Source organism: Roseobacter sp., assembly GCF_039970775.1.
Lineage (GTDB): Bacteria > Pseudomonadota > Alphaproteobacteria > Rhodobacterales > Rhodobacteraceae > Roseobacter.
In genome coordinates this window covers 1-115,343 of record NZ_JBDVLG010000034.1, presented here as the reverse complement: position 1 = coordinate 115,343, position 115,343 = coordinate 1, and the positions used below count along the sequence as shown (strand labels likewise).

Annotated in this window: 112 protein-coding genes and 1 tRNA gene (1 of these 113 running past the window's edge); 52 read left to right on the top strand and 61 right to left on the bottom strand. The window is 59.4% G+C overall.

Annotation, left to right across the window (positions count from 1 at the left end):
- The 6 genes from ABJH13_RS08490 to ABJH13_RS08465 all read right to left on the bottom strand — a co-directional run.
- A protein-coding gene (locus ABJH13_RS08490; protein WP_348405792.1) for an iron ABC transporter permease crosses the window boundary here: on the bottom strand, positions 1–451 show its 5' end (the start). The gene continues 1,226 nt to the left of window position 1, outside the view; only the first 451 of its 1,677 coding nucleotides appear in the window; it begins with the start codon at positions 449–451; its stop codon lies off the left edge, out of view.
- A gap of 178 nt (positions 452–629) precedes the next feature.
- A complete protein-coding gene (locus ABJH13_RS08485) occupies positions 630–1,826 on the bottom strand; it encodes a phenylacetate--CoA ligase family protein (protein ID WP_348405791.1) in 1,197 nt (398 codons plus the stop codon).
- Positions 1,823–2,659: an ABC transporter ATP-binding protein gene (locus ABJH13_RS08480; RefSeq protein WP_348405790.1), complete on the bottom strand. Its 837-nt coding sequence runs from the start codon at positions 2,657–2,659 to the stop codon at positions 1,823–1,825. Before ABJH13_RS08480 ends, ABJH13_RS08485 begins: the two co-directional genes overlap by 4 nt.
- Before the next feature lie 69 nt (positions 2,660–2,728).
- A complete protein-coding gene (locus ABJH13_RS08475; protein WP_348405789.1) occupies positions 2,729–4,012 on the bottom strand; it encodes an ABC transporter substrate-binding protein in 1,284 nt (427 codons plus the stop codon).
- 94 nt (positions 4,013–4,106) lie between these two features.
- On the bottom strand, positions 4,107–5,183 hold the full coding sequence (locus ABJH13_RS08470; RefSeq protein ID WP_348405788.1) for a branched-chain amino acid ABC transporter permease: 1,077 nt from the start codon (positions 5,181–5,183) through the stop codon (positions 4,107–4,109).
- 78 nt (positions 5,184–5,261) lie between these two features.
- Positions 5,262–5,471, bottom strand: a complete 210-nt coding sequence (locus ABJH13_RS08465; protein ID WP_348405787.1) for a hypothetical protein — start codon at positions 5,469–5,471, stop codon at positions 5,262–5,264.
- Between the two features lie 197 nt (positions 5,472–5,668).
- On the opposite strand from ABJH13_RS08465, the gene ABJH13_RS08460 reads away from it, so the two are divergent.
- The gene (locus ABJH13_RS08460; RefSeq protein ID WP_348405786.1) at positions 5,669–6,022 is read left to right on the top strand and encodes an SHOCT domain-containing protein; all 354 of its coding nucleotides are present in this window, start codon (positions 5,669–5,671) and stop codon (positions 6,020–6,022) included.
- A gap of 6 nt (positions 6,023–6,028) precedes the next feature.
- On the opposite strand, the gene ABJH13_RS08455 is transcribed toward ABJH13_RS08460, so the two are convergent.
- The 3 genes from ABJH13_RS08455 to ABJH13_RS08445 all read right to left on the bottom strand — a co-directional run bounded on the left by ABJH13_RS08455 (position 6,029) and on the right by ABJH13_RS08445 (position 8,918).
- A complete protein-coding gene (locus tag ABJH13_RS08455) occupies positions 6,029–7,018 on the bottom strand; it encodes a branched-chain amino acid ABC transporter permease (RefSeq protein ID WP_348405785.1) in 990 nt (329 codons plus the stop codon).
- Positions 7,018–7,620: a hypothetical protein gene (locus tag ABJH13_RS08450; RefSeq protein ID WP_348405784.1), complete on the bottom strand. Its 603-nt coding sequence runs from the start codon at positions 7,618–7,620 to the stop codon at positions 7,018–7,020. Before ABJH13_RS08450 ends, ABJH13_RS08455 begins: the two co-directional genes overlap by 1 nt.
- Before the next feature lie 479 nt (positions 7,621–8,099).
- Positions 8,100–8,918, bottom strand: coding sequence for an ABC transporter ATP-binding protein (locus ABJH13_RS08445; RefSeq protein WP_348405783.1), 819 nt, complete (start codon positions 8,916–8,918; stop codon positions 8,100–8,102).
- Between the two features lie 88 nt (positions 8,919–9,006).
- Between ABJH13_RS08445 and ABJH13_RS08440 the strand changes: the two genes are divergently transcribed.
- Complete coding sequence (locus tag ABJH13_RS08440; protein ID WP_348405782.1) at positions 9,007–9,186, top strand: hypothetical protein; 180 nt, start codon at positions 9,007–9,009, stop codon at positions 9,184–9,186.
- 59 nt (positions 9,187–9,245) lie between these two features.
- Here ABJH13_RS08440 and ABJH13_RS08435 read toward each other — a convergent pair whose 3' ends face one another.
- Complete coding sequence (locus tag ABJH13_RS08435; protein WP_348405807.1) at positions 9,246–11,213, bottom strand: AMP-binding protein; 1,968 nt, start codon at positions 11,211–11,213, stop codon at positions 9,246–9,248.
- Positions 11,214–11,408: 195 nt separating this feature from the next.
- Here ABJH13_RS08435 and ABJH13_RS08430 point away from each other — a divergent pair, with 195 nt between their 5' ends.
- Together ABJH13_RS08430 and ABJH13_RS08425 are read left to right on the top strand one after the other, a co-directional pair.
- On the top strand, positions 11,409–13,313 hold the full coding sequence (locus ABJH13_RS08430) for a PAS-domain containing protein (protein ID WP_348405781.1): 1,905 nt from the start codon (positions 11,409–11,411) through the stop codon (positions 13,311–13,313).
- Entirely contained in the window at positions 13,310–14,011 is a 702-nt protein-coding gene (locus ABJH13_RS08425) for a response regulator transcription factor (RefSeq protein ID WP_348405780.1), read from the top strand. Before ABJH13_RS08430 ends, ABJH13_RS08425 begins: the two co-directional genes overlap by 4 nt.
- Before the next feature lie 18 nt (positions 14,012–14,029).
- On the opposite strand, the gene ABJH13_RS08420 is transcribed toward ABJH13_RS08425, so the two are convergent.
- Positions 14,030–15,229: a Zn-dependent hydrolase gene (locus ABJH13_RS08420; protein ID WP_348405779.1), complete on the bottom strand. Its 1,200-nt coding sequence runs from the start codon at positions 15,227–15,229 to the stop codon at positions 14,030–14,032.
- 66 nt (positions 15,230–15,295) lie between these two features.
- On the bottom strand, positions 15,296–18,061 hold the full coding sequence (fdhF, locus tag ABJH13_RS08415) for a formate dehydrogenase subunit alpha (protein WP_348405778.1): 2,766 nt from the start codon (positions 18,059–18,061) through the stop codon (positions 15,296–15,298).
- Positions 18,062–18,277: 216 nt separating this feature from the next.
- Between fdhF and ABJH13_RS08410 the strand changes: the two genes are divergently transcribed.
- Positions 18,278–18,931 carry a histidine phosphatase family protein gene (locus tag ABJH13_RS08410; RefSeq protein WP_348405777.1) on the top strand — a complete coding sequence of 218 codons (654 nt, stop codon included), beginning with the start codon at positions 18,278–18,280 and terminating at the stop codon, positions 18,929–18,931.
- Positions 18,932–18,943: 12 nt separating this feature from the next.
- Entirely contained in the window at positions 18,944–19,561 is a 618-nt protein-coding gene (locus tag ABJH13_RS08405; RefSeq protein ID WP_348405776.1) for a glutathione S-transferase family protein, read from the top strand.
- A 37-nt stretch (positions 19,562–19,598) separates the two neighbouring features.
- On the opposite strand, the gene ABJH13_RS08400 is transcribed toward ABJH13_RS08405, so the two are convergent.
- Genes ABJH13_RS08400 through ABJH13_RS08380 form a run of 5 tightly spaced genes read right to left on the bottom strand, consistent with a single transcriptional unit; the run spans position 19,599 to position 24,191 of the window.
- A complete protein-coding gene (locus ABJH13_RS08400) occupies positions 19,599–20,330 on the bottom strand; it encodes an SDR family NAD(P)-dependent oxidoreductase (protein WP_348405775.1) in 732 nt (243 codons plus the stop codon).
- Positions 20,327–20,890, bottom strand: a complete 564-nt coding sequence (locus ABJH13_RS08395; RefSeq protein ID WP_348405774.1) for a DUF3833 domain-containing protein — start codon at positions 20,888–20,890, stop codon at positions 20,327–20,329. The genes ABJH13_RS08400 and ABJH13_RS08395 overlap by 4 nt, the downstream gene beginning before the upstream one ends.
- Before the next feature lie 3 nt (positions 20,891–20,893).
- The gene (locus ABJH13_RS08390) at positions 20,894–22,123 is read right to left on the bottom strand and encodes an MFS transporter (protein ID WP_348405773.1); all 1,230 of its coding nucleotides are present in this window, start codon (positions 22,121–22,123) and stop codon (positions 20,894–20,896) included.
- Positions 22,120–22,878, bottom strand: a complete 759-nt coding sequence (locus ABJH13_RS08385; RefSeq protein ID WP_348405772.1) for a DUF1365 domain-containing protein — start codon at positions 22,876–22,878, stop codon at positions 22,120–22,122. Before ABJH13_RS08385 ends, ABJH13_RS08390 begins: the two co-directional genes overlap by 4 nt.
- Positions 22,875–24,191, bottom strand: coding sequence for an FAD-dependent oxidoreductase (locus ABJH13_RS08380; protein WP_348405771.1), 1,317 nt, complete (start codon positions 24,189–24,191; stop codon positions 22,875–22,877). Before ABJH13_RS08380 ends, ABJH13_RS08385 begins: the two co-directional genes overlap by 4 nt.
- Before the next feature lie 254 nt (positions 24,192–24,445).
- Between ABJH13_RS08380 and ABJH13_RS08375 the strand changes: the two genes are divergently transcribed.
- Both ABJH13_RS08375 and ABJH13_RS08370 read left to right on the top strand, forming a co-directional pair.
- On the top strand, positions 24,446–24,970 hold the full coding sequence (locus ABJH13_RS08375) for a sigma-70 family RNA polymerase sigma factor (RefSeq protein WP_348405770.1): 525 nt from the start codon (positions 24,446–24,448) through the stop codon (positions 24,968–24,970).
- Between the two features lie 5 nt (positions 24,971–24,975).
- Positions 24,976–25,635 (top strand): ChrR family anti-sigma-E factor, encoded by a 660-nt coding sequence (locus ABJH13_RS08370; protein WP_348405769.1) that lies wholly within the window; start codon positions 24,976–24,978, stop codon positions 25,633–25,635.
- Between the two features lie 4 nt (positions 25,636–25,639).
- Here ABJH13_RS08370 and ABJH13_RS08365 read toward each other — a convergent pair whose 3' ends face one another.
- The 5 genes from ABJH13_RS08365 to ABJH13_RS08345 form a co-directional block, all read right to left on the bottom strand.
- Positions 25,640–26,734, bottom strand: a complete 1,095-nt coding sequence (locus ABJH13_RS08365; RefSeq protein WP_348405768.1) for a mandelate racemase/muconate lactonizing enzyme family protein — start codon at positions 26,732–26,734, stop codon at positions 25,640–25,642.
- Positions 26,735–26,738: 4 nt separating this feature from the next.
- Positions 26,739–27,689: a 2-hydroxyacid dehydrogenase gene (locus ABJH13_RS08360; RefSeq protein WP_348405767.1), complete on the bottom strand. Its 951-nt coding sequence runs from the start codon at positions 27,687–27,689 to the stop codon at positions 26,739–26,741.
- Positions 27,690–28,538: a fumarylacetoacetate hydrolase family protein gene (locus ABJH13_RS08355; RefSeq protein ID WP_348405766.1), complete on the bottom strand. Its 849-nt coding sequence runs from the start codon at positions 28,536–28,538 to the stop codon at positions 27,690–27,692.
- A 74-nt stretch (positions 28,539–28,612) separates the two neighbouring features.
- Positions 28,613–30,412 (bottom strand): IlvD/Edd family dehydratase, encoded by a 1,800-nt coding sequence (locus ABJH13_RS08350; RefSeq protein ID WP_348405765.1) that lies wholly within the window; start codon positions 30,410–30,412, stop codon positions 28,613–28,615.
- Complete coding sequence (locus ABJH13_RS08345) at positions 30,409–31,170, bottom strand: SDR family oxidoreductase (RefSeq protein WP_348405764.1); 762 nt, start codon at positions 31,168–31,170, stop codon at positions 30,409–30,411. Before ABJH13_RS08345 ends, ABJH13_RS08350 begins: the two co-directional genes overlap by 4 nt.
- A 197-nt stretch (positions 31,171–31,367) precedes the next feature.
- Between ABJH13_RS08345 and ABJH13_RS08340 the strand changes: the two genes are divergently transcribed.
- Both ABJH13_RS08340 and denD read left to right on the top strand, forming a co-directional pair.
- Positions 31,368–32,255 carry an NAD(P)-dependent oxidoreductase gene (locus ABJH13_RS08340; RefSeq protein ID WP_348405763.1) on the top strand — a complete coding sequence of 296 codons (888 nt, stop codon included), beginning with the start codon at positions 31,368–31,370 and terminating at the stop codon, positions 32,253–32,255.
- Entirely contained in the window at positions 32,252–33,235 is a 984-nt protein-coding gene (denD, locus tag ABJH13_RS08335) for a D-erythronate dehydrogenase (protein WP_348405762.1), read from the top strand. The genes ABJH13_RS08340 and denD overlap by 4 nt, the downstream gene beginning before the upstream one ends.
- Here the strand turns inward: denD and ABJH13_RS08330 are convergent.
- A complete protein-coding gene (locus ABJH13_RS08330; RefSeq protein ID WP_348405761.1) occupies positions 33,199–33,888 on the bottom strand; it encodes a GntR family transcriptional regulator in 690 nt (229 codons plus the stop codon). The genes denD and ABJH13_RS08330 overlap by 37 nt on opposite strands.
- Before the next feature lie 187 nt (positions 33,889–34,075).
- Between ABJH13_RS08330 and ABJH13_RS08325 the strand changes: the two genes are divergently transcribed.
- From ABJH13_RS08325 to ABJH13_RS08290, 8 genes are all read left to right on the top strand, one after another.
- Positions 34,076–35,098 (top strand): TRAP transporter substrate-binding protein, encoded by a 1,023-nt coding sequence (locus ABJH13_RS08325; protein ID WP_348405760.1) that lies wholly within the window; start codon positions 34,076–34,078, stop codon positions 35,096–35,098.
- A 94-nt stretch (positions 35,099–35,192) separates the two neighbouring features.
- Entirely contained in the window at positions 35,193–36,083 is an 891-nt protein-coding gene (locus ABJH13_RS08320) for a TRAP transporter small permease subunit (RefSeq protein ID WP_348405759.1), read from the top strand.
- Positions 36,083–37,708 carry a TRAP transporter large permease subunit gene (locus ABJH13_RS08315; RefSeq protein ID WP_348405758.1) on the top strand — a complete coding sequence of 542 codons (1,626 nt, stop codon included), beginning with the start codon at positions 36,083–36,085 and terminating at the stop codon, positions 37,706–37,708. Before ABJH13_RS08320 ends, ABJH13_RS08315 begins: the two co-directional genes overlap by 1 nt.
- Before the next feature lie 10 nt (positions 37,709–37,718).
- Entirely contained in the window at positions 37,719–39,227 is a 1,509-nt protein-coding gene (locus ABJH13_RS08310; protein ID WP_348405757.1) for an altronate dehydratase family protein, read from the top strand.
- Positions 39,224–39,514, top strand: a complete 291-nt coding sequence (locus ABJH13_RS08305; protein ID WP_348405756.1) for a hypothetical protein — start codon at positions 39,224–39,226, stop codon at positions 39,512–39,514. The genes ABJH13_RS08310 and ABJH13_RS08305 overlap by 4 nt, the downstream gene beginning before the upstream one ends.
- A gap of 19 nt (positions 39,515–39,533) precedes the next feature.
- Positions 39,534–40,421 carry an NAD(P)-dependent oxidoreductase gene (locus ABJH13_RS08300; RefSeq protein WP_348405755.1) on the top strand — a complete coding sequence of 296 codons (888 nt, stop codon included), beginning with the start codon at positions 39,534–39,536 and terminating at the stop codon, positions 40,419–40,421.
- Position 40,422: 1 nt separating this feature from the next.
- Complete coding sequence (locus tag ABJH13_RS08295; RefSeq protein WP_348405754.1) at positions 40,423–41,304, top strand: DMT family transporter; 882 nt, start codon at positions 40,423–40,425, stop codon at positions 41,302–41,304.
- Complete coding sequence (locus ABJH13_RS08290) at positions 41,301–42,173, top strand: sugar kinase (RefSeq protein WP_348405753.1); 873 nt, start codon at positions 41,301–41,303, stop codon at positions 42,171–42,173. Before ABJH13_RS08295 ends, ABJH13_RS08290 begins: the two co-directional genes overlap by 4 nt.
- Here the strand turns inward: ABJH13_RS08290 and ABJH13_RS08285 are convergent.
- Both ABJH13_RS08285 and uxaC read right to left on the bottom strand, forming a co-directional pair.
- The gene (locus tag ABJH13_RS08285) at positions 42,160–43,380 is read right to left on the bottom strand and encodes a mannitol dehydrogenase family protein (RefSeq protein ID WP_348405752.1); all 1,221 of its coding nucleotides are present in this window, start codon (positions 43,378–43,380) and stop codon (positions 42,160–42,162) included. The genes ABJH13_RS08290 and ABJH13_RS08285 overlap by 14 nt on opposite strands.
- Positions 43,377–44,738: a glucuronate isomerase gene (uxaC, locus tag ABJH13_RS08280; protein ID WP_348405751.1), complete on the bottom strand. Its 1,362-nt coding sequence runs from the start codon at positions 44,736–44,738 to the stop codon at positions 43,377–43,379. Before uxaC ends, ABJH13_RS08285 begins: the two co-directional genes overlap by 4 nt.
- A gap of 116 nt (positions 44,739–44,854) precedes the next feature.
- Between uxaC and ABJH13_RS08275 the strand changes: the two genes are divergently transcribed.
- Genes ABJH13_RS08275 through uxuA form a run of 4 tightly spaced genes read left to right on the top strand, consistent with a single transcriptional unit; the run spans position 44,855 to position 49,111 of the window.
- Positions 44,855–45,883 (top strand): Gfo/Idh/MocA family oxidoreductase, encoded by a 1,029-nt coding sequence (locus tag ABJH13_RS08275; protein ID WP_348405750.1) that lies wholly within the window; start codon positions 44,855–44,857, stop codon positions 45,881–45,883.
- Positions 45,880–46,884, top strand: coding sequence for a Gfo/Idh/MocA family oxidoreductase (locus ABJH13_RS08270; protein ID WP_348405749.1), 1,005 nt, complete (start codon positions 45,880–45,882; stop codon positions 46,882–46,884). Before ABJH13_RS08275 ends, ABJH13_RS08270 begins: the two co-directional genes overlap by 4 nt.
- Entirely contained in the window at positions 46,881–47,933 is a 1,053-nt protein-coding gene (locus ABJH13_RS08265) for a Gfo/Idh/MocA family oxidoreductase (RefSeq protein ID WP_348405748.1), read from the top strand. The genes ABJH13_RS08270 and ABJH13_RS08265 overlap by 4 nt, the downstream gene beginning before the upstream one ends.
- Positions 47,930–49,111, top strand: coding sequence for a mannonate dehydratase (gene uxuA, locus ABJH13_RS08260; protein WP_348405747.1), 1,182 nt, complete (start codon positions 47,930–47,932; stop codon positions 49,109–49,111). Before ABJH13_RS08265 ends, uxuA begins: the two co-directional genes overlap by 4 nt.
- Here the strand turns inward: uxuA and rmuC are convergent.
- From rmuC to puuE, 7 genes are all read right to left on the bottom strand, one after another.
- Positions 49,108–50,346, bottom strand: a complete 1,239-nt coding sequence (rmuC, locus tag ABJH13_RS08255) for a DNA recombination protein RmuC (RefSeq protein WP_348405746.1) — start codon at positions 50,344–50,346, stop codon at positions 49,108–49,110. The two genes, uxuA and rmuC, sit on opposite strands and share 4 nt — an antisense overlap.
- Positions 50,343–52,163 (bottom strand): DNA mismatch repair endonuclease MutL, encoded by a 1,821-nt coding sequence (gene mutL / locus ABJH13_RS08250; protein ID WP_348405745.1) that lies wholly within the window; start codon positions 52,161–52,163, stop codon positions 50,343–50,345. The genes rmuC and mutL overlap by 4 nt, the downstream gene beginning before the upstream one ends.
- A gap of 77 nt (positions 52,164–52,240) precedes the next feature.
- The gene (locus ABJH13_RS08245; RefSeq protein WP_348405744.1) at positions 52,241–53,464 is read right to left on the bottom strand and encodes a urate hydroxylase PuuD; all 1,224 of its coding nucleotides are present in this window, start codon (positions 53,462–53,464) and stop codon (positions 52,241–52,243) included.
- Positions 53,465–53,511: 47 nt separating this feature from the next.
- Positions 53,512–54,831, bottom strand: a complete 1,320-nt coding sequence (locus ABJH13_RS08240; RefSeq protein WP_348405743.1) for a nucleobase:cation symporter-2 family protein — start codon at positions 54,829–54,831, stop codon at positions 53,512–53,514.
- Between the two features lie 50 nt (positions 54,832–54,881).
- Entirely contained in the window at positions 54,882–55,370 is a 489-nt protein-coding gene (locus tag ABJH13_RS08235) for an ureidoglycolate lyase (protein ID WP_348405742.1), read from the bottom strand.
- Positions 55,367–56,176, bottom strand: a complete 810-nt coding sequence (locus tag ABJH13_RS08230) for a bifunctional allantoicase/(S)-ureidoglycine aminohydrolase (RefSeq protein WP_348405741.1) — start codon at positions 56,174–56,176, stop codon at positions 55,367–55,369. Before ABJH13_RS08230 ends, ABJH13_RS08235 begins: the two co-directional genes overlap by 4 nt.
- Positions 56,173–57,585, bottom strand: coding sequence for an allantoinase PuuE (gene puuE / locus ABJH13_RS08225; RefSeq protein ID WP_348405740.1), 1,413 nt, complete (start codon positions 57,583–57,585; stop codon positions 56,173–56,175). The genes ABJH13_RS08230 and puuE overlap by 4 nt, the downstream gene beginning before the upstream one ends.
- Before the next feature lie 107 nt (positions 57,586–57,692).
- On the opposite strand from puuE, the gene uraH reads away from it, so the two are divergent.
- From uraH to ABJH13_RS08210, 3 genes are all read left to right on the top strand, one after another.
- The gene (gene uraH, locus ABJH13_RS08220) at positions 57,693–58,052 is read left to right on the top strand and encodes a hydroxyisourate hydrolase (RefSeq protein WP_348405739.1); all 360 of its coding nucleotides are present in this window, start codon (positions 57,693–57,695) and stop codon (positions 58,050–58,052) included.
- Between the two features lie 91 nt (positions 58,053–58,143).
- Complete coding sequence (gene deoC, locus ABJH13_RS08215) at positions 58,144–59,133, top strand: deoxyribose-phosphate aldolase (RefSeq protein ID WP_348405738.1); 990 nt, start codon at positions 58,144–58,146, stop codon at positions 59,131–59,133.
- 43 nt (positions 59,134–59,176) lie between these two features.
- The gene (locus tag ABJH13_RS08210) at positions 59,177–61,519 is read left to right on the top strand and encodes an aldehyde dehydrogenase family protein (RefSeq protein WP_348405737.1); all 2,343 of its coding nucleotides are present in this window, start codon (positions 59,177–59,179) and stop codon (positions 61,517–61,519) included.
- 86 nt (positions 61,520–61,605) lie between these two features.
- On the opposite strand, the gene ABJH13_RS08205 is transcribed toward ABJH13_RS08210, so the two are convergent.
- The 7 genes from ABJH13_RS08205 to ABJH13_RS08175 all read right to left on the bottom strand — a co-directional run bounded on the left by ABJH13_RS08205 (position 61,606) and on the right by ABJH13_RS08175 (position 70,133).
- Entirely contained in the window at positions 61,606–62,925 is a 1,320-nt protein-coding gene (locus tag ABJH13_RS08205; RefSeq protein ID WP_348405736.1) for a pitrilysin family protein, read from the bottom strand.
- Positions 62,922–64,256 carry a pitrilysin family protein gene (locus ABJH13_RS08200; RefSeq protein ID WP_348405735.1) on the bottom strand — a complete coding sequence of 445 codons (1,335 nt, stop codon included), beginning with the start codon at positions 64,254–64,256 and terminating at the stop codon, positions 62,922–62,924. Before ABJH13_RS08200 ends, ABJH13_RS08205 begins: the two co-directional genes overlap by 4 nt.
- 108 nt (positions 64,257–64,364) lie before the next feature.
- Positions 64,365–64,862, bottom strand: coding sequence for a DUF3035 domain-containing protein (locus ABJH13_RS08195; protein ID WP_348405734.1), 498 nt, complete (start codon positions 64,860–64,862; stop codon positions 64,365–64,367).
- Between the two features lie 50 nt (positions 64,863–64,912).
- Positions 64,913–65,398, bottom strand: a complete 486-nt coding sequence (lspA, locus tag ABJH13_RS08190; protein ID WP_348405733.1) for a signal peptidase II — start codon at positions 65,396–65,398, stop codon at positions 64,913–64,915.
- Positions 65,399–65,411: 13 nt separating this feature from the next.
- A complete protein-coding gene (gene purH / locus ABJH13_RS08185; RefSeq protein ID WP_348405732.1) occupies positions 65,412–66,998 on the bottom strand; it encodes a bifunctional phosphoribosylaminoimidazolecarboxamide formyltransferase/IMP cyclohydrolase in 1,587 nt (528 codons plus the stop codon).
- Between the two features lie 12 nt (positions 66,999–67,010).
- Positions 67,011–68,762 (bottom strand): heparinase II/III family protein, encoded by a 1,752-nt coding sequence (locus tag ABJH13_RS08180; protein ID WP_348405731.1) that lies wholly within the window; start codon positions 68,760–68,762, stop codon positions 67,011–67,013.
- A gap of 102 nt (positions 68,763–68,864) precedes the next feature.
- Entirely contained in the window at positions 68,865–70,133 is a 1,269-nt protein-coding gene (locus ABJH13_RS08175; protein ID WP_348405730.1) for a transcription antitermination factor NusB, read from the bottom strand.
- Positions 70,134–70,218: 85 nt separating this feature from the next.
- On the opposite strand from ABJH13_RS08175, the gene ABJH13_RS08170 reads away from it, so the two are divergent.
- On the top strand, positions 70,219–70,410 hold the full coding sequence (locus ABJH13_RS08170; protein WP_348405729.1) for a DUF1674 domain-containing protein: 192 nt from the start codon (positions 70,219–70,221) through the stop codon (positions 70,408–70,410).
- Between the two features lie 87 nt (positions 70,411–70,497).
- Here ABJH13_RS08170 and ABJH13_RS08165 read toward each other — a convergent pair whose 3' ends face one another.
- Both ABJH13_RS08165 and dapB read right to left on the bottom strand, forming a co-directional pair.
- Positions 70,498–70,854 (bottom strand): dihydrodipicolinate reductase, encoded by a 357-nt coding sequence (locus ABJH13_RS08165; protein WP_348405728.1) that lies wholly within the window; start codon positions 70,852–70,854, stop codon positions 70,498–70,500.
- An 83-nt stretch (positions 70,855–70,937) separates the two neighbouring features.
- Complete coding sequence (gene dapB / locus ABJH13_RS08160) at positions 70,938–71,756, bottom strand: 4-hydroxy-tetrahydrodipicolinate reductase (RefSeq protein WP_348405727.1); 819 nt, start codon at positions 71,754–71,756, stop codon at positions 70,938–70,940.
- Between the two features lie 99 nt (positions 71,757–71,855).
- Here dapB and rbfA point away from each other — a divergent pair, with 99 nt between their 5' ends.
- From rbfA to ABJH13_RS08105, 11 genes are all read left to right on the top strand, one after another.
- Positions 71,856–72,278, top strand: a complete 423-nt coding sequence (gene rbfA, locus ABJH13_RS08155; RefSeq protein WP_348405726.1) for a 30S ribosome-binding factor RbfA — start codon at positions 71,856–71,858, stop codon at positions 72,276–72,278.
- Entirely contained in the window at positions 72,275–73,015 is a 741-nt protein-coding gene (locus ABJH13_RS08150; protein ID WP_348405725.1) for a phosphodiester glycosidase family protein, read from the top strand. The genes rbfA and ABJH13_RS08150 overlap by 4 nt, the downstream gene beginning before the upstream one ends.
- A 95-nt stretch (positions 73,016–73,110) precedes the next feature.
- Positions 73,111–74,022 carry a tRNA pseudouridine(55) synthase TruB gene (gene truB, locus ABJH13_RS08145; protein WP_348405724.1) on the top strand — a complete coding sequence of 304 codons (912 nt, stop codon included), beginning with the start codon at positions 73,111–73,113 and terminating at the stop codon, positions 74,020–74,022.
- 187 nt (positions 74,023–74,209) lie between these two features.
- Positions 74,210–74,698: a hypothetical protein gene (locus ABJH13_RS08140; RefSeq protein WP_348405723.1), complete on the top strand. Its 489-nt coding sequence runs from the start codon at positions 74,210–74,212 to the stop codon at positions 74,696–74,698.
- Between the two features lie 86 nt (positions 74,699–74,784).
- On the top strand, positions 74,785–75,297 hold the full coding sequence (locus ABJH13_RS08135; RefSeq protein WP_348405722.1) for a DUF1643 domain-containing protein: 513 nt from the start codon (positions 74,785–74,787) through the stop codon (positions 75,295–75,297).
- 94 nt (positions 75,298–75,391) lie between these two features.
- The gene (locus ABJH13_RS08130; RefSeq protein ID WP_348405721.1) at positions 75,392–75,931 is read left to right on the top strand and encodes a hypothetical protein; all 540 of its coding nucleotides are present in this window, start codon (positions 75,392–75,394) and stop codon (positions 75,929–75,931) included.
- Positions 75,932–76,079: 148 nt separating this feature from the next.
- A complete protein-coding gene (rpsO, locus tag ABJH13_RS08125) occupies positions 76,080–76,349 on the top strand; it encodes a 30S ribosomal protein S15 (protein ID WP_348405720.1) in 270 nt (89 codons plus the stop codon).
- Between the two features lie 140 nt (positions 76,350–76,489).
- On the top strand, positions 76,490–77,080 hold the full coding sequence (locus ABJH13_RS08120) for a LysE family transporter (protein WP_348405719.1): 591 nt from the start codon (positions 76,490–76,492) through the stop codon (positions 77,078–77,080).
- A 69-nt stretch (positions 77,081–77,149) separates the two neighbouring features.
- Positions 77,150–77,578 carry an ion channel gene (locus ABJH13_RS08115; protein ID WP_348405718.1) on the top strand — a complete coding sequence of 143 codons (429 nt, stop codon included), beginning with the start codon at positions 77,150–77,152 and terminating at the stop codon, positions 77,576–77,578.
- Positions 77,579–77,772: 194 nt separating this feature from the next.
- On the top strand, positions 77,773–79,908 hold the full coding sequence (gene pnp, locus ABJH13_RS08110; protein ID WP_348405717.1) for a polyribonucleotide nucleotidyltransferase: 2,136 nt from the start codon (positions 77,773–77,775) through the stop codon (positions 79,906–79,908).
- 110 nt (positions 79,909–80,018) lie between these two features.
- Positions 80,019–80,873: a lipopolysaccharide kinase InaA family protein gene (locus tag ABJH13_RS08105; RefSeq protein ID WP_348405716.1), complete on the top strand. Its 855-nt coding sequence runs from the start codon at positions 80,019–80,021 to the stop codon at positions 80,871–80,873.
- 64 nt (positions 80,874–80,937) lie between these two features.
- On the opposite strand, the gene ABJH13_RS08100 is transcribed toward ABJH13_RS08105, so the two are convergent.
- Positions 80,938–81,591, bottom strand: coding sequence for a peroxiredoxin (locus ABJH13_RS08100; protein ID WP_348405715.1), 654 nt, complete (start codon positions 81,589–81,591; stop codon positions 80,938–80,940).
- A 137-nt stretch (positions 81,592–81,728) separates the two neighbouring features.
- On the opposite strand from ABJH13_RS08100, the gene ABJH13_RS08095 reads away from it, so the two are divergent.
- Both ABJH13_RS08095 and ABJH13_RS08090 read left to right on the top strand, forming a co-directional pair.
- Entirely contained in the window at positions 81,729–83,156 is a 1,428-nt protein-coding gene (locus ABJH13_RS08095; RefSeq protein ID WP_348405714.1) for an aldehyde dehydrogenase family protein, read from the top strand.
- Between the two features lie 79 nt (positions 83,157–83,235).
- Positions 83,236–83,883 (top strand): RluA family pseudouridine synthase, encoded by a 648-nt coding sequence (locus ABJH13_RS08090; protein ID WP_348405713.1) that lies wholly within the window; start codon positions 83,236–83,238, stop codon positions 83,881–83,883.
- Positions 83,884–83,897: 14 nt separating this feature from the next.
- Here the strand turns inward: ABJH13_RS08090 and ABJH13_RS08085 are convergent, their stop codons facing one another.
- The 7 genes from ABJH13_RS08085 to ABJH13_RS08055 all read right to left on the bottom strand — a co-directional run bounded on the left by ABJH13_RS08085 (position 83,898) and on the right by ABJH13_RS08055 (position 92,643).
- Entirely contained in the window at positions 83,898–86,342 is a 2,445-nt protein-coding gene (locus ABJH13_RS08085; RefSeq protein WP_348405712.1) for an FAD-dependent oxidoreductase, read from the bottom strand.
- Positions 86,343–86,354: 12 nt separating this feature from the next.
- Complete coding sequence (locus ABJH13_RS08080) at positions 86,355–87,245, bottom strand: homocysteine S-methyltransferase family protein (protein ID WP_348405711.1); 891 nt, start codon at positions 87,243–87,245, stop codon at positions 86,355–86,357.
- Entirely contained in the window at positions 87,242–89,692 is a 2,451-nt protein-coding gene (locus ABJH13_RS08075; RefSeq protein ID WP_348405710.1) for an FAD-dependent oxidoreductase, read from the bottom strand. The genes ABJH13_RS08080 and ABJH13_RS08075 overlap by 4 nt, the downstream gene beginning before the upstream one ends.
- A 12-nt stretch (positions 89,693–89,704) precedes the next feature.
- Complete coding sequence (locus tag ABJH13_RS08070) at positions 89,705–90,088, bottom strand: GFA family protein (RefSeq protein WP_348405709.1); 384 nt, start codon at positions 90,086–90,088, stop codon at positions 89,705–89,707.
- Entirely contained in the window at positions 90,088–90,708 is a 621-nt protein-coding gene (locus ABJH13_RS08065; RefSeq protein WP_348405708.1) for a LysE family translocator, read from the bottom strand. The genes ABJH13_RS08070 and ABJH13_RS08065 overlap by 1 nt, the downstream gene beginning before the upstream one ends.
- A complete protein-coding gene (locus ABJH13_RS08060) occupies positions 90,709–91,281 on the bottom strand; it encodes an XRE family transcriptional regulator (protein ID WP_348405806.1) in 573 nt (190 codons plus the stop codon).
- 141 nt (positions 91,282–91,422) lie between these two features.
- Positions 91,423–92,643, bottom strand: a complete 1,221-nt coding sequence (locus ABJH13_RS08055; protein WP_348405707.1) for a BCCT family transporter — start codon at positions 92,641–92,643, stop codon at positions 91,423–91,425.
- A 216-nt stretch (positions 92,644–92,859) separates the two neighbouring features.
- Here ABJH13_RS08055 and ABJH13_RS08050 point away from each other — a divergent pair, with 216 nt between their 5' ends.
- The 9 genes from ABJH13_RS08050 (at position 92,860) to ABJH13_RS08010 (ending at position 101,145) form a co-directional block, all read left to right on the top strand.
- Positions 92,860–93,090: an acylphosphatase gene (locus ABJH13_RS08050; RefSeq protein WP_348405706.1), complete on the top strand. Its 231-nt coding sequence runs from the start codon at positions 92,860–92,862 to the stop codon at positions 93,088–93,090.
- Positions 93,091–93,239: 149 nt separating this feature from the next.
- Positions 93,240–93,800, top strand: coding sequence for a Rieske (2Fe-2S) protein (locus ABJH13_RS08045; protein ID WP_348405705.1), 561 nt, complete (start codon positions 93,240–93,242; stop codon positions 93,798–93,800).
- Positions 93,797–94,624, top strand: coding sequence for an aromatic ring-hydroxylating dioxygenase subunit alpha (locus ABJH13_RS08040; RefSeq protein ID WP_348405704.1), 828 nt, complete (start codon positions 93,797–93,799; stop codon positions 94,622–94,624). The genes ABJH13_RS08045 and ABJH13_RS08040 overlap by 4 nt, the downstream gene beginning before the upstream one ends.
- Positions 94,621–95,229: a glutathione S-transferase gene (locus tag ABJH13_RS08035; RefSeq protein WP_348405703.1), complete on the top strand. Its 609-nt coding sequence runs from the start codon at positions 94,621–94,623 to the stop codon at positions 95,227–95,229. Before ABJH13_RS08040 ends, ABJH13_RS08035 begins: the two co-directional genes overlap by 4 nt.
- Positions 95,226–96,605 carry an amidohydrolase gene (locus tag ABJH13_RS08030; protein WP_348405702.1) on the top strand — a complete coding sequence of 460 codons (1,380 nt, stop codon included), beginning with the start codon at positions 95,226–95,228 and terminating at the stop codon, positions 96,603–96,605. The genes ABJH13_RS08035 and ABJH13_RS08030 overlap by 4 nt, the downstream gene beginning before the upstream one ends.
- A 4-nt stretch (positions 96,606–96,609) precedes the next feature.
- Positions 96,610–97,704, top strand: coding sequence for a BMP family ABC transporter substrate-binding protein (locus tag ABJH13_RS08025; protein ID WP_348405701.1), 1,095 nt, complete (start codon positions 96,610–96,612; stop codon positions 97,702–97,704).
- Positions 97,701–99,197, top strand: a complete 1,497-nt coding sequence (locus tag ABJH13_RS08020; protein ID WP_348405700.1) for an ABC transporter ATP-binding protein — start codon at positions 97,701–97,703, stop codon at positions 99,195–99,197. Before ABJH13_RS08025 ends, ABJH13_RS08020 begins: the two co-directional genes overlap by 4 nt.
- Positions 99,194–100,264, top strand: a complete 1,071-nt coding sequence (locus tag ABJH13_RS08015; RefSeq protein WP_348405699.1) for an ABC transporter permease — start codon at positions 99,194–99,196, stop codon at positions 100,262–100,264. The genes ABJH13_RS08020 and ABJH13_RS08015 overlap by 4 nt, the downstream gene beginning before the upstream one ends.
- The gene (locus ABJH13_RS08010) at positions 100,261–101,145 is read left to right on the top strand and encodes an ABC transporter permease (protein WP_348405698.1); all 885 of its coding nucleotides are present in this window, start codon (positions 100,261–100,263) and stop codon (positions 101,143–101,145) included. The genes ABJH13_RS08015 and ABJH13_RS08010 overlap by 4 nt, the downstream gene beginning before the upstream one ends.
- A 26-nt stretch (positions 101,146–101,171) precedes the next feature.
- Here the strand turns inward: ABJH13_RS08010 and lepA are convergent, their stop codons facing one another.
- Positions 101,172–102,971 carry a translation elongation factor 4 gene (gene lepA / locus ABJH13_RS08005; protein ID WP_348405697.1) on the bottom strand — a complete coding sequence of 600 codons (1,800 nt, stop codon included), beginning with the start codon at positions 102,969–102,971 and terminating at the stop codon, positions 101,172–101,174.
- Positions 102,972–103,007: 36 nt separating this feature from the next.
- Between lepA and ABJH13_RS08000 the strand changes: the two genes are divergently transcribed.
- From ABJH13_RS08000 to ABJH13_RS07990, 3 genes are all read left to right on the top strand, one after another.
- On the top strand, positions 103,008–104,495 hold the full coding sequence (locus ABJH13_RS08000) for a hypothetical protein (protein ID WP_348405696.1): 1,488 nt from the start codon (positions 103,008–103,010) through the stop codon (positions 104,493–104,495).
- A 274-nt stretch (positions 104,496–104,769) separates the two neighbouring features.
- On the top strand, positions 104,770–105,864 hold the full coding sequence (locus ABJH13_RS07995; RefSeq protein ID WP_348405695.1) for a porin: 1,095 nt from the start codon (positions 104,770–104,772) through the stop codon (positions 105,862–105,864).
- 68 nt (positions 105,865–105,932) lie between these two features.
- Positions 105,933–106,319: a hypothetical protein gene (locus ABJH13_RS07990; protein WP_348405694.1), complete on the top strand. Its 387-nt coding sequence runs from the start codon at positions 105,933–105,935 to the stop codon at positions 106,317–106,319.
- A 63-nt stretch (positions 106,320–106,382) separates the two neighbouring features.
- On the opposite strand, the gene ABJH13_RS07985 is transcribed toward ABJH13_RS07990, so the two are convergent.
- The 6 genes from ABJH13_RS07985 to ABJH13_RS07960 form a co-directional block, all read right to left on the bottom strand.
- Positions 106,383–106,835, bottom strand: a complete 453-nt coding sequence (locus ABJH13_RS07985) for a low molecular weight phosphatase family protein (protein WP_348405693.1) — start codon at positions 106,833–106,835, stop codon at positions 106,383–106,385.
- Positions 106,836–107,315, bottom strand: coding sequence for a UPF0262 family protein (locus ABJH13_RS07980; RefSeq protein ID WP_348405692.1), 480 nt, complete (start codon positions 107,313–107,315; stop codon positions 106,836–106,838).
- Between the two features lie 83 nt (positions 107,316–107,398).
- On the bottom strand, positions 107,399–108,700 hold the full coding sequence (gene hisD, locus ABJH13_RS07975; protein WP_348405691.1) for a histidinol dehydrogenase: 1,302 nt from the start codon (positions 108,698–108,700) through the stop codon (positions 107,399–107,401).
- 61 nt (positions 108,701–108,761) lie between these two features.
- On the bottom strand, positions 108,762–109,229 hold the full coding sequence (locus ABJH13_RS07970; protein ID WP_348405690.1) for a DUF2948 family protein: 468 nt from the start codon (positions 109,227–109,229) through the stop codon (positions 108,762–108,764).
- Positions 109,226–110,494: a UDP-N-acetylglucosamine 1-carboxyvinyltransferase gene (murA, locus tag ABJH13_RS07965; protein ID WP_348405689.1), complete on the bottom strand. Its 1,269-nt coding sequence runs from the start codon at positions 110,492–110,494 to the stop codon at positions 109,226–109,228. The genes ABJH13_RS07970 and murA overlap by 4 nt, the downstream gene beginning before the upstream one ends.
- Before the next feature lie 4 nt (positions 110,495–110,498).
- Entirely contained in the window at positions 110,499–110,675 is a 177-nt protein-coding gene (locus tag ABJH13_RS07960; RefSeq protein ID WP_348405688.1) for a hypothetical protein, read from the bottom strand.
- Positions 110,676–110,761: 86 nt separating this feature from the next.
- Here ABJH13_RS07960 and ABJH13_RS07955 point away from each other — a divergent pair.
- Positions 110,762–110,836 (top strand) — tRNA-Thr (locus tag ABJH13_RS07955).
- 14 nt (positions 110,837–110,850) lie between these two features.
- Here the strand turns inward: ABJH13_RS07955 and ABJH13_RS07950 are convergent.
- The 5 genes from ABJH13_RS07950 to ABJH13_RS07930 form a co-directional block, all read right to left on the bottom strand.
- Positions 110,851–112,353: a recombinase family protein gene (locus tag ABJH13_RS07950; RefSeq protein ID WP_348405687.1), complete on the bottom strand. Its 1,503-nt coding sequence runs from the start codon at positions 112,351–112,353 to the stop codon at positions 110,851–110,853.
- Positions 112,350–112,637, bottom strand: a complete 288-nt coding sequence (locus ABJH13_RS07945) for a hypothetical protein (protein WP_348405686.1) — start codon at positions 112,635–112,637, stop codon at positions 112,350–112,352. Before ABJH13_RS07945 ends, ABJH13_RS07950 begins: the two co-directional genes overlap by 4 nt.
- Positions 112,638–112,787: 150 nt before the next feature.
- Positions 112,788–113,438, bottom strand: a complete 651-nt coding sequence (locus ABJH13_RS07940; protein ID WP_348405685.1) for a hypothetical protein — start codon at positions 113,436–113,438, stop codon at positions 112,788–112,790.
- A 119-nt stretch (positions 113,439–113,557) separates the two neighbouring features.
- Positions 113,558–114,949, bottom strand: a complete 1,392-nt coding sequence (locus tag ABJH13_RS07935; protein ID WP_348405684.1) for a type IV secretory system conjugative DNA transfer family protein — start codon at positions 114,947–114,949, stop codon at positions 113,558–113,560.
- A gap of 92 nt (positions 114,950–115,041) precedes the next feature.
- Positions 115,042–115,343, bottom strand: a 302-nt coding sequence (locus ABJH13_RS07930; RefSeq protein WP_348405683.1) for a hypothetical protein, incomplete at its 5' end; no start/stop codon positions are given.

Genomic DNA, 115,343 nt, shown 5'->3' with positions numbered 1-115,343 from the left:
GCACATCCGGGAACCAATAGTCTCGCGGGCCCCACCCGGTGGCCGCACGCAGACTGGTCTGCACGATGCCGGGGTGGTCCAAAACATGGGTATAGGCGTAGGCCAACACATACGCTGGAAAGGCCAACGGCAAGACCAAGGCAACCTCGAACACCCGCACGCCGGGAAAGCGGGTCATGGTGACCAACCACGCGGCCCCCACGCCCAAGGCGAAGGTACCCACCGACACCAACACCACCAGCAACAACGTCGTGCCAGCGTATCGGGGCAACACCGTCTGGCTTAGGTGTGCGATTGTGTCGGTGCCCCCACTTAGGGCGGTGATCAGCACCGCCAACATAGGCAAGGCACAGATCATCGCGACGGCCAGCGCAATGCCCTTTAGCACGCGCCCCCTTTCGGTGGGACGGCGGCGGCGGGCAACGGGCACAGGGTGGAGGAGATCAGACATAGACCCTTATTCGACAAAATCGGTCGAAAAGACCAGAAGATTTGGCCGGTTGGGCCGCCTGCGCCTTAAAGATCACGTGAGATATGGCCAAAACCCTCTGTCAACGCCGGATGCCCCCGCGCGATGTCATGTGGCTGTGGGGGTTTGCATTGCGTCGGCAAGGTGGCGTGCAAGCCTTTTAATCGTAGCTGCGTTGATCTTCGATCACGACACCGTCGCGCGGCAAGCTGCCGGGGGTTAAAATTTCAACCGTTCCTTTGAGTTTCAACGTATCCGCAACGCTTTGCCCGAATGTCTCGAGGCACCCCCCTGTCGCTTCGATCTGCACGGTCATCGCATCCTGCGCGCCGTCACGGCTGGCGATGACACGTGCTTTGGTGATCTCATCGTGGCGTGCCACCAAGGCCGCGACCTGTTCGGGTCGCACAAACATACCCTTGATCTTGGTGGTCTGATCCGCACGCCCCATCCAGCCCTTGATGCGCATATTGGTGCGCCCACAGGGGCTCTGCCCCGGCATCACCGCGCTCAGATCGCCGGTCGCGAACCGCACCAACGGATAGTCGAGGTTCAGCGGGGTCACGACGACCTCACCCACCTCGCCGGGCGCGACAGGATCACCGGTGCCGGGCGTCACGATTTCCACAATAACGCCTTCATCCAGGATCATGCCGTCCATCGCGGGGCTTTCGTAGGCGATATGGCCCAGATCTGCCGTCGCATAACATTGCAGACAGCTAATCCCACGATCCGCATATTCTGCCCGCATCGCAGGAAACAACGCACCACCCCCGACCGCCGCCTTGGTGATCTGCAACGCCACGCCCATCTCATTTGCTTTGTCCAGAATGACCTTCAAATAGTCGGGAGTGCCCGCATAAGCAGTTGTCCCCACGGCCGCAGCCGCCTGCACCTGTAGATCCGTCTGACCCGTCCCGGCAGGCAGCACTCGCGCGCCCACAGCACGCGCGCCGCTCTCAAAAATCATACCCGCCGGGGTCAGATGATACCCAAAGCAGTTTTGCACCACATCGCTGGCACCAATCCCCGCTGCATGCAAAAACCGGCCCATACGCCACCAGTCGTGGGTTATCCCACCGGGTTCATAGATCGGGCCAGGCGATTGAAACACATGGGCTATATTGGACACCGGCACTCCACCAAAGGGCGGGTTTTTCGCCTGCAGCGCCGCCAAATCCGATTTTCGCAACACCGGCAAACGCGCCAAATCGCCAAGCGCCGATATCTGCACATCAGACCCTTTTGCCTTGGCCACCTGTGCAATCAACGCCGCAGTTTGCGCCGCCTCGCGGGCATCAGCACTGCGGGTTTCCAGATCGTCAAAATGCGCGGTCATTGCCGTTTCCTTCGTCATGAAAGCCACCGTTTGCGGCGCCGATAACTGCGCACATCCCGGAACGATTTACGCCCGTCATCGGACATGCCCAGATAAAATTCCTTAACGTCCGGGTTCTCGCGCAGCTCGGCGGCGGGACCGTCCATCACCACCCGACCCGATTCCAAAATATAGCCATAATGCGCAAACCGCAGCGCGACATTGGTGTTTTGTTCCGCCAGCAAAAACGTAACACCTTCGTTTTCATTGACCGATTTGACGATCTCAAAGATCTGTTCCACCAGTTGCGGCGCCAATCCCATTGACGGCTCGTCCAACAGGATCGTTTCAGGGCGCGACATCAACGCGCGGCCAATCGCCGTCATCTGCTGTTCGCCGCCCGACGTATAGCCTGCCTGCGACTTGCGGCGCTCTTTAAGGCGCGGAAAATACGTGTAAACCATCTCTAGGTCGGCCTGAATGGCCGCGTTGCCATCGCGCCGGGTATAGGCCCCGGTCAGCAGGTTTTCTTCGACGGTCAGGTGTTCAAAACAATGCCGCCCTTCCATCACCTGCACCACCCCGCGTTTGACGGTTTCCGCAGGATCTGCATGTTGGATAGGGTCGCCCCGGTATTTGATCGACCCTTTCGTGACCTCGCCCCGCTCGGAGGCCAACAGCCCCGAGATCGCCTTGAGCGTGGTGGTCTTGCCCGCGCCGTTTCCACCCAAAAGCGCGGTGATCCCGCCCTTGGGCACGCTCAACGACACGCCCTTGAGCACCAAGATCACGTGGTTGTAGATCACTTCGATGTTGTTCACCTCCAACACTGTTTCCACAGCGGCAGGCGTTTTATGGTCTGCGTCCAACATGGCGGGCCCCTTTCAGTATTACACAGGGTCCCCGACGGCAGTGGACACCGCCGCCGGAGAGACGCGGCATCAGTTGCAGGTGCCGTCGATTTTGTTTTCGCTTTTGTAGGCCGCAGAATCCGCGTCAATCAGCGGCTGGATCACGTCCATATCGGTCGGTGCGAAATCGGCAATGGTGACAAACTTACCGGCGCTGGCATCCCACTGCGTGACCGCAACCAGACCCTCACCCCCGTGATTGCCACATGACACAGAGAACGTTGGCCCAAAGCCGGGCAAACCCGCCGCTGTCATCAGGGCTTCGTCGATCACCAGGTTTTCCATGCCGTCGCGCATCTGACCGCTGGTGATGTCATCGACCCCATGCATCTTTTGCGCCACCTTGACGGCCTCTGCCGCCAGCATCGCCGCATAGATCCCACGGTTGTAAGGCACTGTGCCCAGTTGGTCGCCAGCACCCGCCGCTTTGCCGCCATCGACAACATATTGGCGCAAATCGTCATAAAGCGGGAAATCATCACCCACAGCGGTCAATGCCAAGGCCTTGAAACCGTCCGCCTTGTCCCCGGCAGGCTGCACGTCAATTTCGGCGCCCGACCACCAGATACCAATGAAATTTTCCATCGGGAACCGGATGTTAGAGGCTTCTTGCACCGCCACTTGGTTCATCACGCCCCAGCCGTACATGATCACATTGTCGGGGCGTTCCCGGCGGATCTGCAACCATTGGCTCTTTTGTTCTTGGCCCGGATGATCGACCGCCAGTAGCATCAATTCAAAACCATGCTTTTCGCTTAGCTTTTCCAACGTGCGGATAGGTTCTTTGCCGTAGGCAGAGTTGTGATAGACCAGCGCGATTTTCTTGCCCGCGATATCCCCATCATTGATGTTCAGAATATGGTTCACCGCCGCTGACGCGCCGTTCCAATAGTTGGCCGGGTAGTTGAACACATGGCTGAACACATCGCCATTGGCCACCGATGTTCGGCCATACCCCATCGTATGTATTGGGATATTATCTGCCGTCGCCTTGGGGATCAGCTGGTAGGTGATCCCAGTGCTAAGCGGTTGATAAACAAGCGCGCCTTCACCCTTGGTGCTTTCATAGCATTCCACACCTTTTTCGGTGTTATACCCGGTTTCGCATTCCAACACACGGGTCATGACCCCACCGATGCCGCCATCGCGTTCGTTCAACAGCGTGAAATAATCCTGATAGCCATCCGAAAACGGAATGCCACCCGCCGCATAAGGACCCGTGCGATAGCTCAGATCTGGAAAGACCAGATCCGCCATCACAGGGCTTGCCGCCATCAGGCCTGCTATGGCCAGTGTTCCCAGTTTAAATGTCATCGGTGTTACCTCCCTTGGTTTTTATCCGATACGCCGGCATCCCGGCTGTCTTCCCCCCAGGGTGGCCTCCACGTCCACCCTATCCGTTTTGTGCCTAATGCGGAAAAGGCCACAGTCTTAGTTTTTCCTTGGCCACGCGCCACAGTTGCGCCAACCCGTGCGGCTCTGCGATCAAAAAGACCACAATCAACCCGCCGACGATCACAAGGTTCAAATGTGCCACGATATCCGTGGGCCAACCTAGCCAATCCACGCCGATAATCTTGAGCAGCACAGGCAGCAGCACCAAAAATGCGGCCCCCGCGAATGACCCAAAGATCGACCCCAGACCGCCGATGATAATCATGAACAACACCAGAAATGACTTGGTGATGCCGAACGCCTCACCCACTTCGACAGCCCCCAGATAGACCGCAAAGAACAACGCCCCCGAGATGCCCACAAAGAACGAACTGACGGCAAAGGCGGTCAATTTGGCCTTAAGCGGATTCACCCCGATGATTTCCGCCGCAATATCCATATCGCGGATCGCCATCCACTGCCGCCCGACCGACCCACGGGTCAGATTGCGCGCCACGAGGGCCGAAAAGATCGTAAAGATCAGGCAAAACATATAGGTAGCCCAGGCTTCGGTATTGGGCCCGGTGATCAGGATGCCAAAGGTGTCGCGTTCGGGCGCGTTGATCTGCCCCGACGCCGAATAGTTGTAAAACCAGCTGACTTTATTAAACAGCCAAACCAGAAAGAACTGCGCGGCCAGCGTCGCCACCGCAAGGTAAAACCCCTTGATCCGCAGGCTGGGCAGGCCAAAGAGCACCCCCACCATTGCGGTGATCCCCCCCGCTAGCAGCACATGGATAAACATGCTGACCTCCGGAAAGGCGGTCATCAATTTGTAGCACGCATAGGCGCCAACAGCCATAAACCCGCCCGTACCAAGGCTGACCTGACCACAATACCCCACCAGAATATTCAGCCCGATCGCTGCGATTGTGTAGATCAGGAAGGGCATAAAGATCGAATTGACCCAGTAATCATTGACCATAAATGGGATAACCACGACCGCGATAAACAGCACTGCATAGTATCGCCACCGGTCAAATTTGATCGGAAAGGTCTGGCTGTCGTGCGGATAGGTGGTGCTGAAATCACCAGCTTCACGATAGAACATAGGACATCTCCCTTGTGTGGTGTTTTACCGTCGCCGATGCGGCCGTGGTTTTATGCGCATGTCGCGGGGGGAAAGGGGTCATTTGTCGCGCGTGTAATGCGCGCAGGCCCATAGAATAAGGACGAACATCCCCACGCCTGCGCCCAACATCACCCACAGGGTATCGACGCGTGTCAGGGGTTCTGCCCCCGGCCCCGCGTCGTGTTGATACCGCGACATCACGCCAGATAAAATCGCCGCCGCGATTGCACCAAGTGTTGCAAGCGTTCGTATGAACCGCCCATTCATATTGAGCCCCACCCACTAAACCACTGTTAAGGTGTATAAAATTACGATTTTTTCTTGTCTGCCCCGCATCGCAATTCCCCTGTACACAAGGGCCCGCCTGGCCACGCACATTAACCATTCCACAATCTGTCACGGTTTCTCCCAATTTCGCCCCATTTCCCCTGTCATCTTCCGATGTGGGGGCAGGAGCGGGGCTTATGACAACCATCCTGAAAAATCTGCGCGAGCTAGACACACGTCTCGCCCGCGGCGAGATTACAGATGTGGAATACACAGCGCGGAAATCCGCGCTGCTTGACAGTGTGGACGTGGTGGAAACCGACTTTGTCGATGTGACACCCCAGCCACCCGCACAACCGGTTGAGGTTGCGGAAAGAGAACTTTCAGGGTCCATGACCTGGGGCTTTGGCATCGTCGTTTGCCTGGGTGTGCTGGGCGTGTGCCTATGTTTTGCCATGCTCGTGTTTGGCGACATCAACCTTGCACTGACGCTTGGGGTGACCATTTTGGCCGCCCTGACTGTGGCGCTGTTTCGATCGCTGGAGGAATGACGTGATTTAGACCCTTTCAATGATCTTCTCCCCGAACAGACCTTGCGGGCGGAACACCAAAAACAGCAGGGCCAGCATGTAGGCAAACCAGTTTTCGGTCGCGCCGCCCAGAAACGGCGCACCGATGAGGAACTCAAAGAGTTTTTCACCGACGCCGATGATCAACCCGCCGACAATCGCACCGGGGATCGAGGTGAACCCACCCAGCATCAACACCGGCAACGCCTTGAGCGCGATCAGCGACAGTGAAAACTGCACACCTGATTTTGCGCCCCACATGATGCCCGCGACCAGCGCCACGAACCCGGCCAGCGACCACACCAAGATCCAGATAAAATTCAACGACACACCAACCGACAACGCCGCCTGATGGTCATCGGCCACCGCGCGCATGGCCCGCCCTTGTTTGGTGTATTGCGAAAACAATACCAAGGCCGCCACCAAAACAACCGCCACAATACTGGCCACGATATCCAGATTATCAATGAAAAACCCGTAGCCGAACCAGTCATATGTGGTCAGGTCAATGGTGTCGTTGATCCCCTGCGGCAAGCCGACGTTCAGCGTTTTGATGTCGGACCCCCACATCAAATCACCCACCCCTTCGAGGAAATATGCAAGCCCGATGGTAGCCATGAACAGGATGATAGGTTCTTGGCCCACGAGGTATCGGAATATGAACCGCTGGACCATCCACGCCAGCACGACCATGACCCCAATGGTAAGTAAAATCGCGGCAAAGGCAGGGACGGTCCAGCCAAAATGGTGCAGTTCTGTGCCAAACACCGCGTTGATCAAATGGGCAAACGGCACCAGCCCGTTCATGATGCCATAGAGGGTCATCGCGGCAAACAGCGCCATCACCCCCTGCGCAAAGTTGAAAATGCCGCTCGCCTTGTAGATCAACACGAACCCCAGGGCGACCAGCGCATAAAGCACGCCAGCCATTAACCCATTTAGGAACACTTCGATGGTAAAGGCGAGTTGCTCTGGCATCAGTCGGTCCTTCTGTCAAACATGGCGCGGGTGTGGGCGCGCTCGGGCTGGTATGACACTTTGAGCCGGGTCAGACCCGCAGCGCTCAGGTTCCAGTTCAGGGTGATTTCGGTCACGCGGCCATCCTCGCGCGGGGCGGCCAGAAACACCGCGGCATAGGCCCGCGACATGTCATGCTGTGACGTTGGTTCAAACGGAGCGGTGGCCACAAAATCGGCCCCTTCGGTTGCGCGCCAGCTTTTGTAGGATACGGCGAGATCCGAAAACACCATATCCGTCAGCAGCAGTTCGCAAGACGGGAATTGGTCACCATAGACCACCGCGATATTTGGGTCGGGCGTCGTGACAAACCCCAATGTAACTTGGGTCAATTCACTGGCGGCAAACCGCGAGCTGACCGACGCCGGGATCGCGTTCAACGTGCTGATGTCAAGCGTGTTAGGGTCTTGAAGATACCCCGCGCAGTAATCCTGAAACACCGCGCATGTCTGCGCCAAGTCTGATGTCGGGCTGCCGCAAAAATCCGCATTTGCGGCCTCAGTACGCGCGCCAAACACACCAAAACACACGGCGCAGGCGCCAATATACAACCAGTTACTCATCTGTACCCTCCAAACGGTATACATTCCGTCTGCGCTCTGTCGATCCGGCCTGACAGGCCGGTATGATCATGGGCACAACGCCGCCGGCAGACGATGATGCGGGCGTGTGCTCCCACCGTCTTGGGTACCATGGAACCAACCTGCTGATGGTTAACCAGATGTTCAAAATTTGTATCAAAAGTTGAGTGTTCGTGAGCGTATGGGCCTACGCCAGGGCTAATCTTTGGTGCGATGGCGGGTGGCGAAAATCGACGCGGCACAGCACTGCCTTGCCCCCCCGCGATCGATGCCGCCTGTGACCTGCCACACGTGCCCCTCATCAGCCGCATGCCCTTGGCCGTAAGTCGCAAAACACGTTTTCATCGACAAACGGCGCCGCCAAGAGAACCGTCTGGCCCTCTGCCTTGGTTCCGGTGAAACGCACCGACGGGGAAACAACCGCCCCGGTTTGACCGCGCATCGCTGATGACAGCTTTACATCAATCATGCGACACCCCCAGATACGCATCAATCACCGCCTGATTGTTGCGCACCTCCGAAGGCGTTCCATCCCCGATTTTCTTGCCATAATCCATCACAACCACCCGGTCGCTCAGGTCCATAACAACGCCCATGTCATGTTCGATCAAGGCAATCGTCGTGCCAAATTCGTCATTCACGTCCAGAATAAAGCGGCTCATGTCCTCTTTTTCCTCAACGTTCATGCCCGCCATCGGTTCGTCCAACAGCAACAAAGACGGCTCTGCCGCCAGCGCGCGCGCCAGCTCAACACGTTTCTTCAACCCATACGGAAGACGCGACACAGGCGTCTTGCGAATAGCCTGTATTTCCAGAAAATCGATGATCTTTTCGGCAACCTCCCGGTTGGCGGTCTCTTCCTTTTCGGATTTCCCCACCCACAGGGCCTGCGAAAACAACCCCGCCTTCATCTGGGTCAACCGTCCCGTCATGACGTTGTCCAACACCGACATCCCCTCAAACAGGGCGATGTTCTGAAATGTCCGCGCAATGCCTTGCCGCGCCACCTGATAGGGTTTCATCGGTGGACGCGGCGCGCCTTTGTACAACACCTGCCCCTCTTGCGGGACATAAAACCCCGAGATGACATTTAGCATCGATGACTTGCCCGCCCCGTTGGGCCCGATGATGGCGCGGATCTCTCCCTCGCGAATGTCAAAAGAGATATCTTTGATCGCCTCAACCCCTCCAAATCGCAGGGTAATATTGCGCATCTCCATCACTACGGCACCGATCTTACGGCCGTCTTCGGTGGTGAAACCTTCAGGCTGATCGAACATAAAAACCTCCTAACGTGCGCCGGATCCGCGAAAAATTAACCTTTTTGCGCTTATGCTCAACGCAGCAGCAATATGAGAGGGCGTCACAATGAGTAGTGATTGGGAGCGCACCTGCCTTATGTCGATGGCAGTCAAGCGCAAAGGCAAAGGCCTCAGCCGCGCCGAGGCAATTAACGACATCAATATAACGTTGCGCGGGTTTTCGACCCGTTTCCACATCAGCCAAGCCGTCAGCGCCGCCTACAACGGCCCTGCCATCGACCACTGACCAACGCGACGCATCGCGGGAAGGTGGGCGGGGCGATGGCGCAGCCGAGCGTCGTCCCATCATTCCGCCGCCATCCTATCCCCAACGACCTGCACCGCCGCAGATCGCACGTCCAACGCCGCCGAAATTGACCCTTTGCGCCCATCTTCATAGGTCACTTCCGTCACGGTGCTCACAGATGTCGACCCATCATAAAGCGCCGCAATAATATCGGCGTATTTCTCTTCAATGATCCGGCGGCGCACCTTTCGCGTCCGCGTCATCTCACCGTCATCTGCATCCAACTCTTTGTGGAGCACCACAAACCGGTGAACCTGACAGCCCGACAACATCTCATCCGCCGCGACAGAAACGTTGACCTCTTCAACATGCGCTTGGATCGTATCCATCACCTGCGGATGCCGGGCCAGCTCCTGATAGGATGCATACCCAATATTGTTCCGTTCCGCCCAATTCCCTACGGCTGTGAGGTCGATGTTGATGAACACCGTGCACTCATCCCGCCCGTTTCCGAACACCACCGCCTCCAGAATATTAGGGAAGAATTTCAGCTTATTTTCCACATATTTCGGCGCAAACAACGCCCCGTTTGCCATCTGACCCACGTCTTTGGCCCGGTCGATGATCCGCAAATGCCCCGTGCCGTCTTCGACAAACCCCGCATCCCCCGTGGCGACCCAACCTTCGGGGTCTTTGGTATCTGCTGTGCTTTCCGCGTTCTTGTAATACTCTACAAACACACCCGGTGACCGGTAGAACACCTCGCCAGTCTCGGCGATCTTCAACTCTACCCCCGGACAGCAAACACCAACCGTGTCGCTGCGCACCTCACCATCAGGGTGGGCCGTGATGAACACCGTCGCTTCTGTCTGACCATAAAGCTGTTTCAGGTTGATCCCCAAAGACCGGTAAAACTCAAAGATCTCAGGGCCGATCGCCTCGCCCGCCGTATAGCCCACCCGCACCCGGCTGAACCCAAGCGTGTTTTTCAGGGGCCCATAGATGAACAGCTCCCCCAGGTTATACTTGAACCGGTCCCATTGGCTGACAGGCTGCCCGTCCAAAATAGCCGGCCCCACCTTGCGCGCCTGCCGCATGCAGACATCAAACAGCCATTTCTTGAACCGCCCCGCGTCCTCCATCCGGATCATCACGTTGGTCAACTGCGTCTCAAACACACGCGGCGGGGCGAAATAATAGGTTGGCCCGATTTCGCGCAAATCAACATGCATCGTGTCGGCACTTTCGGGGCAGTTCGTGCAAAAACCCGTCCACATCGCCTGCCCGACAGAGAAAATAAAATCCCCCACCCACGCCATCGGCAGATAGGCCAGAATATCATCGCTTTGCTGCAGATCATCAAATTCAGACGATGATTTCGACGTCTCGATCACATTGCGATTGCTAAGCACCACACCTTTGGGCTTGCCCGTGGTACCCGACGTATACAGCATCACGCAGGTGCTGTCGTAATCCAGCGCTTCCTGCCGCGCCTTCAAAACACCGGACAATGCATCGCGTTTCGCCCGGCCTGTGCCCTGAACATGGGCGTATTCATGCAACGCCGAATGGTCGTATTTGCGTAAACCCCGCGGGTCAAGATAGACCATCTGTTCAAAATTCGGCAGTTGGTCCTGCACTTCGATGACCTTATCTACCTGCTCTTGGTCCCCCACGATCACGAACCGCGCGCCGGAATGTCCCAAGACATAGGCCATCTCTTCGGCCACCGCGTCCTGATAGAGCGGCACCGGCACCGCGCCGCACATTTGCACCGCCACCATAGACCAATACAGTTTGGGCCGGTTGCGCCCGATCACCGCGACAAAATCGCCCTCTGCAACCCCCAGATCAAGCAACCCCAACGCCAAGGCGTCAATTTCTTCGCGGGCCTCTGACCAGGTCCAGCTTTGCCAGATGCCATATTCCTTCTCGCGATACGCCGGAGCGTTCGCAAATGCGGTGGCATTACGATGCAATAACGCCGGAACGGACCGTAGTCCGGTGGCGGCTTCGATACGACCAATCAACTGTTGTCCTCCCAGACCTTGCCTTTTTCAGACAAGCGCGGCATTTCGCCGCCACATTGTTAACAATGTTCCTTTTACACTCGACGTCAACTTTTTCGTTATGATTTCACAATCCTTACGAATTGTTACAGCTGTCCCTCTGGGTGTCATCCGGTGCATAAACGACCTACGCATACCAATGCAGGAGCAGATGTGGCCCTATCCGAATCCAGAACCCAGGAGCTGACAGCCGCCGGGCTTAATTTGATTGGGCAGGGCCTCACAATCTATGATCATGATTTGCGTTTGGCGGTGTGCAACGCCCCGTTTCAGCGGATGTTTGATCTGCCTGATGCCTTGGTGACCCCCGGCGCCACCTTTGAAGACACCATTCGCCATCTGGCGCAACTTGGCGAATACGGGCCCGTTGCCGACACCGATGATTTCGTCGCAGAGCGGATCAAACAAGCCCGCGCGTTCGAGCCCCACTACATGGAACGCACCCGATCCAACGGGCGCACCATCAGCGTCGAAGGTGCGCCGCTGCCGCAAGGCGGGTGGGTCACCGTGTACACCGACATCACCCGCACCAAACGACAAGAAACCCTGCTGCAAGGCCGGTCCGAAGAACTGTCAGATCAGCTCACGACGTATGCCAAAGAACTTTCCAGCACAAACAGGGCCCTAGCCGCGATGAACGCCGCCCTGCAAGAGACCAAACGCGCCCTGACCGAAAGCGAGGCACGCACCCGGCTGACCACCGAAATGATGCCCGCGCATATTGCCCACGTGACCGGCGCGGGGCGGTATACCTATTCCAACAGGCAGCTTAGCACGGTCATTCCGGGGCGGCCTTCGGACATTCACGGGATGCACATCAGCGATGCCCTTGGGTCATCCGTCTATGACCGCATCGCGCCCTATTTGACCAACGCCTACGCAGGCCAATCGTCGGTGTTTGAGTTCACCGATGATGCCAGCGCCCGTCGGATCCGGGTGGCGTTCACGCCCGACACGCGCGGCGGTATCTATATTTTGTCGATGGACGTCACATCAGAAATGCAGGCGCGGGTCGCCTTGCAACAAACCCGCAGGCGGGCGTTGGCCGCGCAGATGACCTCGGGGCTGACCCATGATTTTTCCAACCTGCTGACGATCATTTTGGGGTTGCAGGCCAAACTGCTGCGCCACCCCGACCTGCCACAAGATGTGATAGAAATGGCCGATGGCACCTTGGCGGCGGCCAGACGCGGTGGCGCGTTGCTTGACAGTATCGCGGGGATCACCGCACAGCGCAGCCTGCGCCCCAAGGCCACGGATTTGCACCAGTTGATGGAAAACATCCGCACCCTTTCGGGCCACACCCTGCCCGATGATGTGCATCTGGACGTCCATGTAGACGCGCCGCGAACCGCCGTGATGCTAGACACCGGCATGGCCACCGACAGCCTGTTGAACCTGATCCTGAACGCCCGCGATGCTTGCGGTGTGGCCGGGCGCATCCATGTTGCGCTGCGCATTGTGCATGACACGTGGATCGAATGGCAGGTGTCAGACAGCGGGCCGGGGTTTTCGGACCAATCCTTGCAGCAGGGGTTTGATCCGTTTTTTACCACCAAAGGGGCCCAAGGGTCGGGGCTGGGCCTGCCGATGGTCTACGATATGACCAAACTGGCCGGGGGCGATGTGCGGCTGACCAACACCGGGCATGGCGCGCGCGTGATCCTGCGGTTGCCCTACCGGCCCGCCATGGACACGGCCCAGTCGCTGGTGCTGCTGGTCGAAGACCGCGACGACCTGCGCGCGCTTTATCGCGATATGTTGACTGGCCTGAACCACGCCGTGATCGAAGCCGCCAGCGCCGACGAAGCCAGCGCCCTGATGGCCGACCTGCCCGAGATCACATTGGTGTTGTCAGATATTCAATTGGCCGGCGATGCCACCGGCATTGACCTTGCAAACCGGTTGGCGGGCGATGTACCGATTGTCCTGATGACATCCCTACCCCCAGATGACCCACGCGTACGCGCCGCCCACACGGTGGCCCCTCTGCTGCAAAAACCGTTTTCTGCGGACGCATTAGGCGCCTTGCTGGGGCATTCAGGCCACGCGTCATGACGGCGCCCTTGGTCACTATCCTCGATGACGAGCCCGCCATCCGCACCATGCTCACCGAAGCTCTAGAGGACGCCGGATTTCGCACCCTCAGCTTTGGCCGTGCGCAGGCGTTCACCGCGGCGCTGGCGCATCATCAACCGGATGTTTGCCTTGTGGATCTGTCGTTGCCCGATACCGACGGGTTGACCTTGGTGCATAAACTCGCGCTCGAACAGGGGGCGATTGTGATCATCATTTCGGGGCGCGCGCTGGTACAGGACAAAGTCACTGGGCTGGAATTGGGGGCCGATGATTATATCATCAAACCCTTTGATCCTGCCGAAGTTGTCGCGCGGGTTCGTGCCCGCCTGCGCACCCCAAAACCCGCAACGACGCTTGGACAGGTGGCGCATTTCTCTGGCTGGCAGGTGTCTTTCGATCAATATGTTATCGAAGATGACAAGGGCCAAACCTATCCGTTTTCCCATGCCGAAGGCGAAATATTACGCCTGTTTTTGGAAAACCCCAAACGCCTGATCAGCCGCGCCCAGATGCAAGACCACTTGGGTGGTGCCGCAAGCGACAGCTTTGACCGGGCGATGGATGTGCGCATTTCGAGGCTGCGCACCAAGCTGCAAGAAGACCCTAAAAACCCGCAGTTGATCAAAACGATCTATGGCGCGGGCTACATATTCTTGGGCGACGTCACCTGGCGCTAACCGATACCTGACGCCCGTTTACCGCCGCGCCAGATCGTTCACAGCAGCGGCCAAAACCTGCACACCCGCGACCAAATCTGCCTCAGTGGTGTCTTCTTCGAACGCGTGACTGATGCCGCCAATCGACGGCACAAACAGCATCGCCACCGGCATCAACCGCGACACATTGGTGGCGTCATGCAACGCTCCAGACGGCATCTTGCGCCAGCTGCCCGGCGCCACATCACCCGCAGCACGGCATAGCGCGCCCTGCAATTCCGCGTCCATGCGCACCGGTTCCAGCCCCAACATCGGACCATAATCCAGTGTCATACCCCGGTCTGCGGCGACCTCTTGGGCGGTCTCGCGAATAATATCTTCCATCCGTTTCAAACGGTCCGTTTCGGCATCGCGCCACTGCATGGAAAACACCGCCCGCCCCGGCACGATCGACGACGCATTCGGGTGCAAACTAAGGTGCCCGATCGTCCAGACCGTTTGCGGTGTGACCACGTTGCGCAACCGGTCCCCGAGCTGCATATTAAAGGCCGACACCGCCTGAAATGCATCCTTGCGCAGATGCATCGGGGTCGTGCCCGCGTGGTTTTGCTGGCCACCAAAGGTGATTTTCATATCGCGAATACCGACAATATCGGTGACCACGCCAATCTGTTCTGCGGCCGTGTCCAGCGTGGGGCCTTGTTCAATGTGCATCTCGATGAACCCGGTAAATTGCGCCGGATCGACCTGCCCCGTCACCATCCCTGCGATGCCTGAACGTGCGTGCCCCAACGTCACACCGGCGTGGTCTACGAACGCATCGGCCTGATCCTGTGGCACTTGCCCCGACCACACCGCAGACCCGGTGGTCACGCCAAACCGCCCCTCTTCGTCCTGAAACGACACAACCGAGACACGCGGCCCGCCGTCACGCTGCGCCGCGCGTGCAATTTCGAGCGCGGCAATCACGCCCAACGCACCATCCAGCCACCCTCCTTCGGGTTGGCTGTCACTGTGCGAGCCCAACAACAACGACGGCCCTTCGGCCAAACCAAACAGGTTTCCCATCGGGTCCATTTCGACCCGCAGGCCCGCGTCGGTCATTTGCGTGGCCAGCCAGTCGCGCGCGGCGATATCGGCCTGGGAAAACGCGGGGCGGATGACACCCTTGCCCACACCCGCCGCACCAAAGCTGCGCAGCTTGTGCAAATCGGCCAGAAAACGGATGGGATCAATCATGTAGGGCATCTCCTTGAACGGTGCAGCCTAACGTACCGCCGCCATTGCCAAAAGAGAAGGCCACCCCTATTGCGCTGCCACCACATCCTGTGCTTTTTCGACACGCACCGCCGAAAATTTGAACTCCGGGATTTTACCATAGGGGTCAATCGCCGGGTTGGTCAGGATATTGGCGGCGGCTTCGACGAAGGCAAAGGGTAAAAACACCATATCAGGGGCCACCGCACGATCTTGACGCGCCATAATAGAAATGCGGCCACGCTTGGTCGTCAGCACCACATGTTCGCCCGGTGCCACGCCCAATTTGCGCAACGTGGAGGGATGCAACGAACAATTCGCCTCGGGCTCCAGCCCATCCAACACCGCCGACCGACGCGTCATTGACCCGGTGTGCCAATGTTCCAACTGACGCCCGGTGGTCAGGATCATCGGGTAGTCTGCATCAGGCACATCATCGGGCGCGATCACACTGGCGGGGGTGAACCGCGCGCGGCCTTCGGGGCGCGGAAAGCCATCGCCAAACACAATCGCCTGACCGGGGTCTTGCGGGCTAAGAGACGGATAGGTCACTGCATTTTCGTCAGCCAGACGTGCCCATGTGATGTTTTCGAGGCTGCGCATGTTCTGCTTCATTTCGGCAAACACATCTGCGGGGCCGGTGTAGTCCCAAGGCAGGCCCAACCGTTTGGCCAATTCCACCTCAATCCACCAATCTTCGCGCGCGTCTCCGGGCGGCGACACCGCAGGGCGGCCCATCTGAACCTGCCGGTTGGTGTTCGTCACCGTGCCAGATTTCTCGGCGAAGGCGCTGGCGGGCAAGATCACATCGGCGTAATTCGCGGTTTCGGTCAGGAAGATATCCTGCACCACCAGATGATCCAGCTTGGCCAAGGCATTGCGCGCATGTTCGACATCCGGGTCCGACATCGCGGGGTTTTCACCCAACACATACATGCCCTTGATCTTGCCCTCATGCACCGCATCCATGATCTCGGTCACGGTCAGGCCACGTTCGTTGGAGAAATCAGCGGTACCCCAGACCTTGGTGAACGCAGACCGCACGCCATCGTCGGTCACGGGCTGGTAGTCGGGCAAAAACATCGGGATCAGCCCCGCATCCGACGCACCCTGCACGTTGTTTTGCCCGCGCAATGGGTGCAGCCCCGCGCCCGGACGCCCCACCTGCCCCGTCATCAACGCCAGCGAAATCAGGCAGCGCGAATTGTCGGTGCCGTGGATATGTTGGCTGACGCCCATGCCCCAGAAAATCATCGCTGATTTAGCACCCGCAAAGGTGCGTGCCACATCGCGCAACACGTCCGCTTCGATGCCACATATCCCGGCCATGGCGTCGGGCGAGAAATCGGCCAGATGCGCTTTTTCGGCCTCCCAGTTTTCGGTGTAGGCGTCGATATATTGCTGGTCATAAAGACCTTCCTCGACGATCACATGCATGATCGCGTTCAACATCGACACATCGGCCCCCGGCCGGAACTGCACCATGTGGCTGGCAAAGCGTTTGAGCGCCTGCCCGCGCGGGTCCATCACGATCAGCTTGCCGCCGCGTTTGGTGAACTGTTTGAAAAACGTCGCGGCCACGGGGTGGTTTTCGATCGGGTTGCAGCCAATCACAATCGCCACATCAGCGTTTTCGATCTCGTTAAAGGTCGCGGTCACCGCGCCCGAGCCCACGTTTTCCATCAGGGCGGCAACCGATGACGCATGGCACAGTCGCGTGCAGTGGTCGACGTTGTTGTGGCCAAACCCTTGGCGGATCATCTTTTGGAACAGATAGGCTTCCTCATTCGTGCATTTGGCCGACCCAAAGCCCGCGATCTCGCGGCCCCGGCCCTTCATGCCCGCGGCGGCAAAATTCAACGCTTCGTCCCATGTGGCCTCGCGGAAATGCTCTGACCAATTGCCCGGATCCACATTCAACCCCTTGGCGGGGGCGTCGTCGCGGCGGATCAACGGTTTGGTCAACCGGTGTGGATGGTGGATATAGTCAAACCCAAACCGGCCTTTGACACACAGCCGGCCTTCGTTTGCCGGGCCATTGATGCCTTCGACATATTTGACCTTATTGTCTTTCACCTTCAACGACACCTGACAACCCACGCCGCAAAACGGGCAAATACTATCTATTTCTTGGTCAAAATCGGCGCTATCGCCGACCTGATCGGCATCCACCACGGTCGATGGCATCAAGGCGCCCGTCGGGCAGGCCTGCACACATTCGCCGCAGGCCACGCAGGTGCTATCGCCCATCGGGTCGGCCATATCGAAGGTCGGATAAGCGTCATGCCCGCGCCCCGACATCCCGATCACATCATTGACCTGCACCTCGCGGCAGGCCCGCACGCACAGACCACATTGAATGCAGGCGTCCAAGTTCACCGACATCGCCACATGGCTGTCATCCAGCAACGGGATGCGCCCGTCTTCCAGCTTGGGAAAGCGGCTGTGTGTAACACCGTTCACCGCGGCCATATCCCACAGGTGGCTGGATTTATCGTGGGCAACGTCCTGTTCGGGCTGGTCCGTCACCAACATCTCGACGACCATCTTGCGGGCGTTTTCAGCGCGGGCCGAATTGGTGGTCACGACCATCCCATCCACGGGTTCGCGAATGCACGAGGCCGCAAGGGTGCGTTCGCCTTCGATCTCGACCATACAGGCGCGGCAATTGCCATCCGGCCGGTACCCCGGCGCCGGTTTGTGACACAAATGCGGGATCACCAAGCCCCGCCCATGGGCGATTTCCCATAGGGTCATGCCCGGTTCGGCCGTGATGGTTTTACCATCCAGCGTAAAGGTGATCTTGTCGCTCATGGCACAACGCTCCCGCAGGTCTGGGGATGACTATATGGGCAACGCGCGCGCCGCCGTAGCCCCATTCCCGACATCTGGCGCCGGAATCGCGGCACACCGGTTTCCGATAGGCGGCACTCGTTCCTTTCTGGGCTGCAAAACGCGCGCGCGTACCGAGCTGCCCTTTTCACCCTGCCCCGCGTCGCCTACTAAGGTACGAACCCAACGAAAGCGCCTATGTCCCACATCACGCTCATACGTCACGGCCAGGCCAATTCCGGCGCGCAAGACGAAGCCAGCTATGACAAGCTTAGCCCGCTGGGGCATCAACAATCCGCCTGGCTGGGCGCGCATCTGCACGCGCAGGGCCAACATCACACGCGGCTGTATACAGGTACGTTGACCCGGCACATCGAAACGGCAGCCGCCATGGACACCGGGCTGGAGCCCACCCGCGATGCCCGCCTGAACGAGCTGGAATACCTGACGCTGTCGCATGCCCTAAAGGCCGAACATGGGGTGCCTTTTCCACAGGACGAACACGCCTTTACCAGCCACCTGCCGCAGATGTTCGACTATTGGCAGCGCGACCAGATCACAGATGCGCCCGAACGCTTCGGCGATTTCGAGGCCCGCACCCAAGCGGTCATTGCCGATATCGCCCAAGGTGACGGGCCCGCGCTGGTGGTCACATCGGGTGGCGTGATTGCGATGATCATGCGGCAGGTGTTGCGGCTGGATATCGCGGGCATGGCGCAGATCGCATTGGCCATCTACAACACATCGCAACACCGGTTGTTTCCGATTGGAGGCACCCTGTCGCCGACGTTGTTCAATGCGATCCCGCATCTCGAAGCCCCCGACAGGCATTACGCCCAAACCCACGTTTGAAAGGATACACCGATGCGTCTTCATTATGCCCCCCGCACGATCTCGATTGCAGTTGCCATCACCCTCGAAGAGGCCGGGATGGACTATGACACCGTCGCCGTTGATTTCGCATCCGGCGAGCAGACCAAACCCGCGTATCTCGCGCTCAACCCCAAGGGTCGCGTGCCCGTGTTAGAGACCGACAGCGGCTCTGTTTTGACCGAAACGGGTGCGTTGCTGGACTATATCGCGGCCCTTGCGCCCACCGCCAATCTGGTGCCCACCGACCCAGAGCGCGCCGCACAGATGCGCAGCGTGATGTATTTTCTGGCCGCCACGATGCATATCAACCACGCCCATAAAATGCGCGGCCATCGTTGGGCCACGCAGCAATCCAGCTTTGACGACATGGCGGCAAAGGTCCCCCAGACCATGGCGGACAGCGCGGCGTATTTCGTCAGTGACTGCCTTGAGGGCGATTACGTGCTGGGCGATCAGTTCTCGATCGCGGACCCTTACGGCTATTTGGTGTGCAGCTGGTTGGCAAATGACGGCGTGACGATGTCGGATTTTCCGCAAATCACCGACTTTCTGGCCCGAATGGAGGCGCGCGCGTCAGTGCAGGCTGTCAAAGCCAAGGGCATGCTGTGACGGCGCGATTTTTGGCACCGACACACCCGGTGTGGCCTCAGGAAAACAGCCGAAAATAGAGCCAATCCGGCAACAGTTGGCTGCCCCGAAACACCCATGAAAACAGCCGCGGGAAACTAACCTTGAACCGCATGCCATTCATGTGGCGAAACATCTGTTCTGCGGCCTCTTGCGGGGTCATCAGGAAGGGCATGTTAAAGTCATTCTTGTCGGTCAGCTGGGTTTTGATGAACCCCGGATTGGCCACCTGCACCTGCACGCCAGTGCGCCGCAGATCAGCATACATGCATTCGGCCAACGACATCGTGCCCGCCTTGGACGCGGTGTACCCGATGGATCCGGGCAACCCCCGAAACCCGCTGAGACTGCCGGTGATAACAATGTGCCCGGTATCGCGTTGCACCATGCCGGGCACTACCGCCCCCATCACCCGCATCAGCCCTGTGAAATTGATATCAGCCATGGCCGTGGCCCGTTGGGCATTCCAGTCCTGCGCCCCAAAAGGCCAATAAACACCGGCCAGAAACACCACACCATCGACGGCACCCACCGCATCAGTGGCCCGCCGGACACTGGCGTCATCCGCGACATCCATCACCTGATACGTGGCCTCGCCCGGCATTCCGGCCACCACCGCCTGCAGCTTGTCCTCGGATCGGGCTGACACAATAACATGCGCGCCTGCCGTGCTTAGCCGGTGCGCGAGCGCTGCCCCCAGCCCATCACCCGCGCCGATCAACCAGTACCGTTTGCCAGCCCAGGTTTTCATGCCGGGTCCTTTGGGCGGATCGTCGCGATCAATTCCGCCACTTTGATCCCAAACTTGCGAAACTGCGATCTGTTCATGATCGTGCCATTCGGCGTGAGATACATCCAATCCAGTGTCTTTAGCACGTGCCCGCCAGCGTTGTCTGGCAAGCGGATCTTGTAGGTCAACATAACCGCCGGCCCGGTTTGGCGGCCAGCGCCTTGGCCCACCACATCATCGGCCGTCGCCGCAAGCGCGCCCGTATCGGTGACCTGTAGGTGCCATTTGCGGTCTTGGGTGCTGCCGTCATCATACACGAAATGTTCGTCTATGACGCCGGTGTTGCCATCCCACGTGCAGTCAAAATCAGCGACAAACCGGCTGCTGACGCGCCCCAGCGGGCCATAAATCACACCTTCGCACAGCATCGGGCCGTTCAGATGCGCGCGCACGTCGAAATCGGGCGTGCCGTCTTCGTAGTCTTCGGGGGTTTGCGCCACAAAGCCTGTCATTCGCCCCAGCACCCAACACAGCACCAGCGCACCAAGGGCCCCCACACTCAGACACATCCAGACAGACATACGTCAGACCTCGCTCAAATCGGTTATGGTCAGCAGCGCAATCGCGACAATTTTCAACCCACATGGCACGGCCGCATAGAGCAACGCCAGTAAGACCAAAGCATCCTGCGGGTTGTCGGCCGCGCCACTTTGGAAACCCGCGCTGTCCAACAAAGGCAGCAAGATCACCGCAGCAAAGGCCAGCGTCAGTTTAGACACAAACGACCACACCCCAAACCCTTCGGCCGCAGAGGGCGCGATCTGTGCCATACGGTTCGCAAAAAGCGCCGGAAGCAGCGTCAGATCTGCGCCCAACGTCGCCCCGGATGCGATACAGATCACCGCAAAGAGCGCCCAGTCGCCTGGCCCCAACGTCAGGGTCATGCCAAACGCCCCGATGGCCAGAACCATCGCCAGGATCAGCACGTCTTTGGCGCCAAACCGTTCGGCCAGCGCACCCCAAATAGGCGCGGTCAGTGCTGCGGATAGAAAGAAGATCAGCAACAGCGGCCCTTCGTACCCCGGCGCGTCCAGTTTGCTTTCGACATAGAACAAAAACAACGTCGAGCTTACAGCCACCGGTGCCGCATTCACCAGCGCGATCAACAGCAACCGTCGCGCCAGTTTATCCCGTAGGACAACGCCAAACCCGGCAGAGGCCGCCAAACCGGCTGTGTTCCATTCCATGCGCATGGCCAGTGCGGCCAGCCCCGCCAGCCCCGCAAAACCCACCGCAAACCACGTAAAAGGTGCATCGAACCCCGACAACCCCACAGGCGCAACCGCCGCGAGGCACACCCCCAACAACGCCCCCGTTTCGCGCCACCGTGCAAGCCGGAAGTGCCCCTGCCCCTGCATGGCGATCCCTTTGACAACGCCCTGTGCGTAGAAATTGATGGTCAGGAAACTAAAGGCCGAAAACACAAGTGTCAGCGCCAGCCCAAACCACACCAGCGGTGGCAGCAAAGGCGGCACTGCAAACAGCGCCAGCATGCCCAACGCGATGACACCGCACCCCAAAGCCACCGCCGCCCCACGCCTGTCGCGCAACCGTTCAGCCAATTTGCCCAGCAGCGGGTCTTGAACCACGTCCAACAGGCGCAACCCAAACAACACCGCCCCCAGTGCGGCCAAAGACACGCCAAATTCGTCTACGTAGAACTTGGGCGCGTGTATATAAATCGGCAACCCTGCGGCGGCCAGCAGGGCGGCAAACAACGAATAGGCTGGCAGACGCTCGGCGCTTTGCGTCACCGCGACACCTCTTTTTCGGGCGGGGCAGGGCGGGGGCGATACCGCGCGCCTTTCCACCAGAGTTTCAGCGCCTGCCAATGGATCAACGCCAGCACCCGGCGGGCCCCAAGTGGGCGCAAGAGCGCGAATCGTAGAATACCGGCAGTGCTGAGCGGTTTGCGCGCGCCCGTCAGCGTTGCGATCAGGCCACCGTCGCTGCGGGCATAGTCGATCCAGATGCCGACCTTGGCCTCGCAAATATCAAAGCGAAACTTATACCCCCCCTCTGCGGGCTGGAAGGGCGACACGTGAAATATCTTGGCGGCTGTCAATGTATCACTGGGCGCGATTGGGCGCAGATCCGGGTGGTGGCACAAATAACTGTGCCGGTCGCCAAAGGTGTTGCTGACCTCGGCAATCACAGCCACCAACGCATCCTGCGGGCCCCGGCACAACCAAAAGCTAACCGGGTTGAACACATGCCCCAACACCCGCGGCTGGGCCAGCAATTCAATGCGCGCGATGTCGTTGATCTGGTGCGCGCGCAACACGTCGCGGACCCAATGCGCGCCCCGCCCGGCCTTGGGCGCACCCCCATGGTCAACGTCATGCAGGGACGTCAGCGATGCACCGTTGCGCGCAAACAGCCACGGCGTTTTCACCTGCGCTTCGGCATCGAGCAACACGTAATCCACCGAATACCGAAAGGAATTTTCCACCGACCCTTTGCGGCCATGAAACGTCTGACCTGCGATATGATCGACGCCTGTGGTCATTCTGCGGCGACCCGGTTGTGTTCTGCGGTGTTGAGCGCGCGTGCCACGTCAACCGCGCTAGATAGCCCGTCTTCGTGGAACCCGTTTTTCATCCAAGCCCCGCAAAACCACGTGTTGGCCGTGCCATTAAACGATGCCACCTGCTGCTGCGCATCCAGCGCGGCCAAATCATACACCGGATGACGCAGGGTCACCTGATCGTAGATCAGATCTTCGCGGATGGTCCGCTGGGTGTTGAGCGTCACGAAATGCAGGTCATCCGCCGGGATCGGTTGCAGGGAGTTCATCCAGTAGGTCAGGTCAATCCGGTCGGAAGGCGCGCCTTTGTCTTCGGTGTAGTTCCAGCTTGCCCAGGTTTTGCGGCGCTTGGGCATGATGCCCGTATCCGCATGCAGGACGATGTCATTGGGCTGGTAGGCGACGGCCCCCAAGGCGCGTGTTTCTTGCGGGGACGGATCCCCTAGCAGGCGCAGCGTGTCATCGGAATGGGTCGCGAATACCACGTGATCAAACGCTTCTGCCCCGGCGCCAGCGGTCTTGACCGTAATCTGCCCCAGCGACCGCACCACCGATTGCACAGCCCCCCCAAGACGCATCTGCACGTCTGCCTGCCGCAGTGCAGCATCAAGCCGCGTGACGTATTGCGTCGACCCGCCGTCAACGGTGTACCATTGATGTTGGCCATGCACCCCCAGCAACGCGTGGTTCTTGAAGAACTCGATCAACGCATGTGCCGGGAAATCCATGATCTTGTCAGTCGGGGTCGACCAGATCGCGCCGGACAGCGGCAGCAGGTAATAGTCCCTGAACCAGCGCCCGGTGCCCAATTTGTCAAGGAAATCACCCAAGCTCAGGCTGGGGTCTTGGGCCACCTCGACCGCACGTTTGTTAAACCGCATGATATCGCAGATCATCCCCAAAAACGCAGGGTTGGCGGCATTCTTGCGCTGCGCAAACAGCGCATCCAGCGACGTCAGCGCATATTCCAACCGGCCGCCATCAATAGAGGCCCCAAAGCTCATGCTGGATTTCACAACCGGCACATCCAGCTGTTCAAAAAGCGCCGACATAAACGGGTAATTCGCATGGTTGAACACGATAAACCCCGTATCAACAGGTTGGTCCCCGCGCTTTCCCGCCATCACCGTCCGGGCGTGGCCACCCAGCCGCGGTTCGGCCTCAAACAAGGTGACAGTGTGGTGTTTGCTTAGCATGTAGGCCGCGCCCATGCCCGATATCCCGCCGCCAATGACGGCGATCTTTCGGCGTGGGGTATGAGAGAAGGTGCCTGTCGTCAGGGCGTCAAAGGGCATGGTCAGGCTGTCCGTTCTTGCAGGTGTGTTCTTTTTTTATACGGCGGTTGGTGCAAATTGGATGCATTGCTGCGCAACATTGTTTTTTTGATCCAGCTTTGCATCTGCGGCGTACCCTGAACATGTTGGCAAAGTTTGATATCATTCAACAAGACGTCCCGATGCGCGCGGTCCTTGGCCCTGCGTGGGGCGAACCTTTGTCGTTAAAGAAAGCTGGGCGAAATCACGTGACTGCCAAGACTGGATCGAAACGAATGTTGTGGGTGGACCATATTGCCCGCATTCGGGATCACCAAGACAAACAGGCCTTTGCCGAATTGTTTCACCACTTTGCCCCGCGCGTGAAGGGATTTTTGATCAACTCGGGCGCCGACGCGACGCTGGCCGAAGAATGCGCCCAAGATGTGATGGCGACGCTCTGGAACAAATCGCATCAATTCGATCCTGCGCGGGCCTCTGTCGCCACGTGGATCTTTACCATCGCACGGAATCGCAAGATCGACCTGCTGCGGCGTCAGCGGCGGCCAGACCCCGAAGACCTGACGTGGGGCCCCCAAGAAGAACCTGACCAGACAGACGTTTTAGCCCTGCAACAAGAAACCATAGCATTGGGCGCGGCATTGGCTGAATTGCCAGCCGCCCAACGCGACCTGATAGAAAAGGCATATTTCGGGGATCTCACCCACAGTGAAATCGCCACACAAACCGGTCTGCCCTTGGGCACGATCAAATCGCGAATACGGTTGGCGCTGGACCGCTTGCGCCACGCAATGAAGTGAGTGATATGACACAGATCATCAAACATCACCTGAACGACGCAATCCTGATGGCCTATGCTGCGGGGTCACTGCCCGAGGCGTTCAACCTTATGGTGGCCTCGCATCTGTCGCTATGCGACACATGCCGCGCCAAGGCCGAAACCTACGAAGCCTTGGGCGGCGAGGTCCTGGAACAAATGCAAGCGAACGCGGCGATCCCGCTGGATGCAGTCAGCCTTGACGCCACGTTGGCCCTGATCGCTGGCGGCCCTGTCGACACCGTGCCCCCCATGGCGCACAGCTGTGGCGTGCTGCCCCGACCGTTGCGCGACTATGTCGGCGGTGATCTGAACGATGTCCGCTGGAAACCCATCGGTATGGGCGTCAAACAGGCGATCCTCCCCACGTCACGCGATGCATCGGCGCGGTTGTTGTTGATCCCCGCGGGTACGGCGATGCCGGACCATGGGCATCACGGCACCGAAATGACGATGGTTCTGAAAGGCGCGTTTCAGGATGATGACGCCTATTTCGCACGTGGTGATGTGGAAATCGCAGGCAGCGACTTGCATCACACCCCGGTTGCGGACATCCACGAAGACTGCATTTGTCTGGCCGTCGCCGATGCGCCGTTGCAGTTTGACCGGCTGATCCCCAAAATCGCGCAACGGTTTTTGCGTATCTGAACGGCTATACCGCAATCTCAAAGGGGTGCAGCCGGGGCCAGTCAAACGTGACGCCAATACCCGGCGCATCGGGTGCGACCGCGTGCCCGCCCCGCGCCACCAACGGGCGATGCGTATAACGGTCAATCGGAAAGCTATGCACTTCGATCCACCCCGCATGGGGCTGTGCTGCCACCAAGCTCACGTGCAGTTCTTGCATGCCGTGACTGCACACGGGCACGCCGGCCTTTTGCGCCAGATCGGCCACCTGTAGCCAACCCGTGACACCCCCGCAGTTTGATGCATCGGGCTGGATAAACCCCAGATCGCCCTGCGCCAGCGCCATTTCGAATTCATGGATCGTGTGCAGGTTTTCACCCTGTGCGACGGCGATACCCGTGGCGTTGGTGACGGCGGCGTAGCCCGCGTAATTATCAGGGATAATGGGTTCTTCGAACCACAGGATATTTTGGTCTTTGACCGCAGTGCCCAGCGCGATCGCCTGATCAACCGTCATGGAATAATTCGCGTCTATCATAAACGCCGCATCGGGCCCGATGTGTTGGCGCACAGCGCGAATACGCGCGATATCTTCGGCCTGTGTTGGCTGGCCGATCTTGATTTTGACCCCACCAAGCCCCGCATCAAGATAGCCCTGCACATGGTCCAGCAATTTGGGCAACGGGTAGGCCAGATCAATGCCACCGCCATAGGCCTTGCAGGTCGTGCCCGCACCGCCCGCCATGCGCCACAGCGGTTGCCCCGTCGCCTGACCGCGCAGATCCCACAGCGCGATATCCACGGCCGACACTGCAAAGCTTAGGATACCACCGCGCCCCACATAATGCATATGCCATTGCATCGCCTCATAAAGCGCGCCGATATCGCCCGCATCTTGCCCCACCAAAAACGGCGCCAGATCATGGGTGATCATCGCGGCGGTGGCATGCCCCCCGCGCCCGCCATTGTAGGTATACCCGGTGCCTTGGCGGCCATCTTCCAACGTCACGGTGGCTGTGATCAGGTGGAAATGGCTGTGGCTGCCGTGTTTGGCATCCACAAGCACTTCGTCCAACGGCACATTGAAAAGCCGCGCCGTCACTTTGGCGATGCGGCTCATCAGGTCACATATCCGCGCATTCGGGGACCGGGCTGATCACCGTCCCGTCTTTGAGGTGTTGCAGCAGGTTGTCCACCGTCAACGCCCCCATGGCCGCGCGGGTGTCATGGGTGGCACTGCCCACGTGGGGCAACAGCACGACGTTATCGAGCTTGCGCAGCGCCTCGGGCACATGCGGTTCACCTTCGAACACGTCCAACCCAGCCCAGCCCAAACGCCCGTCTTGCAACGCGGCGATCATCGCGGCCTCGTCCACGACTGACCCACGGCTGACATTGATCAACGTTCCCTGCGGGCCCAATGCGTTGATCACGTCCGTGTTGACGATCTTGTTGGTCGCAGCCCCACCCGGCGTGATACACACCAGCGTATCCACATCGCGCGCCATCTCGACCAGATCACCGTAGTATGTGTAATCCACGTCTTTCTCAGACCGCGAATGATAGACGATTTTGGTGCCCCAAGGCGCCAGTTTATCCGCGATCGCTTGACCAATACGGCCCAACCCAAGGATACCCACGGTTTGGTTATCTGCCGACCGGGTCAACGCCGAATTGCCATCGGTTTCCCAGCGGCCTGCCCGCACATAGGCGTCATCGCGCAACAGCTCGCGGTAACACGCCAGCATCAGCAACACAGTCGTGGTCGCGACCTCGGCGTTCAGCACGTTGGGCGTATGGGTGACAACAATGCCCTTGGCCTTGGCCGCAGAGGTGTCGATGGCATCATAGCCCACACCATAACAGCTGATCGCCTTGAGGTTCGGCATCGCATCCATATAGGCGGGTTTGAGGCCGTCATGCCCGTTGGTGCCCACATAGGTGATCTTGTCACCATGTTCTGCCAACCACGCTTGTGGGTCATCCATATCGCCGATCCGGTGGATCGTGAACTGCGCAGCCAGACGTTCCAACATCACATCAGTGGCACTGCCAATCAAAAACAGATCTGTCATTTATGCGTCCTCCGTCACGGTTTGACGTTGTTGGCCCAACCCTTCAATGGTCAGCTCCATAACATCGCCCTTTTTCAGGTAAACCGGTTCGGGTTTGATCCCCATACCAACGCCCGGAGGCGTGCCCGTTGTGATGACATCACCAGGATGCAGTGTCATCAACGACGACAGATGTTCAATAATCTCGGCCACGGTGAAAATCATCGTAGATGTGTTGCCGGTCTGCATGCGCTTGCCGTTCACGTCGAGGCTCATCGCTAGGTTCTGCACATCCGCGACCTCGTCGCGGGTGACCAACCACGGCCCCGTCGGCCCGAAGGTGTCGCAGGATTTGCCCTTGGTCCACTGGCCTGTCAGCTGGGTCTGGAAGTGCCGCTCGCTGACGTCATTGATCACGCAATAGCCCGCCACATGGTCCAGCGCGTTTTCCTTGCTGACGTATTTCGCAGTGGTGCCGATGACCACACCCAGTTCGACTTCCCAATCGGTATGGGTCGATCCGCGCGGCATGCTGACATCATCGTTGGGCCCCACAACCGCCGAATTCGCCTTGAAAAACAAAATCGGGTGCTTGGGGATATCCGCACCCGTTTCGGCGGCGTGGTCTGAATAGTTCAGCCCAATGCACAAGAACTTGCCGATATTGCCCACACAGGCACCGATGCGTGGGTCGCCATCCACAACCGGCAAACTGGCCGGGTCCAGCGCCCGCAACGCCGCAACGCCCGCATCCGACAAAACGTCGCCCGCAATATCACCCACATGGGCCGACAGATCCCGCAGGGTTCCGTCTGCATCGATCATACCGGGCTTTTCCGCGCCCGCGGTTCCAAATCTCACCAGTTTCATGAGGTCACTCCCTTTTCTATCTGTCCGTCAGGTGGCGTTGGGCCACCGTTTGTTTGCCCGCGCCAAAGCGCGCGTTAGTGGTTGTCGCGCGGCATAAACCGGCGTGAAATATCGCGGTAATTGTCCGCATCCTCCAAGATCATACCTTCGTCAAACCGGCCGACCTTTTCGCGGAAATACTGTTGCCATGGGGATTGGCTCTCGGGCATCTCGAACCCGCCTGCGGCCTCTAGAGCCCGCGCGCGGTCGGCCAACACATCCAGCGGCACCAACATATCTGCGGTGCATTTGTGCAAATCGATCCGCACGGTATCGCCGGTCTGCAACAACGCCAAACCACCGCCCGCCGCCGCCTCGGGCGACGCGTTCAAGATCGACGGGCTGCCAGAGGTGCCCGATTGCCGCCCATCCCCAATACATGGCAACGCCTCGACACCCTTTTTTAGCAAATAGGACGGCGGCCGCATATTCACGACCTCGGCGCCGCCGGGGTACCCTTTGGGCCCCGCACCACGCATGAACAACACGCATGTTTCGTCGATATTTTCAGACGGGTCATCGATCCGGTGGTGGAAATCTTCGGGCCCGTCAAAAACCACCGCGCGTCCTTCAAAGGCCTCAAGGTCGTCGGGGTTCGACAGATACGTCGCGCGGAACTTATCGCTGATCACGCTGGTTTTCATGATCGCGCTGTCAAACAGATTGCCCGTCAGGTTGATAAACCCCGCCTGCGCTTTTAACGGGTCAGTGACGGGTTTGATCACAAGCGTGTCTTCGCTGCTGCGATGGGCACAGTTTTCGGCCATGGTTTTGCCGTTCACCGTCACGATATCAGGGTGCGGCAACAACCCGCCCGCGATCAGTTCGCCCACAACGGCGGGTACGCCACCCGCCCGTTGGTAATCTTCGCCCAGATATTCACCAGCCGGTTGCAGGTTTACCAACAACGGCACGTCATGGCCGACCTTTTGCCAATCGTTATTGTCCAGCGGCACACCCAAATGACGCGCGATACCATTGAGATGGATCGGCGCGTTGGTCGACCCGCCGATGGCCGAATTGATCACAATCGCGTTCTCGAATGCCTCGCGGGTCATCACCTCAGAGGGGCGCAGGTCTTCCCAGACCATATCCACAATACGCCGACCGGTTTCATAGCTGATCTGCCCGCGTTCACGGTAAGGCGCAGGGATCGCGGCAGAGCCGGGCAACTGCATGCCCAACGCTTCGGCCAACGAATTCATCGTGCTGGCGGTGCCCATGGTGTTGCAATACCCCACAGACGGCGCGGATGACGCGACCAGTTCCATGAACCCGTCATCGTCGATTTCGCCAGCGGCCAGCATTTCGCGCGCTTTCCACACGATCGTGCCTGACCCGGTGCGCTCGCCGCGGAACCAACCGTTCAACATTGGGCCAACCGACAAAGCGATCGCGGGGATGTTCACCGTTGCCGCCGCCATCAACAGCGCAGGCGTGGTCTTGTCACAGCCGATGTTTAACACCACACCATCCAGCGGATACCCAAACAGCGTCTCAACAAGGCTCAGATACGCAAGGTTGCGGTCCAACATCGCGGTGGGGCGTTTGCCGGTTTCCTGAATGGGGTGCACGGGCACCTCAATGCAGGTGCCGCCGGCCGCGATGATCCCGTCGCGCACACGTTTCGTCAGCTCCAGATGGTGACGGTTGCAGGGGCTTAGGTCACTGCCGGTCTGCGCGATCCCGATGATCGGTTTGCCCGATTGCAGTTCTGCGCGCGTCAGCCCGTAATTCAGGTAGCGCTCCAGATAAAGCGCCGTCATCTCTGGATTATCGGGGTTCATGAACCACTTGCGCGACCGTAGGTCTTCGATACCGATTTTCTTGCTCATTGGCCTGACCAGCCTCCGTCTATGATGTGGGGGTGCCCGGTGGTAAAACCGCTTTCGTCGCTGGCCAGATACACGACCAATGCCGCGATTTCCTCGGCGGTGGCGACACGGCCCATGGGTTGGCGCGATACAAATTGCGTCATCGCTTCGTCTTTGCTGCCCAGCTGTTCGCCCAGCGCATCGACCCTGTCGTGCCAGCTGGGGCTTTCGACGGTGCCGGGGCAAATCGCGTTACACCGAATGCCCTTGGACACAAAATCAACCGCCACCGATTTTGTCAGCCCGATCACGGCGGCCTTGGTCGTGCCGTAGGCAAACCGGTTCGGCGCGCCGATCACACTAGAACACGCCGACGACATATTGATGATCGACCCGCCGCCGCGTTCCACCATTCCCGGCAAGGTCGCGCGGATCGTGCGCAACATGGACCGCACGTTTAGATCAAAGGCAAAGTCCCATTCGGCGTCTGTGACATCCAGCACGGTGCCATGGTGCACAAAGCCCGCGCAGTTGAACAAAACATCCGGCTGGGCCTTGGCGACACCGTTAGCAACGCTGTCATCGCTGCGCGCATCAAGTTCGAAAATTTCGATATTTTCGTGATTCGCATCCCGAATCGTGGATAGCGCATCCATGTTGATATCGGTCGCAAAGACCTGCGCCCCCTGCGCGGCCATGGCCAAGGCACTTGCACGCCCGATCCCTTGGCCTGCTGCAGTCACCAGCACATGTTTACCGTTAAGGCGTTGTTTTGTCATTATATATATCCCCCACTGCATCCGCCACTGGCCCCCACCTGTGGGCAAAATGCCCAGTGTCGCGATACAAAAATTGCCGTCTTGATCAAAAAACCACCGGACGGGCTGGTCCAATGGCTGGTTTTCGTTAGCGTATGACACCAAGGCAGCTTTGACCACTGCTTTGAAAAAATGCATTCGGGGGGGAAACTGGCATCATGACGACACCGCTCAAAATCACGCTTATCGGAACCGGGTTGATGGGGCTCCCCATGAGCCGCAACCTGTTAAAGGCCGGGCACGACCTCACAGTTTGGAACCGCACCCTATCGCGGGCCGAACCCTTGGCCCAAGACGGCGCGACCATAGCGCCCGACGCCAACACCGCGATCAGCGGCGCGGATTTCATCATCACCATGTTGTCGGATGGGTTTGCATCCGGCACCGTGATCGAAGACGCGCTGGCCGCAAAGGCGCTGGCGCCCAGCGCCATCTGGATCGACATGTCCAGCACCAAACCCGAACACGCGCGCGCGCAATCCAAACTGCTGGCCAGCCTTGGGTTCGGCCATCTGGACGCGCCGGTATCCGGCGGCACCAAGGGCGCAGAAACCGCCAGCCTCGCGATTATGGTGGGCGGCAACGCCGATCATTTCACAGCCGCCCGCCCGGTGTTCGAGGCCATGGGCAGGCCGGTGCATGTGGGCCCATCTGGTGCCGGGCAACTGTCAAAACTGGCCAATCAAACCATCGTCGCCGTGACCATCAGCGCCGTGGCCGAGGCGATGCTATTGGTCGAACAAGGGGGGGCCGACCCGGCTGCCGTGCGCGCCGCGCTCAAGGGAGGGTTCGCAGATAGCATCATCCTGCAACAGCACGGCGAACGGATGACAAACGGCAACTTTGAGCCCGGCGGTTTGACCAAATTTCAGGTCAAAGATCTGAACAACACATTGGACGAGGCCGCAGGTTTGGGCCTGACCCTGCCTGCAACAGAAAACGTGCGCGACCGGTTCCAACATTTCATCGACGCGATGGATGGCGCAGACAAGGACCATTCTGGCCTGTACCTAGAGCTCAAAGCCCGCAACGGGTTGCCCACATGACCCGCGTTTTGATCATTGGCGGCGGCGGTATGGTCGGCCAGAAACTGCTGGCGAAACTATTGACCGACGGTTTGCCGGGGCACGCGGCGCTGGACATCACGTTATTTGACGTAGGCTTTCCCCCCACCTGTCCCGAAGGGCCTGCGCGGATCACCGGCACCCTGACGGACCCCGCGACGATCACCCAATTGGCCGGATTGCGCCCCGATCTGATCTACCATCTGGCCGCGATTGTCTCGGGCGAGGCCGAGACCGATTTCGACAAAGGCTGGTCGGTCAATATGATGGCCATGTGGCACTTGCTCGAAGCGGTGCGGGCCCAACATGTCGCATCAGACGGTGCTTATGTGCCGCGCGTTGTGTTTACGTCATCTATCGCGGTGTTCGGCGCGCCTTTCCCCCCCCAAATCGACGATGAATTCCTGTCGTCCCCGCAAACCAGCTATGGCGCGCAAAAGGCGATCTCCGAATTGATGCTGCAAGATTTCAGCCGCAAGGGGTTCCTCGACGGCATATCGTTGCGCCTGCCAACCATCTGCGTGCGACCGGGCAAACCCAACCTGGCGGCTTCGTCGTTTTTCTCGGGCATCATCCGCGAACCGTTAAACGGGCAAGAGGCGATTTTACCCGTGTCGGACACGGTGCGGCACTGGCACGCATCCCCGCGCGCCGCGGCGGGTTTTCTGACACACGCGGCCACGCTGGACACATCGCGGCTGGAAGGGCGGCGCGCGCTCAGCCTGCCCGGCTTTAGTTGCACGGTGGCAGAACAGATCGAGGCGCTGCGCCGTGTTGCAGGCCAAGATGCCGTTGACCGGATCAAATACATACCAGACGACGCGATCATGAAAATCGTCGCTGGCTGGCCGCGCGATTTTGACCCCGCGCGCGCCATCGGTTTGGGGTTTCACGCCGAAGATACGTTTGATCAGATCGTCGAGACCTATATCGCCGAGGATTTATCAAACACTTCCGGGTAGACCTTGCGCGGCATCGGACGCGTGAGGTTCCGCGCCAAATGGTCGTTCACGCAGACACGCATCAGGTCTTCGTTCCGTTCCAACGCAGCATCCAAAATCGCCTGATGTTCGCGGATATTTTCGGGAAAATAGCCGTAGTTTGTCTCGACCGAGACAAGCTGCTGGCGAAACTGATCATAAATTACCACATGCGTACGCTTTAACAATTCAGAGCCGCACGCATCTATCAATGTCTCGTGGAACTCTTGCTCGGCGCGGCTCCACAGGTCCAAAAGGGGGGTCAGGTCGCCCGACGTACGCACGCGCGTTTCGATGTGCGACAGCTTGTGATGGGCCGCTGTCAGACGCGATTCCCATTCAACCCCACCCAGACGGATAGATTGGCAGGCCCCTTCTGTCTCTAGCAAAATGCGCATGTGGGTCAATTCGTGCTGCTGCTCAACTGATTGATAAGGCGCGCGAAATCCGCGTTGCTCTTGGAACTCCACCAACCCGACAGTCGACAATCGAAACAATACCTCACGGACGGTACTGGCCGAACACCCGTAATCTTGCCGTAGCTTTTCGGCACGCAGTTTGGTACCGTACTCAAACTCACCTGTAATCAATCTGTGCCGCATATCGTCATACACATCGGCGTCTTGCCCGGCCATACGACCCTCCCACTTCGGTCGCAACGTTGCGCAGAAATTTTCGAAAATCAAAGAAAATATCAAAATTGGGGCCAAATAAAATATTTTCTTGCTTGCAATGACTGCATCAGCCTAACGTTTCCGCAGCGCAAGAAAAACAAAGGGACCACCCTTGGAAATTTGCGCGCTCAACGTCTGGGAGGACAACATGACACTCATCAAAAAGGCGGCAACAGCCGCCGCTGTTGCTGCATTCGCTGCATCGACAGCATTCACTGCGTCGGCGGATACGACCACCCTGCGCATTCAAACACATTACGCCCCTGAAACCGTGTCTGGCAAACTGGCCGCGCAGTACATGCAAGACATTCAGGACATGTCCAACAACGAAATCAAGGTGGAGATGTTCTATTCTTCCTCTGTCGTGAAATCCGTTGAGACATTCGATGCGGCCGCCACCGGCATTCTGGATTGCGACATGACGGGCGGCGGCTACCAAACCGGCAAGAATTCGGCGTTTCAGTTCGTGGGCGACATCATGGGCGGCTATGACACCCCCTACCAACAGCTCAGCTGGTTGTATTTTGGTGGCGGTAAAGAAGCCGCAGCCCCGCTTTACAATAAATACGGCATGGAGCTGATCGGCTGGTGGGTCTACGGGCAGGAAAGCTTTGCCTCGTCCAAACCGATCTCGAAGGTGGCAGATTTCAAAGACTGGAAATTCCGCTCTCCCCCCGGCATGCAAACGCTGATCTTTGAAAAGCTGGGCGCATCCCCCATCGTGATGGATTTCACCGAAATCTTTACCGCGCTTGAGACGGGCATCATCGACGGTGCCGACGCATCCGGTTTGGCCAACAACGTGGGTCTGGGTCTATATGACATCGTCAAACATGCTAACTTTCCGGGGTTCCATTCCATGCCGTCTGACCATCTGGCGTGCAACAAGGCGGTGTTTGACGAAATGCCCGCACACCACCAGAAAATCATGAAGGTGGCGATGGAAGCCTTGGCATTGCGCACGGCTTTGACCTTTGAAAAAGCCAATGCCGAAGCCGCAGCCGCCCTGCGCGATCAGGGCGTGACCCTGTCGCAGTGGCCAACGGACGAGCTCAACAAATTCCGTGCAGCCGCGCAGGCGTCTTGGGCTGAATTTGCCGATACGCCCGAAGCAAAAGCCTTGGTCGATTCGCATCTCGCTTATCTCGATCAGTTGGGTCTCAAGCAGTAAGCGGACCTGACACATGGCCCCGCCTGCACCAAGGCGGGGTCTTTTTTGTCTCTGACACCGGGGGCAAACCCAAACGATCCTCGGGGGGAGGAACATGCAGGAAAAATCCGGAAGCCTTGTCGAATGGCTCGTGCCGCTCGCCTTTATTTTCTGTGCCGGTTGGGTCACGTGGCACATGCCAGCCTTTACCCTGACGCTGGCCCAGCCCCAAGACCCGTCGCAATACGACAAACTATCGGCGCTGTTTGCACGCGCCGACGTGACGCCAAACATGACCGGTCTTTTTGGCGGTTACGCCGATGCGGTCGATTGGCTGGCGCTGATCCTGATCCCTGTGCTGGCATATGTGGGCATGCGCACCGTGCGCCGCGCCGCAATGGAATTCGAGAGCTGGCGCGCCATTGACAGGCTGGCGGTGTTCATCGGGCGGGTCACCATGATGCTGGTGGTCTTGCTGTGCAGCGTTATGATCTACGAGGTGATCTTGCGCTACATATTCGAGGCCCCGACCCTATGGGCCAACGAATTATCGCTGTGGTTGGCGGGGTTTGTGTTTCTATGCGCAGGGCTTTACGCGATGCAACAACGCAGCCACATTCGCATTTTCCTGATCTACGATCTGCTGCCGCGCGGTTTGCAACGCACCTGCGATGTCATCTCAACGACGCTCATCGTGACCTTCGCCTTTTTCCTGATCTACGGGGGCTACGGCGAAGCCTTTGACAAATTCTACCGCTGGGAAACTTTTGGCACGGTGTTTGACCCACCCATCCCCGCGACGCTGAAACCGATGGTGTTGGTCGTTGTGACGCTGGTGGCGTTTCAGGCCATCGTGAACCTGATTTCTGACTGGAACGCCGAACCCGTTCTGCACACCGCCGCAGATGACATCGACCAAGACGAGCTGAACAAACTGCGCGCCGCTGTTGGTGCCGACGTGGATGTGCCCGCGGCGGCCACCCCCCATAAAAACGGAACACACTGATGGATATCGGTACGATTTCTCTGGTCCTGATGTTGGGCCTGTTGCTGCTGCTGGCCATCGGGATGCCGCTGGGGTTTGCCTCGGCGATCCTTGCGGTCTTGGTGCTGGTGATGAAATTCGAACCCACGTTGCTCTATGCCCCGTGGACCTTCGGTGACGGCATATTGACCGGCAGGCCCGGATCGGGGCCGCTCAATATTCTCGCGCAGCGCATATACGGGTTGCTGACGGATTACGTGCTCATATCGATCCCGCTGTTTATCTTTATGGCGGCGTTGCTGGAACGTTCTGGCGTGGCCAAAGATATGTATTCCTCGCTCAACGTTTGGCTCAACCGGACGCGCGGCGGCATTGCAATTGTGACGTCGATCATGGCGGTGATCATGGCCGCCATGTCGGGTATCATTGGCGGCGAGGTTGTTCTGCTGGGGCTCATTGCGTTGCCCCAAATGCTGCGGCTGGGGTACAACCAAAACCTCGCCATTGGGACGATCTGTGCCTCAGGCAGCCTTGGCACGATGATCCCACCATCGATTGTTTTGATCATCTACGGGCTGATCACAGAAACCTCGATCAAGGCGCTGTTTACCGCGTCCTTCCTGCCGGGGTTCATGCTGGCCAGCTTTATCGTCATCTACATAATCGTGCGCACGCAACTGCGCCCTCAAGATGCCCCCCTGCCAGACCCCGTCGAGGGCGAACCCTACGGGTTTGAAAAGGCGAAGCTCTTTGCGGCATTCCTGTGTGTGTTGCTGGCGGGTTTTGCCACGGCACTGTTTGTACGCGCGTTGTTTTTTGAGATCAGCGGCCAAAACGCGGGCAACACCGGCGAGGCCTACGCCTATGGCACCGCCGATTGGTTGCCGTGGTTTGGCGGCATGGTCGTCTTTGCCTTTGTGATGATGTTCGGCGTTTTGGGCCGCGCGCGCACCGCCCTGGGTTGGAGCCTTGGCAAAGGTCTGGTTGCCCCCATCGTCGTTATTGGCGTGGTCATGGGGTCTATATATGGCGGCATCACCGGCATCACCGAAGCCGCAGGCATGGGCGCATTGGCCGTCTTGATCATCGCGATGTGCCGCGGCGAGGCGTCGTTCGCGCTGGTGTGGGACAGCCTCATGCGCACGTTGAAATCCACCGGCACAATCATCTGGGTCACCATCGGGGCCACAGCCCTTGCTGGGGCCTACACAATTGCGGGCGGTCCGACATATGTGGCGGATTTCATCGTGGGGTCTGATCTGCCGACTATGGGGATCATCCTGATGATGATGTTGATCTTGCTGTTCATGGGCGCGTTCATGGATTGGGTCGGCATCGTGCTGTTGATCATCCCGGTATTCCTGCCCATCGTGCAACGCCTGCCCATCGAAGAGATCGGCATGTTCGGCGAACTCAACCCCCGCCACGTGGCGATTTGGTTCGGGGTGGTGTTTTGTATGAACATGCAGGTCAGCTTTTTGTCGCCGCCCTTTGGCCCTGCCGCGTTTTACCTCAAATCGGTCGCACCGCCCCACATCAGCCTGACGGATATCTTCAAAGGGTTCCTCCCCTTTATCGGGATCCAACTGTGCGCCTTGTCGGTGCTGCTGATCTGGCCGCCGATTGTCTCGATCCTCTTGCCTTAAGGAGCTCGCCATGGACACGGTCCGCCTTGATCCATCTGACAATGTGGTCACCGCCACCCGCGCCCTTGAGGCGGGCGTGGCGGTTGACGCAACGCAGACCACCGGCTTGATCCCGTCGGGTCACAAGATCGCCACGCAGGATATCGCCACCGGCACGGCGATCCGCAAATATGCGCAAATCATCGGGTATGCCGCCCAAGACATCGCCGCAGGCAGCCATGTGCACACCCACAACGTAGAATTTCGCAACACTGACGCCGATTACGAATTTTCCACCGACCTGCGGCACGTCACACCCGTGACTGAGGACCAACGCGATACCTTTATGGGCTACCGCCGGACGGATGGTCAGGTGGGCACGCGCAACTACATTGCCATCGTCACATCGGTGAATTGCTCGGCCACAGCCGCCAACCGGATTGCGGCCCATTTCACCCCCGAGGTTCTGGCGGAGTACCCCAATGTCGACGGCGTGGTGGCCTTTGTGCATGGTACGGGCTGCGGCATGGCGGGCGATGGCGACGGGTTCGAGGCGCTGCAACGGGTCATGTGGGGCTATGCGCGCCACCCAAATCATGCGGGCGTGCTGATGGTGGGTTTGGGCTGCGAGATGAACCAGATCGACTGGTTGCTCGAAGCTTATGGGCTCAAACAGGGCCCCACGTTTCAGGTGATGAACATCCAATCCGTCGCGGGGCTACGCCGCACGGTCGAAAAGGGCATCGAGAAAATCAACGCCATGCTGCCCATCGCCAACCAAGCCACACGTGTGCCATGCCCAGCCTCTGCGCTAAAGGTGGCCCTGCAATGTGGCGGATCAGATGCGTGGTCGGGGATCACCGCGAACCCCGCATTGGGCTATGCCTGCGATCTGCTGACCGCCCAAGGAGGCACCGGCGTTTTGGCCGAAACGCCCGAGATTTACGGTGCCGAACACCTGCTGACCCGCCGCGCGGTAGATCAGGCCACCGGCGACAAGCTGATCGGGTTGATCACGTGGTGGGAAGACTACACCGCCCGCAACCGGGGGTCGATGGACAACAACCCCAGCCCCGGCAACAAGGCAGGCGGGCTGACGACTATCCTCGAAAAATCATTAGGGGCGGCGGCCAAGGGCGGCACATCGCCGTTGATGGGGGTCTATAAATACGCCGAAGCCGTCACCGCACGCGGGTTCACATTCATGGACAGCCCCGGCTATGACCCCGCCAGCGTCACTGGCCAAATCGCGGGGGGCTGCACGTTGGTGTGTTTCACCACCGGGCGCGGATCGGCCTTTGGGTCCAAGCCCAGCCCGACGATCAAGGTGGCCACCAACACCGCGATGGCCACCCTCATGGACGAAGACATGGACATCAACGCAGGCACCATCCTGACCGAAGGCACCAGCGTCGAAGACAAAGGCCGCGAGATCTACGAGATGTTCCTACGCGTCGCCAGCGGCGCCCAAAGCAAATCCGAAGCCCAAGGTCTGGGGGATTATGAATTCGTCCCGTGGCAAATTGGGGCCGTGATGTGAAACGCATCCTTGTGGTTGGTAGGGGGCTGATCGGCATCCGCCACCTGTGGGCCGTTGCGGCGCATCCGGGGTGCGCGCTGGTTGGGTTGGCGGACACGAATCTGTCGCTGGCGCCCGATGTGCCCCGGCTTGCCGACATGGCCGATGTGCCCCGCCCCGTCGATGGCGCCGCGCCCCTGATTGGTGTGGTTGATGTCAAACCTACGCTTGACATTGCCCGTCAGATCGAAAACCAGCTGACGGTAACAAAACAGCGCGCAGCGGACTGCGCCGCATCTTTCTCATGAGATCAAAAAAGGACATCACATGACGCAACCAACAATTGGATTTATCGGTCTTGGGCTTATGGGGTCGGCGATGGTCGACCGGCTGATCGACAAAGGCTATGCCGTGACCATCACCGCCAACCGGTCGCGCCCGCGCATTGATGCGGCCGTCGCACGCGGCGCAACCGAGGTTGCAACCGCCCGTGACGTTGCAGCCGCCAGCGATATCACCATGCTGTGCATGGACACCAGTGACAGCGTCGAAGGCCGCATGCGCGGCGCCGATGGCGTGATCGCAGGGTTGAAATCTGGCGCGGTGGTGATTGATTTTGGCACGTCCTTGCCGGGCAGCACACGCACCTTGGGTGACGAGGTCGCAGCCGCGGGCGGCACCTATCTGGACGCGCCTTTGGGCCGCACCCCGGCCCACGCCAAAGACGGGTTGCTCAACATCATGACCGCCGGCGACAAACCCGCCTTCGACAAGGTCGAACCCGTGCTCAAGGATCTGGGCGAAAACGTCTTTCATCTGGGTGCGTTGGGGTCCGGGCATACGATCAAACTGATGAACAATTTCTTTGGTATGACCGTCGCCAACGCCATGGCCGAAGCCTTTGCCATGGCTGATGTGACCGGGATCGACCGCCAACAGCTTTATGATGTGATGTCGGCAGGTCCGCTGCATTCCGGCATGATGGATTTCGTCGCAGGCTACGGCCTCAAGGGTGACCCCGCGCAACTGGCCTTTGCCGTCAAGAACGCGGCCAAAGACGTGGGTTACTACGCCCGCATGGCCGAAGACGCCGGTGTCGACAGCGTTATGTCAAAAGGCGCACTATCGGCCCTGCAAGAAGCCACTCAAACAGGCCGTGGCGACGATATGGTCAGCCAGATGGTCGATTTCTACGCCGCCAAGATGCAGAAATAACATGGCTGTCACCGCGGGCCTGGTCGAGGATCGCCCTCATTTTGGCATCACGCTGATGCTGGGCGCGTGGCTGCTGTTTTCCTTTGTCGACACCAGCGCAAAATGGCTGGTGATCGCGGGGATCCCGGCACTGCAACTGGCGTTTATGCGCTATGCGGGGCATTTTGTGATATCACTGGTCGTGATCGCCAAAGACGGCATCACCCGCGACCGGTTCCAAACAGGGCACGTCTGGCAAGTCGTCACACGTGCCCTGTTGCTGATCACAGCCACGTTTTCGAATTTTTACGCGCTGAATTTTCTGCCGCTGACGGTCACGTCGGCCATCATGTTTTCCAGCCCCGTTATCGTCTGCGCCCTGTCAGGGCCGCTGTTGGGCGAACGCGTGGGGCCGTGGCGGTGGTTTGCCATCATGCTGGGGTTTGCGGGCGTGTTGGTGGTGATCCGCCCCTTTGGCGCGTCCTTCCATATCGCCATGCTGCTGCCGCTTTTTAATGCGGTCAGCCTCGCGCTGTATTCTATCATGACGCGCAAGCTGGCCGGTGTTGTGGCCACCGAAACGATGCAGTTCTACCTCGGCGCGCTTGGCACGGCGATCTTGCTGCCGCTGGCGATCTGGGCGTGGGAATGGCCCGTTAGCATCACCCAATGGGCCGTGCTGGTGGGGCTGGGGCTGTTTGGTTGGGCCGGTCACCAGCTGTTGACGAATGCGCACCGCTTTGGCACAGCAAACACGTTAATGCCGTATACCTATTCATTCATGATTTATCTCTCTGTTCTGAGCTATCTTGTGTTCAACCATCTGCCGGATCAATGGACAGTCATCGGCGCTGCCATCATTGTGGTCTCCGGCCTTATTATCTGGAAAAGGGAACAGCGATGACCCGCGTAGCCTGTATCGGCGAAGCCATGATCGAACTCTCCACCCAAGGCGACACCGCCAATGTTGGCGTGGCAGGCGATACACTCAACACCGCCATTTACCTCAAACGCGCAGCACCCGATCTGGACATCGACTATGTCACCTGTCTGGGCGATGACCCGTTCTCGCAGCAAGTGCACGACTTCATCGCCGGGCAAAATCTGGGCTGTGGGGCGATCACCCGGATCGCGGGCAAATCGCCCGGCCTTTATGCCATCACCACCACCCCCGACGGCGAAAGATCGTTCACCTATTGGCGCAGTGCCGCCGCCGCGCGTGATCTGTTCCAGACCAGCGGCACCCCGGATTTCAGCAGCCTAGCAGGGTATGACATCATCTATCTGTCTGGCATCACCATGGCGATCCTGCCGCAAACCGTGCGTCTGGCGCTGATCGACTGGCTGGCGCAAAACCCGGTGCGGTTCGCCTATGACAGCAACTACCGCCCGCGTCTGTGGGAAGATCAAACCACCGCGCAACAGATCACGGCCGCCTTATGGGCGCGCGCCGATATTGCGCTGCCCTCTGTCGATGATGAAATGGCGCTGTTTGACGAAACCGAAGGTCAGGTCACATCTCGCGTCGCCGGATACCCCGGCACGGGCGCGCTTAAGCGTGGCGAAATCGGGCCAATGTCGCTGGGCGACACTGTTGACCAGACCTACCCAGCAGCGGCCAAGGTCGTCGACACCACCGCCGCCGGAGACAGCTTTAACGGTGGGTATCTGGGCGCGATCTTGCAAGGCAAACCCCAAGCAGACGCCCTGCGCGCGGGCCACGATTGCGCAGCCCGCGTGGTTCAACATCGCGGTGCGATCATTCCAGAATAACACCGCCCAGATCAGACGCGCCGATCACGGCCAACAGGTCCGCGTCTGATCCACCGCTGGTGAGAATACCGGCAATCTGATCCGCTGCCGGGTCTTGGAGCGCCTGCCCCGCACCGACCTCAGCGCGGCAAAACGCGATCCATGCGCGTACGGCGGCTGCCAATGCGGGTGCCGCACGGCCATCTGCCGCCAAGGCCCGCAGGCTATCGACCATCCGATACGTCAGCTTCTGGCTTCCATCCATCGCGATCTGGCGCAGGCTGTGATTGATGTGCGGGTTATCAAACCGCGCGACCAAAGCATCCGCATAGTCAGACGCAATCACCTGCATCTCGGGGGTGAGGGTCTGCGCCGTTTCGGTCATCAAGGCCTGTGTCGCGGCCCGCAAATCAAGGTCAGCCACGGCCTCATGCACATAAGAATGCCCCGCCAATGTGCCCGCATAGGCCAACATCGAATGCGCCCCGTTCAACATCCGCAACTTGCGCATTTCATGGGGGGCCACGTCTTGGGCCAACACCACACCGGGCCAATCGGGGCGCGGCCCGGCAAAGCGGTCCTCGATCACCCATTCCCGAAACGGTTCGGTCGGCACGGCCATGGCATCGCCCGTGTCATCGCGCAGGGTTTGGGTGGTCGCTGGGGTGATCCGGTCCACCATGCTGTTGGGAAAGGACACCTGCGCCATGTCGATCTGCACCCCGGCCCGGCCCGCAAAATCCGATACCGCATCCCGCAGCACGTCCCCATTGGCCGCGCGATTATCACAGCTCAGCACAGTGACCGGCCCGCGACGCGCCGCAAGCCCCCGCGCCAGAAACGCGATCACGCTGCGCGGCGTACTTTCCGACAGATCCTGCACAATCAACGGGTCGTCAAAGTCGAGCCGGTTGTCCGCGCCCAGATGGTACCCCTTTTCCGTCACCGTAACCGAGATAACATGCACCTGCGGGTCGGCGATCTGGTCCAACACGGCCTGCGGGTCTTCGGGGGCCACCAAGACATCGTCAAAGACCGTAATCTGTTTGACGCCCTGCCCCTGCACCGCAAGGCCGTATTCAAACCCCTGCGCGCGCAGCCCATCGCGCACGGTGGCGGACCGCAGGCTTACACCCGTGATCGCCCAGCCCCCCGCATCCTGCGTGTAATCCGCCAGATGCGCCCGCGCGAAATTACCCACGCCAATATGAAGAATACGTTGTGTCATGTTGCTACCTTATAGGCGCCGCGCGCCAAATCTGTTGCCAAAAGCGGGGCCAATTCCCGCGCGTCGGTCATGTCAAACACGCCGCGTGTCACCTGTTGTTCCAAATGCAACGCCACGCCGCGCCGCCACATATCATGCCGCGCCGGGATAGATAGGAAGGCGCGCGTATCGTCATTGAACCCGGCCAAATTATGGTACCCAGCCGTTTCGACCACCTGATCGAAATACCGCGCGATCCCTGCCGTGCTGTCATGAAACCACCAAGGCGGCCCGATCCGAAGGCACGGCCAATGCCCCGCCATCGGGGCCAGTTCGCGCGCATAGGTGGTTTCGTCTAAGGTGAACAATATAATCGTCAGCCCCGGCGTGTTCCCCACCCGGTTCAGCAACGCATCAAGCCCGCGCACCCAATCGACGGCAATGGGAATATCCGCGCCTTTGTCGCGCCCGTATTGCGCCATCACGGCCGCATTGGTGTTGCGCCTGCTGCCCCCGTGGATCTGCATGACCAGCCCGTCTTCGACAGACATCTGCGCCATTTCGATCAGCATATGCCCATAAAACGCCGCGGCATCCGCAGGCGTTGCCGTGCCCTGTTGCACCCGTTGAAAGACGTCATCCGGCGCATCGAGCCATTGCGTATGCACCACCTCAATCGCATGATCCGTGGCCGTCGCCCCACAGGCCTTGAACATCGCGCGCCGCGCCCGCAGCGCCGTCAGGTACCCGTCAAAGGTTCCGATATCTTCGCCGGTGATCGCCCCCAAATGGGTGATGTTCACCAAAAACTCCGGGTCGCTGGGGTCGAGCACACCATCGGGCCGAAAGGTCGGTATCACCCGCCCCGGCCAATCGCTGGCGGCGATGGTCTGATGATGCGCCAGATCATCCAGTGCGCCATCGGTTGTGGCCAGAACCTCTATGCCAAACTGGTCAAACAGCGCGCGCGGACGGAACGCAGGTTGCGCCAGTTTATCTGCGATCTGTTCATAAATCGCATCAGCCGTCTGCGCGGACAGCGGCGTATCAATCCCTAAGGTTTGGGCCAGCACATAGCTGATCCAAAACCGCGACGGCGTCCCCAAAAACAGATGCCAATGCGCGGCAAACAGCCGGAACACCGCGCGCGGGTCGGCCCCCTGCCCGGGCACCCCAACCCCCAGATCGGCCAAGGACACGCCTTGCGAATACAGCATGCGAAACACGTAGTGATCGGGCACCACCAACAGGCTGGCCGGGTTCGCAAACGGCGCATCCGTGGCAAACCATGCGGGATCGCAATGCCCGTGTGGCGACACAATCGGCAGGTCGCGGATACCTTCGTAAAGCGCCCCTGCCTGCCCTGTAAAATCTTGCACGTCCGTCCCCCTGATACTGCTGCGCGCACGTCATAGCATGGATTTCAGCGGATGCATCTTTTGCGTGGCCTTCCGCGGGCTTTCCTGCAATCGTCGGGTCAAACCGGGGGGGGGATATGAAGACTATTTTGATCGGCCTTGGCATGGTCGCCGACACGCATATTGCCGCGTTGGCCCATACAAATATGGGCATCGAACTGACGGGCGTCATGGGGCGCAACCCCGACAAGGCAGCGGCTTTTGCCGCAAAAGCAGGCGAAACCTTGGGCTATCAGGTGCCTGTTGTCACATCCCTGCACGACATCCCCGATGTGGATTTCGCAATTGTCGCGACGCCCCCCGATGCGCGCCAAGACATCGTCGCCACGCTCAGCGCCGCTGGCGTGGCGATTTTGATGGAAAAACCCGTCGAGCGCACGTTGGACGCCGCCCAAACCATCGTGACCACCTGCCAAACCGCGGGCGTGCCCTTGGGGGTCGTGTTGCAACACCGCGCCCGCGCCGCCTCGCAGCACCTCAAAACGCTGCTAGAGACCGCCACATTTGGCGACATCGCAACGGTGGATGTCCGCGTGCCGTGGTGGCGCGATCAGCCCTATTATGATGCGCCCGGACGCGGCAGTTACGCCCGTGACGGCGGCGGTGTGATGATCAATCAGGCGATCCACACGCTGGATCTGGCGCTGTGGTTGCTGGGGCCGATCCGCCACGTGCAAGCGTTGATGCGTACCACGCCCCTGCACCACCTAGAGGCCGAAGATTGGGCCGGCGCCCTGTTTGAGATGGAAAACGGCGCATGCGGCAGCCTGATGGCCACCACGGCGGCCTTTCCCGGCGGCGCAGAAAGCATCGACATTCAGGGCTCCAAAGCGGGGGCGCATCTGGCATCGGGTGTGCTGACCGTGACCCATCTGGACGGGCGTGTGCAGCAGTTTGGCGCGCAGGCCGACACTGGCGGTGGGGCCGACCCCATGGCCTTTACCCACGACTGGCACCAGACGGTGATCGAAGATTTCGTCACCTGCCTGTCTACTGGTGCCACGCCGCTTGCGTCCGGGGCCAGTGCGCTTGAGGCGCAGCGGGTCATCGACGCAATGGAACGCGCCGCCAAAACCGGCACCCGCACCAAAGTCGCCGCGATATGACGGTGTCTTTTGTGGCGCTCGGGCTCGACCACCGGCATATCTACGGCATGACCCAGCACATGCGCGACACCGGTGCGACATGTCTGGGGTATTGGACGGACGGGCACCCCGACACGTTGGATGGGTTCACCAAACGGTTCCCGGAGCTGCCCCAGTTTGACGGCCTTGATGCCGCGTTGAACAGTGGCGCAGATCTGGCATTGGTCAGCGCGATCCCTGCTGACCGCGCCGATCTGTCGATCCGGGCGATGCAGCACGGCATGGATGTCATGACAGACAAACCGGGGTGCACCACCCAAGATCAACTGGACGACATCAAGACCTGCGTGGCCAAAACCGGGCGCATCTGGTCGATCAATTTCTCGGAACGGTTCGAGGTGCCTTGCGTCACCCGCGCCACACAATTGGTGCAGGCCGGGGCCATTGGCAAGGTCGTGCACACCGCAGGGCTGGGCCCGCACCGCCTGAACCGCGCAACCCGGCCCGCGTGGTTTTTCGACCGCACCCAATACGGTGGGATCCTGACGGATATCGCATCGCACCAGATTGACCAGTTTTTGCATTTTACCGGGTCAGACACGGCCCAGATACCACACGCTATGGTCGCCAACCATGCCAACCCAAACGACCCCGGCCTGCAAGATTTCGGAGAGATCTCGCTGCGCAGCGCAACCGCATCGGGGTATATCCGCGTGGATTGGTACACGCCAGATGCGCTGCCCACGTGGGGCGATGGGCGCCTGACGATCTTGGGCACCGACGGGTATATTGAGCTGCGCAAATACGTCGATGTCGGTGGCGCAAACGGTACCGACCATCTGATTTTGGTCAATGGTGACCGCTGTGAAAAGATCGACGCCCGCGATGCGGGGTTGCCCTATTTCCAGCGTCTCGCGGATGACATCACACACCGGACAGACACCGCGATGCGCCAAGATCATTGTTTTACCGTGATGGAACTGGCCTTGCAGGCGCAAGCCTTGGCCGAGCGCACGATATGATCCGGGTGGCGATCTTGGGCGCGGGGATCGGCGCGGAACACCTTGCGGCCTACCGCACACTCCCCGATCATTTCACCGTGGCGGCCGTGGTGGATCAAGACCGCGCACGGGCAGACGCCATACGCGGGGGGGATGGGTTTACCACCCTCTCAGACATCAACGACGCGCTGACCGACCCCGCGATTGACCTGATTGATATATGCCTGCCGCCGCATCTGCATGTGCCCGTTACCCTGCGCGCGCTGGCGGCGGGCAAACACGTGATTTGCGAGAAACCACTGGCGACGTCCATGGCCGATATTGACCGGATCCGGCACGCCGCCACCGCCGTCGGGCGACGTGTCTACCCGGTGTTTCAATACCGCTGGGGCCCTGCCTTTGCCGCATTGCGCCGCCTGACTGCGGCGGGTTTGACCGGCGCGCCACAGGTCGGCACGGTCGAAACCCACTGGTCGCGCGGGGCCGGCTATTACGCCGTGCCGTGGCGTGGCACATGGGCGGGCGAACAGGGCGGCGCGGTGTTGGGCCATGCCATCCACACCCACGATTTGATGACCCACATCATGGGCCCCGTTGCACAGGTGGCCGCGACCACCGCAACCCGCGTGAACCCAATAGAAACCGAAGACTGCGCCGCCATCAGTTTTCAGATGGTCAACGGCGCGCTGTGCACCAGCAGCATCACATTGGGGGCGGCAACCGATGAAACCCGGCTGCGGTTTGTCTTTGAACGGCTCACCGCGACCTCTGGGGCGTCGCCATACGCGCCCGGCACTGGCCAATGGCAGTTTCAGGCGCGCACCCCCGCAGATCAGGCGCAGGTTGATCAGGTGCTTGCGGTGCCGTCCGACGCCCCTGTGGGATTTTGCGGGTTTCTTATGGCCGTTGCACAAGATATGACCCGCGCGTATGAGGCTGCGGTCACGCTTGACGATGGTGCGGCCTCTATCGCGCTGATCACGGCGATTTATCACGCCGCACGCAGCGGCACGTGGGCGCGTCTACCGATCACCCGCGATCACCCGCTTTATGAAGGATGGCAACCATGAAACAATGCTGGCGTTGGTTTGGTCCACACGACACAGTCGCCCTGAACGATTTGCATCAAGTCGGCGTGCAGGGCATCGTAAGTGCGCTGCATCACATCCCCCCCGGAGACATCTGGACAGACGATGAAATCACCCAACGTCAGGAAATGCTGGCAAAGTCCGGGTTTGATTGGGACGTGGTCGAAAGCCTGCCTGTCTCTGAGGCCATCAAGACCCAGTCATCCGATGCCGCCACCCATATTGAGGCCTATAAAACCAGTCTCAAGGCGCTGGCACATCGTGGCATCAGCACGGTCTGCTATAACTTTATGCCCATCTTGGATTGGACCCGCACAGCGCTGCGCGCCCCACAAAACCACGGCGGCACGGCGATGTTGTTCGACCTGACCGATTTCACGGTCTTTGACCTGCATATTCTCGCCCGCGCGGGCGCCGAAGACGACTATACACCCGCCCAACAGGCCGCAGCCCAAGACCGGTTCCACGCGATGACCGATGTGGATTGCCTGACCTTGCAAAACAATATTATCGCCGGGCTGCCGGGTGCCAACGACGCCTGGACCTTGCCTGACGTGCGTGCGCAACTGGCCAGCTATGACAACATCACACCCGACCAACTGCGCGGCCATCTGGTTGATTTCTTGTCCGAAGTTGCCCCCGTGGCAGAAACCTTGGGCATCCGGTTGTGCTGCCACCCTGATGATCCGCCCTTTGGGTTGCTGGGGCTGCCGCGCGTGATGTCCACAACACAAGATTACGCCGCCACGCTGGCCGCTGTGGATGTTCCTGCCAACGGCGCGACGCTGTGCACCGGGTCCTTGGGCGTCCGGCCCGATTTTGACGCGCCGGGGTTCGTCAAACAGCTCGGGTCGCGCATCCATTTCGCCCACTTGCGCAACACCAAACGGCTTAGCGATGACCCGGATCGCCCCGATTTCTTCGAAGCCCCCCACCTAGAGGGCGATACCGATATGGTCGCCACGATCCGCGCATTGCTGCAAGAAGAACGCAGCAGGCAGGCCGCGGGCCGCAGCGATTGGCAGATCCCCATGCGCCCCGATCATGGCCAAGAATTGCTGTATGATCGCGAGGCCGACAGCATGCCCGGCTATCCGTTGATCGGGCGGATGCGCGGGTTGGCGGAACTGCGTGGCATCATGGCTGCCTGCGCCGACTAACGTTCGGTTTTCGCCAAAGGCACAACAGTGGCCACGTCATCGGGGCTGATGTCTTCGAAATCGAAATTATCAAGGCGGTGGGCACGTTTGCCCGCCTTTTCCGCACTGATCTTGATCTCGTCAATATCACGAGAGGCTTGGGTGAAATGCCGGTCTAGGTTGCCGACACGCGCGCCCAGACGGTCCACATCTGTGACCAGTTTCGACAACTCAGACCGGATCGCCCCGGCCTGTTCACGCATCCGCGCATCCTTTAGGATCGCGCGCATCGTGTTCAGCGTGGCCATGCAGGTCGTGGGCGACACGATCCAGACCCGTGCATCAAACCCTTTGCGCACCAAATCCGGGAAATTCGCGTGTAGCTCCGCATAAACGGCCTCGGACGGCAGAAACATCAACGCGCCATCTGCGGTTTCGCCCTCTAGGATGTATTTATCCGAGATGTCATTGATGTGTTTGGTCACGGCGGTTTTCATCTTGGCCACCGCATCTTTGAGCGCCCATTCTGTGTCCGCCGCACGCAGAGCCTCGTAGGGTTCCAGCGGGAATTTACTGTCTATCACAATCGGGCCGGGCGGGTTTGGCAGGTGGATCAGACAGTCGGCGCGTTTGCCATTGCTCAACGTGTGTTGCAGCGAAAAACTATCTGCAGGCAGCGCCTTCGATACGATATCGCGCAGCTGGATTTCACCAAACGCCCCCCGCGTTTGTTTGTTGCTCAGGATGTCTTGCAACGACAACACATCGCCCGACAGTTTGGTGATATTGTCTTGCGCCTTGTCGATTGCGGCCAGTCGTTCTTGCAGTTGCGTCAACGACGTCGTGGTCTGTTTGGACGACCCGTGCAGCGTCTCTTTCATACGCTCTTGCATCTCAGATAGCGACCGCGCCGACCGCAGCGCATTGTCGGCCAACCGGTCCTGCATTTGCTGTTGCACCGTGGCCAACCGTGTCTCGACCGTCTGGATCATCTGGGTCTGGGCCGTAGCTTGCGTATCAGACACCATTTGCAACCCGCCGCGCAGCTGATCCTGCCCCGCTCCCAATTGCTGGACGTGTTGCCCCAACACCCCCATTTGCCGCGACAAAGGCGCCGTCAGCGCCGCCGTGCGCGCCGCTGTACGCACCGCCATGATCAACAGCACCACAACCAAAAAGGCAAAAAGGCCGCCGCCAACAACCAGCATCACAACCGGGTCTGTCAGCGCATAGGTTTGCCCGCCAACCTGGATCATGTGCGGCCAAACAGACGTTCGATATCGCTGAGCTTTAGTTCTACGTAGGTTGGGCGGCCATGGTTGCATTGGCCGGAATGCGGCGTCGCTTCCATGTCGCGCAGCAGGGCGTTCATTTCTTCGGCGCGCATCCGTCGCCCAGACCGGATAGACCCGTGACAGGCCACCCGGCTGAGGATCGCCTCTACCTTGGCCTGCACAAGGTTAGAGCTGTTTTGATCTGACAGCTCATCCAAGATATCCATCACCATCGCGCGCGCATCAACAGTGCCCAACACCGCAGGGGTTTCGCGCACCGCAATCGCACCACCGCCGAATGATTCAACACCTAAACCAAATTCACCCAGCGTCGCGGCGACCTCCATCAGGGTGGCGCATTCGGCGTCAGAGAGTTCGATGATTTCGGGGATCAGCAGCGCCTGACGGGCAACACCGGTTTCCGCCATCTGCCGTTTGAGCTTTTCATACACCAGACGCTCATGCGCCGCGTGCTGGTCAACAATCACCATCCCAGTTGCCGTCTGGGCGATGATGTAATTTTCATGCACCTGCCCGCGGGCCGCCCCCAACGGATAGTCGGGCGCCTCTTGTGGTTCTTCGACCACCGGCTCAGGTGCGGTCTCTACTCGGCCCCAAACCGGGGATGTTTCTGCAAAACTGGGCGATGCCGATGGTCTGGCAGTTCGGTCCATCTGGTACACCCGTGCGGCGGGTTGTTCAGGTGTCATCGCGCCCAATGTGGCCCCCGCCACGGTGGTGGACGCCCGATGCCCCGCATTCGCCAAAGCATGACGCAACGCCGAAACGATCAACCCGCGCGCGATACCTGGATCGCGAAAACGCACTTCGGATTTCGCAGGATGCACGTTCACGTCAACCAAATTTGGGTCGCAGTCGATGAACAACGCCGCCGCCGGGTGCCTGTCGCGGCTGAGGAAATCAAAATAGGCTCCACGCAGCGCACCGACCAACAGTTTGTCACGCACAGGTCGGCCATTCACAAAAAGATACTGCGCGACGGCAGACCCCCGCGAATACGTCGGCAAGGCGGCATAGCCCGTCAGGTGCAGGCCATCGCGTTCGGCATCAATCGCCAATGCGTTTTCTGCGAATTCGCGCCCCAGAACGCGCGCCAACCGCCCGTGCAGCGCGCCAAACAAGTCGCCCTGTTCGGCCTCTGCGCGGAATACTTCGCGCGGCTTGTCGTCATTGGACACGTCCCGCAGCACGAATTGCACAAACGGTTCAGCCATGGCCAACCGTTTGACGACATCTGCGATTGCTTGGCTTTCGGCGCGGTCCGTGCGCAAAAATTTCAACCGCGCAGGCGTGGCATAAAACAGATCGCGCAGCGTCACGGTGGTGCCTTGGTTTAGCGCCGCCGGTTTCAGCGCGCCCGTGTCGCCCCCCGACACCGTGATTTCGACGCCCGCTGCACCCTGCGCCCGGCTGGCGATGGTCAGCCGCCCAACGGCGCCCAGCGATGGCAACGCCTCGCCGCGAAACCCGAAGGTGTGGATATCGAGCAGGTCAGACCCGTCGATTTTCGAGGTCGCGTGCCGGGCCAAAGCCAATGGCAGATCGTCTTCGGTCATGCCGCAGCCGTCGTCCTGCACACGCAGCAATGTTTTGCCACCATCGGCATAGTCGACGGTGATCCGCCGGGCGCCGGCATCCAAAGCGTTTTCCACCAGCTCTTTGACTGCTGACGCGGGTCGTTCCACGACCTCGCCCGCAGCGATACGGTTGATCGCCGCATCATCAAGTTGCCGGATAATAGGGTGTTTTTGGCTTATATTGGGGTCTGCATGTACCATGCCCCAATTTGTAGCATGGCTACACGCGATTCTGAAACCGCGATTTACCCCGTGGCGCGGCTTTCAGAGCCACACATTTAGGGCCGCGTCGCCGCAAGATACCACGCGACGATCTGCGCGCGTTCGTCTGTTTCGATAAACGACACATTAGCGGGCGGCATCGCGTGACTGATCCCAGCCTGTAGATATATTGCGCGGGCGTTCAGAGCGATCTGGTGTTCGGTCTCTAGGCGCACGCCCTTTGGCGCCCAATGCAACCCATCCCACGCGGGCTCTGCGGCGTGGCACATCGAACAGCGGCCCAGCACGATATCTTGCACATCGGCAAACCCTTCGGCTTGGGCAAACCGAAGGGCCGCACCCTGCGCATTTTGGGGGTCGTCACTTCGGAACATCGGTGCGGTCGACAGCCACATGATCAGGATAAAGATCACCGTCGTGACCGCCCATGTCCAATGGGGGTCGCCTTTGCGGGCATGCAAAGAGTTAAAATAATGCCGGATCGTGACTCCCATCAAAAACACAAGGCTGGCGATCAACCAAGTGTATTGCGTGGCAAAGGCCAGCGGGTAATGGTTGCTCAGCATCAGGAAAATCACGGGCAACGTCAGATAATTGTTATGCGTGCTGCGTTGCTTGGCGATCTTGCCGTATTTGCTATCGGGGGTGCGGCCCGCCATCAGATCGGCCACGACGATTTTCTGATTGGGGATGATCACCATAAACACATTCGCGCTCATGATGGTGGCGGTGAACGCCCCCAGATGCAGCATCGCGGCCCGGCCCGAAAACACCGACGTGTAGAAATACGACATGCCCACCAGCACACCAAACAACGCGACCATCAGCAGGCTTTGGTTTGCATCGACAAACACACGGCACAGGGTGGTGTAGGCGGCCCAGCCAAACGCCAGAGACGCCAGTGAAATCCCCACCGCCTGCCACACCGCCAGATCGGCCACAGCCGGGTCGATCAGGTAAAATTCAGCGCCCAGATAATAGACCAGCGACAGCAGAACAAAGCCGCTGATCCAGGTCCAATAGCTTTGCCATTTGTGCCAAATCAGCCCATCGGGCATGTTATCAGGGGCCACCAGATATTTCTGGATGTGGTAAAAGCCCCCGCCATGCACCTGCCATTCTTCGCCGTCCGCACCGCTGGCCAAATTGCGATCACGGTGCAACCCAAGATCCAGCGCGATAAAGTAGAACGAAGACCCGATCCACGCGATGCCGGTGATGACATGCAGCCACCGCACGGCAAATTCGATCCAGGCGGCCATTGCTGCAAAGTCATACATGGATCATGTCCTTATTCGCCGCACGCGGTGTTGTCGTCAGCTGCCCTTTACACCTCGTCGGGCAACACAAGGTTCAGAACAATCGCCACCAATGCGGTTGGTGCCACAGCCGAGGTTGCCAATGTCTTAACCACACCCGGCAGATATTGAACAGCCGTCGGCACCAAGTTCAACCCCAACCCAATCGTCAGCGACACGGCGATGATCACCATATTACGGCGGTTCATGTTGATTTCACTAAGCACGTTAAGGCCCGCCGCCGCGACCATGCCAAACATAACAATGACACCACCACCCAACACGGGCAGCGGCATGGATGCAATCACCGCGCCGATTTTCGGAACCAACCCGCACACAATCAGGATCAGCGCGCCGATGGTCACGACGTGGCGGCTCATGATGCCGGTCATGCCGACAATGCCGACGTTCTGGCTGAACGAAGTGTTGGGCAACCCGCCAAACACACCGGCCACGGCCGTGCCCAAGCCATCGGCGTAGGTGGCGCCTGAAATCTCGGCGTCGGTGGCTTCGCGGCCCGCGCCCGCCTTGGTGGTGGCAGATGCATCGCCCACGGTTTCGATCGCCGACACCACAGACACCAACGTCACCGCGATCACGGCGCCTAGCGAAAATTCAAACCCGTAGGGCAGTGGTTTGATCGCCGTGACCCAGCTGGCATTTGCGATCGCCGAAAAATTGACCATGCCCAACATCAAGGCCAACAGATACCCTACAACCAGACCAATCAGGATCGCGGAATTGGACAGCGCGCCTTTGGTAAAGAACTTCAGCACCAGAGCCACAACAACCACGCTCAGCGCGACGAACCAGTGCATCAACGACCCAAAACTTTCCGCCTCCATCTGGAACGGCGCGGCCCCACCGGCGGCGTATTTGATCGCCACGGGGATCAGATAAAGCCCGATCGCCAAGATCACCAACCCAGTGACCAGCGGCGGAAACAACCACCGCAGATGCCGGATAAACGCCCCCAAAACGAAATGCACGCAGCCGCCGATGATACATGCGCTAAGCGCCACGTTGAGCCCTTGGGTCGCGGCCACACCGGCCAAAACCCCCACAAACGCAAAGCTGGTGCCCTGCATGATCGGCAAACGCGCGCCCACGGGGCCAATGCCCACGGTCTGAAACAACGTGGCGATACCGGCAAACAGCATCGCCATTTGGATCAGGTAGACCTGTTCTGGCCCGCCAAACGCCAGCCCCGCAGCCCCCGCCACGATAATCGATGGCGTCACGTTGGACGCAAACATCGCCAACACATGTTGCAACCCCAAAGGGACCGCTTGGGCCAATGGGGGCATCTCATCGGGGTCGCTATAAAGATCGGCGGCTGCGTGTTTCATATGTCTGTGTTCCATCCCATAACATCGCCATTCTGAGATGGCCTCATGCGTTATGGAAGCACCAGATAACCGGGATCAAGCAAAACCTCCTGCAAATTAGGCGTTGGTCCAATTCGGTCAATAACTGCAAAAATTCCGGGCGCTGCGAGCGGTGTCAAAACGCCATGCCACACGCCCCGGTGCAGGTTGATCCCCTGATGGGGCGCCGTCAAAAAGGCGCAGGGCACGCCCGGTTTGCCGCCGTCATCACGCGCGACCGTCACCAAAAACGGGTCAGGCGACATGGGGATAAACGCCTGACTGCCCTCGGGGTGACGTTCCAGCAGACCAAGGTGGTAAGGCAGGCTGCGCGCTTCGGCGTGAAACAGGCTGATCCCGGCGCGGCCATCTGGCCCAAAATCAAGCGCTGCACAGTCGTGATACCGGCCGCACAGCCCTGCGTTTATCATCTTGTCCGGCGCGCCTGCGCAATCCAGCACATCACCGAACGGGGCAAACGCCTCGGCCGTCAACGGCACGCATTGGATCTGATGGGTCACAGCGCCACGTGCCGGTTCACGTCTTTGTACAACAAATAGCGAAACGGCGTGTCCCCGGTGGCGATACAGGCCTGCGGGCAAAAGGCGCGCAGCCACATGAAATCACCGGGGCCCACACCGACCCAATCAGTGTTGAGCAGATAATCAGCCGTGCCTTGCAACACATACAGCCCGTGTTCCATCACATGGGTTTCAGCAAAGGGAATGCGCCCGCCGGGTTGAAACGTAACGATATTTACGTGGCAGTCATGGCGTAGATCCGATGGGTCCACAAACCGCGTTGTGGCCCAGACACCATCGCAATCTGGCATCGGTGTGGGTGGTACATCACGATCAGACGTCACAAAGCTTTGGGGTCGTGCGATCCCTTTGGCGGATTCATACACCTTGCGGATCCAGTGGCATTTGAACAGGCCTTCGCCGTCATTCCACAACGTCCAGAAATCACCGGGAGCCACATAGGCATAGCTGCCGACCGTCAACGCGTATTCCTTGCCTTCGATGGTCAAGGTCGCGGACCCTTCGGCCACAAACAAGATCGCTTGCGCGCCTTGGTTTGGTTCTGGCGCATCCGACCCACCGCCCGGCGCAATTTCGACCGCATATTGCGCAAATGTTTCGGCAAAGCCGCTCATTGGGCGGGCCAAGATCCAGGCGCGCGTGTCTTTCCAATCGGGCAACAGGCTGGTGACGATGTCGCGTTGGGTCACCGCAGGCAGCACCGCATAGCTGTCGGTGAACACCGCAGTGCCATCAGGGTGCACCGTTTGATCGGGCAGGCCACCCGGCGGGAAGGCATAGGTCATAGCAGCGTTTCCAATCTGATTTCAGCGATGCGTTCGACCTGCCTGCATGCCTCGCGGAATTCAACCTCTGTTTCATGCGCCACCCGGTGTTCAAACGCACGCAGGATCCCGGCCTTGTCATGATCGCGGACGGCAATGATAAACGGAAACCCGTGCTTTTCCACATAGGCCGCGTTCAGCGTCTCGAATGTGGCGCGGTCTTGGTCCGTCAGGGCATCCAACCCAGCGCTGGCTTGTTCATGGGTGCTTTCGGCGGTTAGACGTTTGGCTGCGGCCAATTTGCCCGCCAGATCAGGGTGCGCGCGTAACACGCCCATGCGTTCATCCGCAGACGCGCTGCGAAACATGCGCGCCAAGGCAGAATGCACGCCCACCACGTTATTGTGCGCGGGCCCCAGTTCCAGATCAAACGCACGTTCGGCGATCCACGGGGAATGTTCGAACACGCCGCCAAATGTGCCGACAAATGTGGCCTTGTCCATTTCAGATGGGCGCAGCGTGGGCACAGGCGGGTGCGTTTTGCGCCAATGGTCTGCAATATCGATGCGGCGCGGGCACCAGACGCCTTCGAACCCTTGGATATAGTCGATAAACCGCCGGATCGCCTGAATACGCCCCGGTCGGCCAATCAACCGACAATGCAGCCCGATCGACATCATCTTGGCCGCGCCCTCGCCGCCTTCGGCATAAAGCCCATCGAAGGTATCGCGCAGATAGGCAAAGAACTGATCGCCCGAGTTGAACCCCTGCGGCGTGGCAAACCGCATATCGTTGCAATCTAGCGTATAGGGAATAATCAGTTGATCACGCCCTTTGATCCGGGCCCAATAGGGTAGATCATCATCGTAAGTATCTGATATATAGTCAAACTGCCCCGTTTCGGCGGCCAATTCCACGGTGTTGACCGAACACCGGCCTGTGTACCAGCCTTGGGGCTGGGTGCCGGTGACCTCTTGGTGCAGGCGGATGGCCTCGGCCATGTCGGCGGCTTCGGCATCGGGGGTGTGATCTTTGTAGTCGATCCATTTCAACCCGTGGCTGGCGATTTCCCAGCCCGCGTCCTGCATCGCGCGCACCTGTTCGGGCGCCCGCGCCAGCGCCGATGCAACGCCGTAAACCGTGACAGGCACGCCCGCTTGCGTGAACAAACGATGCACCCGCCAGAACCCCGCGCGCGCGCCGTAATCGTAGATCGATTCCATGTTCCAGTGGCGTTGCCCCGGCCACGGCTGTGCGCCGACAATTTCGGACAAAAACGCCTCGGAGGCGGCGTCGCCATGCAGCAGACAGTTTTCGCCCCCCTCTTCGTAATTCAGCACGAACTGCACCGCGATGCGGGCGCCGCCCGGCCACTGCGCATTCGGTGGGGTTGCGCCATATCCTGTAAAATCACGCGGGTAGCGGTTCACGTCTGTTCTCCTTAAACAATCGCGCCATTGAATACCGGTGCGCGCTGCGTTGCAATTCGTATCTGGGCCGGGCAGGTTGCGCAAAAGGCACGCCAAGGGAGGCACATATGTCGCAAGGATATTTGACCACACATGTTCTGGACACCGCGCGCGGCTGCCCTGCTGCGGGGATCGCGGTCGTGCTGTACCGTGTGGATGGCGACACGCGCAGCCTCTTGGCCCGCGCCGTGACAAATGCCGATGGCCGCACCGATGCCCCAATATTGGGCACTGATGACTTCGCCACAGGCACCTACGAGCTGGTGTTTGAGGCAGGCACCTACCTGACCGCCAGCGGCGTAGCACCCGAAGAACCGCGGTTTCTGGACAGCATCCCGATCCGGTTCGGGATATCGGACCTGACCAGTCACTATCACGTGCCGCTGCTGCTATCGCCTTTTGGCTATGCAACCTATCGCGGCAGCTGACACGCCAAACATAATGTGACGTTGCGCGCCGTACCTTGCCAAGCCGCCGCACCCATGCGATTTTGCACGCCGCACGATCAGGAGCATCGCAATGCTGAGCCAAACCGCAACAATCCACGCCCAGTTGCCGCAGGTGACGGAACCCCGCAATCCGGGCATGCCGTTGGATATGGATTGGGTGCGCGCCGTGCAGGCCAATACATCTGCGATCGAACGCCGGGCCGCATCGCTGCCTGCGCGGCGGTCGGTCAAGAAACACCATCAGGCCGCGTGGTTGTTGCGTGCTGTTACGTGCATCGACCTGACGACCCTATCGGGCGATGACACCCAAGACCGCGTGCGACGCTTGTGCGCCAAGGCCCGCCAACCCATCACGCAACGTCTGTTGGACGCGATGGATATGAGCCCGATCACCACCGGCGCCGTCTGCGTGTACCACGACATGATACCAGCCGCCCTGCGCGCCCTTGATGGGTCGGGCATTCCGGTGGCGGCAGTAAGCACGGGTTTCCCTGCCGGTTTGTCACCGCTGCATCTGCGCATCGCCGAGATCGAAGAAAGCGTAAAAGCAGGGGCCGCCGAAATCGACATCGTGATTTCGCGCCGCCATGTTTTATCCGGCAACTGGCAGGCACTTTATGATGAAATGAGCGCCTTTCGCGCGGCCTGTGGGGAGGCCCACGTCAAGGCGATCTTGGCGACCGGCGAATTGGGATCGTTGCGCAACGTGGCGCGGGCGTCGTTGGTGTGCATGATGGCGGGTGCCGATTTCATCAAAACCTCCACCGGCAAGGAAAGCGTGAATGCGACCCTACCCGTCAGCCTTGTGATGGTGCGCGCGATCCGGGCCTATCATGCGCATACGGGCGTTCGGGTCGGGTACAAACCCGCTGGCGGCATATCCAAGGCCAAGGACGCGATCACCTATCTGGCGTTGATGAAAGAAGAACTGGGCGACCGCTGGCTACAGCCCGACCTGTTCCGTTTTGGCGCGTCATCACTGCTAAACGACATCGAACGCCAGCTGGAACATCACGTGACGGGCACCTATTCTGCGGGCTACCGCCACCCGACAAGCTGACGCTTTTGTCGCGGAAAATACGTATTTTAAGAAGGCTGAACAGATGACCATCAAAGATGTGTTCGAGACGATGGACTACGGTGTCGCCCCCGAAAGCGCCACCCAAGCGCAGGCGTGGCTGGCCGATCACGATGGCGCGTTTGGCCATTTCATCGACGGTGCCTTTACCGCGCCCGGCGCAGGGTTCCAAAGCCACAACCCCGCAACCGGCGCCGCCCTCGCCGCGCTGACCCAAGCGACCCAAGCCGACGTAGACACCGCCGTCAAAGCCGCCCGCCGTGCGCAACCCGCATGGGAAAATCTGGGCGGGCCCGGCCGCGCGCGATACCTGTACGCGCTGGCGCGGTTGTTGCAAAAACACAGCCGGTTGTTTGCGGTTCTCGAAACGCTCGACAATGGCAAACCCATCCGCGAGGCGCGCGACATCGACGTGCCCTTGGCGCAACGGCATTTTTATTACCACGCAGGCATGGCCCAGCTGATGGAAGACACCCTGCCCGACCGTGCAGCGCTTGGGGTGTGCGGCCAGATCATCCCGTGGAATTTCCCGTTGTTGATGTTGGCATGGAAAATCGCGCCCGCACTGGCGATGGGCAACACCGTGGTGCTGAAACCTGCGGAATATACGTCGCTGACGGCGCTGCTTTTTGCCGATATCTGCCGTCAGGCGGGTCTGCCCAAAGGGGTCGTGAACATAGTCACAGGCGATGGCACCGTGGGCGAAATGATCGTAGCGGCCGATGTCGACAAAATCGCCTTCACCGGGTCTACCGCCGTGGGCCGACGCATCCGCGAAACCACCGCAGGCAGTGGCAAGGCGCTGACGCTCGAATTAGGCGGAAAATCCCCCTATATCGTCTTCGATGACGCCGATCTCGACAGCGCGGTGGAGGGGCTGGTTGATGCGATCTGGTTCAATCAGGGGCAGGTCTGCTGCGCCGGATCACGGCTTTTGGTACACGAACCCATCGCCGACCTGTTCTACGCCAAGCTGCGTGCCCGTATGGATAAATTGCGCATCGGCGACCCGATGGACAAAAGCATCGACGTCGGCGCCATCGTCGACCCCGCGCAGTTGCAAACCATCTCTGATATGGTCGCGGCGAACACCGCAGGGCACACCCACATCGCCGCAGGGGCCTTGCCCGCACAAGGCGCGTTTTACCCGCCCACATTGATCACCGACCTGCACCCCGCCGACACGTTGATGCAAGAAGAGATCTTTGGCCCCGTGCTGGTCTCGACCACCTTCCGCACACCGCAAGACGCCGTGGCGTTGGCCAACAACACCCGCTATGGCCTCGCCGCAACAGTCTGGAGCGAGAACATCAACCTCGCGCTCGATATCGCGCCCAAACTGGCCTGCGGCATTGTCTGGATCAACGGCACCAACCTGATGGACGCCGCTGCAGGCTTTGGCGGCGTGCGCGAAAGCGGCTTTGGCCGCGAAGGTGGCTGGGAAGGTCTGGCGGCCTATACGCGCCCTAAAACCACCGCCAAACCGCTCAAACCCCTCACGGCATTCACCGGCGCGGGCCAGCCAGCGGACCCAATCGACCGCACTGCCAAACTCTATATCGGCGGCAAACAAACCCGACCCGATAGCGGCTATTCCGCACTGGTTTGGGGCAAATCAGGCGCGCTGCTGGGACATGTGTCATTGGCCAGCCGCAAGGACCTGCGCAACGCCGTCGACGCCGCCCATGCCGCCAAAGGGTGGTCAAAAACGACCGGACACCTGCGCGCACAAATCCTGTATTATCTGGCAGAAAACCTCGCAGCCCGGGCCGATGACTTCACCAAACGCCTCGATGCCCTACAAGGCGGCAAACACGGCGCAAAAGAGGTCGAGGCCGCGATCAACCGGCTGTTCACCTACGCCGCCTGGGCCGATAAATTCGACGGTCAAATCCACGGTGTGCCAATCCGCGGTGTCGCATTGGCCATGAAAGAACCCGTCGGCGTAATCGGCGCCATCTGCCCAAATGAAGCGCCCCTGCTTGGGCTGATCTCTTGCATGGCCCCCGCCATCGCGATGGGCAACCGTGTCATCCTTAGCGCATCTGAAACGTTCCCACTGGCCGCCACAGATTTCATCCAAGTGCTGGAAACCTCCGACATCCCGGCAGGCGTCGTGAACATCCTCACAGGGCCTCACACAGATGTCGCCGCGCATATGGCAGGCCACATGGATATAGACGCCACCTGGTGCTTTGGCGCGCAGACCCTATCACAGCTCATCGAACACGCCAGCGCCTCAAACCTCAAACGCACGTGGATCAACAACGGAAAAGCCCGCGATTGGTTTGGCCCGCAAGGGCACGGCACGGCCTTCCTTGACGCGGCGACAGATATCAAAAACATCTGGGTCCCCTACGGCGAATAACACCTGCACCGGGCGACAACACTCGGCCCCCAAAAGGGCCGAGGACATGGCGTGGCGCGTCAGCGCCTCATTTTAACAACAACGGGTCAATTGGCGGGTGTGTTCTCTAGCCCCTCGGGCTCGCCGACCACCACAAAATGCAACCCCTCGGGGTCCAGCAATTCATCGGCCACACGTGCAACATCCGCCAGCGTCACCGCCTCAACACGGTCATTGCGGGTCGGGATGTAATCAATCGGCAAACCCATCATCTGCATCCCCACCATAATCCGCGCAATCGGCCCGTTGCCATCAAACCGCAACGGATAGGCCCCGGTCATATAGGTCTTGGCATCATCCAGTTCTGCCTGCGTCACACCTTCGCGCGCGGCCACGGCCCATTGCTCCCGAATAACCTCAATCGCCTCGGCGATCCGGTCGTTCCCGGAACTCACAGACCCCAGATAAACCTCCCCCAAATCTTTCGGCAACAGATACGAATAGACACCATAGGTCAGGCCACGCTTTTCACGCACCTCATCCATCAAACGGCTTTCGAAGCCTCCACCGCCCAAGATCTGGTTCAACACAATCGCGGTGAAATAATCCGGGTCCTCCTGCGCGATGCCCGCATGACCAAACACCGCCACCGACTGCGGCGTCGCAAAGGGGATCACGCTGAGCCCGCCGGTGATGTCCACATCGGCACGCGGCGGCATAGGTGCGCCCGTCTGCGGCAGATCAGCCAGCAAATCATCCATCAACGCGGCCAGCTCTTCGGGGGTGATATCCCCCACCGCGCCGATGTAGATGCGGTCGCGCGCCAAAACCGCCGCATGGGCGGCCAGCAGGTCGTCACGCGTCAGGGCGTCAACGCTGTCTTGGGTGCCACTTAACGACGTGGCATAGGGATGATCGCCAAACGCGATCTCGTCAAATGCCCGCGAGGCCAATTCATTGGGGTCTTTGGCGTCCGACCGAATGCCAGACAAAACCTGCCCGCGCACACGGTCTATCGCCTCTTGGTCAAACCGCGGATTCTGCAACGCCGCGCGCAACAGGTCCATTGATGGCGCTTTATTTTCGGTCAAAAAGCGCGCCGATACCGACAGTGAATCGTCGCCGACATCAAACCCAAGACTGGTGGCTAACGCTTCTTTGGCACGCGCAAATCCACGTGCATCCATGTCGCCGGCCCCCTCTTCGAGCAGCCCCGTCATCAGGTTAATCGCACCACGCTTGCCGGGCGCGTCCAACGATGCTCCCCCCCGAAACCGCAACTCAAGCGCTACAAAGGGAATAGAATGGTCCTCGACCAACCATGCCGTCAACCCAGAGTCCGACGTGACCTCTTGAATCTCAACATCTGCATGGGCCGGGGCCGAAACCCCCAAAACAACACATATTGTCAGGAAAAAGCGTATCATTGGGTTATCTCCTCGCGCATCAGCCACCCCGTGACAGAGGCCCGTTTATCGAACACATTTCGCGCCGCTTGCATGATGTCATCGGCGGTGACGGCCTCTAGGATATCGGGCCACGCCTGCACATCTTCGACCGTCAGCCCCACAGCCAGCGCTTGGCCATATCGGTTCGCGATCTGGTCCACATCGTCGCGCGCATAAATCTGGTTGGCGCGGATCTGACGTTTGATCCGGTCGAGCTGTTCTGGGTCAACGCCGTCGATCATGAACTGAGCAATGGTCGCATCCAGCGCGTCTTCGGCCTCTTGCAGGCTGACCTCGGGGCGGGGCACAACGATCAAATTGAACGTCGCATCATCCAAAGACACCCCCCGGTAAAACCCGGCCGAATAGGTTGCAATCTGCATATCGAATTGCAGGGCATTGGTCAGATAAGATGTCGTTCCACCGCCCAATATTTCTGCCAGAATGGTCAGCGCGGCGGCCTCTTGCTGTGCGCCGGGGTCGCGTTCTTGCGCCAAATACGACCGTCGCACGTAGGGCTGTGCCACCCGCGCATCGCGAAAAATCAGGCGGCGCTCTGCGGTCTGGGGCGGCTCTTCGGTACGCGTGCGTTCGGGCAGGTCAGGGTTGGCCGGGATCACGCCGTAATATTTTTCGGCAAGGGTGCGCACCTCGTCTGGCGTCACATCGCCCGACACCACCAAAATCGCGTTGTTGGGCGAATAATAGATTTCGTAGAACCCCAGCGCGTCATCCATATCCAATGTGCGCATCTCGTGCATCCAGCCGATAATCGGCACGGCATAGCGGTGGTTTAGAAACTGCGCGGCGGCGATTTGTTCGCCGAATAGCGCACCGGGGTTGTTTTCTGTGCGTTGGTTGCGTTCTTCGATGATCACATCGCGTTCGGTGTTGATGTTGTCTTCGGTGAGACGAATGTTGCGCATACGGTCGCTTTCCATGCGCATCATCAGCTCTAGCCGGTCAGCGGCGACCCGCTGAAAATAGGCGGTGTAGTCGTAGGACGTAAACGCATTGTCGCGCCCACCATTGCGCGCCACCGTCGCCGAAAGCTCGCCTGCTTCCAGCGTGTCGGTGGCTTTGAACAAAAGATGTTCAAGGAAATGCGCAACCCCAGAGGACCCTTTGGGTTCATCCGCCGACCCGGCGCGGTACCACACCATGTGCTGGACCACTGGCGCGCGGTGGTCTTCAACCACAACAACCTGCATCCCGTTTTCAAGGGCAAATGTCGTCACGGCCTCTTCGTTGGCAGCAACAAGGGTGGGCAAAACCGCCATGGCGGCGGCAAACAGCGAAAGTCGGATCATGGGTTGTCCTTCTTGGGGTCAAACAGATCGTGTCCCACAAGACATACGGCGCCATGCCAACGGTTCAAGTCACGCTATCACGAATGTGAGCCCCCCACCGGGCGCACATCAATTTGTCGGGTAACTTGGCGTGCTGACACCGGCCCGGCGCCATTGGTCGGCGGTGGCGGTCGCATCCAGCTGTTGGCGTTGATAGGCTTGCAGGTAACGGTCTTCGGGAAACAGTTTAAACTGCGTGAAACGACCCTGACGGCGGCGGAATTTTTCATCCGCTTCGGCCAGATCTTCACGGATTGTTGCGGTCACACCAAACCGGCTCGCGGCGGTCACCAAGGCGCCATCCGTCGCCGGGACCTCTGTTGCCTCTGACGGGCGGCCACCCAAGGCGATCACCGCATCAGCCACCGGGTTGCTGTCTGTGAGGTTCGTCTGTCCGGGGGTCGGCGTGGGCAAGCTGCGCAGGTCATCGGGGGTCTGCAACGGTTCGCGCGGTTCCACGATAAATTCATCCGGTCCGCGTGAATTGGACTGCAAATCCCGCAGCCCCGTGTTGGAACACGCACCGACAAAAGCGGTTATCACAATAAGGGCCAACGCACGGCGCATATACATCTCCTCGCGAACTCCTCGTTCATACGCCAGCCTGACGGGGAATGTCACTGGCCTTTTTTCCGGGGCGTGTCAGGGGCGGGTGCCAGCATCACCAACGCAAGCGCCCCACCAAAGATGAACACATCCGCCAAGTTGAACACAAACGGGTTGTTGATACCGCAGCAAGTCATGTTCAGGAAATCCAGCACATAGCCGTACAGCAGCCTGTCCAACACATTGGCCAACGCGCCGCCAATCAAAAGCCCGGCCCCCATCATGGGCCACAGACCCAACCGCTGTTGCCGGACCCATATCAGCACCCCGACACAAATCGCGCAGGCCACCGCGATCAGCACCCAGCGCCCCATGTCGGACCCGCCGCCAAACAGCCCAAAATTGATGCCGCGGTTTTCGCCATACCGGAAATTTATGACCGGGGGCAAAACGTCGATGGCCCCGACACGCCACAGCTGCATCACATGGATCACCACGTATTTGCTAAGCTGATCAAGGACGAATGCCGCAATTGCGGCCCAGACCAATGCGCGCATAGGGACCCCCTATTTAGTGCCGGAAATGACGCATGGAGGTAAACACCATCGCCAGACCGGCAGCATCGGCGGCGGCGATCACTTCGTCGTCCCGCATGGAACCGCCCGGCTGGATCAGCGCGGTTGCCCCGGCCTCGGCTGCAGTCACAAGACCGTCCGCAAAGGGGAAGAACGCGTCAGACGCCACCACAGACCCTTGGGTCAATGGGGCAGGCAGGCCCATCGCTTCGGCCATGTCCTGCGCCTTGCGCGCGGCGATCCGGGTGCTGTCAACGCGGCTCATCTGGCCCGCCCCGACGCCCACTGTCGCGCCGTCCTTGACGTAGATGATCGCGTTGGACTTCACATGTTTGGCAACGGTCCAGGCAAACAGCAGATCCGACAGTTCTTGTGCGGAAGGCTGGCGTTTTGTGACCACTTTGAGGTCATCCGCCGTGATCTGCCCCACGTCTTTGTCTTGCACCAGATACCCGCCCGACACCTGCCGCACAGCCAAACCCGCCGCTTGCGGGTTGGCCAAGCCACCGGTCGTCAAAAGCCGCAGGTTTTTCTTTTTGCTAAAGATCTCCATCGCGGCGGCATCTGCACTGGGCGCGATCACCACTTCGGTAAAGATCGCGCTGATCTCTTCGGCGGTGGCCGCATCGAGCGGTTGGTTCAGCGCGATAATACCGCCAAACGCAGACGTACGATCACAGTCAAACGCGCGGGTGTAGGCCTCTGTCAGGGTTGCGCCTTGTGCGACACCGCAAGGGTTGGCGTGTTTGATAATCGCACAGGCCGGGCCCTGCGCCGGGTCAAATTCACTGACCAACTGAAAGGCGGCGTCTGTGTCGTTGATGTTGTTATAGCTCAGCTCTTTGCCCTGATGCTGCTGCGCGGTCGCCACGCCCGGGGCGGTGCTGCCATCGGTATAGAACGCGGCCTGCTGGTGCGGGTTTTCGCCGTAGCGCAGAGTTTGTGTCAAGGTGCCGCCAAATGTCCGACGACGCGGCGTTTGCGCAACTTCGCCCGCCATCCAAGTGCTAACCGCAGTGTCATAGGCAGCCGTGCGCGCATAGGCCGTTTGCGCCAGTTTTTGACGCAACGCGTAGGTGGTTTGGCCGTCTTGGGCATCCAGTTCCGCCAACACGGTGTCGTAGTCTTCGACATCCACCACCACCGTGACAAAGCCGTGGTTCTTGGCCGCAGACCGGATCATCGCCGGGCCACCAATGTCGATGTTTTCGATCACATTGCCGTAGGCGGCGCCTTTGGCCACGGTTTCCTCAAACGGGTACAGGTTCACAACCACCAAATCGATGGGCGCAATATCATGGGCCTGCATCGCGCCCACGTGGTCGTCATTATCGCGCAACGCCAACAGGCCACCATGCACCACCGGGTGCAACGTCTTGACGCGGCCATCCATCATTTCGGGGAACCCGGTCACATCAGCCACATCGCGCACCTCAAGGCCCGCCTGACGCAGGGTTTTCGCAGTGCCACCCGTAGACAGCAATTCGACCCCGCGCGCAGCCAGCGCCCTGCCGAATTCCACCAGCCCGGATTTATCAGATACAGAAAGCAAGGCGCGGCGCAGAGGGGCAAGATCGGTCATGGTCAGGGTCCTTTAGGGCTCAACTATCAGGTCAGGGCCGCTCGGTTTTATATCACGGACGGCAACGGCTGTGTCCTGCGCCTTGGACAAGGACCACCGAACACGCGTGGCGTATGACATAGCCTTGCCCGAAAGGACAATCTGATTTGATCCGCGCGGCTTTAATCGCCCGGTTTCAAGGTAAACCGACGGCTGTAAGGTCAGGTTTTGCGTGCCATCATGGCGAAACACCCAGATTTCACCGCTTTTGAGCGCCATAGACACCGCAGCCCCGCCCAGATCAATCGTCGCATCGACGTCCGGGTGCAGGTGGAATCGCAGATCATAGGCAACCCCTTGTAGTTTTGTGGCATCAAGCGCTCGATCAAACCGCTTTTTCTCGGTGTCGCTGAGCGCAAGCAGCATGTCCTCGCCCGCCAGCGCACGGCCATCAAACGTCATCTCTAGGGTCCGGGCATGGATCAGCCCGTGGGTCGCGGCGAACCCATCGTGGCCGCCCTGAAACCGCAAACCATCGCTGACCTGTCCGATTTCGATGGGAACGTTGGTGGGCCCTTCGATCAGTTCTTCGCGGCCCGTCGTCCCATCGGCATCCCCCAATCGCGCGCTGGAATACCCATCAAGCGACAGCGTGGAATGGGACGGGGTCGCGCGCCCGGCCCGCCGCCATTCGGCCCCAAACGACCGCCCCGACCCGCAGTTAACCACCAACGGGCGGCGCCCCGACGTCAGTTCAAACGCCAACGTAGAGGCATGTGCATTGTGCGACGCCCGCCCAGCAGGCGATTTACTGGCGTCCACCACAACGCTGGTGCGCCCTGCCGACACCCGCGCAAACCCCATCGACAAGCCATCAGGCTGGCGGGTCTTGACCTTGGCCTGCGCCAACGCGTGATCCAGCCAGCCTTCGGCCCCGCGCCCGCCACCGTGAAACCGCGCAAGGCCCCCGTCGGCATGCCGCAACGTGCGCAATGTGGGCGCGATACGGTCGATCGCCTGAAGATGTGCATCCGACGGGACCCGCCCCGCATCGGTCAGCGCAGCGGCCGCCCACGTCAGCAAGGTGAACACCTCTAGCAGTTCTTCGGGGTTGCGCGTGGGCAGCCCGCCTTGCTGATCAATTTGCCCCTCGCATTCTTGGGCAAGCGCCATAACCGCAGGCTCGGCCATGCTTTCGAGACCTTCCAACGACAGGCTCGCATAAATCAACCCGGTCAGCGCCTCAAATCGCGGCAGCCCTCTGGCCGCCCCCTGCCAACGCCGCGCCAGAAAATGGGTCTGCCGGTGCAGGCTGCGGTAAAACACATCACTGTCCGGCGCGTCATTGCCCCGCAACACAAACAGCGCGTGGTTGATCCACCGGATCAACCGCCGTCCGGTCAAATCGGGGGTCCAGCCGGGCCCGCGCCCCCGACCATACCGGTCAATCCAACTCCACAGCCAACGTTGTGCCGCCGCGCGCGCAGGCGCATCCCTCACGGCGGCCAGATCATCAAGCCACACAAACCCGTTGATCTCTTGTTCGAACGCCGCACTGGGCACGGGCAGATCCCACAGATCCGTATCGCGGTGTTCCAGCAAATGCCCCGCAAACAGGAAATTCCCGGCCAACAACTGCCGCCCACGGGCAAAACTGCCGATAGTGCGCGGTTCGGGCGACGACACAAACCCAACCGCGCGCGCGCGCATCCGGCCTGCCTGCGCGGCATGCCAGCGGTTCAGGAAATGCACCTTACGGGTGGCAAAACTTCTGGTGTCGGACATGGAGGGTCACTCTGCCTGCAAACGCTCTAACGGCGCTTCGACACATGTTAGCCCGACTGCCGGTTCAAGTCACCGGATTATATTTACTGTCCGCCGATGGCGTCAGGCTTTGCGCAAACACGCCATGTAAAACCCATCCATGCCGCCTCGATCTGCCCAATAATCAGGACGCAATCGCAACCCGCCTTCGTCGGTGCGCCACGTCTCATCAACGCCCGGCAACACAACGGCATCGGCATCGACGCACATATCTGGGTGGCGGGCCAAGGCCTCGTCAACCTGCACCTCGCCCTCGTCTGGCAACAGCGAACAGGTGCAAAACACCATCCGCCCACCGGGTTTTAGCAAAGACCACGCGTGGTCGATGAATTCCGCCTGCAACGCCATCAAATCACCAAATTCCGCACCGTCCTTGGCGTGGGGCAAATCCGGGTGCCGCCGAATCGTGCCGGTGGCAGAACATGGCGCATCCAACAAGATCGCATCATAGCTGCCCTGATGCGCGCGCGCGTCCTCAACCACCAACTGGGCCGACAACCCCGTGCGCGCAAGGTTCTCTGATACCCGCGTCATGCGGCCCTGCGAATCGTCCACCGCAGTGACCGTCGCACCGGCTGCGGCCAGTTGCATCGTCTTGCCGCCCGGCGCGGCACATAGGTCAAGCACCACCTCACCCTTTTGCGGGGCCAAAACCTGCACTGGCAGGGCCGCCGCTGCATCCTGCACCCACCAATCGCCTGCGTCATACCCCGGCATAGCCGATACCTGCCCCGCATCTGCAACCCGGACAGACCCGGTCGGCAACACCACACCACCGGTGGCCTGCGCCAAGGCTGCGGCATCCCCCTTGGGGGTCAAATCTAACGGGGCACCACTGAAATGCACGGCCTCCATGGCCCCCACGGCCTCGGCGCCCCAGGCATCAACCAACGGTTTGCGCAGCCATTTGGGCAACCGCGGCGCGCGCAGGGCCGCCCATGTTTCGGGGCCATCAGCCGCCACCTTGCGCAACACCGCATTGGTCAACCCCTTGAGGTGCCCCAACCGTTTGTGGCCCGACACCAACTGCACCATCGCGTTGACCACCCCATGCGCCGGCGCACCCTGACACAGCTCCACCGTGCCAACCCGCAACGCATTGCGCACCGTCAGCGACGGCGGTTTTGTCAGATGCTTTTGCAACACACGGTCCGCGCGCTCCAACCCACGCAAAGTTTCCAACGCCAACCGCGCCGCCCGCGCCCGATCATCCGCAGGCAACTTATCCAATACCCCAGCGCCCAACAGCTCTGACATCAGCCGCCCTTCGCCAAGGATCTGATCAAGCAGATAAACTGCACTTCTACGTGCGGGAACGCCGGTATCGGACATGCATAAGGCTCCAGTGAATACTGCCGGGTTGTCTGCGCCAAACTCCGGCGTATATCAAGCGTATAGCGATACGCGAGGCCCGCTCATGACAAACGACACCGACACACCCGAACAAACACCCCTGCCACCTGCCGCAAAACGCGCACTGGCCGAAGCCGAAGACCGGCGCAAAAAAGCCGCCGCCCTCGAACTGCCCACAGAACTGGGCGGGCGCGATGGCCCCGAACCCGTGCGCTATGGCGACTGGGAAAAAAAGGGCCTCGCCGTCGATTTTTAACGCAAACGGGTAGGCCGGGCACCAATGGCCCGGAACGGGCGCATGTCGTACGCGCGCAGCGCGTTCCTTTGGATCAGGTGCGCGGCATTACCGCATGCGAAACTCGGCTGACGGGCCTGCACCGCGATCTGACGTAAATCTAATCCGCCCGTCCGCAGCCATGACCTCTTGGCAGTTATACCCAAGCGGGTCCCCACCCCAAAACAAATCGCGGCAAAAATAACCGTCCGACCATGTCCAGTTTCCGGTCACAGGCCACGCAGCCCCCGTGCCAGAAATCTCTCCGCCAGACAGCACCTCGATTTTCACAAGCGGGCGGCGCAGTTCTTTCCCCTCGATCAGGGAGATGAACTCCTGCTGGCTCGCAACCTTGGCAAATTCCGCTGATGCCGGGCCAGCGATCGCCGCCACAACAGCAACCACACACCATCTGAAAACACTCATCGCACCCAACTCCACGCATATTCCGTTTCAAAATATACGCGTTCGGCCCGCAGTCGGTTCTTTTTTAAATGGCCCTTGGTTAATCAATCCTCAGACAAGCCCAACACATCCAGCATATCATACGCCCCCGGTTTTTTACCTGCGGTCCACAGCGCGGCCTTCAAAGCCCCGCGTGCAAACACCGACCGGTCAGAGGCCACATGGCGCAGGGTGATCCGCTCGCCTGCCGCTGCAAACATCACGTCATGTTCCCCAATGATGTCGCCCCCACGAATGGCCGCAAACCCGATATGGCCCTTTTCGCGCGCGCCGGTGATCCCATCACGGGCCCGGTCCGATACATCGTCCAACGATACACCACGCCCTTCGGCGGCGGCTTCGCCCAACATCAACGCCGTGCCCGACGGCGCATCGACCTTGCGGTTGTGATGCGCCTCGATCACCTCAATATCATAGTCGTCATCCAACGCTGCAGCGACCTTTTTAGTCAATTGCACCAATAGGTTCACCCCGAGGCTCATGTTGCCAGCCCGCACAATCACGGTCTGTGTCGCGGGGCCATCCAGCTGCGCGATCTCGCCGGCGGTCATGCCCGTGGTGCCAATCACATGGGCCACACCCGCAGCCGCCGCCGCCTGTGCCAATGCGATGGTCGCCGCCGGTGCGGTGAAATCAATCACCACATCTGCACCTGCCAGCGCCTGCGCCATATCATCTGTCACGACAACACCCGTGGCCGCAGCCCCCATGGCAGTGCCCAGATCATGCCCCACCCAGTCGTGGCCCGCGCGCTCTAGGGCGCCGCTCAGCACCATATCATCCGATCCCGCAATCGATTGCACCAGCATCTGACCCATCCGGCCCGACACCCCGGTCACGACGACATTTCTTGGCTGACCCATGCTGCATACTCCACTTGCTGACCGATGGTTGTTTCGTGCCATTGCTTATCGCGACAACCTCCGCTTGGCAAAGCCTTGGTGAGCGCTTAAATGACCCTCATGGGAAAGAACAAATTTCATGACGGGCCCGGCCCGTCGCAACGTCAGCTTCGTGTGGGCGAATTGATCCGGCGGTCCTTGTCAGAGGTCTTGGCGCGTGGTGACGTGCACGACCCCGACCTGAACCGCATGTCGATCACCGTGGGCGAGGTCCGCACCTCGCCGGATCTGCGCATTGCCACCGCCTATGTGCTGCCGCTTGGCGGGCAGGGCCAAGGCGAGGTCATCTCGCTGCTCGCGCGCAACAAAGGCGAATTGCGCCGGATGGTGTCCAAGAAACTGGCGTTGAAATTCGCGCCTGACCTGCGGTTCCAACTGGACGAAACCTTTGACCGCATGGATGAAACCCGCGAGATGCTGGGCCGCGATGATGTGCGCCGCGACACTGAAAAAGACGACCCCGAGGAGCACGAACCCGAATGATCCGTGCGCTGCTTGTCACCTGTGGGATCGCGCTGGTGGCGCAGTCTGCTGGTGCCGTGGAGTGCCGCACAGAGGTGGTGCGCGACACCCCCTACACGATCTGCGAGGTTGACGCGCACGACGAAACGCTGGCGCTGTTTCTTTATGACGACGACGGCGCGCCATTGGGGCAGTTTTCCAGCGTCAACCGCGCGCTGGCGCCCGATAATCTGCACCTGCGGTTTGCCATGAACGCAGGTATGTACCACAGCGACCGCGCGCCCGTTGGTTTGTATATCCAAGACGGTCACGAAATTATGCGCGTGATCGAAGCCCCCGGCCCCGGCAATTTCGGCCTGCTGCCCAATGGTGTGTTTTGCCTGCGTCCCGGACGTGCGGATGTGTTTGAAACCGCGCGATTCGTGGCCGCATCACCGGCGTGCGACAACGCCACCCAATCGGGCCCAATGTTGGTGATCGACGGCGCGCTGCATCCGCGGTTCTTAGAAGACGGCACCTCTAAATATATCCGCAACGGGGTGGGTACATCCGCCGATGGGCGGCGCGTGGTCTTTGTCATTTCCGACCAACCGGTGAATTTCTATGATTTTGGCCTGCTGTTTCGCGACCATCTGAACCTGCCCAATGCGCTGTATTTTGATGGCAAGATCTCGCGGCTTTATGCACCAGATCTGGGGCGCAGCGATTTTGGCTTTAGCCTAGGCCCCATTGTTGGGGTCGTTGCCCCGGCGAATTAACCACAGATCGATTTCCTGATCAAAACCACCAATCGCCTCTGGCCGTTTGCCGCCCAAGCAGATAGAGCGCCTGTCGCACAAACCGCGAGGACACCATGGGACGCAGACGTCACGGCAGAGAGATTTCAGGTTGGCTGGTCGTTGATAAGCCCGCAGGCATGACCTCCACGGCAGTGGTGGGCAAGGTCCGTTGGGCGTTGGACGCCAAAAAGGCCGGGCACGCAGGCACGCTTGACCCCGACGCCACGGGTGTTTTGGCAATTGCCTTGGGCGAGGCCACAAAAACGGTACCTTATATAACGGACGCGCTGAAAGCCTATGAATTCACGGTGCGTCTGGGTCAGGCGACAAACACCGATGACGCCGAAGGCGAGGTGATCGCCAGCAGCGACATCCGCCCCACTGAAGACCAGATCAAAGCGGCCCTCGGTGCGTTCATTGGTGATATTGAACAGGTCCCACCGCAATTTTCCGCCGTAAAGATTGACGGAGAACGCGCCTACAAACGCGCTCGCGATGGCGAAACCATGGAAATCGCCGCGCGGCCTTTGTATGTCGATAGTCTGTTGTTGGTTGATATCCCCGATGCCGACCACGTGACGCTGGAAATGACCTGCGGCAAGGGCGGTTATGTACGGTCGATTGCCCGCGATCTGGGGCAGGCGTTGGGCTGTTATGGCCACGTGCGCAACCTGCGTCGTATCTGGTCGGGCCCGTTTGACGCCCAAGACGGGCTGACGTTGGAACAGATCGAAGAGATGGCCCGCACCCCCGACCTTGATACCCATCTGCGCCCCATCGAAGAGGCGTTTGTGGATCTGCCCGAGGTCAAAGCCACCGCCGAAGGTGCCACGCGCCTGCGCAATGGCAACCCGGGCATGGTTCTGGCCACTGATGTCGACTACGGCGAAGAGGCTTGGGCGTCCTATGACGGGCGCGCCGTGGCCATCGGGCGCTACAAATCGGGCGAATTGCACCCAAGTCGCGTGTTGAACACGGCGGGCTAACCCCCGCTGATTGTTGCAACTTGTCGCAAACCTCGCGCCGATGTTAACGGATCACAGTGTTTGTTACATGGTTTGTTACGAAAACACACAAAAACATCAGCCTTATGTGAGCACGGTACCAAGTTCCGGCTCAAACCCTCATATCGGTGTCAGACGCAACACAGTGACCCCTTCTGGAGGACCCGATATGAAACGCACACTCTTTACCATTCTGGCAGCCGGCGCTTTTGCCACCATCGCCTTTGATGCCTTTGGTCAGGCGATTAGCCCGCTGTTTGGGTACGCAAAACTGGCGCCCGTTGGGCTGGCTGGTGCCACACTGAAAACGGTGTTTGGCGCGTCACCATCCGGTGCGGCACACTTGCTTCACACCATCACGGGTCTGCTGTTCTACGTGATCGGATACTACGCAATCGCCCGCCCTGTTCAGCGCGCTGTCCTGCCAAAACTGCACTGGGGCGTCACCGCCGTGGTCTACGGTATCGCCCTGTGGGTGTTCGCACTGTACATCATGGCGCATCTGGTTGCCGGCATGCCAGCCTTCCTTGGCTTCACCGGTATCACGTGGGTCGCGCTCTGGGGGCACATCGTTTACGCCGTCGTCGCCGCAGCCACGCTTGAACTGCGCGGCGAAACCCTCGACCTGCCACAAAAGCGCGCCGCTGCTGTCAGCTAACGTTCAAAACCCTCCCAACAAAGGCCGTCCTTCGGGGCGGCCTTTTGCCGTCTTGCCCCGCAGTCTGCGCACTGGCATGAAAGCACATGATAACCAAAACCCACGACCAAAACGGCGTGTTCTCGACCGCGTGCTATTCGACCTGCGGTGCGTATCGCTATGGCCTCAGCCGGGTGTGGGACGACACCAGCCCGCGCGTGAATTTCGTGATGCTGAACCCGTCCAAAGCCGATGAAATGCGCAATGACCCCACCGTTGAACGGTGCGAACAACGCGCCCGTCCTCTGGGGTTTGGGGCCTTTGATGTCACCAATATATTCGCCTGGCGCGACACAGACCCACACGCAATGCGCCGGGCTGTGGCGCCTGTGGGGCCGGAAAATGACACCGTTTTGCTGGCCACGGCTGAGGCTGCGGATCAGGTCATCGCGGCTTGGGGCGTGCACGGGGCGCACCTTGGGCGCGGCGCAGATGTTGTCTGCATGTTGCGCAAAGCGGGCTGCGATCTGTTTCATCTAGGGGTGTCAAAACACGGCCACCCGCGCCACCCGCTCTATCTGCCTTACAGCAAACAACCAGAACCTTGGGCTTTTCATTAACAGATTGATCAGGCTTTGCTTTTACACCTCTGGGTAAATGCGTGCGGGCGTAGGTCGTAGGCACGCCCCAAATGCGGTGAAAGGGCATTATCGTATGATCTGGTTGGCCGGTGTTATCGGGGTGATTTGCCTATGCGGCGCCGTTGTTCTGAGTATGACACCCCGCGCACCAGTGGCGCGGCCTCTCCCCACTGTCATACAACACGACGCAGTGCTGCTCGCCGAAATCAAACGGTACGGCACGGCAGGGAGCCTTCTGCAGACGCCACTACGAACCGGCACGCCCAGCCCCGGTTGGGCAAATGATATGCTGACGGTATGCGCGGCCACCGCCGACCTAGACAATTGGCTCGCAGCGCGACAAGGCCCCGAAATTGTGCAGTATGACGCACAGACAGACACGCTCGCGCTGGTGTGGGATGACACCGGCCGCACGGCCTCCGAGCCCCACCTTGAATTGTCACACCCGGCCGAAAAACCAGATGTGGTGCGTATTTTGGTGAACGGCGAAACGGTGGCCGATGTGCATGGCCACCCCGGATTGCGCCCCGCAGACCTAACGCTGATCCCGCTGAGCACGGCGATCACGGCCGGTCTGCGCACCGCCCATCCCCAAGACGCGCACGCCGCATGATTCAACGATTGCTATTTACGGTCGCGGGGCCTATACGCCCGCATCGCTGTACGCGTTTCGACGTGTGCGGTAGATTCTCCACGGGCCTGTGCTGGACGACATCCCGGCCTGCGCCTTAATCAGAAACCTTATGTAACAGGAGCCCCCGATGTCGATCACAGCTGAAGAAAAAGACCGCGTCATGAAGGAATATGCAACCAAAGAAGGCGACACCGGTTCGCCCGAAGTTCAGGTTGCTATCCTAAGCTCGCGCATCGCGACCCTGACCGAGCACTTTAAAACACACAAAAAAGACAACCACGGCCGTCGTGGCCTGCTCAAGATGGTGGCCACACGCCGCAAACTTCTTGACTATGTCAAAGGCAAAGATGTGGCCCGCTATCAGGACCTGATCAAACGTCTCGGCCTGCGCCGCTAAACCAACACGCGCGGCGAAAGGCACAGCCTTTTGCACCGTTTGGCACCAATCCGCAGAAATGTGGCCTTGAACCGCGCCCCAACCGGCGCGGTTTTTTGTTGGCGCTTGCCCACCCTGCCCGCAGATGATTGAGTGCCCGCATGCTGACCTTTGCCGCCGCCGTCTTTTTCCTGATGATCACTCCGGGCCCCGGTGTTTTATCCGCAGCCGGTGTCGGGGCGGCCTTTGGCCCACGGGTCGCCACCCGGTACGTCATCGGGCTATTCATCGGTACAAACTTGGTCTGCCTGACGATCATTTCAGGGGTAACAGCCGCGATATTCGCAGACGACCGGCTGCGCACCGTGCTATTTGGCGCCTCCATCTTGTACCTGACCTATCTGGCCGTGCGCATCGCGCTTGCCGGCAGCAAAATCGCATTTATCAACCGCGCCAGCCCGCCGGGCATCACCGGTGGCATCATGTTGCAGGCGATCAACCCCAAAGCCTACGCCGTGAACACCGCACTATTTACCGGCTTTGGGTTTTGGCCACAAAGCTACACCGCCGAGATGATCCTCAAGATATTGATCGTCAACGCCATCTGGGTCCCCATTCATTTCAGTTGGTTATGGCTTGGGATCACCCTGCAACGCATGAACCTGCCCAGCCGCACCCAACGGATGATCAACCTTGCTATGGCCTGTTCGATGATGGTGGTTGTTTTGCTGGCGGCGGTCTCGCAACTGTGACGGCGCTGGACATCCCCGCGCGGGCTGTTCAAACGTAACCGCAACATCCCAACAGATCAGACCCGCCTCATGCTCGTCGTTATTCAAATCCTCCTTGGCAGTGCCGTTTTGCTGGCCTGCACGTTGCTGCATATCTTGGTTGTAGCGCGTTTGGTCCGCCACCTGCGCACCTCTGGCCATTTTGCCGAAGGCCGCAGCACTCAACATCAGGTTCTTGTGGTTTGCGGGCTTTTTCTGATGCTGCTACTGTCACACACCCTGCAAATCTACATCAGCGCATTTTCGATCTGGGCGGTGGGGGCGCTGCCCGGCTATGAGGCCCCGATTTACTATTCGTTGGTGACCTACACGACCGTTGGTTACGGCGATGTTGTGCTGGGCCCTGACCACCGGATCATGGGCGCGATGATCTCGGTCACCGGGATTTTGATGTTTGGCCTGACGACCGCCTTTGTCGTTGGGCTATTCACACGGATCATGGGCGAAAACGACCTGTAGCCACCGCCCATGAAATATGGGTGTTAACCGCCTCTGACGCCACAAAAACGGTCCCTTTTCAAGACACGCATTCTCGTGTACGTACGCGCAATCTGTACCCGGCGCCCGGACCTCAGCGCCACCGAAGATGATACCGAGGTCAGGGGGAATACGCCCCCTATGCAATGGCCCGAGGGCCTATTTGAGGAACCTAGATGTTCACTGAGACGAAAAAATCGATGCAGTGGGGCGAAGAAACGCTCACACTGGAAACCGGAAAAGTGGCCCGTCAAGCGGATGGGTCGGTGATTGCAACGTTGGGCGAAACCAGCGTTATGGCAAATGTCACCTTTGCCAAGAAACAAAAACCTGGTCAGGATTTCTTTCCACTGACCGTGCACTACCAAGAAAAATACTATGCTGCGGGCAAGGTCCCCGGAGGTTTCTTCAAGCGTGAAGCACGCCCAACCGAAAAAGAAACCCTGACGGCGCGTCTGATTGACCGTCCGATCCGCCCTCTGTTTGTCCCCGGCTTCAAAAACGAAGTTCTGGTGATGTGTACAGTTCTGTCGCACGATCTGGTCAATGACCCCGATATGGTTGCGATGATCGCAGCCTCTGCGGCGCTGACGATTTCTGGCGCGCCGTTCATGGGCCCCATTGCCGGTGCGCGTGTTGGTTTTGAAGATGGCGAATACGTTCTGAACCCAACCGTCGACGACATGCAAGACCTGCGCCTGAACCCAGAGCAGCGCCTTGACCTTGTTGTTGCAGGCACCAAAGACGCCGTGATGATGGTTGAATCCGAAGCCTATGAGCTGTCCGAAGCAGAGATGCTAGGCGCGGTGAAATTTGCGCATGACGCGATCCAGCCTGTGCTGGACCTGATCATTGCGCTGGCCGAAGACGCCGCCAAAGAGCCGTTTGATTTCCAGCCTGCGGATTACTCCGAGCTGTCCGCAGCGGTTGCCAAAGCTGGCGAAACAGAAATGCGCGCCGCCTTTGCGATTTCTGACAAACAAGAGCGCACGTCGGCTGTTTCCGCCGCCCGTGACACCATTTTGGCCGCGCTCAGCGATGAGCAAAAAGAAGACCCCAATCTTGGGTCCGCGATGAAGGGCCTTGAAGGCTCTATCTTGCGCGGTGACGTCGTGAAAACCGGCACCCGGATCGATGGTCGCAAAACGGATGAAATCCGTGACATCGTATCGCAAACGGGTCTGTTGCCCCGGACGCACGGGTCGGCGCTGTTCACACGCGGTGAAACGCAAGGTTTGGTTGTGACCACGTTGGGTACCGGCGATGATGAGCAATTCATCGACGCGCTGCACGGCAACTTCAAATCCAACTTCCTGTTGCACTATAACTTCCCACCCTATTCGGTTGGCGAAGCAGGTCGCGTGGGCCCTCCCGGCCGTCGTGAAATCGGTCACGGTAAACTGGCATGGCGCGCGCTGCAGGCGGTTCTGCCAGCGGCAACCGACTTCCCATATACCGTGCGTGTTGTCTCTGAGATCACCGAATCCAACGGGTCGTCTTCGATGGCATCCGTTTGTGGTGGATCACTGTCCATGATGGACGCGGGCGTGCCTTTGAAAGCACCCGTGGCCGGTGTGGCGATGGGTCTGATCCTCGAAGAAGACGGATCCTACGCGATCTTGTCCGACATCTTGGGTGACGAAGACCACCTGGGCGACATGGACTTCAAAGTGGCGGGTACAGAAGCCGGGATCACATCCTTGCAGATGGACATCAAGATCGCAGGCATTACGCCCGAGATCATGGAAAAAGCCCTGGAGCAGGCCAAAGCGGGCCGTATCCACATCTTGGGCGAGATGGCCAAAGCCATCACCGGCGCGCAGGAATTCTCGGTTCACGCACCACGCATCGAGACCATGCAGATCCCAACGGATAAAATCCGCGAAGTGATCGGTTCGGGCGGTAAAGTCATCCGCGAAATCGTCGAAGTGTCCGGCGCCAAAGTCGACATCAACGACGAAGGCATCATCAAGATTGCAAGCCCGAATGGCGAAGCGATCAAGAAAGCCTACGACATGATCCATTCCATCGTGGCCGAGCCAGAAGAAGGCATGGTCTACACCGGGACAGTCGTGAAAATCGTCGATTTCGGTGCATTCGTGAACTTCTTTGGCAAACGCGACGGTCTGGTGCACGTGTCCCAGATCGAAAACCGCCGCTTGAACCATCCTTCGGACGTTTTGAAGGAAGGCCAAGAAGTGAAAGTCAAACTGCTTGGGTTTGATGATCGCGGCAAGGTGCGCCTGTCCATGAAAGTCGTGGATCAGGAAACTGGCGAAGAAGTGAAGAAAGAAGAGGCCGCGGAAGACTAAATTCCGCCGGTTCATACATATATGTCGAAGGGCTCCGATGGAAACATCGGGGCCCTTCTTCTTTTTCAGCACATGCTGTTCACGGTTTTTGACGATAAATTGATGGTAAAATGAAACATAGCATATTCGGCGCCAGCCACCCGACGACCACCAGATACCCTGCCGCGCTGCACGGCCTTGCATCCGATGCAGGGCCAGATGGCGTACGGGTATTTTGGACCGACCCGGCCCAGACGCAATGCGACTTGCTAAAAGCCCAGACCGACTTTGCCGCCCCCACGATTGAAACCAGTCAAACCTTGCTGAAAAACGCGCGTCAAAGGTTCGTTTTTCGCCATGTGTTGGGCAAGAAAAGCTATGTTTTCAAGCTGTTCCCATTACAATTTTTGCCATCTCGCCTGAAGCATCCCAAATATGCGTACCACGAATTCAGCAATATGCGGCTCGCGGCAGACCGTGGGGTACCAACGCCGTTCCCAATCGCGTTTCTTGAAAAACGGCGTCACGGTCTGGTATCGTGTTCAGGGCTTATTCAACAGGATCTGGTCGGGTTTTCTGACCTGCATGCGGCCGCCCGTGACAAAACGCTAAGCAACGATAAAATCATGGATCACGCTAGCGCCGCAATGTGCTTGATGTATGACACCGGCGCCAACCATATCGACCTGCGGGACGAAAACATCATGATCAACCTCGAGACAGCCGAATGGCAGATCATTGATTGGCAATACGCCAGCTTTGTGGCGCCTCGTGCGCCTTGGCTGCTGGAATATCTTGTGGCTTATTACATCAGGTTGGCGCCCAAAGACTGGCGCGCACGTCTGACGTCTAAATGGATCCCCCAGGTGCACAGCCGCAGCGGACATCCTGACCCGCTGGATCTGTTTACGCAGCGTATTGCTGCGCTTGGCGGTCGTCGCAACAAGGTCAAGCACCGGCTTGCCCTTCATCCAGTGGCGATCTGACGGCGGTGACAATGCACATGGGCCGGGGGCGCCGCAACCCCCAGCCCGACAGATGCGCGGCGGTTTAGCTTGGTGCTTTGGTCGTGCGCAGGTACGGCAGGACCTTGGTGAAATCGCCAAACTTGGCTTTGGCGTCCTCATCCGACAAGGTTGCGGGGATGATCACGTCATCGCCCACATTCCAGTTGGCCGGCGTGGCCACGCCCCGCCCTGTCGACATTTGCAGCCCGTCCAAAGCACGCAGAACTTCGGCGAAATTCCGGCCCACGGTCATCGGGTAGGTCATGCTCAGCTTTAGCTGTTTGTCGGGCCCTATGATAAACACCGACCGCACTGTGGCACTGTCGGCGGGGGTGCGACCGTCGGGCAAATAGGCCTCGGCGGGCAGCATATCAAAGGCTTTGGACACTGCCAGACCTTCGTCCGCGATGATCGGGAACCCCGCCTTTGCGCCGCCAAAGGTTTCGATATCGCCTTTCCACTTTTTGTGGTCTTCGACCCCGTCCACCGAAACGCCGATCACCTTAGTGCTGCGTTTGGCCCATTCATCCGCCAATTGCGCCACGGCGCCGAATTCGGTGGTGCAGACCGGGGTGAAATCCTTGGGGTGCGAAAACAAAATCGCCCAGCTGTCGCCGATCCAATCGTGCAACTGAAACGTGCCTTGGTCGGTTTCGACTGTCAAATTCGGAACGGTGTCGTTGATGCGCAAGCCCATGATGTCCTCCGGTGCAATGCTGTATTGGTTGGTGCCAACTACATAATCATATCTCGACGGGGTTTCATCCCCCCGCATGTAGGCCTATCTGATCTGCGACACAGTACAACATAATTCAAAAACCAAGGATGCCCTAAATGCTGGAAAAACGTGATTTTTATATCAATGGCGTATGGGTTTCACCGGCCACGGCGCATGACTGTGCGGTGATCGACCCCTCCACAGAAGACCAATGCGCGGTTATTTCCTTGGGCGCGCAGGCAGATACGGATGCAGCCGTCGCGGCGGCGCGTGCGGCCTTTGACGGCTGGTCACAGACCTCCAAGGCAGACCGCGCCGCTTTGCTGACCAAGTTGCTCGAAATTTACACCACGCGCGGCGAAGAGATGGCGCAGGCGATCTCTCTGGAAATGGGCGCGCCAATAGAGATGGCCCGCGCCCAACAGGTCGGCGCAGGCAGCTGGCATCTGCAAGGGTTCCTTAAGGCGTTTGAGAGCTTTGAGTTTGAGCGCGACTACACGGCCTCTGAAAAGACGCTGCTGGAACCCGTCGGCGTCTGTGCGTTGATCACCCCGTGGAACTGGCCAATGAACCAGATTGTGCTCAAGGTGGTGCCTGCCTTGGCCACCGGGTGCACGATGGTGCTGAAGCCCTCCGAAGTCGCGCCGTTGTCGGCCCATTTGTTTGCGGAATTCATGCATGAGGCGGGGTTCCCTGCGGGTGTGTTCAATCTGGTGAACGGCGATGGCGCAGGCGTGGGCAGCCAGCTTTCGGCGCACCCGGACGTGGATATGGTCAGCTTTACCGGTTCAACCCGTGCGGGCATCGCGATCTCCAAGGCGGCGGCAGATACGCTCAAACGCGTCAGCCTCGAATTGGGCGGAAAAGGCGCCAACATCATTTTTGAAGACGCCCACCCCGACGCCGTCAAGGCCGGAGCGACCCGGTGTTTTGGCAATACCGGCCAATCGTGCAACGCGCCCACACGTATGCTGGTGCATAAATCGCGCTATGATGATGCGGTGGCTATGGCCGCTGAAACCGCCAACGCCACCGCTGTGCGCCCTGCATCTGACGCCGGGCGGCATATGGGGCCGCTGGTGTCACAGGCGCAATACGACAAGGTGCAGGCCCTGATCGAGGTCGGCATAACCGAGGGCCGTTTGGTGGCCGGTGGTTTGGGCCGCCCCGATGGGTTGGAGCGCGGTTTTTTCGTCAAACCCACGGTGATCGCAGATGTCACCAATGACATGACCATCGCGCGCGAGGAGGTCTTTGGCCCGGTGTTGTCGATCATCCCGTTCGACACCGAAGAAGAGGCGATCGCCATTGCCAATGACACGCCCTACGGCCTGACCAACTACATCCAGACCCAAGACGATGCCACACGTCGGCGCGTCGCCCGACGCCTACGGTCAGGGATGGTCGCCACCAATGGTCAGGGGTTCGCGCTTGGCTCGCCCTTTGGCGGGTACAAACAATCGGGCAATGGTCGCGAAGGCGGCACCTTTGGGTTAGAAGAATTCCTAGAGGTCAAGGCCGTGTCTGGTTGGGCGATCGAATAACCCCCCCCAAAACCATGTCGCAGACATGCGCCGTTTACGGTGGGGTTGAAACTCATGCGTTCATCTGCGAGCAGGCAGTATGAATGACAGTTACGCCCCACCCCAAGACCCGTTGGTGATTTTGCATGAAGATGCCGAGGTCTTGTTGGTGGACAAACCCGAGGGGCTTTTGTCGGTGCCCGGCAAGGGCCCCGATTTAGCGGATTGTCTGCTGACCCGCGTGCAGGATGCCTTTCCAGACGCGCTTTTGGTGCACCGATTAGACCGGGACACCTCGGGGGTTATGATCTTTGCACTGACGCGCCATGCCCAGCGCCATCTGGGCCTGCAATTCGAAAAACGCATGACGCAAAAGACCTATGTGGCGCGTGTTTGGGGTGTCCCTTCGGACAAAAGCGGCACCGTTGATTTGCCCCTTATCGTGGATTGGCCCAACCGGCCCCGCCAGATGGTCAACCATGAAACGGGCAAGCCTGCCCAGACAGATTGGCGTGTTCTCAAGGACGAAGACACGACCGCGCGGGTGCGATTGCGCCCCAAAACCGGGCGCAGTCATCAGTTGCGGGTGCATATGCTCAGCTTGGGCCACCCTATTCTGGGCGACCCGTTTTACGCGACGGGGCCTGCGCGCGATTTCCCCCGGATGATGCTGCACAGTCAGGAATTGCGGTTTAAACACCCGCAAGGCGGGCGCTCGATGAAGGTCAGAAGCGACCTCCCGTTTTAGCGCGGGATTTGGCCTCAGACCTTCACACGTTCGGATTTCGGGTCATACATCGGGCGCAGGGACGCTTCGGCGCGCACGCGTGTGCCTGCCACGTCAATGTGATAATCAGACGCCAGCACATCCGCCGCTGTTTCGCCCGCGCAGGGCACATACCCCAACCCCATCGCACCGCCTAACGTGTGGCCATAGGCCCCCGATGACAGATACCCCACCAGCTCGCCGTTCCGCAGGATGGGTTCGTTGTGATACAGCAATGGCTCCGCATCGGTCAGCCTGAACTGCACCAACCGCGCATTCAACCCTGCGTCTTTCTTGCGCAACACCGCATCGCGTCCGATGAAATCAGGCTTGTCCGTTTTTACCGCAAAACCCAACCCTGCCTCTAGCACGTGATCTTCGCTGGTGATGTCATGCCCGAAATGGCGAAATCCCTTTTCCATCCGGCAACTGTCCATCATGTGCATGCCGCACAGCTTCAGATCCAGCGCCGCGCCCGCCGCGATCAGCGTTTCGCACACGTGTCCGGCCATGTCCGCAGACACGTAGATCTCCCAGCCCAGCTCGCCCACATAGGTGACACGGTGCACCCGTGCGACCGCCATGCCGATCTCGACCTGTTGCGCGGTGCCAAACGGATTGACAGCGTTGGTGAAATCATTGGGCGACACCAAGTTCAGCAGCGTGCGCGCGTTGGGGCCCATCACGGCCAAGACACCTTCACCGGCGGTGACATCGGTGATCACCACGTTGAAATCGCCCACATGTCGCCGCATCCATGTTTCATCCGCCAGCCGCGTCGCCGCCGGGGTCACAACCAGATACGCGGTGTCCGTCAAGCGCGTGACAGTCACATCTGCCTCGATCCCACCGTTGGCGTTAAGAAATTGCGTATAGACGATCTTGCCCACCGGTACGTCGTATTGCCCGCCGCCGACGTGGTTCATAAAGGCCGTCGCGTCACGCCCTTCCACCCGGATTTTGCCAAAGGACGACATGTCGTACATGCCGACATTGGTGCGGATCGCGGCGTGTTCGGCCGCAACGTTGTCAAAGAAATTCTGACGTTTCCAGCTGTAGGCGTAGGCGGGCGTTTGATCTGGCCGCGCGATCCAATTGGGCCGTTCCCAACCGGCCAATTCCCCCATGACGGCACCGCGTTCAAGAAACTGATGATGCAGCGGCGACCGCCGGATGCCCCTCGCGGTTTCCTTTTGGCGAAACGGGAAGTGGTCGGCATAAAGCAAGCCCAGCGTCTCTTTGGACCGCTCAAACAGGTAGCGTTTATTGCCTTGAAACAGTTGCATCCGCGATATGTCTACATCGCCCAGATCAAACGGTTTTTCGCCCGCGTCCATCCATTGCGCCAGCGCCATACCCGCACCACCCGCCGATTGGATGCCAATCGAATTGAACCCCGCAGCGACCCAGAAATTATCAAGCTCGGGCGCCAAGCCAAGGTGGTAGGCATCATCGGGGGTGAAACTTTCGGGCCCGTTGAAAAACGTGTGAATGCCCGCCTCGGCCAACATGGGCATGCGGTTGACCGCCGCCTCTAAGATCGGCTCAAAGTGGTCGAAATCTTCGGGCAATTGGTCAAATTCGAAATCGGGCGAAATGCCATCCATCCCCCAGGGTCTTGCGTTGGGTTCAAACGCGCCCAGCAGTATTTTGCCCGCGTCTTCCTTGAAATACGCGCATTCGTCGGGCACCCGCAGCACCGGCATCTGGGTCAATCCCGCGATGGCCTCGGTTACGATATAGAAGTGTTCGCAGGCGTGCAGCGGCACGTTTACGCCCGCCATGCGACCAACCTCGTGGCCCCACATGCCGCCACAGTTCACCACCATATCGGCGGTGATATGGCCCGTTTCCGCACCCTGCACCCAATCGACGCCAGTGGCACGGCGACCATCGCGCGCGATGCCGGTGACCTGCGTGCGCTCCAAGATCTGCGCGCCGCGTTGCCGTGCACCTTTGGCCAGCGCCAGCGCGATATTCGCAGGATCGCCCTGCCCGTCCTTGTCCAGATACACGCCCCCGGTGACGCCTTCGATGTTCAGATGCGCATAGCGGCCTTTGACCTCACTGGGCGAAATTTCTTCAACGTCTACGCCAAAGGCGCGCGCCATTGCGGCCTGACGAAAGATCTCTTCGCGGCGTTCAGCCGTTAGTGCCACAGTGATGGACCCGCAGCGCTTGAACCCAGTGGCCACGCCTGTTTCGGTCTCTAGGTTGCCGTATAGTTCTTGGCTGTATTTGGCCAACTTGGTCATATTCGCCGACGCACGCAGCTGCGCAATCAGGCCTGCGGCATGCCACGTGGTGCCCGATGTCAGCTGTTTGCGTTCCAGCAAAACAACGTCTTTCCACCCCAGTTTGGTCAGGTGATAGGCAACGGAACAGCCAATAACGCCGCCCCCAATGATGACAACGCGCGCGTGTGACGGTGGCAAAGCCATGGTCGGTTTTCCTTATACGATTGTGTGGCCGACGGCCTGCAGCCGCCGTGATAGTTCTGCGATATGGGCAGGGCTGACCTCGCAGCACCCCCCCACAATCGTGGCGCCCAGCCCGACCCATTGCATGACATAGCCCGCATAGGCGCGTGGCCCCATATCCCGCCGCGCCTTCAGCGCATCAACAGTGGGTTTGGATGTCAGAAAATCATCGGTGATCTGTTCAAACGCATTGGCATACCCACCAAACGGCAGGCCCAAATCCGCAATGATAGGCAGCGCGCGGGTCACGGCCTCGGGGGCGGAACAGTTGATCATGACCGCATCTGCCGTGGCCGCCACCGCCAGTGCATCGGCCAGTGGCTCGCCTGAGCGCAGGCGCGTGCCGTCGCTGTCTGACACCGTCAACGACAGCCACACAGGCAGGTCGGTTTGGCGCGCGCCCGCCAGTGCATCGCGTGCGTGCGCAACAGAGGCCACCGTTTCGAGGATCAGCAGATCACACCCCACAGCCAATGCCTGCGCCACTTCGGCAAACAGCGGCACAGCCACATCAGAAGCCGGGTGCAGGTCAGGCCGGTAACTGGCCACAAGCGGCCCCACAGACCCCGCGACACGCCCCGATCCATGTGTCGTGCACGCGGCCTGTGCCGCCCCAATCGCCTTGGCATAGAGCGCCCCAAATTGGTCGGCGAATTCGGTGCCTATCAGCCGGTCGTGGTGGATCGTATAGCTGTTGGTGGTGGCGATGGTCGCCCCTGCGGCCAAAAAATCGGCGTGCACCGCCTGAACCAAACCGGGGTGATCTGCCATCACCTGCGTGGACCACAGCGGCGTGGGCTGGTCGCCTGCGCGGTGGATCAATTCTTGGCCCATACCGCCATCCAAAAGGGTAATCTGGGTCATGCGCGGATCCTTTCGTTTTGCGGATCCCAAAGGGGCTGATCCGCCTGAACGGTGGCTTTGCACCGTTTGCCGTAAATCTCGACCTCGACGACCGTGCCCGGTTTTGTCAGATCGGCGCGCAGCATGCCCAAGGCAATGGACGCGTTCACCCGGTAGCCCCAATCACCCGATGTGGTTTCACCAACGACGGTGTCGCCCATGAAAATCGGTGACATATAGGGGGCGTCTTGGTCGCCTGCATCCACCACGAGAGTGACAAATTGCTTGGCCACGCCCCGTTGTTTTTGCGCCAACAACGCGGCCTTTCCGGGGAAACCCTGAGGTTTGTCAAACCGGATGAAACGCTCCAACCCGCCCTCTAGCAGGGTGTAATCTGTCGACAGGTCCCCCTTCCACGCCCGGTACCCCTTTTCGATCCGCAGCGCATTCAGCGCGTACATGCCAAACGGGGTCGCACCCGCCGCGAGGATCGCATCATAAATCGCGGCGATATCGGCGTTTGCGGCATGGATTTCCCAGCCCAATTCGCCTGCAAAGGACACACGCAACAACGTCACATGCCCGCCCTGCATTGCCGTTTCCTGAAAGCTAAGCCAAGGCAGCGACAGATCGGCATCGCATAGCCCCGCCAACAGGTCGCGGGATTTTGGGCCCGTGACAATCAAGGTCGATATCTGGTCGGTGATATCGTCGACCGTAAAGGCGCAACCATCCGGCATGTGCCCTGTCAGGTAGTCACGGTCGTGCCATTGCGCCGTGGCCGCCGTCACCAAAACAAAATCATCCTCGGCGACGCGGGTCACTGACATTTCGGTCACGATGCGGCCGCGATCATCGGCGAAATACACCAACCCGACGCGCCCGATTTTGGGCAAGGCCCCTGCTGTAAGGCCCCGCAACCATTCATCCGCGCCTGCACCCCGGACTTTGAACCGCGAAAACCCCGGCAGATCCAGCACGCCCACACCGTCCCGCACGGCTTCGGCCTCGGCCTTGACGCGCGGGGTCCAGGGGCCTTGACGGTCCCATGTGTGGGTCGCAGCCTGGGATGTATCATCGCCGGGTTTCGCAAACCAATTGGCGCGTTCCCACCCGTTATAGGCGCCCATCTGGCCACCCAGCGCAACAATCTGCGCATGGTTGGGCGACAGTTTTTTATCGCGCCCGGCGGGCCATTCGTGATGCGGAAAATGCATCGCATATTCGTGGCCGTATGTTTCCAGCGCCTTGGTTAGGCAATAGTCGTGATCGGCGTATTCGGTATACCGGCGCGGATCGATTGCCCACATATCTTGATCGGTTTCGCCGTGCATGATCCATTCTGACAAGACCTTGCCCGCGCCACCGCCCTGCGCGATCCCGAAGGTAAAAGAATGCCCCTCAAACGCGTTTTTTACCCCCGGCATCGGGCCCACCATGGGCAAGCCATCAGGCGCATAAGGGATGGGCCCGTTGATGTTGCGCCCCACGCCCGTCAGGCCCAACAGGGGCAACCGCGCCATCGCGTCTTCGATGTGATATTCCAAACGCTCCAGATCGTCGGGGTACAGTTGGAACGAGAAATCCTGCGGCATCGGGTCATCGGGCGTGACCCAATGCGCCTTGCAATTGCGTTCGTATGGGCCAAGGTTCAGGCCGGTTTTCTCTTGCCGCAGATAATACGACACATCCACATCGCGGATCATCGCAACCTTTTTGCCGTGCTCTTTGGTCCATGCGTCAAGTTCGGCAATCGGTTCTGTCAGAAAATACTGGTGGCTCATCACGACCATCGGCACGGTGCGCCCGCCAAACGGTTTGAACATCTCGCCCACGCGTTGCGCGTAATACCCCGCGCAATTGACCACATATTGGCAACGGATGTCGCCTTTGGTGGTCTTAACGATCCACTCATCGCCGTCGCGTGCGAGGCCCTCAACCGGGCAGAACCGTTCGATACGGCCGCCCGCGTCGCGCGCACCTTTGGCCAGCGCTTGGGTCAATTGCGCCGGGTCGATATCCCCATCCAGCGGATCCCACATGCCCCCTTCGAGGTCGTGGGTTTCCATGAACGGATTGTACTGCAGCAGCTCTTCTGGCGTGCAGATATCCATCTGCAATCCCTGCGCGCGCCCCATCCCGGACACGCGTTCAAATTCCTGCATTCGCTCTTTGCTATGGGCCAATCGGATCGCGCCGCTGACGTGATAATTCATCGGGTAATCAACGTCATCGCCCAAGGTCCGGTACATCGCGGCAGAGTAGCGTTGCATGTTCATGACCGCCCATGACCCCGCAAAATTGGGCACATTGCCCGCCGCATGCCACGTCGATCCGGCGGTCAGTTCGTTTTTCTCGACCAACACACAATCGTTCCATCCCGCTTTGGCCAGATGATAGAGCGTCGAGGTGCCAACCACCCCGCCCCCAATGATGACCACACGGGCCGTTGTCGGAAAATCTGCCATGTGTCGTGCTCCCTATTGGTCGTGCTGTGGGCGGCCATCTGCGATGTCGTAGTAATCACCCTTGTCGGCCACAAAGATGTGTTTTTCGGTGGTTATGCCCGTGACGCCATCTAACGTGCCCGACATTACAGACACCGCGCCGTTGTCATCGACGTGCCGCCAAAACAGCGACGACCCGCAGCGGTTGCAAAACCCCCGCGATGCCCCCGGCGACGACTGATACCATGTCAACGTGGTGTCGTTGGTGATCGCCAATTGCTCTGGCCCCACCTGCGTGGCCGACACATAGTGCCCGCTGGTTTTGCGGCACTGTTCGCAGTGACACGCCACCGAATTGCGCAGTACCCCTGACAGCGTGTATGTCACGCCCCCGCACAGACAGCTTCCCGTTTGCATCAGATCCTCCCCGGTGTGGATGCGGTGCCCAAAAGGACACCGTAGATGATAAAACATGTGGCCAGCACACGCCGCACCCAGACGTTAAACACAGCTCCCAGCGCCGCGCGCCCCAGCCCCGCGCCCAGCAAGGTGAAGCTAGTATAGCTTAGCGCGGCCAGCGTCAGGGCGGTGGGTACGATCACCGTCATTTGGCCCCAGATCGGCACGTCTGGCTGCACAAATTGCGAAAATGCTGCGAGGTATCCCGCGACGCTTTTGGGGTTTATCGTGGCGATGGCCAGCGCGTGCAGGTACACTGATTTGGCCGGGCGGTCGCCGGCTGTGACGGGGCGTTTGGACATGATCAGCCCCCGTATCCCTAGGGCAATCAACACGCCCGCCCCCAGCATTTTGGCAACCGTAAACGCCGCTGGCGACGCCGCGATCAATGCTGTCACGCCCAGCGCCGACAGCAGCAAAAACAGGCTCGCCTGTGTCAAGATCGCCAACACGCCAACCATCGCGCGCCCGAACCGCAAATGCATGCCATTGGTGATGCAATTCACCGCATTCGGCCCCGGCGTGGTGACAAACACCGCCCAGAACACCGCGAATATGGTCCATGCCTCAAAGCTCATTCAATACACCGGCGGGGCGATCACCCATATCGCCACTGCGGGGGTGTCGTAGGGGTTGGCCCAGCGGAACGCTTCACCACGGATGCGGAAACTGTCGCCGGGGGTAATCGTGTGTGTCGTGCCGTCAATATCCAGATCAAGCTGACCAGAGATCAGATAGCCGACCTCTTGGGTCGGGCGGGTCACGAAATCCTTGATGCGGCTGTGGGGCGCAAAGGTAGAATGCATCATCTCAAAATCATCGGTCAGGTCCGGCGAGAGCAGTTCTTCGACCAGCCCCGCGACCGAACTGCCGATTTGGCGGCGCGCCGCTTTGCGCACCACAAAACCGGCCTCATGTGCGGGCGCTGCGGCATGCCGAAACAGGATCGACACCGACACATCAAGCGCCAGCGCAATCGCGCGCAGGTCGGTGATCGACGGGTCGGACATGTCGCGTTCTACCTGACTGAGCCATCCAACAGACCGACCAAGCGTCTCAGCGAGGTCGCTGAGCGTCAGCCCGCGCGCTTTGCGCAAGGCGCGCAGATCTGCGCCCAGCGTGTCAGAATGATTGGGTAGACCGTGCTGCATATTGGACATGAAAAAACCCCCGCGTTTTTCATGATAGGGGCTTTAGGTGAAAAAATCTATATGATTTTCACGCCGGCAAGAAATAACGCCCGCCATTTGATAGGATGCAGCCCTAAGGGCCGCACCACGGGGTGTCGTGCATTAGTGGCTGGAATCAATCCGTGCGAAATCCAGCGTATTGCCTTCGGGCGATGCCGTGATACCCGCAACTTCGGCGCGCTTTTTCACCAAAATATACACGACACACACCAGATAAATGCCGACCACGACGGCCCCGATCCATTGGATCTGCAACCATTGGCTTTGGAAGGCCAGCGTCAGGCCAAACAAGACGGCGACGTTCCCGACCACATACCCTGCTTTGCCAAGTTTTGCGGGTGTCAGCGACAGGTTGTCTGAATAGAGACGGATCAAACTGTCCAGCGAGTTGATAACAAATGTCACCCCCACAATCACCATCGAGATGTTGAGCAGCCCCGTCGTTTCGATGCCATTCGCGTAGTAGTGATACAGAACCGAAAACCAGATCGCGAGCGGGATTGAAGGGATAACCAGCAAGGCAAGCAACAGATATTGCGTGCGCAGCCCCCCGACAAACCGCGATGTAAATTGCCCGATCATGATCGACCACGCGAACCACCAAAACAGGTAGAATTCGTGGTAATCGTTGATAGGCGTCGCGAATTTATGGATGTTGCCAAAGTAACCGGTGGTCAGGTCTGACAGGTTCGTGGCCAATCCGCCGATCCCCATCCCGCCGTAAAGCCACATGAATACGATCAAGCCAAGGAACAGCACGGTGGATCCGACGCTGAGGACGCGCACAAATTTGATATCAGTGCTGGAATATGCCGCCGCCAGAATGACGCAGAACACGATCAGGTAGAATGTGGTGATGACGGTTTCGCCATCGCCAACCTCGGGGATGTAGAACGGTAGGTAGATCAAAAACAGGCTTGCCGTGAACGCGCAGGTGCCGACAATAACGATGTTGTTGAGGAGCCTGACAAACGGGATTTCAAAGAACTTTACCCGTGGTTCGATGACGCAAAAGTAAAAGCTGGTCAGAAAATAGAAGCTCCAGATGAGAAAGCCCCAAAACCCGAATTCAATGGCCAAAGGGTTGGTAAACCCGTAATCTGCCGCGTTTTCGGCGTCAGCGTAGGTTGGGAATTCCCCCAGTGGGAACATGATCAACCCGACGTCCAGACCGGATGTAAACAGGATCGCCATGAAGGTGAACAACGGCACCGGCGTGACGCCTATGGCGCGCAAGTTCCACCATTTCACAACGCAGAACGCCACCAGCAATAGTGCCAGTGCAATTCCGAATGTGATTATCATTGATAAAAAAGTCGCCATTGAGCCCCCTCCCATCGGGTTTGCAAAGTCCGATATTCAGACCAAATGTCAGACTGGTTTTTTGCACATTTGCGCTATTTTTCAGACCTGTATACTAGAATTCAACAATTTGTGTTAAATTTTAGCGGCAGCGGTCGATTTACACGGGGCATAGTGCCGTAAAGAGGCATGACGGCCTGCCTTGTCACATGCGGCGGCCCTATGGTATCGGCCGCTATGACCGCTTCAATCACGTTAACCGGGGTTCTAGGACCTGCACCAATGCTGCCATGGATCGAAGGCCATGCGGCAAAACTGGGCATCCGCATGCGTGTCATCAGCGCCAGCCAAACCTGCATTCGCTTTGAGGCCACCGGCGCAGAAGAAATGCTACAGGCACTAACGCTGGGCTGCAGCCTAGGACCACACGGCGTTTGGGTCGAAACCGCCGACCTCACAACCCTTTAGTGTATCGGCATGTACCCCTTGCACCAAATTTAACAAAACACGCAGGTCATCGCTTTATATTTGGGCACTCGCATAATTTGTGAGCATTGTGCATTGATCCGGCGCGCGCATCAACTTTAGGGTCTCCCGTGTAAAACAGGAGGGATTCGATGAGTTGGACCGCGGTCGCCAGAAGCGCTGATGTGCTGTGTGGTATGGCTATGCCGGCGTGCGTCCAAAGCACGGATCTGGCGATTTGGCGCAGTCACGCAGGCCATGTTCACGCATGGGGGGACCGTTGCCCACATCGCGGAATGCGCCTGTCGCATGGGTTTGTGCGCGGCGAAACACTCGCGTGTATTTACCATGGCTGGCAATACGACACTGTAGGGTCTTGCGTCAGCATCCCCGCGCATCCGGACCTCGAACCACCAAAATCGATCTGCGCCACCACATACGCCTGCGCCGAACAAAACGGCCTGATCTGGGTCAGCCTACACGCCACAGACGCGCCATTGCCGGATTATTCTGACCTGACGGCCGTTCTGTCACTGGCGCTCGCGGTCCCAGAGGGGGCGGTCAATGTGCCGGATGACCTGACCGTGGTGATCCAACCAGTTACGGCCGCCACCTGCATGATGCACGTTTTGGCAGCACCTGATGCGGATCTATACGCCGTTGCGGACCGCGCAGAGACCGTGCGCGACACCCTAGAGCGGAGCGCGGCATGAGCACGATCAACGATCACTGGTACCCTGTCGCGATGAGTTCTGGCGTAACAGCCCCGCGCGACACGTTGTTGTTGGGCGAAAAGATCACCGTTGGGCGCGACACCGCAGTCTGGGTGCAACAAGGCGACCGCCGCCTGCCCGTGATCGAACGGTTCGGCCATGTCTGGACCACGCCGGGCGCACCCTCGCGCGATCTGTTCGCCATCCCCGAGGCCGACACACCGGGGCGGCAGTTGGTTGATGTGGGGTCCGTCAGGGTGAAATGTTCGCCGCTGCGGGCGGTTGAGAATTTCCTCGATATTGCGCATTTCCCGTTTGTGCATACGGATATTCTGGGCGCCGAACCACATACCGAAGTGGGGCGCTATGATGTCAAAATCCGCGAAGATGTGGATGAGGTCTGGGCCACCAAGGTCAAGTTTTTCCAACCTCAGGCGGCCAAATCTGCCGCGGGTGGCATCACCACCGAATACATGTACCGTGTGCCATCCCCGACCTGTGCGGTTCTGTACAAAACCTGCCCGCCCAAGCCCGGCGAATGGGATGTGATCACGTTGTTTGTGCAGCCCCTCACCGAAGAATGGTGCGAGGTCTGGCCTTGGATGGCGCTGTATGACGACGTGTCGACAATGTCTGAAATGGTCAGCTTTCAACAGCTGATCTTTATGCAGGACAGGTCGATCCTTGAAAACCAGATCCCGCGCAAACTGCCGCTTGATCCGGGAATGGAGGTGCCAACGCAGGCTGACATGACCTCTGTCGCCTATCGCCGCTGGCTCAAGAAAATCGGCTATACTTACGGCGCACAGTTGGTGGCGGCATGATCTTTTACGACTACGTCCTGAGTGCATCGTGCTACAAAGTGCGCCTGATGGCGGCTTTGGTCGGTCAGCCGTTGACCCTGAAGGCGGTGAACTTCCACCCAGCACAGGACCATAAATCGCCGCCGATGTTGGCCCTGAACCCCGCAGGCACCTTGCCGATCCTCCAGGATGGCGACGTGACCCTCGCCGATACGCCGCAGATCCTGCGCCTATTGTGCACACATGCGCCCGACTGGCAGGCCGATGATACGTGGTTTCCGATGGCCGCAACGCTGAACGACACGCTTGGCCTTGCGCGGCTGCATGACATCCTTGGCTACCCCGCCGACATTGAAAAGGCCCGCGCGGACGGCATAAAAGCCCTGCGCCAACTTGAAAGCCACCTAACCCGCCAACGGTTTGCCGGGCACGCATTTTTGACAGGCGCCCACCCAACGATTGCGGATATCGCGTGTTTTCCCAACACAGCACTAGCCCCGGACGGAGGCGTAACGCTCGACCCTTATCCGTCTATCCGGCTGTGGCTGCGCGCGATCCGGTCCTTGCCCGGCTTCATCGAAATGCCCGGCATCCACCGCATGCATGAACTGGCAGACACCGCATGACCAGCACCCTGATCCAGAACTGCGCCGCGATTGTCACCAGCGCCAATGACCCCGTGCAATGGAACGCGGATATCCTTGTAACAGATGGGGCCATCGCCAAGATCGGCACCGGGTTGACCGCCCCTGCGGGCGCAGAGGTCATCAACGGTGACGGCCTGTTCATCTATCCGGGGCTGGTGAACACGCACCACCATTTCTTCCAGACCTTTGTGCGCAATCGTGCCGACCTCGATTGGACGCGGTATTCTGTCATCGAATGGCTTGACCGGATCTACCCAATCTTCTCGCGGTTGACCGAGGATTGCTTTTACCACAGCTCGGTCGTTGCCATGGCCGAACTGATCAAACATGGCTGTACAACGGCCTTTGACCACCAATATTGTTTCCCCAAACACGCCGGCAGCCGCATCATTGACCGCCAGTTCGAGGCCGCCGACCTGATGGGCATCAGGTTCCATGCGGGGCGCGGCGGAAATACGTTACCAAAATCCGAAGGCAGCACCATCCCCGATGCGATGTTGGAAACGACCGACGGGTTCATCGCCGATTGCGAACGGGTCATCGACAGCTACCACGATGCATCGTCCCTTTCGATGCGCCAAGTGGCCGTCGCACCCTGCCAGCCGGTCAATTGCTACCGCGAAACCTTTGAGCAATCCGTGATGCTGGCCCGCGACAAAGGCGTGATCCTGCACAGCCATGTGGGCGAAGGCGAAAGCCCGGTGATCGAGCAGGTGCACGGCATGCGCAGCGTCGATTATTGTGCCGAAATCGGCTTTGCCGGGCCAGACACGTTTTATGCCCACGGATGGGAATTGACCCGCGATGAACTGGCCAAACTAGCCGCGTCAGGCACGGGCGTGTCACACTGCCCCGAACCGGTGTATCTGGTGGGTGCGGAAATCACCGATATCCCCGCGATGGATGCGTTAGGCGTGCGCATTGGCCTTGGTGCTGACGGGGCGGCGTCCAACGACAATTCCAACCTGATGCATTGTGTGCATTCGGGGTATATGTTGCAGTGCCTTGCGGCGTCCTCCCGGCAGGATCCTGTCCCGAAACCGGGGCAGTTTTTGGCCTATGCCACCGAAGGCGGCGCATCGCTTTTGGGGCGCACAGACATCGGGGCCTTGCGCCCCGGCATGGCCGCCGACCTTTTTGCCATTGATACGCGCAAACTGGATTACGTGGGCACACGCCACGACCCGGTCAGCCTGATCGCCAAGGTTGGCATCGGGTCCACCGTCGATCTGACCATGATCAACGGTAAAGTCATCTGGCAAAACGGCGCCTTTCTGCATCTCGACGAAGGCGCGCTTTTCGCAGCAGCAGAACGCACACTGCACGCCATCCTACCAACCGAAAACAAGGGATAATTTCATGTCACACACCATTCAACGCCGGTCTTTCATCAAAGGTACGCTGGCAGCGACCACAGCGATTGCATTGCCCCTGCGGGCCGCCGCCCAAGACGTTCTGAAAATGGGTGTGGTGTTGCCATCGCCTGCCGCAGATGTGGGTTGGTCGCACACATTGTTGGAAGGGATCAACACCGTCAAAGCAGCCTATGGCGACAAGCTAGAAGTCACCGTGCTGGAAAATATCGCCGAAGGCCCTGACGCCGACCGCATCGCCAATGGTCTTGTCGCCGAGGGCAACTCGGTGCTGATGCTGGGGTCTTTTGGATACCAAAACGGCGGCATCCAGATCGCCAAACGCAACCCTGATGTGTCGGTCATCCACGCGTCTGGATACCTGACCGAACCCAATTTTGCGCCTTTCACCGCGAAATACTGGCAGGGCACTTACCTGATGGGTATGGCCGCCGCATCGCTAACCAAATCCAAGAAACTTGGGTGCGTGGGCGCCTTTGCGATCCCCGAACTGATCACATCCATCAATGCCTTTACGCTAGGCGCCCAATCCGTTGACCCTGAAATCGAGGTCAACGTCGTTTGGGTCAACAGCTGGTTCGACCCCGCATCTGAACAAGACGCCGCAAAGGCCCTGATCGCGCAAGACGTTGATGTGATCTTCTCGAACGCGCAAGACACACCCTCTGTGATCGCCGTCGCCGAAGAGGCCGGGGTGTATGCCTTTAACCTTAACTCTTCGATGCAGGCTTACGCGCCCACCAAATATCTGGGCGTGGTTGGCACCGATTGGGGCCCCCATTTCAAACGTCTGGTGGATGGTCATGTTGCGGGTGAATTCCCCGGCGCGAACTACTGGTTGGGCATGGAAGACGACACCGTCTACACCGCCGACTGGAACGCCGACATCCCTGCCGACATGATGGCCCAGATCACGGCCCGGCAAAGCGACATCTTGGCCGGAACATTCACCGTCTTCAAAGGCCCGTTGGTGGATCAAAGCGGCACCGAACGTTTTGCCGACGGCGTGGCCATGACAGACGGCGAAATGCTGGGCATGGATTGGCACGTAGCGGGCGTTACAACGCCGCTGCCCTCTTGAGCAACGCCCTTCTCACCTTGTCGGGCGTCTCAAAACGCTACGGCAAGGTCCAGGCCAATGATGCGATCGATCTGGAGGTCCGCCCCGGATCGATCCACGCCGTTCTTGGCGAAAACGGCGCTGGTAAATCGACATTGATGAAAATGATCTACGGCGTCGAACACCCCGACGACGGCACCATCATGTGGGATGGCGCGCCCGTGCAGATGAGCCGACCATCCGATGCGCAAGCCTTGGGTATCGGCATGGTATTTCAGCACTTTTCGCTATTTGAAACACTATCTGTCGTTCAAAATGTGTCGCTGATGATCCCCGGAAAGCCCGCAGATCTTGCGCGCCAGATCCGCGCGTTTGGCACCCAGTTCGGGCTGAGCGTTGACCCAGATGCGATGGTGCATACGCTGTCTGTTGGCGAACGTCAGCGCGTTGAAATCATCCGCTGTTTGCTGCTGAACCCCAAACTGTTGATCTTGGATGAACCGACATCGGTTTTGCCCCCGCAAAACGTGCGCATGTTGTTCGATACCCTGCGCAAGCTGCAATCCGATGGCATGGCGATCCTGTTTATCTCTCATAAACTCGACGAAATCCGCGAACTTTGCGACGCGGCCACAATCTTGCGCGACGGCAAAGTCACCGGTCGCGTCGACCCACGCGATCACGATGCCAAGTCGCTGGCGCAGATGATGATCGGGCGCGATATGCCCCACGTCGCCGCCCTCCGCACCGCGCCTACAGGTGCGACGCGTCTACAGCTGACCAAACTGAACCACCCGCGCACCAGCCGATTTGGCACGACGTTGTCTGATGTAGATCTTGACGTCAAAGCGGGGCAGATCGTTGGTATCGCAGGGATTTCCGGCAACGGCCAACAAGAGATCGCATCCCTGATTTCGGGCGAAACACGCGCGCACCGGCCAGATATGATCACACTCATGGACACTGCGGCGGGTCACCTGAACCCCATGCAACGCCGTGCCCTTGGGTTTTCGTTTGTTCCAGAAGAGCGGCTTGGGCGCGGGTCTGTGCCCGACATGTCGCTGGCCGATAACACGCTGCTGACGGCCCATCGGGCGGGCATGCTGTCGCGCGGGTTTATCCGTCGCAAGGCCGAACGGGACTTTACCCGCACCTGCATCGACACCTTTGATGTGCGCACGCCAGGCCCCGAAGTCGAAGCCGGGGCGCTGTCCGGCGGCAACCTGCAAAAATTCATTATGGGCCGTGAAATCATGCTCAAACCCGATGTGATGCTGGTGTCACAGCCCACATGGGGCGTTGATATTGGCGCAGCGACTGCGATCCGCCGCAGGCTGCAAGACATGCGCGATGACGGCGTCGCTATTCTGGTGATCTCTGAAGAGCTCGAAGAGTTGTTCGAAATTTGCGACCTGCTGCATGTGCTGCACGCGGGGCGGCTCACGGCGGCGCTGCCCATAGCCAGCACCACACCGCAAGAGATCGGGCACTACATGATCGGGGGCACCGCGTGAGCCTCCAACTGATCCGGCGCGATATTGCCTCGCGCGGGGCGATGATCGCCGTGCCCCTCATTGCGTTGGCCCTGACCTGCGTTGTCAGCCTGATCTTGTTTGCAGCCCTTGGCAAACCCGCGGGCGTGGCCCTGCATGCCTTGCTGCTGAAACCATTCCTCAGTTGGTATAGCTTTTCGGAAGTGTTGCTTAAAATGGCGCCGCTGTTGTTGATCGCGCAGGGGCTGGCCATCGGGTTTCGCGCGAATATCTTTAACATTGGCGCCGAAGGCCAGTTCATCATCGGTGCGGCCTGTGCATCGGCATTGCCGGTGTATTTCCCCGACGGGAATTTCCCGCTGATGTTGCCCGCGATGATACTGGCCGGTGCGATCGGCGGCATGCTGTTTGCGCTGATCGCCGCCGCCCTGCGCACCAAGTTTGCGGCGTCCGAAATTATCGTCACGCTCATGCTGAGCCTGATCGCTGTGCAAATCTTGAATTACCTGTTGCTTGGACCGTGGAAGGACCCGCGCGGCTTTAACTTTCCGCAATCGGTTATGTTTCCAAACAACGCGCTGCTGCCCATCCTGTTTGACGGCACGCGCACCAATATTTCGCTGATCTTCGCGGTGGTCGCCAGCCTGATGGCGTATCTGATGATGCAGCGGCATTTTCTGGGCTTTCAACTGCGCACCGCTGGGCTGGCCCCCAAAGCGGCGGTTTATGCCGGCTTCAGCACCCATAAAATGATCTGGCTGTCGCTGGGCCTTGGTGGGCTTGCGGCTGGTATCGCGGGGGCCAGCGAAGTCGCGGGGCCGCTTGGCCAATTGCAACGGTCTGTGGCGTCCGGGTATGGGTACGCCGCGATCATCGTGGCCTATGTGGGGCGGTTGAACCCGATAGGCATCATCGCGTCCAGCTTTCTGATTTCGGTCATCTACATCGGCGGCGATAGCGCCACTGTCACCGCAGGGCTGCCCGTTGCCGCCGTTGAGGTCTTCCAAGGGCTGCTCTTGGTGTTTTACCTCGCGACCTTCACCCTGATCCGATACCGAATAACCTGGACCCGGAGGCCCCTAACATGAACGGGCTGGAATTCATTCTTGCGGGCGCTCTGGCGGCTGCCCTGCCGATGCTTCTGGCGGCTTTGGGCGAAATGGTTGTTGAAAAAGCAGGCCTGCTGAACCTCGGCCTCGAAGGCATGATGGCGCTTGGGGCAGCCATCGCATTCATATGTGTGTACCACACCGATATGCACGTGGTCGGCTTTGTTGGGGCGGCGGTTGCTAGCGCGCTACTGGCCATGATCTTTGCCGGGCTTGCCATCGGGGTCCGGGCGAACGAGGTTGCCACAGGCCTTGCGGTTGGTGTTCTGGGTCTTGGCCTGTCGTCCCTGTTTGGCAACCGTTACGAAAGCCTGACCATCAGCGGGCTACCAGAATTCAGCCTACCGATCCTGTCAGATATTCCCGTGATCGGGCCGACCCTTTTAACACAAGACATCGTTGTCTGGCTGTCGCTGATTGGCGCTGTGGCGTTGTGGTACACCCTGACCCACACCAAGCTTGGCCTCATCATCACTGCGGTTGGCGAAAACCCGGATGCCGCGCGCGCGATCGGGTACCCCGTGTCGGTGATCCGCACGGCCGCCGTGGTCTTTGGCGGCGCGATGTGCGGGTTGGCAGGGGCATATGCCTCGACGGTTTACACCCCCCTTTGGGCCGACGGCATGATCGCCGGGCGCGGTTGGATCGCGCTCGCTTTGGTCATTTTCGGAACATGGAAAACAGGCCGCATCGTTTTTGGCGCGGTGATGTTTGGCGTGCTTTCACTGGGCGAACTGACGGCACAAGCCTTGGGCGTAGGGCTGCCCTCGCAGGTCTTGTCCAGCCTGCCCTACATCGTGACCATTCTGATGCTCGTGCTGATCTCAAAGCGCGCAATGCAGAAAACCGCAGGCACCTAACCCGCGAAACGGGCCCATTGCGGCTTTTAGCCGTCCATCTTCAGCGCGCTGATAAAGGCTTCCTGCGGAATATCCACCTTGCCGAACTGACGCATCTTCTTTTTACCCGCCTTCTGCTTGTCCAGCAGCTTGCGTTTGCGTGTGGCGTCGCCGCCGTAACACTTGGCCGTCACGTCCTTGCGCATGGCGGACAATGTCTCGCGTGCGATGACCTTGCCACCAATCGCCGCCTGAATCGGGATCTTGAACATATGGCGCGGGATCAGATCTTTGAGCTTTTCAACCATCGCGCGGCCACGTTGTTCGGCACGGTCCCGGTGCACCATCGTTGACAGCGCATCTACCGGTTCGTCATTCACCAGAATGGACATTTTCACCAACGCATCCTGACGGTAGCCCGTCATGACATAGTCAAACGACGCATAGCCCTTGGTGACCGATTTCAGCCGGTCGTAGAAATCGAACACAACCTCGTTCAGCGGCAGGTCATAAACGACCATCGCGCGGCTGCCCGCATAGGTCAGGTCTTCCTGAATGCCGCGTCGGTCTTGGCACAGCTTCAGCACGTCGCCCAGATATTCGTCAGGCACCAAAATCGTCGCCTTGATGCGGGGTTCCTGCAGATGTTCCACAAGCGTCAGGTCGGGCATGTCGGCGGGGTTGTGCAGTTCCACCATCTCGCCATCCTTCATGTGGATGTGATAAATCACCGACGGCGCCGTGGTGATCAGTTCGATGTTGTATTCACGTTCAATCCGGTCGCGGATGACCTCAAGGTGCAACAACCCCAAAAACCCGCAGCGAAAGCCAAAGCCCAGCGCCGCTGATGTTTCCATTTCATAGGAAAACGACGCGTCGTTCAGCGCTAGTTTTTCGATGGCATCGCGCAGGTCTTCAAACTCGGCACTGTCCACCGGGAACAGCCCACAAAACACCACAGGTTGGCTGGGCTGAAACCCCGGCAACGCGTCTTCGGTGCCCTTTTTCTCGTGGGTGATCGTGTCGCCCACACGCGTGTCACGCACCTGTTTGATCGACGCCGTCAGAAACCCGATCTCGCCGGGGCCCAATTCGTCAATCACCGTCATTTCGGGGCGAAACACGCCAATGCGGTCCACGTGGTGTGTCGTATTATTCGACAACATGCGAATGCGTTCGCCCTTTTTCAGCACGCCGTCCATGATCCGCACCAGAACGATCACACCCAGATAGCTGTCGTACCAGCTGTCCACCAACATCGCCTTGAGCGGCGCATCCCGCGTGCCCGTCGGCGCGGGCAGGTTTTGCACGATGCTTTCCAACGTCTCCATGATGCCCTGACCGGTCTTGGCCGACACCTGAATGGCACCGCTGGCGTCAATCCCGATCACATCTTCGATCTGTTCGGCCACGCGGTCACAATCCGACGCGGGCAGGTCGATCTTGTTCAGCACCGGTACGATATCATGGTCGGCGTCAATCGCGTGGTACACATTGGCCAGCGTCTGCGCCTCGACGCCCTGCGTGCTGTCCACGACCAACAGCGACCCTTCGACCGCGCGCATCGACCGGCTGACCTCATAGGCAAAATCAACGTGGCCGGGCGTGTCGATCAGGTTCAGCACGTAATCCTCGCCGTTTTCGGCGGTATAATTGATGCGCACCGTCTGCGCCTTGATGGTGATACCACGCTCGCGCTCGATATCCATACTATCGAGCATCTGCTCTTTCATGTCGCGATCCGCCACCGTGTTGGTGGACTGAATAAGCCTGTCGGCCAGCGTGGATTTCCCATGGTCAATGTGCGCGACGATGGAGAAATTGCGGATATGTGAAAGCGGTGTCATGGTGTGGATATGGTGCGGATTTGAAGGGCGGTCAAGGTGGTTGAACAGGTAGAGATAACGGATGAAGCCAGCGCGCGCGCGTGGCTTGACGGGCAAGAGCACCAGACACAGGTTTGGTTTGCGGCGCGCTGTGCCGCGCGTGGGCTGCCCGGGATCGGGTTTGCGCCAGATGCGACAACAAGCGGGCTTGCATTAGCCGTGTTTCGCGCGATGGTCATATCGGCGGGTGCGGGCACATGTCCACCCGCCGATATGAGAGCGCTACGAGATGCCGCCTTCTCCGCCACCCGCTCCTCCGCCCTCTCCGCCGCCGACTCCGCCACCCGCGCCTCCGCCTTCTCCGCCTTCTCCGCCTTCTCCGCCACCCGCTCCTCCGCCCTCTCCGCCGCCTCCTCCGCCTCCTCCGCCCGCTCCGCCGCCTCCTCCGCCCTCTCCGCCGCCTCCTCCGCCTCCTCCGCCCGCTCCGCCGCCTCCTCCGCCCGCTCCGCCGCCGACTCCTCCGCCCTCTCCGCCACCCGCTCCTCCGCCCTCTCCGCCGCCTCCTCCGCCCTCTCCGCCGCCTTCTCCGCAACGAACACAGACCGGGATCATGTTGGACGTTGGCCCGCCCTTTGGCCAAACCAAGACATGCCACAAGGTCTGACAAAGGGCTGGTCCCTGCTGCGCGACCGACTCGCGGCCGAGCCCGAGGTCTGGCAATTCTGGATCGATTGGTACGAGGGCCTGCTGACCGGCAACCCCATGCCGTGGCCCCTACTCTACCGCATCGCGCAAGAAATCACCGATGACGAATGGAACGAGGGCCCCTCCACCGTCGCCCGCCGCATCGACGACATCCGACGGGACTTTAGAACCAGCGTCACACCCCGCCTCGTGCTTTTAAAAAACGGACTTTGGGATGTGGAGCAAGATGTAAAAGCTGCTCCAGAACCCATCGACTTCGCCATTGGACAGGTAGACGTCGCCCTTTCAGCAGCGCTCGGCGCTGACCACGGAAATGGATTAAAGGAAACATCCGGCGAAACGATTTTGATCCGTAAGGCGTGCATCGATTTCAAGACGAGCCCGAGTGTTGTTGCGACCTCATTTTGGAATGCCTGTATGGGATTGCAGCGCAATATTGGGACGGTCTATCCTGATGATGCTTCATTGATCGCACTTAAAAACACTCTTTACACATCCGTTGAGGAATTATGTGACCAAGACCCTTTGATCCGCGAACGCATCGCCAAGCTTGCGTCACTGGAAACCCGGCGGATGCCAACACAGCAGGAACGCGACGACTTGCAACAGGTTCCGAACAAGGTGGCAAATGAACTGACGCCCGCTGCGCTAGAACAGCTCACTGCCATTATTGACGCCATTGCGGTCACCGAAAAACCACCGCGAATTTGGCGGGCCAGATTGGTCAATTGGTTAAATACTCTGGGCAACGGATTGGACCGGGCACAGAAAAATGAAAAGCGCGCGACCTGGCTGTTGAAATTGGCGGGTCGGATCGCTGGATGGTTTTTTGACCCTTGAATGCGTCTCATCAAAGACTGGGCGAGCCTAAACGACCCCAATAACCCGGCACGGGCCTGCGGGTTCGCCGGTATTTCGCGCGTGGCGAAGTGATATAGACATTGTTCAACCTTTTATTAGGACCTTGGGTCCACACAAAAAGGTGTCTCCACAGATGCGCAGGCAATCCTGTGCACTCGTGCACGCGGCTCCTGTCAACGTGAGTTGGCGTGATCGACCCAACCGTGTAAGTTGGCTGAAACGCAATCAAGCGCTGCAATGCGAAAGGCACTCTATGACCCACTCGACCCGCATCCTTCCCGTCACCGCAGGGCTATTTGCGTTGGGCTTGCCCATGGCCGCTACGGCCCAGCAGGCCGGGCCCACCGTTGATTTCTACGGGCACATCAACCTTGGTATCATCAACGTCGACAATGGCGACGGTAGCAACACGTCATTGACCGACAATGACAATTCCAACAGCCGCGTCGGGTTGATCTACAAACAAGATCTGGGCGGCGGCAATGAATTCCGCCTGCATTTTGAAACGGCATTGGGGTTCACTGGATCCAGCAGCATCAATGGGTCTGACGACGGGCTAGAGCAAAACTACCGCCGCACCGAATTGCGCAAATTCGAAGCGATCTACCAGTCCGCGACATTGGGGACGTTTTCGTTTGGTCAAGGTAGCATCGCGACAGATGGCACCGCCGAGGCCGACTTTTCCGGCACGTCCGTTATCGCCTATTCCAGCCTACAAGATCAGGCCGGCAGCCAAGAATTTCAGCTCGCAGGCGGGGGCGGTTCCGGCTTTGACGTCGGCGACGCGTTCAACGGTTTTGACGGCGGGCGCCGGTTCCGGTTCCGCTATGACACCCCGACTTACAAGGGCTTTTCATTGGCCGTCAGTGCAGGTGAAGAAGTCCTAACCAGCGGCAACAGCGATGAATTCTACGACATCGGCCTCAGATATGACCACGACTACGGCGCCTACCAAGTGGCCGCGCGCGGCGGGCTTTCGATCCGCGACACCGATGAAGAACTGTTGCTGGGGTCTTTCGCCGTCCTGCACAAAGCAACCGGTCTGAACCTGTCCGTAGCTAGCGGGCGCCAACAAGAGGGCGACGCGGGGTATGTGTACATCAAAGGCGGGATCAAACGCGACTGGATTGATGCAGGCGAAACACGCATATCGCTTGATTACTATTCCGGCGAAGATTTCAGCGTTGCCGGTTCTGAATCAGAGTCTATCGGCCTTGCTGTGGTCCAGAAAGTCGACGCTTGGAACACGGAATTATATGCCAGCTACCGCACGTTTGAATTTAACGACAGCGGATCCAACCTGCAGGACCAAGACGTGACATTCGTTGGCGCACGCTGGCGTTTCTAAACGAAGGTTGTTTGCGGTCATCCGGCGAATCCGCCATAACCATCGAACGTTGTCAGGGAGATACGTTTATGGTGCGGTTCGCCGGAGTGATATGTTTGAGCGTCGGCCTGTCCGCCTGCGGTGCACCTGACGCACCGCAACAAACGCGCACCCTTACCCCACCAACACGCCCCGCCGAAACAGGCGTGATCCCGTTCGCATCGGGGCCCATTGGGGCGGCGTGTTTGGCGCATCAACGCAAAGGCGCCACGCGGGCGCGCTGCGGGTGCGTGCAAGCTGCGGCCAACCAGACGCTAAGCGCCGAACAACAACAACGCAGCGTGCGGTTTTTCAGCGAACCGGGGCAGCTTCAAGATGTGCGTCAGTCAAGCGCCCCCGGAAACGAACGGTTCTGGGATGCATGGAAGCAGTTTGCCGACAGGGCGACGTTGCTGTGCGGTGACGTCAACACCTGAGGTTTGCCTAAATTTCCAGGCGCAATGCATGATAGTTCCCGCACCCTCAGCTGGCACGGGCGTTTAGCCAGGGGGGCCAAACCGGGCCAAAAGGCGGTCTCGGATCTGGTCGCGGGCTTGCCGGTAGCTGGCCAATTTTGCCTCGCGGCCTTCGCCCAGTCCCGTGGGGTCAAGGATCGGCCAGTATTCCACGTCAAGGTGGTAGAAACGGGTCAAATCCAACGCCCGTCGTTGCGATGCAGGGCTTAGCGCGATCACCAAATCAAACGATCCCAGATCGTCGCCCCAGTTTTCCATCTCGTCGAAACTGCGCGACCGGTGACGTGACAATTCCACGTTCAATTCCTGACATACAGCGATCGAAAACCCATCGATTTCCATGTCGTTGGTCACCCCGGCGGATTGCACGTAGGTGCCTGTTCCGTAGAACTTTTTCATGATCCCTTCGGCCATCGGAGAGCGCACAGCATTGTGGTCGCAACAAAACAGAACCGACCCTGGCAACTCTTCTGTCATTCAACCCCCAAAGTGCAGCACGCAGATCAACGTGAACAGACGGCGTGCGGTGTCTGTGTCCACCTCGACCTTGCCGTCCAGACGTTCCTGCAACACGCGGCTGCCTTCGTTGTGAATGCCGCGCCGCGCCATGTCGATGGTTTCGATCTGGCTGGGGGGCAGGTTCTTGACCGCGTCAAAGTAGCTTTCGCAGATCTGAAAATAGTCCTTTACGACTTGCCGAAACGGGCCCAGCGACAGATGGAATTCTGCCGCTTTTTCAGCGGCTTCTGTGGTCACATCAAAGACCAAGCGTTTGTCACGAATGGCCAGACTGACATGATAGGGGCCGTCGGGCACGGGGCGGCCATCACGGGCGGGCAGATCAAAGGAATTGTCTTCCAACAGATCAAACATCGCCACGCGGCGTTCTTGTTCTATTTCTGGCGTGGCCGGCGGCAAACCAGCGTCATCCAATTGAATATGCGAAATACGGGACATGGGCAAAGATCTTTACGCGCAACTGACAGCTGCAAAATCTTAGCCCAAATGCCCCGCAAAGAGCAATGACCAAGCGGGTCGTATCAGTCGTTCAGCTTGGTCAAACGTGCCGTCACCGACAGACCATGGGCTTGTAGGCTTTCGGTTTGGGCCAGTGTTTCGGCCGCCGGGCCGATCTGGCGCAGAGCGCTTGGCGTCATGCGTGCCAAGGTTGTGCGTTTCACAAAATCCAGCACCGACAGCCCCGATGAGAACCGCGCAGAGCGCGCCGTGGGCAGCACGTGATTGGGGCCACCGACGTAGTCACCAATGGCTTCGGGTGTCCATTGCCCTAGGAAAATCGCCCCCGCATGGGTGATCTGCGCGCTGAGCGCATCGGGGTCGGCCACGCATAATTCAAGGTGTTCCGGCGCAATCCGGTCGCTGAGGGCCGCGGCTGTTTGCAGGTCAGGCACCATGATGATCGCCCCAAAGTCGCGCCAAGACGCCCCGGCAATCGCGCGCCGTTCCAACGTTTGCAGACGTGCGTCAACGGCATCGGCGACGGCGCGGCCAAAACTAGCGTCAGTGGTGATCAGGATGGATTGCGCGCTTTCGTCGTGCTCCGCTTGGCTCAGCAAATCCAGCGCGATCCAATCTGGGTCATTGTCGCCGTCCGCGATGACCAAAATCTCCGAAGGGCCCGCGATCATGTCGATGCCCACTTTGCCAAATACGCGCCGTTTGGCCGCCGCAACAAAGGCGTTGCCCGGACCGGTGATTTTATCAACCGGGGCGATGGTTTGCGTGCCATATGCTAGGGCCGCCACCGCCTGTGCCCCGCCAATACGGTAGACCTCGTCGACACCGGCCAGCCGCGCAGCCGCCAACACCAGCGGGTTCAACACGCCATCTGGGGCAGGCACAACCATGGCCAGCCGGGGCACCCCTGCGACCTTGGCGGGGATCGCGTTCATCAAAACCGATGACGGATAAGACGCCAAACCGCCCGGCACATAGAGCCCCGCCGCCGAGACCGGTGTCCACCGCCAGCCCAGCGTGGCGCCGTTTTCGTCGGTCCATTCTTGGTCTTCGGGGCGTTGGCGGGCGTGGTAGGCACGGATACGATCGGCGGCCAACGCAAGTGCATCCAATTCGGCTTGCGGTGCAGCAGCGGTTGCGGCATCGATCTCGGCGTCTGAAATCCGCAGGGTCTCTGGGGTTAGTGTCAGCCGGTCAAACCGTTCGGTCAGGGCAATAACCGCGGCATCCCCGCGGGCGCGTACATCTGCGATGATCCCGGCGACGGTATCATCCACATCAGGGCTGTCTTCACGCTTGGCGCTGAGAAGGATGGTAAAAGCCGCCTCAAAATCGGCGTCCGTGGCATTCAGAAAGACGGGCATAGTGGTGACCTTGCAAGATGCACCGCACGCCTATCGTGCGTCCGGTGCCGGTGGTATGCGCCTAATCCGGGTGATCAGGCGTCTTCTTTGAAGGTGCCATATAGGGTTTGGTGACATCTTTCAAAGTGGTCTCTAGCGCCTCGACACTGAGGCGAATAGCCCCATCCCCCGCAAGGGTCAGCGTTACGTCACCCGCGGGCGCATCCGATGGTGCGAACGTAACCGTCAACAGCGACAAAACCACGTCTGTATCGGCGCGGTTGATGCCACTGCTGGCCACGCCGGTGACGCCTTCGAACACCAGCACCGATTGCACCCGTTCCGGGGCAGCCGCCCGCGCGGGGCCGTCCTCCCACCGGAACCGGTTGAGCAATAGCGCAAACCGCCGGGCGCTTCGGTCCCAACGCATTTCTGTCACGGGAAACACCGCATCCTGAACCAGCGCCGAAATGACAGACAGGTCTTCGTCCTCAAATGCTCCAAGGTTCAGCGGGGCCTCGCGGGCGTCTTCGAAACGTGCGTCTGTCATTCCTCAGATATCCGTTCGATTTTTGCGCCCACACCTGACAGTTTGGTCACCACATGTTCGTATCCGCGATCCAGATGGTACACACGGCCCACACGGGTTTCGCCTTCGGCCGCCAACCCTGCCAAGATCAACGACACCGAAGCCCGCAGATCTGTCGCCATCACCGGCGCGCCTTTTAGCCGCGATACGCCCGTGACCGTCGCCGTGCCGCCGTGCACCTCGATATTTGCGCCCATGCGCATCAGTTCGGGGGCGTGCATAAAGCGGTTCTCAAAGATCTTTTCTTCCAACACCGATGTCCCGTCAGCGGTACATAGCAACGCCATCATCTGCGCCTGTAGGTCGGTCGGAAAGCCGGGGAAGGGTTCGGTTGTGACGTCAACCGCGCGGATCACGTCGCCGCGGCGTTTCACCTTTAGGCCCGCGTCCGTTTCGGTCACATCCACGCCCGCCGCATCCAGCCGTTCGCAGAACGCCTCGACCAGATTGATACGCCCGCCTAACAGTTCGACCTCGCCGCCGCAAATGGCAGGCGCCAACATATAGGTGCCAAGTTCGATCCGGTCGGTCACCACGCTGTGGGTGGCCCCGCCCAACCGTTCGACCCCTTCGATGGTGATGATCGACGTGCCCTCGCCCGCGATCCGGGCACCCATAGCGCGTAGGCAGCGCGCCAGATCAACGATCTCGGGCTCGCGCGCGGCGTTGTTCAGCACGGTTGTGCCCTTGGCCAGCGTCGCCGCCATCAGCGCGTTTTCGGTGGCCCCGACAGAGGCGAATTCAAAATCGACATGGCCGCCTTTTAGCCCGCCGGGGGCCTGTGCGTGCACATACCCGTCTTTCAGTTCAAGCTGCGCACCCATCGCCTCGAGCGCCTTGAGGTGCAGATCAACCGGGCGCGCGCCGATGGCACAGCCGCCAGGCAACGACACCACCGCATGACCATCGCGCGCCAGCATCGGCCCCAGCACCAAGATAGACGCGCGCATTTTCCGCACGATGTCGTAATGCGCCGTGTGGTTGTTGATGTTGTGGCTCGACAACGCGATCACCTGACCGTCTTGCAGCGATGTGACCTCGGCGCCCAGTGATTGCAACAATTGGGTCATCGTGCGGATGTCGCTCAACCGGGGCGCATTGATCAGCGTCAGTGGCTCATCGGTGAGCAACGTTGCAGGCATCAGCGTGAGGCACGCGTTCTTTGCCCCCGCTATCGGTATTTGACCGTTGAGCGGGCCACCGCCTTTGACAAGTATCGAATCCATACGCTTATGCGTCCTTTTCTGCTCTGACAGACGTGTCGCCTGCCTCTGCCCCTTGGTCTTGCGCACGCGCGCGCGCCTGCGCTTTGCGCCGGGCCATATTGGCCTTGAGCGCAGATTTCAGGCGATCGTTGCGTGCGTCACCCGATTTTGTGGGTTTTTTGGGGTCTGTTTTCTCTGCCATAGGGTTTGTCTATCCCAGCCCGCGCAAAGGGTCCAGATTTGGCTTGCACCGCCGCAAGATTGCGTCTACTCAGCCCCACGTTCGGCGCTGCTGTAGCTCAGAGGTAGAGCACTCCCTTGGTAAGGGAGAGGTCGAGAGTTCGATTCTCTCCAGCAGCACCATTTAAGAATTCACGCTATGAAACACCCCCTAACGCTTTGAACAGTAATGATAAAACGGGAGTTCTAGCGCCCTTATTTCGGCAGTATTGGATGGGGGTGGTGAAGGCGAGCTTCAGCACCAACCGGCGGGCATAGATGCCACCGTTTTCCCATACTTTCCAGGGGTTTGAGAGGAATGTCAGCGCGAGTTCTAGTTTTTCTTCGAACGCGCCTTTCGGTTCCACTTCTTTGCCCAGTTTTTCGGTCAAAATAGCGCGCTGGCGCTCCAATCCCTCCACCTTATCTTCGTAGGGGCAAATGATGGCGGCGTTGCTGGCGGACATGATGCGGTCTAGCACGGCGTTGATCTCCTTCTCAACGCGGGTGAGTTCGCGCTTACTGGACGCGCGCAGCGCTTTGGCTTGGTCGCGGCGGATGTCCCAGACCTGCCGGAAGATCGCCGACGCCACCGCAATCAAGCCCTGTGTCGGCTGCAGCGTCTTGATGAGATCGCCCACCTCCCCTTCCAGCGTGTCGCGGGGAATCGATTTGCCGTAGGCGTCACAGCCCTTGGTCTGGCATAGGTAGTACGGATAGAGTTTCGTCGCACCCTTCGTCCACGACGACCGAAACGACGTCTCACAGCAGTCACAAACTACCGTGCCGCGCAGCGCAAAATCATCGCCGATGTTGGCCCGTTTTGGCGCGTAGGTCACCCCCTTGCGGCGCTGCTGCACGCGTTCAAACAGCTCCAGCGAGACAATTGCTTGGTGATGCGCTTTCAGCCAGTGAATGCCGTAATGGTCCGAATGGATGTGCCCGGTGTAGGCCGTGTGCGTCAGAATATCGGCGGTGTGCTGCTGCACGACGCGCCCGTGTTTGTTACGCGGGAATTCGGGGTAGCGTTCAAAAAAGCGCGTGACCTCGGCCTGAGACGCGAACCGCCCGCTGGCATAGCCCTCAAACGCCTCCTTGATGATCGACGCGAGCGGCGCGTCTGGAAACAGCATTTTACCGCGCCCGCGCACGGCAGCGTATTTGTAACCAATCGGGGCGGCGTGCACGTAATATCCTGATTCCATGCAGGCTTTCATCTTCTGCGAGACCTGCCGCTGGTTCTGTTTACGCTCCGAAGCACCCTGCGCCGCGATGATGGTTTCGATAAATTCGCCCTCGGGCGTGTCCTCGAACTTAAAGTTCAGACATTCGACGACCACCCCGCGCATGCGAAACGCCTCGCGCAGATCAAGGAACGCCCGCGTGTCGCGGCTGGCCCGTTTGAGATCGTCAAAGATGACGGCAAAATCTTCGTCCGGTTGCGCATCCAGAAACGACAATAGCGCCACCATACCGGGCCGCTGCACATAGCTGCCCGCCCCAGTAAATGTGTCCGGGAAGACCATGACGACGTCGTAGCCTTTGGATTCCGCAAACTGCCGGCAACGGGTTTCTTGCGACTCAAGGCCGTTCCCATCAGAGACTTGCCCTTTGGACGAGACACGGCAATAGATAACGGCCTTGCGGTTGGATCTGATCATGCGTCCTCCTTTTGGGTCTGTGCGGATCTCTGTAAGTTTAGCACGGCTTCGTGCAGAACGGCGGCTAGATCGACGACTTGTCCACTGGTTTGTTTCGGGGGCGCGATGTCAAAATGCAGATCCGCGAAGCCAATCATGATCTGGGTGACCGTCTCAATCAGAGCGCGCTTTTCTTGGTCGGTCGCGTCCGTGTTCGCGAGGTATGGCAGGAACGCCTCCCAGTCCAAAGTGATGGCGGGATCGGACGTCTGTGTCTTGGTTGGCGGTGTGTTTGGGATCGGCATAAGGCCTCCTTTCGTCTGGTGTTATCTCGTCGCGCCGCCCTATCTGCGCGTGAACAAAATAGGAACATGAAGACACGTAAGTTGTTATCTGGCAAGGAATATTTTCCTATCCACCCAACCCCGAGAGCGGGATGACGCGGCTACCGTGGCTTAACAACTATGCCCTCGACCACGTGTTTGGGCCTGTGCCTGCTCGCTCTGGCGGCGCTCTTTGAACAGCTCCCGGTCACGATCCTGCGCGGCATGGTGGGCCTGCCGGGCGAGTTCCGACAGGCCAAGCATATCCTTGGGGCGGAAGCTCTGGGTGTCCTGCAGATTGCCTTCGCGATCCTTGTAGGTGCGGGCGACGGTAACGGAGTGGTAGGCTCCGTTCTCGCCGTCATTGCGCCAGATCGCGGCTTTCAGGGATCCCTCGCGCAGAGTTTCCTCTGGGCGGCGAGGTGTGTTTGTGTCGTCTGACTTCGTGTGGTCTTCTGTCGTGAGGGTGGGTTTGAGTTTGGTAGCGCGGGCCAGAACGCGTTGGCGCTCTATCTCCATCCGCGTCTCGAAGGCGGCGGCATCAACATCAGCGGCCAGCGCTGGTGAGGGTCGCGGCGCGGGAAAGGGTCGCTCCTGTTCGATCATAGACAGTCCCCGCACCTGACGTGGGATGGCGCGGGTTTGACCGGGTTGTTGGCTTTGATCGTTGCTATTGGCGGCGAACAATCGCGCGATGCGCAGATGCTTGAGACGCTCGGCAAACTCGCCGCCCGGTAGGCCCGGTTGGGTGTCGGCAAAGGTGATGCCTTTGGGTTTTGTCATGATTTACATCTCCACATGCAACCACATCCCGTCGCGGTATTGTGGCAGGTGTGCAAAGCACTGCGGGACGGATTCGGTGATGACGCGCCGTGTGCGTTGGCCCCAGCGGGTCAGGATGTTCACCCGGTCCAGCGGCGGATGGTATGGGTTAGGGCCAACTCGCGCGAGCGCCAATACGGGCGGCGCTCCGCCTCAATCGGAAACTGGACGTCTTCGTGGAACAGGAACGCGCGGTCATTAGGCATGTTCCTGATCTCGTCAGGGGTTCGAAGCTCGCGCTGTTGCTTGGTTTGGTGCATTTCCTCAAAGCTGTGCTGAGACATGGTAAAGGCGGCCTGCATCGGGTCACCGCCACCGATCAACGATTGCATCGCCTGATTGCGGGAAAACTGTGCCCGCTGCTGCGCCAGCGTGTCGTCATAGGCGAGGGTCTGCGATCCAAGGCGTCGGCTGCAATCGAGACAGGTTTCGAAATCACCGCGCAGGGCGAACATAATCGTCGCGGCGGAGCTGGAGAGGATGATCTCCTTTGCGCCCGGTCCAAGGCCGTTCATCTGGCTGTTGGATTGGAATACGCCGTAGGGCTGGATGCCTATGCCAGCGCCGTATGAATATAGTTTGGGCACGAGGGGGAAGCCGTTCTCTCCGCCGAGTTGGCCGCATTCGTCCAGCAAGAATGTCATACGGCGGACGGAGGGTGCGCGTGACTTGAGCATCATCGCGGCGACAAAGGCAGATTTGATCACGGGCGACCATGCGGAGACAAATTCCGCTGGCGGCATCAAGTAGAACTGCCACGCCTGATCGCCGGAAACGAGGTCCTCCATCTTCATGGAGTAGGACGGTGATACGGATTGCATTAGCAGTGGATCGGACAGGCAGGCGACCGCACGCAGGAGTTCCCCCATGATGCCGCGAAAGCCATCACCGGATTCGCCGCGTGCTTCTGCGATCTCGGCCTCAATGCTGCGCACCAGCGGGAAGCGCGATTTGGACATGCCGAAGGCAAAGTCGAGCCATTGATCACCGCCGCCGGGCATCAACATGATCGCGTCATAAAGTGCCGGAAAGCTGAGTTCGCCAACAAGTTCGATGACTGCGAGTGAAATGGCCTCACCAAACTGGCGCGCGCGATCTTTGAAATAGCCAGAACCTTGCGTGCGCCCCTGCGCAATCATGTTTTCCCAAAAGACTTTGACGTCCGAGACAACCATTGGGCTGTCGAGCCGCATGTGACCCAGAAAGTTGATACTGTCTTGGTTCAGGCCATGCAGCTTCGCTGGGTTCCAATACGCAAGGTATTTGCCATCCGCCGTCTGGTCTTGCAACAGATACGCCCCTTCGCCTTTCAGATCGAGCATGATGATCGTGTGAAGACAGGTGCCGGACATCAGATTGCGGGCGAGCACATCTCGCATTTTACCCGCCCGCGCCCCCGCCGTGATGGTCATCCCAGCAGGGCCATGAAAATAAATCGGACGTCCTTCAAAAAACCCCATGAAGATCGACATGGGCTGTTATTTGAACAGGCCCGCATGCTCCAGCTCGCGGGCGTTGGCAAAGCGGCTGGAGCCGAAGCGGTTGGCGGCATTGTCACCACGCATCAGCGCCGCCCGGCAAAGAGTTTGGTCATGACGCCGACAACGAAGGACAAAAAGCTGATACCAAGCCCCATCTTCACGGCGAAGAACATCAGCGGATAGGCTGCGATCTTCCGCAGCCAATAGATCAGCGCCGCTGCCGTCCCGTCATAGCGGGCGAGGATGACGCCAGCCGGTCGAACAAGACCGCCGAGGTGGGCGCAATGCGCAAGATGCTCGACCGGACCGAAGAGCGCTTTGGCGTGAAACCCGATTGGATCGCGGCAGACACAGCCTACGGGTCTTCCGACACTCTGGTCTGGCT

Coding starts and splice junctions, on each gene's coding strand:
- ABJH13_RS08485 (WP_348405791.1), bottom strand. CDS start 1,826: ATGACGAAGGAAACGGCAATGACCGCGCATTTTGACGATCTGGAAACC.
- ABJH13_RS08480 (WP_348405790.1), bottom strand. CDS start 2,659: ATGTTGGACGCAGACCATAAAACGCCTGCCGCTGTGGAAACAGTGTTG.
- ABJH13_RS08475 (WP_348405789.1), bottom strand. CDS start 4,012: ATGACATTTAAACTGGGAACACTGGCCATAGCAGGCCTGATGGCGGCA.
- ABJH13_RS08470 (WP_348405788.1), bottom strand. CDS start 5,183: ATGTTCTATCGTGAAGCTGGTGATTTCAGCACCACCTATCCGCACGAC.
- ABJH13_RS08465 (WP_348405787.1), bottom strand. CDS start 5,471: ATGAATGGGCGGTTCATACGAACGCTTGCAACACTTGGTGCAATCGCG.
- ABJH13_RS08460 (WP_348405786.1), top strand. CDS start 5,669: ATGACAACCATCCTGAAAAATCTGCGCGAGCTAGACACACGTCTCGCC.
- ABJH13_RS08455 (WP_348405785.1), bottom strand. CDS start 7,018: ATGCCAGAGCAACTCGCCTTTACCATCGAAGTGTTCCTAAATGGGTTA.
- ABJH13_RS08450 (WP_348405784.1), bottom strand. CDS start 7,620: ATGAGTAACTGGTTGTATATTGGCGCCTGCGCCGTGTGTTTTGGTGTG.
- ABJH13_RS08445 (WP_348405783.1), bottom strand. CDS start 8,918: ATGTTCGATCAGCCTGAAGGTTTCACCACCGAAGACGGCCGTAAGATC.
- ABJH13_RS08440 (WP_348405782.1), top strand. CDS start 9,007: ATGAGTAGTGATTGGGAGCGCACCTGCCTTATGTCGATGGCAGTCAAG.
- ABJH13_RS08425 (WP_348405780.1), top strand. CDS start 13,310: ATGACGGCGCCCTTGGTCACTATCCTCGATGACGAGCCCGCCATCCGC.
- ABJH13_RS08420 (WP_348405779.1), bottom strand. CDS start 15,229: ATGATTGATCCCATCCGTTTTCTGGCCGATTTGCACAAGCTGCGCAGC.
- fdhF (WP_348405778.1), bottom strand. CDS start 18,061: ATGAGCGACAAGATCACCTTTACGCTGGATGGTAAAACCATCACGGCC.
- ABJH13_RS08410 (WP_348405777.1), top strand. CDS start 18,278: ATGTCCCACATCACGCTCATACGTCACGGCCAGGCCAATTCCGGCGCG.
- ABJH13_RS08405 (WP_348405776.1), top strand. CDS start 18,944: ATGCGTCTTCATTATGCCCCCCGCACGATCTCGATTGCAGTTGCCATC.
- ABJH13_RS08400 (WP_348405775.1), bottom strand. CDS start 20,330: ATGAAAACCTGGGCTGGCAAACGGTACTGGTTGATCGGCGCGGGTGAT.
- ABJH13_RS08395 (WP_348405774.1), bottom strand. CDS start 20,890: ATGTCTGTCTGGATGTGTCTGAGTGTGGGGGCCCTTGGTGCGCTGGTG.
- ABJH13_RS08385 (WP_348405772.1), bottom strand. CDS start 22,878: ATGACCACAGGCGTCGATCATATCGCAGGTCAGACGTTTCATGGCCGC.
- ABJH13_RS08380 (WP_348405771.1), bottom strand. CDS start 24,191: ATGCCCTTTGACGCCCTGACGACAGGCACCTTCTCTCATACCCCACGC.
- ABJH13_RS08375 (WP_348405770.1), top strand. CDS start 24,446: ATGTTGTGGGTGGACCATATTGCCCGCATTCGGGATCACCAAGACAAA.
- ABJH13_RS08370 (WP_348405769.1), top strand. CDS start 24,976: ATGACACAGATCATCAAACATCACCTGAACGACGCAATCCTGATGGCC.
- ABJH13_RS08365 (WP_348405768.1), bottom strand. CDS start 26,734: ATGAGCCGCATCGCCAAAGTGACGGCGCGGCTTTTCAATGTGCCGTTG.
- ABJH13_RS08360 (WP_348405767.1), bottom strand. CDS start 27,689: ATGACAGATCTGTTTTTGATTGGCAGTGCCACTGATGTGATGTTGGAA.
- ABJH13_RS08355 (WP_348405766.1), bottom strand. CDS start 28,538: ATGAAACTGGTGAGATTTGGAACCGCGGGCGCGGAAAAGCCCGGTATG.
- ABJH13_RS08350 (WP_348405765.1), bottom strand. CDS start 30,412: ATGAGCAAGAAAATCGGTATCGAAGACCTACGGTCGCGCAAGTGGTTC.
- ABJH13_RS08345 (WP_348405764.1), bottom strand. CDS start 31,170: ATGACAAAACAACGCCTTAACGGTAAACATGTGCTGGTGACTGCAGCA.
- ABJH13_RS08340 (WP_348405763.1), top strand. CDS start 31,368: ATGACGACACCGCTCAAAATCACGCTTATCGGAACCGGGTTGATGGGG.
- denD (WP_348405762.1), top strand. CDS start 32,252: ATGACCCGCGTTTTGATCATTGGCGGCGGCGGTATGGTCGGCCAGAAA.
- ABJH13_RS08330 (WP_348405761.1), bottom strand. CDS start 33,888: ATGGCCGGGCAAGACGCCGATGTGTATGACGATATGCGGCACAGATTG.
- ABJH13_RS08325 (WP_348405760.1), top strand. CDS start 34,076: ATGACACTCATCAAAAAGGCGGCAACAGCCGCCGCTGTTGCTGCATTC.
- ABJH13_RS08320 (WP_348405759.1), top strand. CDS start 35,193: ATGCAGGAAAAATCCGGAAGCCTTGTCGAATGGCTCGTGCCGCTCGCC.
- ABJH13_RS08315 (WP_348405758.1), top strand. CDS start 36,083: ATGGATATCGGTACGATTTCTCTGGTCCTGATGTTGGGCCTGTTGCTG.
- ABJH13_RS08310 (WP_348405757.1), top strand. CDS start 37,719: ATGGACACGGTCCGCCTTGATCCATCTGACAATGTGGTCACCGCCACC.
- ABJH13_RS08300 (WP_348405755.1), top strand. CDS start 39,534: ATGACGCAACCAACAATTGGATTTATCGGTCTTGGGCTTATGGGGTCG.
- ABJH13_RS08295 (WP_348405754.1), top strand. CDS start 40,423: ATGGCTGTCACCGCGGGCCTGGTCGAGGATCGCCCTCATTTTGGCATC.
- ABJH13_RS08290 (WP_348405753.1), top strand. CDS start 41,301: ATGACCCGCGTAGCCTGTATCGGCGAAGCCATGATCGAACTCTCCACC.
- ABJH13_RS08285 (WP_348405752.1), bottom strand. CDS start 43,380: ATGACACAACGTATTCTTCATATTGGCGTGGGTAATTTCGCGCGGGCG.
- ABJH13_RS08275 (WP_348405750.1), top strand. CDS start 44,855: ATGAAGACTATTTTGATCGGCCTTGGCATGGTCGCCGACACGCATATT.
- ABJH13_RS08270 (WP_348405749.1), top strand. CDS start 45,880: ATGACGGTGTCTTTTGTGGCGCTCGGGCTCGACCACCGGCATATCTAC.
- ABJH13_RS08265 (WP_348405748.1), top strand. CDS start 46,881: ATGATCCGGGTGGCGATCTTGGGCGCGGGGATCGGCGCGGAACACCTT.
- uxuA (WP_348405747.1), top strand. CDS start 47,930: ATGAAACAATGCTGGCGTTGGTTTGGTCCACACGACACAGTCGCCCTG.
- rmuC (WP_348405746.1), bottom strand. CDS start 50,346: ATGATCCAGGTTGGCGGGCAAACCTATGCGCTGACAGACCCGGTTGTG.
- mutL (WP_348405745.1), bottom strand. CDS start 52,163: ATGGTACATGCAGACCCCAATATAAGCCAAAAACACCCTATTATCCGG.
- ABJH13_RS08245 (WP_348405744.1), bottom strand. CDS start 53,464: ATGTATGACTTTGCAGCAATGGCCGCCTGGATCGAATTTGCCGTGCGG.
- ABJH13_RS08240 (WP_348405743.1), bottom strand. CDS start 54,831: ATGAAACACGCAGCCGCCGATCTTTATAGCGACCCCGATGAGATGCCC.
- ABJH13_RS08230 (WP_348405741.1), bottom strand. CDS start 56,176: ATGACCTATGCCTTCCCGCCGGGTGGCCTGCCCGATCAAACGGTGCAC.
- uraH (WP_348405739.1), top strand. CDS start 57,693: ATGTCGCAAGGATATTTGACCACACATGTTCTGGACACCGCGCGCGGC.
- deoC (WP_348405738.1), top strand. CDS start 58,144: ATGCTGAGCCAAACCGCAACAATCCACGCCCAGTTGCCGCAGGTGACG.
- ABJH13_RS08210 (WP_348405737.1), top strand. CDS start 59,177: ATGACCATCAAAGATGTGTTCGAGACGATGGACTACGGTGTCGCCCCC.
- ABJH13_RS08205 (WP_348405736.1), bottom strand. CDS start 62,925: ATGATACGCTTTTTCCTGACAATATGTGTTGTTTTGGGGGTTTCGGCC.
- ABJH13_RS08200 (WP_348405735.1), bottom strand. CDS start 64,256: ATGATCCGACTTTCGCTGTTTGCCGCCGCCATGGCGGTTTTGCCCACC.
- ABJH13_RS08195 (WP_348405734.1), bottom strand. CDS start 64,862: ATGCGCCGTGCGTTGGCCCTTATTGTGATAACCGCTTTTGTCGGTGCG.
- lspA (WP_348405733.1), bottom strand. CDS start 65,398: ATGCGCGCATTGGTCTGGGCCGCAATTGCGGCATTCGTCCTTGATCAG.
- purH (WP_348405732.1), bottom strand. CDS start 66,998: ATGACCGATCTTGCCCCTCTGCGCCGCGCCTTGCTTTCTGTATCTGAT.
- ABJH13_RS08180 (WP_348405731.1), bottom strand. CDS start 68,762: ATGTCCGACACCAGAAGTTTTGCCACCCGTAAGGTGCATTTCCTGAAC.
- ABJH13_RS08175 (WP_348405730.1), bottom strand. CDS start 70,133: ATGTCCGATACCGGCGTTCCCGCACGTAGAAGTGCAGTTTATCTGCTT.
- ABJH13_RS08170 (WP_348405729.1), top strand. CDS start 70,219: ATGACAAACGACACCGACACACCCGAACAAACACCCCTGCCACCTGCC.
- ABJH13_RS08165 (WP_348405728.1), bottom strand. CDS start 70,854: ATGAGTGTTTTCAGATGGTGTGTGGTTGCTGTTGTGGCGGCGATCGCT.
- dapB (WP_348405727.1), bottom strand. CDS start 71,756: ATGGGTCAGCCAAGAAATGTCGTCGTGACCGGGGTGTCGGGCCGGATG.
- rbfA (WP_348405726.1), top strand. CDS start 71,856: ATGGGAAAGAACAAATTTCATGACGGGCCCGGCCCGTCGCAACGTCAG.
- ABJH13_RS08150 (WP_348405725.1), top strand. CDS start 72,275: ATGATCCGTGCGCTGCTTGTCACCTGTGGGATCGCGCTGGTGGCGCAG.
- truB (WP_348405724.1), top strand. CDS start 73,111: ATGGGACGCAGACGTCACGGCAGAGAGATTTCAGGTTGGCTGGTCGTT.
- ABJH13_RS08140 (WP_348405723.1), top strand. CDS start 74,210: ATGAAACGCACACTCTTTACCATTCTGGCAGCCGGCGCTTTTGCCACC.
- ABJH13_RS08135 (WP_348405722.1), top strand. CDS start 74,785: ATGATAACCAAAACCCACGACCAAAACGGCGTGTTCTCGACCGCGTGC.
- ABJH13_RS08130 (WP_348405721.1), top strand. CDS start 75,392: ATGATCTGGTTGGCCGGTGTTATCGGGGTGATTTGCCTATGCGGCGCC.
- rpsO (WP_348405720.1), top strand. CDS start 76,080: ATGTCGATCACAGCTGAAGAAAAAGACCGCGTCATGAAGGAATATGCA.
- ABJH13_RS08120 (WP_348405719.1), top strand. CDS start 76,490: ATGCTGACCTTTGCCGCCGCCGTCTTTTTCCTGATGATCACTCCGGGC.
- ABJH13_RS08115 (WP_348405718.1), top strand. CDS start 77,150: ATGCTCGTCGTTATTCAAATCCTCCTTGGCAGTGCCGTTTTGCTGGCC.
- pnp (WP_348405717.1), top strand. CDS start 77,773: ATGTTCACTGAGACGAAAAAATCGATGCAGTGGGGCGAAGAAACGCTC.
- ABJH13_RS08105 (WP_348405716.1), top strand. CDS start 80,019: ATGAAACATAGCATATTCGGCGCCAGCCACCCGACGACCACCAGATAC.
- ABJH13_RS08100 (WP_348405715.1), bottom strand. CDS start 81,591: ATGGGCTTGCGCATCAACGACACCGTTCCGAATTTGACAGTCGAAACC.
- ABJH13_RS08095 (WP_348405714.1), top strand. CDS start 81,729: ATGCTGGAAAAACGTGATTTTTATATCAATGGCGTATGGGTTTCACCG.
- ABJH13_RS08090 (WP_348405713.1), top strand. CDS start 83,236: ATGAATGACAGTTACGCCCCACCCCAAGACCCGTTGGTGATTTTGCAT.
- ABJH13_RS08085 (WP_348405712.1), bottom strand. CDS start 86,342: ATGGCTTTGCCACCGTCACACGCGCGCGTTGTCATCATTGGGGGCGGC.
- ABJH13_RS08080 (WP_348405711.1), bottom strand. CDS start 87,245: ATGACCCAGATTACCCTTTTGGATGGCGGTATGGGCCAAGAATTGATC.
- ABJH13_RS08075 (WP_348405710.1), bottom strand. CDS start 89,692: ATGGCAGATTTTCCGACAACGGCCCGTGTGGTCATCATTGGGGGCGGG.
- ABJH13_RS08070 (WP_348405709.1), bottom strand. CDS start 90,088: ATGCAAACGGGAAGCTGTCTGTGCGGGGGCGTGACATACACGCTGTCA.
- ABJH13_RS08065 (WP_348405708.1), bottom strand. CDS start 90,708: ATGAGCTTTGAGGCATGGACCATATTCGCGGTGTTCTGGGCGGTGTTT.
- ABJH13_RS08060 (WP_348405806.1), bottom strand. CDS start 91,281: ATGCAGCACGGTCTACCCAATCATTCTGACACGCTGGGCGCAGATCTG.
- ABJH13_RS08055 (WP_348405707.1), bottom strand. CDS start 92,643: ATGGCGACTTTTTTATCAATGATAATCACATTCGGAATTGCACTGGCA.
- ABJH13_RS08050 (WP_348405706.1), top strand. CDS start 92,860: ATGACCGCTTCAATCACGTTAACCGGGGTTCTAGGACCTGCACCAATG.
- ABJH13_RS08045 (WP_348405705.1), top strand. CDS start 93,240: ATGAGTTGGACCGCGGTCGCCAGAAGCGCTGATGTGCTGTGTGGTATG.
- ABJH13_RS08040 (WP_348405704.1), top strand. CDS start 93,797: ATGAGCACGATCAACGATCACTGGTACCCTGTCGCGATGAGTTCTGGC.
- ABJH13_RS08035 (WP_348405703.1), top strand. CDS start 94,621: ATGATCTTTTACGACTACGTCCTGAGTGCATCGTGCTACAAAGTGCGC.
- ABJH13_RS08030 (WP_348405702.1), top strand. CDS start 95,226: ATGACCAGCACCCTGATCCAGAACTGCGCCGCGATTGTCACCAGCGCC.
- ABJH13_RS08025 (WP_348405701.1), top strand. CDS start 96,610: ATGTCACACACCATTCAACGCCGGTCTTTCATCAAAGGTACGCTGGCA.
- ABJH13_RS08010 (WP_348405698.1), top strand. CDS start 100,261: ATGAACGGGCTGGAATTCATTCTTGCGGGCGCTCTGGCGGCTGCCCTG.
- lepA (WP_348405697.1), bottom strand. CDS start 102,971: ATGACACCGCTTTCACATATCCGCAATTTCTCCATCGTCGCGCACATT.
- ABJH13_RS07995 (WP_348405695.1), top strand. CDS start 104,770: ATGACCCACTCGACCCGCATCCTTCCCGTCACCGCAGGGCTATTTGCG.
- ABJH13_RS07990 (WP_348405694.1), top strand. CDS start 105,933: ATGGTGCGGTTCGCCGGAGTGATATGTTTGAGCGTCGGCCTGTCCGCC.
- ABJH13_RS07985 (WP_348405693.1), bottom strand. CDS start 106,835: ATGACAGAAGAGTTGCCAGGGTCGGTTCTGTTTTGTTGCGACCACAAT.
- ABJH13_RS07980 (WP_348405692.1), bottom strand. CDS start 107,315: ATGTCCCGTATTTCGCATATTCAATTGGATGACGCTGGTTTGCCGCCG.
- hisD (WP_348405691.1), bottom strand. CDS start 108,700: ATGCCCGTCTTTCTGAATGCCACGGACGCCGATTTTGAGGCGGCTTTT.
- ABJH13_RS07970 (WP_348405690.1), bottom strand. CDS start 109,229: ATGACAGACGCACGTTTCGAAGACGCCCGCGAGGCCCCGCTGAACCTT.
- murA (WP_348405689.1), bottom strand. CDS start 110,494: ATGGATTCGATACTTGTCAAAGGCGGTGGCCCGCTCAACGGTCAAATA.
- ABJH13_RS07960 (WP_348405688.1), bottom strand. CDS start 110,675: ATGGCAGAGAAAACAGACCCCAAAAAACCCACAAAATCGGGTGACGCA.
- ABJH13_RS07950 (WP_348405687.1), bottom strand. CDS start 112,353: ATGATCAGATCCAACCGCAAGGCCGTTATCTATTGCCGTGTCTCGTCC.
- ABJH13_RS07945 (WP_348405686.1), bottom strand. CDS start 112,637: ATGCCGATCCCAAACACACCGCCAACCAAGACACAGACGTCCGATCCC.
- ABJH13_RS07940 (WP_348405685.1), bottom strand. CDS start 113,438: ATGACAAAACCCAAAGGCATCACCTTTGCCGACACCCAACCGGGCCTA.
- ABJH13_RS07935 (WP_348405684.1), bottom strand. CDS start 114,949: ATGTCGATCTTCATGGGGTTTTTTGAAGGACGTCCGATTTATTTTCAT.